Raw genomic sequence first — 115,343 nt, 5'->3', positions numbered from 1 at the left:
GATTTTTTTCAATTTAGTACGTAAGCTCATAACCAACTCATCAGACCAGTTAATTTACCCACTATTACGGCATAAAAATACAAACAGATCAATTGGTCCAACCAGTTTTTTAACAGAAATTTCAATTCCCGTTTAAGTTGGTGCAATTAACATATTGAAATTAAATGGCTTTAAGCGAACAGGTGTACGCTGAATTTTTTTGTTGTTTGTCTTGGTATCGGCTGAGACAAAAAAGGCAGGCGGGCTGTAAATCAAAACAATACCCAAAAGCTCGGGTAGTTAAGACAATGAAAAGGCACAGAGCCTGTGTTAGAAGACACCGAATTTTACCGGGAGCAACTGTGCTAACACATCAGGTGCAATTGCCAGCTCAACGCCCCGCTTGCCTGCGCTGACATAAATACGCGCCTGGTGTTGTGCACTTTGATAAACAAAGGTCGGCAAGCGTTTTTTTTGCGCAAATGGGCTGACTCCCCCAAGCACATAGCCGGTAATGCGCTCAACTTCACTCGCACTGGCCATCGCCACCTTTTTACACCCCACTAATTTTGCCAGCGCTTTGGTATCGACCGTGCGATTGACTGTCGTAATGGCGACAACATAGTCATTATTCGCGGTTTTAAGAACCAAGGTTTTGAACACGCTTTCACAATCTAGAGAGAGCTTGGCAACGACTTCCTGACCGTAATTGTCAGCTTGAGGGTCATGGCTAAAACTGAGCAACTCGTATGCGTGTTTGTGCTTTTCTAATAGGGTCACAGCGGGGGTCATAGTGTGTCCATATCTTTATCATCTGTAACTTAAAGCATACTGCGGGGTTAGTTCTTTGTCTATGTTTCAGAACCTAGCTAACTATATGATAACAAGGCTCTTATGTTAATTCTCTGTAACTTTAACCTAAGTTTCATAAAAGCTTCGTTAGGATGTCATGAAATCACTCCTAAGGGGTTGTCTGCGTATTGATTAAGTGCGTCTCGAGGGATATGATAATAGCTATCATTTACACTTATACTTTTCGGTAATCTAATTATGAAAACATGGTCACACTCTATAAAACTCGCGGGCCTTGGCCTTGTTCTAGCCTCTGCCGTAGCCACTCAACCAGCCTTTGCAAACGGTCCAATTGGTGAGCACGTAAATCACCTACAGGAAAACTTAAAAGACTATTCAGAAGAAGTTGAATGGATGGTTGGCAAGGTTGATATCTTAGTCGGAAAATATGAACAGCAAGGCAAGAAGTCAGTAAACAGTGATGAGCTCATTGAATACTGGGAATCGGTTAAGTTCCACAGTGCCATTGAAACTAATTATGTGCCGGTTTATGCCTCGATTTGGCAAGGTTTGTATGGTGTAAAAATGGCCATTGATAATGGCGAACCTAGCAGCAACGTGCGTACCCAACAACAAGCCATGAATGCAGCCTTGTGGCAGGGTCTTGGGGCTGTTAAACTTGCCGCGCAGTACCAACAAAAGGGCTTGCTTGAGAGCGTTAAAATCACAGCAACGGAGTCCATGACCCAAAGTGCGACCATTGTTGAAATCAAGCACAAACTGGACCGCGTGGTTGCCAAATACGCAGAGCGCCTTAATGAAGAAGCGACCAGCATTGTCCACGATACCTACTTGCACCTTTTTGAAGGCGTAGAGGGCACGCTGATTGAGCAAGACGCTAACCTCGTTGAAGTACTAGAGAAAGATTTTAACGTTACGCTGCCTAAAGCCATCGCTGATGATAAAGGCGTTGATGCGGTGCGCAACGTTGTCATTGATATGCAAACAAAATTAGACCGCGCTAAGGCGTTGATTGAGAAAGCCGAAAAAGCACGTAAGGATGTATTTTAAGTGAAGCGTAGGACCTTTATTCAAGGCCTAGCTGCGTTAGGGGTGGCTGGTGCCTTGCCGCTGCCTCTGTCACGTGCATTTGCCGCGACCACAGCCAGTCCTGTTTCTGTTGATCAGTTACCGCGTTTAGAGGGGAAGCTGACGCTTTACCTCGGTCGCGGTGAAGGTGGCTTGTATGAAAACGTGTTACAAGCCATCCAAGACAAAAACCCCAAACTAGAGCTTGGGATCCGTCGTGGTCCGACTGCCGCTTTGGCAAATACTATTGTAGCCGAGGCTAAAATGGGCGTGCAGCGCGCCGATTTGTTCTGGGCCGTCGACTCTGGCGCTATAGGTCTGGTCACCGATGCAGGCCTAGCTCATCCCCTACCTGATGATCTGTCTGCCCAGCTTCAGCCCCAGTTCCGTTACCCTGGTTGGGCACCGGTGACTGGCAGGGTTCGCACTTTACCCTACAACACTGAGCGTCTAAGTGCTGAGCAGATCCCAACAGATATTATGGATATTGCCGAGAGCGACTTGAGCATCGGTTGGGCGCCCGCTTACGCTTCGTTCCAATCATTTGTCACGGCCATGCGCCTCATAGAAGGTGATGACAAAACCGCTAAATGGTTAAAGAAGGTGCAAAAACGCGCCAAATCCTACGCTGGCGAACTGGGCGTAGTGATGGCTGTTGAACGCGGTGAGGTAGATATTGGTTTTGCTAACCATTATTACACCTTAAGGTTGAAATCCGGTAAGCCCGATGCCAATTTAGCGTTAGCCTTTACCAATAATGATGCTGGCTGTTTAGTCAATGCCTCTGGTATTTTGGCTCTGAGCGAAGACCCATTAGCAGTGAACTTTATGCGCTACTTACTAAGCGCCGAAGTGCAAAGTTATCTCGCCCAGGAAGCCTATGAAATTCCGCTTATAAGCGGTGTTTCGCAGCCACAAGGGTTGCCGCCACTGGCTAGTATTTCACCACCCAAAGTAGACTTAACGCAACTAGCAGATTTGCGACCGACTCTCGATTTAATGCGCGCCAGCGGTGTGTTGTAATGCGCCTACCTGCGTCTTACCCTCTAGCGCTGCTCGCGGCGCTAGTTGCCCTAACCCCTGTGTATGTGCTGCTGAGCTTAGCAAGTGACGCTAACACCCTATTTGACAGTCATAACCTCGAGATTCTCGGCAACACCTTAGCGCTAATGGCATTGACCGTGTTGGGCTCCATCCTTATCGGCGTGCCTTTGGCGTTTATAAGCGCTTATGTGCACTTACCACTGAAAAAATTCTGGTTAGTGCTGTTTGCCGCTCCCCTCGCTATCCCGAGTTATATCGGTGCATTTACCTTGTATGCCGCATTCGGTCCTGGTGGCGAAATAGAAGGGTTGTTTGGCCTGACCACCGCGCCTATGTATGGTCTCAGCGGCGCAGCGATAGTGATGACCCTTTATACCTTTCCTTTTGTGATGATGACCACCCGCTCGTCGCTATTAAGCTTAGATGCCAGTATGGTCAACGCTGCGCGCACTTTAGGAATGTCCATGACCGGCAGTATTTTTAAGGTGATTTTACCGCGCGTGGTCAATGGTATCGCCGCCGGCTCGCTACTGGTGGCGTTGTATACCTTATCCGATTTTGGCACCCCAGCGATGATGCGCCTGGATACCTTCACCCGCGTTATCTACGTTGAATACAATGCCTTTGGCCTAAACCGAGCAGCAATGCTGTCATTACAGTTAATGTGCATTGTTGGTTTTTTATTGTTTTTAGAATCACAAATAAAAACCGCCACCGAGCGCCATGGTCGTGCGCTTGTCCTGTTCCCCAGTCGCTTGCAGTTAATGGGGTTATTTACCATTTTCACACCTATTCTGATGCTTGCTATTGGTTTGCCTTTGGCTATTTTTATGCTTTGGCTCGCCCGTGATGGCGTTGCCGATTTTGACATAAATATCGCCTGGAACTCGGCGTATGCGTCGATTATAGCCGCGCTCACCGCCGTGATTGTCGCTATCCCCGTTGCCCATGCAGCACTGACCGGCAAAGCCGGGCGTATTATGGAGCGCGTCACCTACTTTGGTTTTGGCATTCCCGGAATTGTTATGGGTACAGCATTGGTTTATGGTGGCCTGCAATTACCCCTGCTCTATCAAACCCTCGCCTTATTAGTGATTGCCTATGTACTGCGCTTTCTCCCTTTAGCCGTAGGTAGCATTCGTACCAGCACTGAACATTTGGATGGCAGTTTAGTCAAATCCGCACGGGTATTAGGTGCTTCTCCGAGGGAGGCCTTTATGCGCGTGACTTTGCCCCTGACTGCACGCGGCATTGTCGCTGGTGCTGCACTGGTATTTTTAGAGTCTATGCGCGAGCTCGAAGCAACTTTATTGCTTGGTCCAACTGGCTTTGAGACCCTGTCTACCTACCTATGGCGAGTGTATGAGGCCGGATATTTTGGTCGCGCAGCAATTCCAGGGCTACTTCTAGTAGTGATCTCCGCCGGCGGCCTCGCTATTATGCTTTCAGGCGAGAAACGCAGCAGTTAAACGTGAAGAGGAAACCTAAACATGCTATCTGTAAGTAGGCTGTCTATCGATTACGGTAGCAATCGCGTTGTCAGTGAACTCGACCTGGCTCTTGATAAAAGCGAAATTTTGATGCTCGTAGGCCCCACAGGCTGTGGAAAAAGCACGATTTTACAGGCCCTCGCCGGGCTTATTCCCATCAGTGAGGGGCAAATCGATGTTGGCAAGTGGCGCGCTACCCCCACGCAAACGGTGCCTCCTGAAAAACGCAGCGTAGGTATGGTATTCCAAGACTTTGCGCTGTTCCCACACTTAAATGTGCAGCAAAATATTTGCTTTCGTTTAAAAGACCACACCTTGGCCGATCATTGGATTGACTTACTTGGTCTGCAGGCATTTCGCGATAAAAAGCCAGCCACCCTCTCCGGCGGCCAAAAACAGCGTGTTGCCCTGGCCCGCACTTTGGCGCATCAACCGGATTTTGTGCTACTGGATGAACCCTTATCAAATCTAGATGCAGCGCTCAAAGACACGCTACGCTGGGATATTCGCAATGCTTTGAAAGAAGCCGGCGTGCCCGCTATTTGGGTGACCCACGACCAAGAAGAGGCACTCTCTGTGGGTGACCGCGTCGGGGTGCTCCGCGATGGTAAAATTCAACAGATTGATAGCCCAGAAAAATGCTTCAGCATGCCTAGCAATCGCTTTGTCGCACGATTTTTGGGCGAAGCAAGCTTTATTCGCGGACAACATCAACACCACCAAGCCAGTACCGCAATAGGAATAGCGCCAGTAGTAGGCATTGACGACAGCGCAGCGGAAGTAGACGTGTTGCTGCGCCCAGACGATGTGTTATTAGCGCAAGATGCAAACAACAGCAATGGTGTTGTTACTTGGGTCAGGTTTGAAGGCGGCAGCAGACTGTGCGCGATTGAACTTCCCTGCAAAACCACGGTGACCAGCCGCGTGAGCCATGAAATGCTAGTGCGCCCTGGCGATAAAGTACATGTTTCATTAAGCACCTCACACCCATTAGCCGCATTTACAATCCAGAGTAGCACTTAGTTACGGGATAAAGTTCGCTCTCACCGCTGGTTGTGTACTAAGGTTAGTTAAGGTATACGAGCGAGTGGGTGAGAGACAATGCTGAGTCGAAATATCCGCCTTGCCAGCTTAGCGGTCGTGGCGGTACTCCTTACGTGGCTGATTTCAGGTGAGTACGATTACTGGCAGCATCAACGTCAATGTGCAGCACGCTGCGAGCAACTAACGCGTAGCGCGCCATCCGTACACGAGGTGAGATACCACGAAGATGTGCAGTTGTGTCGTTGTTCAGACGTTACAGAACAAGCATTGCTGCTCAATTAGATACAAAAAAAGCGCCTTGAGGCGCTTTTTTTACTTTAACGAGCTCACCCTTACTTGGTTAAGTCATCAAAGAACTTTTTCACCCCGTCGAAGAAACCTTTCTCCTTCGGGCGGTATTTTGAGCTGTCTTTGCCCAAGCTGCTTTCTAACTGCTCAAGTAGCTCGCGTTGCTCATTGTTGAGGTTCACTGGCGTTTCAATCACTACCTTACAGATTAAATCACCGACTGAACCAGAGCGCACTGACTTAACCCCTTTACCACGCATACGGAACATCTTTCCAGTTTGCGACTCTGCTGGGATTTTCAGCTTAGCACGACCATCTAGCGTTGGTACTTCAATCTCACCGCCTAACGCTGCTGTGGTAAAGCCGATAGGTACTTCACAGTACAGATTGTTGCCGTCGCGAACAAAGATAGGGTGTTCGCGTACGCTCACTTGTACATAGAGATCGCCTGCAGGCGCACCATGAGCACCGGCCTCACCTTCGCCAGCAAGACGAATTCGATCGCCAGTATCCACACCCGGGGGAATTTTCACCGACAATGTTTTGGTGCGTTCTACGCGACCTTGACCATGACAACTATCACAAGGGTCGGAAATAATTTGCCCTGTCCCCTGACAAGTTGGACACGTCTGTTGCACTGCGAAGAAACCTTGGCGCATTTGTACCTGCCCTGCACCATGACAAGTATGACAGGTTTTCGGTTTTGAGCCTGGTTTGGCACCTGAGCCATCACAAGGCTCACAGGCCACCCAAGTAGGCACTTTGATTTCGACGTCTTTACCACGCACTGCCTCTTCTAGGCTTAAGTCCATGTTGTAACGTAAATCGGCGCCACGTTGTTGGCGTGACTGACGACGACCGCCACCAAAGATGTCTCCAAAGACATCCCCGAAGATGTCACCAAAATCGCCTGCGCCACCGCCAAAGCCGCCGTGGCCGCCACCGCCGCCTTGTTCAAATGCTGCATGGCCGAACTGATCATAGGTTTGGCGTTTTTGCTCATCACCGAGGACTTCATAGGCTTCTTTGACTTCTTTGAACTTATTTTCAAGCTCTTTATCGCCGGCAGTACGATCCGGGTGATATTTCATCGCCAGGCGCTTATAAGCCTTTTTAATATCTCGGTCACTGGCGTCCTTTGCTACGCCAAGGACTTCGTAATAATCGCGTTTTGACATATCTACCACTACTGTTAATAAATGCAGCAAGGCTGCAAAGTGAAAAAGGGTTTACCGTTGAGCCTTAGCCATGGCAACCCTCATTCCTAAAATCTACATACACTAAGGGCGCGTCAAGCGATTTCGCCAGCGCGCCCTTACAAAGTTCAAGACTTATTTATTCTCGTCTTTCACTTCTTCAAACTCAGCGTCAACAACATCGTCGTCTTGCTTTGCTTGTGATTGCTGCTGTGCACCAGCATCAGCGCCACCTTGCTGTTGGGCTTTCGCTTGCGCGATTTCCATTAGCTTTTGTGACTTCTCAGCAAGCGCTTGGGTTTTCGCATCGATTTCTTCTTTGCTTTCACCCTTAATCGCAGTTTCAAGTTCCGTTAGCGCACTTTCGATAGCTGTTTTATCTTCTGCCGGTAAATCATCACCCGCTTCTTCGATTTGCTTACGCGTACCGTGTACTAAAGCATCTGCTTGGTTACGTGCAGTTACTAACTCTTCGAACTTTTTATCTTCCTCAGCGTTTGCCTCGGCATCACGTACCATTTTTTCTACTTCATCATCGCTTAGACCTGAAGAAGCTTGGATAGTGATTTTTTGCTCTTTACCTGTGTCTTTATCTTTTGCTGACACATGTAAGATACCATCGGCATCAACATCGAAAGTGACTTCGATTTGCGGCTCGCCGCGACGCGCTGGACGAATACCCTCAAGGTTGAACTGACCAAGCGACTTGTTGTCGGCAGAGCGCTTACGCTCACCTTGCAGTACATGAATGGTTACTGCATTTTGGTTATCTTCCGCTGTTGAGAAAGTTTGCGACTTCTTCGTTGGAATGGTCGTGTTTTTCTCGATCAATGCGGTCATCACTTGGCCCATGGTTTCGATACCAAGAGACAGTGGAATAACATCAAGCAGAAGTACGTCTTTCACGTCACCAGCAAGAACACCACCTTGCACTGCCGCACCCATCGCTACCGCTTCATCCGGGTTTACGTCTTTGCGAGGTTCTTTGCCGAAGAACTCAGTAACCGTTTTCTGCACTAATGGCATACGTGTCTGACCACCCACTAGGATAATGTCATTCACATCACCTACCGATAAATCGGCATCCGCCAGTGCTTTTTTCAATGGCTCGATAGACTTCGTAACAAGGTCTTCAACTAATGACTCAAGCTTAGCGCGAGTCAGCTTCACGTTCATGTGCTTAGGACCGCTAGCATCAGCCGTAACATAAGGTAGGTTCACCTCAGTTTGCTGTGCACTTGAAAGCTCAATTTTAGCTTTCTCGGCGGCTTCTTTAACACGCTGCATCGCTAGCGGATCGTTATTAAGCTCAATACCTTGCTCTTTTTTGAACTCTTCTACCAAATAGTTGATAACGCGGTTATCAAAGTCCTCACCACCTAGGTGCGTGTCACCGTTGGTTGCCAGTACTTCGAAGGTGTGCTCGCCTTCTACTTCGTCGATTTCAATGATAGAGATATCAAAAGTACCACCACCGAGGTCATACACAGCAACCACGTTGTCGCCTTTTTTCTTATCCATACCATAAGCAAGCGCAGCGGCCGTTGGCTCGTTAATAATGCGCTTAACTTCTAGACCCGCGATACGACCTGCGTCTTTTGTTGCTTGACGCTGTGAATCGTTGAAATATGCTGGCACTGTGATTACAGCCCCTGTTACTTCTTCACCTAGGTAATCCTCGGCGGTCTTCTTCATTTTCTTCAAGACTTCGGCAGAAATCTGAGGAGCAGCACGCTTTTCGCCTTTTGCTTCGACCCAGGCGTCGCCATTGTCTGCTTTAACAATCTTAAACGGCATGATGCCGATATCGCGTTGTACTTCTTCGTCTTCAAAACGACGACCAATTAAACGCTTGATTGCAAAAAGTGTGTTAGTCGGGTTGGTTACCGCTTGGCGTTTCGCCGGCTGACCTACTAGCGTTTCACCGTCTTCAGTGAATGCGATAATAGAAGGAGTCGTGCGATCGCCCTCGGCGTTCTCAATTACGCGTGGCTTATCACCGTCAAGTACTGCTACACACGAGTTAGTAGTACCTAAGTCGATTCCAATAATCTTACCCATGAATCTTCTCCAACTTCAAAATTCTGTTAACGTGTTCGATGACTACTAGATAGGGGCCGCTTTTGTTAATTCAAGCGTCATAATTAAAAAAATTTCGTTTTTTTGTCATTTTTTTCAATTTTCCCCCTCGCCAAGGGAAAATTTACCGTTAAACTGGTCTGACAAGTTCAATTAAGGTGAGACAGATGACCTTTGATACCCTATTGGCCAGCGTGACTGGCGAGAACCAACAAACGCTCGAATTTCCTGCTTCTTGGACACAAGGGCGCACAGCCTTTGGCGGCTTGTCTTGCGCATTAGCCTTACAATCCATGCTAAAACATTGCGATAGCGACCGTATTTTACGATCGTTTAGTGCGCAATTTATTGGTCCCATTGCTCCAGACACCCCCTTTACCCTGACCTTCCACCATTTACGCGAAGGCAAAAGTTCTAACCAATACAGCGCAACCATTGAGCAGCATGGGCAAGTATGTTTATCTGTCCAGGGATTATTCGCCAAAGACCGCGCCTCCGAGGTTGAAGTGCCAGTGGCCGCTGTCACCGTCCCTAAAACCGCCGATGCAGAAAACTGCTTACCCTATGTAGAGAATGTTATGCCGGCCTTTTTTCAGCATGTGGACTTAAACCTAACCGAGGGCAATATGCCTTACAGCGGCGCCGAACGCACTGACTTAACAGGCTGGATGCGCTTTAAAGGACAACAGCAGCAATACGACTGGACCCATGTCATTGCCCTGATTGACAGCTGGCCACCATCGCAATTACAAGCATTTAAGCAACCGGCACCAGCAAGTAGCATGAGTTGGCATGTAGAGTGTTTAACGCTACCTCAATTAGCAGCGTCACAATGGCTAGGCTTGCATGTGCACACCACCGCCGCACATAACGGCTACGCTTATGAAGACGCCACTGTTTACTCTGAGTCAGGGCAGGTGCTTGCTCGCTCTAAACAAACTGTGGCCTTATTTGCTTGATTGGCGCTGAGCATACGATGGCGCGCTGGCAAGCAATGCCTTGTAGCGCGGTGTTTTTTTTAGCTCTGCAAGACCTTGGTTGAAGCGCTCACGCAGCTGTGAATCAGTAAATACCACGTGTCGGGGAGAAGGAGGCCAAAGCGCATGGATGGTAACTGGCTTTGTCTGTTGCCCCTGGTTCATTGCAAAGGTGTGTAAGTAATACTGAAAAATGCGCTTCTCCAGCACAATCACATCTACCCACCCCTTCATGAGGTGGTCTATTTGCGCATACTGATTGACTACCTCATCATAACTCAAGGCGTTAGTAATGGCCTTGGTATAGTCAGGTCCAAGGTAGTTTTTGGCATTTTGAAACGCAAGAATGCTTTTACCATGTAAGTCACTGAACTGCTCAATGCTGAAGTTATGCTCAGCTAAGCTAATAGCTACATTCTCAAAATACAATAAGGGCTCGCTGTAGTAGCCCTCGAGCCCTGACTCTTTCGGAATATTAATCGCGCCGCTAATTTTACCTTGGCGTAACTGCGCCTCGGCACGGCGATTACTTAAAAAGTGTAAAGTTAATGGCCCAAGCTGCGCTTTTTCCAAAGCATGTTTGATAATATCTATCTCAATCCCGTGGTGTCCGTCTTTAAATACATAAGGTGGGATGTAAGCACTGGCGGAGAGCTCCACAGCGTTATCGTCGAGGTTATTGGCAGCATTTGCTGTGCACATAAACATCGTACACAGCATTACCTTACTGATAGCTAGCCAGTTCATCGTTGCCAGACCCCTTGTCATAACCCGTCCTTAGTCACTAGGAATTACATAAAATAAGCGCTATGCTCTAACATTAGCAGTTAACTGGATAAAGTTTGAGAAAACATGCAACTGGCCTGCCCGCAATGTGATCTAGTGGTCGATGTGCCGCGACTCCGAGCCAAACAAGTTGCCCAGTGCCCTCACTGTCACTCGAGCTTAAATGCAAGCAACGTCAATAACGACCCTAAAGTTGTAGCCCTCACCCTGAGTGCCATTATTTTATTATTGAGCTCAGTGTTTTACCCTTTTATTTCGTTCTCCAGTCGAGGCATCACGCAAACCATGACCTTGCCTGATGCCGGACGCATGCTTTTTAACTACGACAGCACCCTGTTAGGGATATTTATTGATATCAGTATCATTATTTTACCCTTAGTGATGCTGTTGTTACTGCTGCCTTTGCACTTAGGTTTTTTGCGCACTTTGCCAAAGCATTGGGGCCGTAAGCTGCTGAAATTGACCCTAGCATTGGACACCTGGGTAATGTCGGAGATTTTCCTCGTCGGCGTATTGGTCAGTATGGTTAAAATAATGTCTATGGCAGACATTGCCTTTGGCATTAGCTTTTGGGCCTATGGCGGGTTTGTGCTGACATATATAGGTGCCCTATCTTACGTCAACCGTCCTAGACTGTGGCGACAGATTGCCCCTCATAAAGAGCTCGCCGTTCCAAAAGGAGTGAGGGCTATTGATGTCAATCTACGCGCCTGTCATGTTTGCCAGCAACTTACCTACGACAAACTATGCCCACGCTGTCACAGCACTACGCATTATCGCAATATGCAAAGTGTACAAAAAGCCGCTGCCTGGCTGGTGACGTCGGTACTGTTGTACATTCCTGCCAATGTACTGCCTATCATGTATACCACCAGCTTGGGAGACAGAGAGCCATCAACGCTAATTGGCGGCGTAATACTGTTGTGGCAAAGTGGTTCATATCCCATCGCTTCGATTATCTTCCTTGCCAGTGTGGTGGTGCCATTTGCTAAAGCATTGGTGCTTGCGACCTTGTGCGTGATGGTTTACCGCCAAGCCAGTCGCCGCTCTATGGTGTACACTCGGCTATATCAGGTTACTGAATTTATTGGCAAATGGTCGATGATTGATGTATTTGTTGTTGCTATCTTGGTAGCCTTAGTACAGCTAGGCAACCTGATGTTGGTCGAACCCGGGTTGGGCGCGTTATGTTTCGCAGCGATGGTTATTTGCCAAATGATGGCGGCCCATGCTTTTGATCCACGTTTGATTTGGGATCCCCCTGAAAAAGTGAAGAGAGTCGTGAATGAGTAATACTGCGCGCATTAAAACGGCGCCTAAACTGTCCCCTATTTGGCTGATCCCTATCATCGCCTTGTTTGTTGGTGCATGGATGTTACTGCAACACCAACTCTCACAAGGGCAAACTATTTACATCAAAATGCCCCATGCTGAGGGCATCGTCGCCGGTAAAACAGAAATCAAAGTTCGCAGTGTAAAAATAGGCACTGTCGATGCAATTCGATTGGCGTCAAGCCGCGATCATGTTATCGCCCGCGCTCAAGTAGATAACCACTACGATAACTTACTCACTGAAGATGCAAAAATATGGGTAGTCAAACCGCGCGTGGATGAAAGTGGCGTCACCGGCTTTAGTACTTTATTTTCGGGTGTTTATTTAGAATTCGCCCCCGGCGAGAGCAAGCAGCTCACCGAGCGCTTTGAATTGCAAGAGGAGCCTGCGCTGATTGCCAATGATGTCAAAGGCGGGCGTTACAAGTTAATCAGCCGAGATGCTGAAGTGCTCGAGGTGGGCACAGGGGTTTACTTCAAAGGATATAAAATCGGCCAAATCGAAACGGCCAATTTTGATTGGCAACAACAAGTGATGCGTTACGGTTTATTTATTAATGCGCCGTACGAAAACCTGGTGACGTTGAACACGGTCTTTTGGGTTAATTCAGGACTCGAATTTGACCTATCCGCTGATGGCATCAACGTCAAAACAGGATCGATCGCGAAAATGCTAAAGGGAGGTATTTCGCTGGCCACCCCAGAGGGCGATCCTCCAGGAGCAGTCGCCAAGCAAGAGCATACCTTTAGCCTAAGTGACAGCTATAAAGCTGCGTTAGAGCAGCGATTTTATGATTACCAGCACTACCTCATTGAGTTTGAGCAGTCTATTCGCGGCCTACGAGAGGGTGCGCCGGTCGAATACAGGGGTATGCGCATAGGCACTGTCGAGCAAGTCCCGGCTGAGGTTATGATTGATGGTCGCCCTGCTCACTTTAGCAACACCAGCAATGCCGTTCCGGTACTTATACGTATCGAGTATGGGCGCTTGTACCGCGACTCACAACAAGCGAGGGAGTTTTGGCAATCCCATGTTGATGAGCTCCTGCAACAAGGACTTAAAGCTTCTTTGAAGCCTGGTAACCTGCTTACTGGCGCCGTTTACGTTGATTTTGATATCTATCCTGATAGTGAATTGGTCGGCTTAACACAACGCGGCGACTACACTGTTTTCCCCAGTACCTCTAGCGGCATCACGGTGCTGGCCAATCAAGTTAATGATGTACTCAATAAGGTTAAAGGCCTTCGTATAGAAGAAAGTTTGGCTCAGTTTGAAAGCACCATGGCCCGTTATGAAACGCTTGCTGTGGATATGCGCCAGTTCATGAGCGACCCGAGTATGAAAGCGCTGCCCAAAGAATTTACCCAAGATATGGCTGATATTAGCCAAAGTATGCGCCAATTTGAGCAAAGCATGGAGCAATTTGAGGTGACCATGGCGAGCTTCCAAAATGGTTCGAAAATGTATCAACAAATGCAGTCTTCACTTGAGCAAATGCAGCGCCTAATGGATGAACTGCAGCCCCTATCGAAAGGGTTAAAGGAGCAACCTAATATGCTGATCTTTGATAAAGAGCTGCCTGCTGATCCGCTGCCAAGGAGTGATAACTAATGGTTCGACTTATTTTATTACTGACGCTGGCATTGCTGATACAAGGCTGTGCAGGAGACTCGCGAACTAGCAATATACGCTACTACCAGTTAGATAGCACGCTGTTTAATAACAACCTGCTACGCACCGATGAGCAAACCCAACACCTATTGCGTTTAAGCCCTATCAGTTTACGCGGTAACCTTAATAACCGTGCCATGGTAGTACGACGCTCACCGCAAGAAATATACAGTGCTAATTACCATTTTTGGGCCGATAGCCCAGCACTCATGCTCGAAAGTAGCGCCCAGTTGCAGCTAATGGCCACATTAGAGCAAGTGCTGGTCGTCAAAGGGGCTGATGTCTATGCCGAGCAGCTGCAGTCATCGTTTTATCAGCTCGATATCGACATCGACCATTTTAACGGCGGCCTCAATAACAATGCAGAAATAGCAGGCTTGTGGCGTTTATCTCGAGTTGATGAGAAAGGTAAATTACACGTACTCAGTATGGCGCGCTTTAGCCAAAGCGAGCCGCTGGCACAAGATGGCTACGCTGCTTTGGCATCCGCCCTGAGTAAAGCATGGCAAACCAGCTTGACGGAGATTGCTAACGCCCTTCCTCAGCACTTTAATCAAGGCTAAATCAAACACATAAAAAAGGCTCCCATGGGAGCCTTTTCTGCACGTTATTATCCAGTAAACTACTGCTGCCAGCTGATTTGCTTTTGGAAGTCAGCCACCGATTCTACCTTGGTTTGCTCAGGTAAATCAGCGAAGTCCTTGTCGGCAAATTTACTGCCACGAAGCTGCACGTTGAGCCTTGCGGCTTCTGGGTTCATCATCGTTTGCTGGTAGAATGCTTGGATGTCTGCAAGCGTCAGTTGCTCGACCGCCGCAATCAGTTGGCTACGGCTGTTGAAATCAAACTGTTCGCGATACCAATCGGTAATAAGACGTCCAAGTTCATCTTTTAGATTTTTTGGCTGCTCTTTGAGCGCCACGAGAGTGGCATTTTTGAGCTGCGCAAACGTCGCCTCATCCATCTCATTAAGCTCTTGTTGATATTGTTGCTTGAAGCTATCAAAACGGGCCTGCATTGCCTTCGGACCTTTGACCGGGGTTTGAATAAACAACCCTATGGCGGCATAGTCCTCAAGTGGACGGGCGATAGCACCAACGGCGTAAGCCAGCTGCTCTTCAGTGCGCAGTTTATCAAAGGCCACCGTACGGAAGTGCCCTTGTAATACCGCAGCCGCAGCTTTTTGCGCATAACCTGGGGTTGGGTGATAAACCATGTCAATAATAGCGACATCAGCCACCTCTATGTCTTTATGAACAACATAGGTTTCGCCCTGCTTAGGTTGCCAAGACTGAGAACGCGTATACTGGCTATCTTCTTTTTGCGTCGGCAGCGCCTGAGTAATATTTTTGGCAATAACGTCAATACTGCTTTGATCATAATTACCAAAAGCAAATACCCGCACTGTGTTATGCGTCAACACTTGGCTCATCAATTGCTCTAAGTCCGCGACCGTAAGTGATTGCGCTTTGGCAATCAGTGCCTCGGTGTCGTAACTGCCAGAGCGAACTAGGTTGGAGTACTCATCAAACGCTTGGTAAAAAGGAAATTGCTGCTGCGCATTGTTTAGTGCTCGTACATAGCGGTCAACGGCTTGATTAAATGCTTGTTCATCGACTTCAACCTGCAAGTTGCTTAGCGCTTCACGTAATAATTCTGGTTGTTTATCGGTGAACCCGCCGACAGTGAGAGTAAACCCGTTACCAGGGTCCATGCCTACCGACATGCCAGCAATAGAGGCCTCGGTTGCCAACGCGGTTTGCGACAAATTGTATAAGTCGGCCCACAAATTCATTAACACCTTCGCAGTCATATCGTTTTGTGGCGCTGGTGAATTAACATACACCTCAACCAACCCTTTAGGCTGCTCAGCAAAATGTTGGCTCGGCTGCTGCCAGATTTTGATACCGTTTTTATCGTAGCTCACAACCGGTTTAGTTTGCGCCGCGTAGCCACGAGTTTTGATATCAAAATGCTGTGGCAGCAGACGATTAACGCTGGGTAGAGACAAAGCAAACTCGCTCGCTTGCTGCCAACTTGCTTGCTCTTCGCTGCTGATATCTTCAATGCGGTATTCGCCGTCGTAGAAGTGCAGCTGGCTATCGGTTTGCTCTTGCTGAGAAATATACCAAACTCGCAAGGTCTCGCCGTTAAGCTGTGCTAGCACATCCTGCACTGCCTGCGGATTAAACTCACCATAATAGTAAGGCGCGTTAATTGCGTTGGTGAGCGGATAATCCTGCATGCTTTGCGTTAACGAAGAAACATAGCTAAATTCATCGCTTTTCTCTAAGAACTGAAACTGATTATTCAGCGACGTTCGAATTTCGTCGAAGTACTTCTCATCAACACCATTTTCCTTGATAAGCTCAATGTAACGCATAACCGTAGCAACGATTTGTTCACGGTTTTGCATCCCGGCATCTGTCAGTTCAATATCCACTGACAACGCGCCATAATTGCCGTACATATTCGCTGATGCATTGGCACTCAATTGTGAGACCCAGCCCTTATCACGCAGTATTTGCGCTGGAGAGCCTGGCATTTCATTGCTAAGTAAGTAGGCCACAAAGCGGTTCGGCTTAAGGGCAAACTTATCCATGTTATTTTTAATCGTGAAATCAAGCTTCAACTGTTTCACATCTTCATTGGGCTTGTAGTAAATACGTTTGCCACCAGCCTGATCAAAATCCAGTTCAGCCTTCACTTGTGGCTCTTCAATGTTTTTATTTTCGATATTGGCGAAATATTGCTTCGCTAGCTGGCGCATTTCATTGAGTGGGCGATTGGAGATCATCGCCACTTTCATTATATTCGCGGAGTAATACTGGTTGTAGAAATCAACCGTTTCTTGGTGTAATGAGCTCCCTTCTTTATCGCCCAACGTCTCTAAATTACCAATCAGGAAGCGGTTTGCTGGGTGCTCACCCATCATTTTACGCGCGAGTTTAAACTGACCGAAAAAGTCCATTTCCCGGCGCATCGACCACTCGGCATTGACCGCATTCTTCTCTTTATCTGTGTACTCAGGGTACAGCTTTGGCGATTTGAAAAAGTCACTAAAACGGTCAAGCCCCTCAGCGTAGGCATCGTTATTCACTTTGAACATATAGTTGGTGATATCGAGCCAGGTATAAGCGTTATGAGCACCGCCATTTTTGGTCATAAAGTCACTGTAGCCCTTGGTATCGGGGTAGCGTTCAGTGCCTAAAAACAGCATATGTTCGAGGTAATGCGCCATGCCTTGTTGCGACATGGGGTCGTGCAAAAGCCCAACGCCCACACTTAATGCCGCCGCAGATTTCTCAGCACTGGGGTCAGAAACCAGCACCACATCAATGCCATTGTCCAACGTCAGTGTCTCGTAGGCCCGCTTGTCGTTAGGGCTCACAACTAAGTTTTCCGGAATCAATTGCTGAGTCAGTTTCGCTTTGTGAAGGCGTCGATGTACTTTTACAACCAGCCAGTACGGCAAGGCTCAGGGCACTCAGTGCTAATGTCTTTTTCATGAATTTGTCTCTTATAAGTGGACGTTTTCTTTTATGATCAAAAATCACTGATGAAAATGCAATGAAAAAGCTATCAAGTTTGTAACAATGTATGAAAACACTGACTACCTTTTCTGGCACTCGAATAATAGGAGTAATTCAGGTATGGTCTGGGATGTTTATAAATAATAATGAGTAATGGGAGATTAACGTGCACCAATGGCTTATTTTGGCAATGTTCGCGCAAGTACTGTTAACCCTTGTGGTGATAGTAATAATGGGGCGACGTCGTTTTGCTGCCGCACGCAACAAGCAAATTAAAATGCAACAATTTGCCACTATGGATCTCGACAACGCCCCGGAATCAGTGCAAGTGGCCGGGCGTAACTTTATTAACCAATTCGAAATCCCAGTTTTATTTTATGTTGCTGTGCTCACTGCATTAATTACACAAACCACCGGCTACGCTTTCACCGCCTTGGCTTGGGGTTTTGTACTACTGCGCCTTGCGCACACTGTGGTCCATATTAGTAGTAACCACCTAAAAACACGTTACTACCTCTTTTTGTTTGGTTGCATCACCGTGCTGGCGATGTGGATCATGTTGATGTTGCGCATGCTCTAATACCCGCCCAAAAAACGGCGCGCTAGCGATACCCTAGCACGCCGATTAGGCTTGCCTTACGCACGGCGCCAGCGAATCAACAAGCTAAGAGGTAACAACCACCAAAATGCACCTGAGCTTGAATCATCCCCTGGCTCGACAGGTTCATCAATTAAGGTATTTTCAACCGGAGTCAAGTTTGCCGCCGAATTGGGGTCATCATCAATGACAATAACGTCGTTAACAATAACTAGGTTGTTTGCCGTTAGCTCAGCGCCTTGCTGGCATTCGTCCGTACTGTAATCAACGACCGGCGTGCTAGAACAAGTAGGCAGCGCATTAATGGCTTTAACAACCTCCATCCCCTCACCTATGACCTGACCAAACACCGTAAATCCACCGTTTTGCAGATCTAAGTTACTACTGTTATCGGCGACATTGAAAAACCACTGACTTGACGCGCTGTTAGCGTTGCCACTGCGTTTAGCCATGGCGATGGTGCCAGCGACATTGGATAGCACAGGCTCATTATCTACCGTCCCTTGGGATTCAATGGCCACGGCCCCGCCATCGTAAATAAACCCGCCCCCCTGAACAATAAAGTCCTGCTCGGAGCGATGCAGGTAACTAAACTGATAATCGCCACGCTCAACATAACCTAGAAAATTAGCCACTGTTTTTGGTGTATGCTGATCAAAGAGGTTAATTTGAATGCTGCCTTGGGAGGTTTGCATTTCAACGATAGTCGCGTGAACAGGTTGCGCAAGAGTAAGCCCCGCTGCGACCAGACCAAAGCCAATAAGTTTATTCATGGGATTTCCTATATTGTTGTTTTGAGCCACTTTACATTGACTCAAGCCATGCTTCCATGAGGCACAGTGAATAACAACAAATTGATACCTGGGGGTAAAACCCAGTTACAAATTGGTTAACAACATATAACTATAAAGTATCTTTTTGCGCTTTTTTAAAACAGATTCGACTTATCAAACTATCAAGAGTTCTCTAGTATGTGCATATCATTTGAGCAGCTAAAAACAACAACTATGGATAACAGCAACAATCTCATTTGCGACTTTGGTGTTCACAAAGGCGAGTCGTACCGCCAAGTGCCTGCATCGTTTTTAAACTGGATGGTCGGTATCAATCATCATCAGGCACCCCTAGCACGTGCTGAGTTACGCCGTCGTGAACAAGCTGCACTGGCCAGCGTCTCGTCTTGTGCAAGCCAGCACAGTGAGCTAACTGGCTGATCTGTTGCGACTGAGCCCGGTTGCTTCAGAAAATATCTTAACTTAGGGTATAGACAGGCGGATTTGCACAGTCCATCTCAGACTAGTGAAATTGTCATAAAATTTAATTAAAATCAGGCGCAACGATAATCGCCGATAGGAATCCCCTGTGCGCCTAATTACTCTTTCAGTGCTTACACTGCTCAGTGCATGCTCTGCCTCCACGCCGACACCCGAGTCACACTCTGACTCCGCACAAGCGCACTATATTAGTGTGTTTCATACTAACGATCACCATGGCCGCTTTTGGCATAACGATAAAGGTGAATACGGTATGGCCGCGCGCGCAACATTACTAAAACAGTTGCGCGCACAAGCTAAACAACGAGGCGATACCGTGCTGTTGCTCTCAGGGGGAGATATCAATACTGGTATTCCTGAGTCTGACTTACAACATGCGGAACCTGATTTTAAAGCCATGACTCTGCTAGGCTACGATGCCATGGCCATTGGCAATCATGAGTTTGATAACCCATTAGCGGTATTAGACAAGCAGCAACGTTGGGCCGACTTTCCGTTGCTGAGCGCTAATATTATCGATAAACGCAATGGCGAGCCTGCTTACACTCCTTATACGCTGTTACAAAGAGATAATCTAAAGATCGCTATTTTAGGCCTGACCACCACCGACACCGCGAAGATTGCGAACCCTGATTTTATCGGTAATTTTGATTTTATTGAGCCCGCAACCGCGACCAAAAACATGCTTCCTAAAATTGAGCGCCGCAACCCTGATATCGTTATTGCCGTCACGCACATGGGTCACTACAGTAATGCTCAACACGGCATTAACGCCCCCGGCGATGTAACCTTGGCTCGCAACTTACCCAAAGGCGCCGTAGATATGATCATCGGTGGCCACTCCCAAGAACCAGTGTGCATGGCGGCAAAGAACAGCAACAATGATGGTTACCGCCCAGGCATGCCCTGCCAGCCAGATAATCAAAACGGTATTTGGATCATGCAAGCCCATGAATGGGGCAAGTATGTGGGTCATGCTCGATTTAAACTGCTAGGTGAAGAGCTGACTCTTGAAAGCTATGAGCTGATCCCAGTAAACCTTAAAGACGCGACCGGTGAATGGGTCGGTGATTACATCAACAAAGACCAAGAAATGCTCGACTTTTTAACTCCTTACCAGCAAAAAGGCCAAGAAAAGTTAAGCGTGACTTTAGGGCATACCGAAGTTCACCTTCAAGGCGACAGAAACAAAGTTCGCTTTGGACAGACGAATTTAGGACAGCTGATCACCCAAGCACAAATGAATCATGTCGATGCTGATTTTGCAGTCATTAGTGGCGGCGGTATTCGTGACTCAATCAGCCAAGGAGATATCGATTACAAAGATATTCTTCGTGTACACCCGTTTAAAAACCGCATTGGCTACATTGAGTTTAGTGGTCGTGAGACTTTTGCATACATCAGTAAAGTCGCATCATACCCTGTCGATTCTGGCGCCTATGCCCACTTCAACCAAGTAGCACCGGTGTGCGAGGGGGATAAATTGGTATCAGTGCGCATTGACGGTCAGCCGTTAGAGCTAGATAAGACCTATCGTATGAGTATCAATAGCTACAATGCGGCAGGTGGCGATGGCTATCCGCGTTTAAACACCGACACCCGCTTCGTAGACACTGGCGACTCGGATGCCAGCATTTTGAGCGAGTATGTAAGCAAGCACAGCCCAATTAAGGCAATTAACGCGCCTCATCCGGTTACTTGCCAATAACCTCAAAATCATCGCCATTGACGGCCCTAAGCCCATAGTGATGGACACGCGAGCGTGACCCTTCACCATGGGCTTTAGGCGGAAAATAAGGTTCTTTATCTTGCGAGTCTGCTGCAAACACTTCATCCAGTGCAGCACGAATTTCACTTAGCGTTTTCTCTAAACTATTGCCAAAGTTGGGGCGCTTTCTAATCGTGTGTCCTAAATCGATAAGGCGGCTAAAATACTTGTGGGCCAAATCCAGTAGCTCCTGTGGCACCTCTTTATTTTGATTTAACGTCACCTCAGGGTATTCAATGCCAAACTCCAACAGCGCCAGATAAAAACAAAGGGGTTTGTTCGCCAATTGCACCTGCCTGCCTTGCTCACCATAGCGTAGGCTTTTATCTGCTAAATCAATAAGTAGGCGCTTGCGCTCGAGTATCGGCGTACCCGCTTCTCGCGCTTTATCTAATTTGCTTTGGAGGGTTTTAAACCATGCTCGCATGGCGACAGACAGCAGCAGCACGATGAGTAAAGGCCAAGGGCTCAATAGCTGGGCTAGAGGCATCACCGCTGGTGACAGCGTCACGGTGAACGTCTCCCCACCTGTGCGAACGAGGTTGAAGCTCTCAAGATTGCTTGTCTCATTACCGAGCGTTATACCCGCTATTGCATGCACTTGAATTGCGTAACCTTGTGATGCGAGGTGAGTGTTGAGCTGCTTAAGATAGTGCACCACGCGTTTGCGGTCGCCCGGTACCTCCAACAACCTATTGGGTAGTCCAATGTATTGAGCATCCAGGGCCATCCGTGTTTTGACATGGGCTATCGCTTGTTGCTGTTGATGATGCCAGCTATTCAATGCCCCCACTGCGTAACTGCAGTAAGCGATAATCATAGCCAAGCATGCAAATAAAACCGTGGCGATATTGGCATTAAAGCGCCGAACCCAGCTGTGCACATGCTTCAGCAATGCAACTTTAATCGCTCTCACAGCGGCTCTCCTTGAAATGTTGCGGGTGCTGAATCACTGCACTGCCAATAAGGTTTTGCTTGTTTAAAGTATTGTGCCGATTGCTCTTCTGCTTGGCTTAAAATAGCGCCCTGAATAGCGCAGGCTAAATCAGGGTTGTCACTGGCTTGGCGTAAAAACCAATGGCTACCACTGATATTGTCACTGATTGCGGTTATATAGTTTGCAGAAAAACGCTCGTTATCTGCTTGTTGCCAATAAGAGCTAATGATATCCACTTCACCTAGCGCTAACTTATCTCGCAACGCACTGTGCGAGTTCACAAAAGTGATATTCAGGCTATTCATATTAATATCCAGCTCCTTGAACACCTGCTTGGGCATGATGTGACCGGAGCGACTGGTGGGATATTCAATTAAGCCAATGCGCTTATCAAGAAAGTAGCTTTTCTCTAAGCGTGGCTTTTCTTTACTCGCAATAAAGTAGGCCGTGTATGACGGATAACCGACTAGCGGTGAGTAGCCATAGGTTTCGTGAGCGGTAAAGGCACTGAAGAGGTTTTCCTTGGCAAGGATTAAATCCGCTAAACCTTTTCCCAGCACATTCACCTCAAACTCAGAAGAGCCTCCCCAAAAAGCTTGGACAGCGCCGTATTGCTTAGACACAGTGGTGTCCTTACATAGCGATTGAGCCAATCGTTTGACGACATTTTCGCTTGGGGCAAACAACGTAAGCTGCGTTTTATTTTCCGGCTGGGTGGTATTACAACTGTAGTGAGTCGCTATAACATTACCCAGTTGCGTAGTTGCCAAGGTAAAACGCATTGTTCCGATAAGGTAACTAGTTAACGCCAGTACCATTAATGTAACCAGGATAAGCGCAGTGTCACGTCTGTTAAATATGCTTGTCACGGGCTTTTGTGCTGCTTTTATTGAATTCAATTACTATTTCAACAATTATAATTACTTATTGCAATAGGTAATTTTATTTATAAACCATAAGCATTTGTTTTATATACTTTATTAACAAGTAATTATGAATCCCATCAAGTCCTGTTTTTTCGCTTAAAAATCCGGACAATTTGCCTTCACTTAAGCAAGCCAGTAACGTGACAACAACAATGAGTTTACAGTTCAATTATACGCATCTGAGCAAATTGACGCTTATTTGCACCCTCGCTTTTGTTAGTTTTTTCGCAACGAAAGTGAGCGCTTGGGGCGCCAACGGTCATCGTATTGTAGGAGCCATTGCTGAGCACCATTTGGATGCTGATGTGAAGCAACAGGTGTCTAACATTTTAGCGGGCCACAGTATGGCCAGAGTCAGTACTTGGGCTGATGAAATGCGCTCTTCCCCCGATACATTCTGGCAAAAGCAGGCCAGCCCTTGGCATTACATCAATATCGACTCCGTTGAGGAATTTACGCACCAGCACTTCTCAGCAAAAGAACACAAGCATGATGTAAAAGACGCATATACAGCCATCCTAACGGCTATGAAGGCACTGCGCTCGCCAAAAACAAGCCAACAACAACAGCAATTCTATTTGCGTTTTTTAATTCATATTGTTGGCGATATTCACCAACCTATGCATGTCGGTAATGCCGAGGACCGAGGCGGTAACCGCATCGATGTCACCTTCTTTCGTGAGCAAACCAATTTACATCGTTTATGGGATACCAACCTTGTTGAGAGCCAAAAGCTGTCATATTCCGAATACGCAGACTTCCTATGCTGCGTTGATATCAAGGCAATCAATAAAGACCTGGATATTAAAAAGTGGCTCATTGAGTCTCACCACTTAGCGCAAGACATTTACGCCAATACCGGTGAGCAAGTCAGCTACGACTACTTATTTACCTATCGTCCAGTGATGGAGCAACAACTGCAGCGTGCGGGTGTACGCCTAGCAGCCGTGCTTAACGCGCTATACGGACAACAATAGACCGAATTAATAACAATAAAAATATTCACTCGATTACACACTGTTTAACCAATGAAACAAAACACGGGAAACAACATAATGAAAAACGTTCGCTTAACGAAAGTGGCCGGCGCGCTCGTACTCGCTTTAGGCGTGTCAGCAAACGCTTTCGCAGCCGATACTTCATCATCAATGCGCGGTAAGATCACCACGCCTAAAGGCGATGCTGCACCTAACGTGCAAATCTCAGTGATTCACGAGCCTACCGGCACGGTGAGCACCTTTACGACTAACGATTCTGGCGCGTTCATCGCCAAGGGTTTGCGTGTAGGTGGTCCATACCGCATCCTCATTGACTCAGATAAATACAGTGATGCAGAGCTGGAGAACATCTACCTTGAACTAGGTGAAACTCGCCGCGTCACTTCTCAGCTTGAGCCTATCAACGTAGAGCGTATCGAAGTATCAGGCTACCGTATTTTGCAAAAAGCAGGCGGTTCAAGCAGCGTATTTGGCCAAGACACAATTGCTAACACTCCGAGCTTTAATAACGATATCAAAGACATTGCTCGTTTGAATCCGTTAGCAAGCATTAATGGTAGCGGCGAGCTAACCATTGCCGGTAGCAACCCAAGAAGTAACAGCTTAACCGTTGACGGCATCGGTCAAAATGACGATTTCGGCTTAAACTATGGCGGTTACCCTACTGAGCAGCCACCTGTTGCACTTGACGCTATTGAACAAGTGTCAGTAGATACCTCACCGTTTTCAGCGAAAAAAGGTAACTTTGGCGGTGGTGTTATCAATGCGGTGACTAAATCGGGAAGCAATGAGTTTGAATTCACCGGTTTCTATGAATTCACTAACCCAAGTCTTGCTGGAGAAGTAGAGAGTATTTCTCAGGTATACGCAGATGGAAGACCAGTACTCGACGAGGATGGTCGCCGCACCTTCGAAACAACCAAGACAGACCCTATTCAATCTGAAAAGCGTTTCGGGATCAGCACCGGTGGCGCCATCATCGAAGACGAATTATTCTTCTTTGTTAACTACAACAGCTGGGCCAGTGAACTGGAAATGGACTATGGTTTTGAAGGCTCAGGTGCAACGCACGAGTACGATACCTCAGAGCAAAACTTTAATGAGTTCCTTTCTGTATTAGACAGCACCTACGGTCTGAGCGATGAGCTTGGTGGTGACCCGGAAGATACCAACGACAGCTTACTGGTAAAACTAAGCTGGAACGTGGCTGAAGATCACCGCGCTGATTTCACCTACCAATGGCAAGATGACGCCGACGAGCGAAACTACGGTACCGGTGGCGACACAGTAATGTTGGCATCAAGCCGTTATACCTACGAAACCAAGTTTAACAACTTTGCTGCTAAGCTATACTCAGATTGGTCAGGTAATCTCTCGACCGAAATTGGTATTGCCTATAAAGATGTCAGTAGCGACAGCCTCACCAACTCAAGCATTGGTAGCGTTAAGGTAGAAGAATACTATCGCGGCCCTGCCTACCAGTTTGGCACCGATGAATATCGTCATAAAAACCAATCGGAAACGGAAAACCTCACCCTGACCTTCGATGGTACTTACTTCTGGGGTGACCACGAAATCAATTTTGGTGCTCAGTACGAGTCACTGCGCCTATACAACCTATTTGCAGCAGGTTCATTAGGTGTGTGGGAATTTGATAGCCTAGAAGGTTTCCAAAACCGCGAAGTGGGTAACTACAACGGTAACTACGACTTCGATTATAGCAATGCCTACACTAATAACGCGGATGACACGGCTTATGATGCACGCCGTAATCAATTTGCAGTGTATGTTGAAGACAAATTCTATCCAACTGATGAGTTGGAACTTACCGTCGGTCTTCGTTATGAGCGCTTATCATCAGATGATAAACCCACGCTAAACGAAAACTTCCTAGCCACTTATGGGTACTCAAACCAAGAGAACCTTGATGGTTTAGACATCATTCTGCCGCGCGTTGGCTTTAAATACTACGCGTCCGAGAACCTCACCATCAATGGTGGCGTAGGTCGCTTCCAAGGCGGTATTCCAAACGTTTGGTATAACAATCCATACCAAAATGATGGTCTAACTTATGTAGCAGCCACGTCGCAAGCGATTGCGGATTACTATTCACAAGACGGTGTTGAAGCGGATATCACCCGAGTACCTGAAGCAATCCAAGCTTCTATGACTCAAGGTGCAGGAAGCACTAACTACACCGACCCTAACTTTGAATTACCGTCTTCAATTCGTGCTCAACTTGGCTTTGAATATGAGTTTGATTCAGAGTTACTAGGTGATGGCTTTAGCTGGACCGGTGAAGCGGTTTATCACAAAAAGGAAAACGAAGCAGTATGGCACAATACCGCTTTGGTTCCAGTGGGTGAATCAGCTGACGGTCGGGTGATTTACGAGAGCCGCTATGAAGGTGACCGTGAAGAAAATTACGACATCATGATGACCAATGCTGATGAAAACGGTCGCTCAGTGATCCTAGCCACGGCACTTGCCAAAGAGTGGGACAACGGTCTGTATGCGTCTGTAAGCTATGCGCACCAAGATATTACTGAAGTAGCGCCTGGTTCATCATCACGCGCGATCAGTAACTATAAGCATGCGCTAGTCGAGAGCCGCAATATTGATACTGTGGGCCGTGGTCACTATGAAGTAGAACACAGCTTTAAAATTAACCTTCGCTACAAGACCGAGTTCTTTGAAGGCTATGAATCACAGTTCAACATGTTCTTCGAGCGTCGTTCGGGTCGTCCTTACAGCCATTCAATGGGCTTCTACAATGATTACGACTTCGGCGATATCGGCAGTGAGTTCCAAAGCCACTCAGCCTACCTAGCCTATATTCCATCTGGCGCTGATGACGCAGCAGTCAACTGGGATGAGTCACAGGTGACGTGGAATGAGCTAGAAACCTTGCTAAACCAAGCTGGCATTTCTGAGCGTGGTGAGATCATCGGCCGTAACACCGGCACACAACCTTGGGTAACCACCATGGATGTAAGCTTCAAGCAAGAGATCCCTGGGTTTGCCGAAGGCCACAAAGGCCAGCTTTACGTGATGGTTGAGAACTTCGCGAACTTACTTAATGATGATTGGGGCGTAGAAAAGCGCCTAAGCTATTCAGACCAAGCAGTCTATGACTTTGGTGGCTTAGATGACGAAGGTCGCATCATCATTGACCGTCGCCACAATGGCTTCGACACTCGTAACTACAACTCTATTTCAAAGAGTTCGTCGGGTTGGCAAGCTAAGATTGGTGTACGCTACACTTTCTAATTAGTTAGAAAATCGCAACCTCAAGCCCACCTCCTCGGTGGGCTTTTTTATACCTAGACTTCCCTCTTCCCTAGGGTTATTGGTGATCATTATACCCCTGACACTCTGGTGTGCTTTTATGCAACCGCCTCATCCGACGATATATACATGCCGCTGCTGGTTAATACTCCAACTTACAGTTTATAAACAAAGTTCAATCTAAAGCGGACAAATGGCCTTTAATTTGCTGAAAAAGAGTGACTAAGCTGGCTATGATGGGTACAATTCACCCACTTTCAACAGCCACTAAGCCAAGCGCATCAGAGTGCGTCGATATACTGGCATCTATGAGTCGATGAACTAGGCTTAGCTGTTAATATATTTAAAGCAAGTAACAATAAGAGTCACGCCGTTGAGTAAGTTAAGGGCTTATTTTTGCAATAAAATGTGCAATTTTAGCTTTTCGCAATACCACGGTAACAATAATAGTTTTTAATATCTTACGATAATTAATGACCGTCTAACTAATGACACTTAAACACGGGAAAACAACATGAAAATGCAACTTAGGAAATCGGCACTGTCGATGGCCATTGCCGCTACTGTGGGCATGTCTTCAGGTGCTTTTGCTAACGAAACCGCATCCTCAGTCAAAGGTCAAATCACTGGACCAAACGGCAACCCGGCTGCAGGCACTGAAGTGACCATTATTCACTTGCCGACAGGCTCTGCAAAGACCGCTGTAGTCAATGATGCTGGCTACTTTAGCGCCAAAGGCTTGCGCGTTGGCGGCCCATACAATGTACTGATCGACTCAGATAAATTTGAAGACCAAGTCGTTGAAAATGTTTATCTATCACTGGGTAAAGAGTACCCAGTAACAGTGCAACTTCAAGCGAAAGGCGATATCGAGCAAATCGTAGTCACCGGCCGTCCTATTAGTTCATTTTCAGGTGGCACCGGCCCGGCCGCGACCTTTACTCAAGCAGATTTAGAATCAGCACCAGCCATTAACCGTGATATTAAAGATATTGTCCGTGCCGACCCACGTATTTATGTGGACGATAGCCGCGATGCGATTCACTGTGGTGGCGCTAACCCGCGCTTTAACAGCCTAACCCTTGATGGCGTTCGTATGAACGACAACTTTGGTTTGAATTCAAATGGTTACCCAACGGTGCGCCAGCCGTTCTCGTTTGATGCGCTAGAGCAAGTCGCCGTTGAAATGGCCCCGTTTGACGTTCAGTACGGCAGCTTTACCTCTTGTAACATCAACGCCGTTACTAAATCTGGTACCAATGAGTTGCACGGTGGCGTATTCTTTGATTACACCAATGACTCGATGAAAGGCGACAGCATCGACGAAATCGATGGCGACATCGACAACGGCAACTACACCGAAAAACGCTACGGCTTTAATGTGGGCATGCCACTGATTGAAGATAAGCTATTCTTGTTCACCTCTTACGAGAAGTTGGAAGGGGTAAAACAGTTCGATTACGGCCCTATCGACAATGGTAATATCAGCCAATCAGATATCGACCGCATTCGTCAAATCACCAGCGATGTTTATAACTACGATATCGGCGGAACGCCAGGCAGCATGCCTATCGAAGATGAAAAGCTGTTGGTAAAACTAGACTGGAACATTAACGAAGATCACCGCGCCAGTGTAGTGTATAACTACAACGATGGTTTTGATCTTTCACAGTCCGATGCTGACAACGACGAATTGGCATTTTCTAGTCACTTCTACGAGCGTGGCGCAGAGTTCTACTCTATCGTCGGTTCACTTTACTCAGACTGGTCGGCCAACTTCTCAACTGAAGTGCGTATCGGCAAGTCAGACCTAGATGCTCGCCAAGAGTCACTTGATGCGGCTAGCGGTTTCGGTGAATTCCAAATCAGCTACGGCCCCAATGACGACACTGTATACATCGGCCCGGATGATTCACGTCAGTCAAACGACCTTAACTGGGATAACCTGACTGCGAAAATCTCAGGTACTTATTACCTTGACCAGCACACTATTACTGCCGGTTATGAGTATGAAGATTTGAACGTGTTCAACCTTTTCGTACAGCACACCGAAGGTGAGTTCCGCTTCGACTCAATCGAAGATTATGAGCAAGGTATCGCTGATCGCGTTTATTATTATAACGCAGCAGGCAGCAACAATCCGAACGACTTAGCGGCAGAATTCTCATACCAAGTGCATACTCTATACGTTCAAGACGAGTATAGTTTCACTGATATCGATGCGACCTTGTTGTTTGGTTTACGCTATGACAAATATCAAAGCGACGACTATCCAAACTTCAATGCGCAATTTGAAAATCGCTATGGCTTCTCTAACCAGCAAAACCTAGATGGCGTCGACTTGTTGCAACCGCGTGTTGGCTTTAACTGGTTCGTAGACGATGCCCTTGAGATTCGCGCTGGTTTCGGTCTTTATTCAGGTGGTAATCCGAACGTATGGGCGTCAAGCGCTTACCAAAACGACGGGGTAACACAAATTCAATTGCGTGCGGATGACGTCGATCTCTTCAATACTGCAATGACCAATGGTGACACTCCGGGTTACGGCGTACCACAGTCACTGTTTGATGAAATCGCGGCAACCACACCGGGCGCAGGTGATTCAGCAACTCACTCAATCGACCCAGACTTTGAAATCCCGTCAGAGTGGAAGTACTCAGTCGGTGCTACGTACACCTTCGAAAATGACTATGTTGTTAACTTAGATGTATTGCACACGCAAAAACAAGATTCAGCGTACCTACAAGACATCGCTTTACGTGATAGCGGCGAGACAACCTTTGACGGTCGTCCAATCTTCGAAAGCATCGAAGGTCGCGATCAAGAGTACATGCTCACCAATGTAGACGGCGATGATGGCGAATCAACCATTATCTCGGCAGCACTAAGCAAGTCATACGATAATGGCATCGACTTCACTGTGGCTTATGCATTTACTGATTCAGAAGATGTAAACCCAATGAATAGCTCAGTGGCGGCATCGAACTACAGTAACTTCGCAACCACCAATCCAGGTATGCCAGGACCGGCCACTTCGGATTACGAAGTACCGCACCGCTTTACGTTGCGCCTTGGCTACACCCAAGAGTTCTTCGATGGTTACGAAACTCGCTTCAACCTACTCGGTCAAGCAAGCGAAGGCTTACCTTACAGCTACGTGTTTGATACCGCAGACAGCCAGTTCGGCGATTTCAACAACTACGGCTATGGTTCACGCCAATTACTGTACGTACCGTTGGAAAACGATCCAAACGTTGTTTATGACATGAGTGCCGAAGATCTCGCTGCATTCAATGCATTCATCGAAGAAGAAGGCTTAAAGCGTGGCTCAGTGACCGATCGTAACTCCGAAAATGCCGAGTGGTATGTGAAGTTTGATCTGAAAGTAACGCAACAGCTGCCTGGCTTCGCAGAAGGCCACAAAGGTGAAGTGTTCTTTGTCATCGACAACCTAACTAACCTGTTGAACGACGACTGGGGCACTTACAAAAAAGGCTCATTCGTAGGCAACCGTATGGTTGATATGAATATCGACAGCAACGGCCGTTATGTTTATACCGGCTTTAACGATGGCAACCAAGACACGTCTGTACAACGCGACGCGTCACTGTGGGAAATGCGCATCGGTGTTCGCTATACGTTCTAATTGCTAGTAAACACGATAATAGAAGGCTCACCTAAGGTGGGCCTTTTTTTATGCCTGACGACTGGCGCTCGCCTCTGCAGCGCGGTTTAATTTCTGCAAACAACCTTTCAGCAAGGCCTGTTCCTTTGCGCTTAGCTCGGTTATTAAGCTCTGTTGCCACTGCAAAGCCCTCGCCTCTAACTCATCCATCAATGACTCGCCCAAAGGCGTTAAACGCACTTGTTTGGCGCGCCTATCCTCCGCACAAGGCTGCACCTCAACCCATAATTGTGCGTGCAAACCATTAATTGCCCGCGATGCCGTTGATTTGTCTAATAGCGCATAGTCGCATAGTTGCCGTGACGTTAGGCCTGATTTTTGTTGTCTCAAATGACACATAATGCGCCATTGGGGAGTTGATAATGAATCTTGATAAACAGAGGCAAAAGCAGCGCTGACTTTGGCCCCAGACAAGGTGAGTAGATAGGGGATGAAGTTATTTAAATCAAATGGCATCGACTTTACACGTAAAATTTATGTTACACCCGCCCTGTGCGTGATGTTTGAAATTACTCTCACATGAGAGTATGTTGGCTAACAATACAACAGGAGCCTACTAATGAGCAAACACACACTGCAATACATGACCGGCTTTGGCAACGAATTTGACACCGAAGCCCTTGCCGATGCCTTGCCAATTGGTCAATTCAGCCCACAGAAGGTCAACTATGGCCTTTACGCTGAACAATTCTCGACAACCGCGTTTACCGCGCCGCGCGCCGACAATCGTCGCTCTTGGCTATATCGTATTCGCCCATCGGTGGTTCAAGGAGATTATCAACCCCTGAACAATGGCTTACTGCGCAGTGCCCCCATCACCGAAGTGCCGACTCCACCGACTATGCTACGTTGGGATCCAATCGATATTCCCGTTGAGCATACCGACTTTATCGATGGTTTGGTGACCATGGCAGCTAATGGTAGCGTCAATGGTCAAGCCGGGATTGGTATTCACGTTTATGTGGCCAATACCTCGATGCATGAGCGTTACTTTTATAACGCCGATGGCGAGATGTTGTTTGTGCCGCAACAAGGCGGCCTGCGGCTGCGTACAGAATGCGGCATCATCGAAATTGTCCCCGGAGAAATCGCGGTGATCCCTCGTGGCATGAAGTTCCTTGTCGAATTAATCGATGGCCCCGTGCGCGGCTATATCTGCGAAAACTATGGCCACCCCTATATTCTTCCTGAGCGCGGACCAGTGGGTGCCAATGGCTATGCCAATGACCGCGACTTCCAATATCCTGTCGCCGCATTTGAAGACAAAGAAGGTGACTTTGAATTGGTGGCCAAATTTAGCGGCCAACTGTATCGAGCAGATATCACCCATTCACCGCTGGATGTGGTGGCTTGGACCGGTAACAGCGCGCCATACAAATATGACCTGTCACGTTTTAATGTCATGAACACGGTCAGTTTCGATCACCCAGATCCATCCATTTTCACGGTATTGACCTCTCCTTCGGGCACCCCAGGAGTGGCCAATGTTGACTTCGTTATTTTCCCTGAGCGATGGATGGTCGCCGAGCACACCTTTAGACCGCCGTATTACCACCGCAATGTCATGAGTGAATTTATGGGTCTGATTAAAGGCACCTATGACGCGAAAGAAGCGGGCTTTGTCCCAGGTGGCTCGAGCCTGCACAATTGCATGTCACCGCACGGCCCAGAAGCCGAAGTGTTCGACAAGGCAAGCCAGGGCGAGCTTGAGCCGGTACGCTATGAAAACACCTTAGCCTTTATGTTTGAGTCCCGCTATATCATTGCTCCCACAGAGTACGCGTTAACTGGCAAAGAGCGCCAAAGCAACTATCTTGATTGCTGGAAAGGGATAAAAAAACACTTTAACGGAGAGAAATAATGAAGCTATACAGTTATTTTCGCTCATCAGCGGCTTATCGCGTGCGCATTGCACTAAATTTAAAGGAGCTGGAGCATGACATTGTACCGGTCAATTTGCTCAAATCCGAGCAGCGTGGTGAGCCCTATCTCAGCAAAAACCCACAAGGCTTGCTACCTGCCATTGAAACCGAGCAAGGCGTACTTAGTCAATCACTGGCTATTTTAGAGTGGTTGGACGAAATAGCCCCGCAGGCGCCGCTGGTTAGTGGTGATGCCTGGGAAAAAGCACAAATTCGCGCGCTGGCGTATGCCATTGCCGTCGATATTCACCCCATCAACAATCTGCGTGTGCTAAAGTATTTAACAGCAGAGCTCAATGTCAGTGATGAGCAGAAAACCAAATGGTATCAAGACTGGATAGTGACCGGCTTCGATAGCCTTGAAAATCAGCTCGGCGAGGGGCCGTTTTGTTTTGGCAGCGCGCCAACACTGGCCGACATCTGCCTGGTTCCTCAAGTGTTTAACGCCCTGCGCTTTAAAGTCGATATGGACCGCTACCCAAAAATCATGGCCATATATAATCACTGCAATACGCTCAAGGCGTTCGCTGATGCAGCGCCGCAGCAACAGGTGGATGCCACCTAAACACGCAAAGCAACAGGTCTCATAATTGTGCCTGTTGCTTTGACATCACGATTACATCTCGGAGAAACCGATATGCGCACAGCGCTTGTGGTATTGATAACACTCATGTTCGCCCCGCAAGGGGCTGCCGATACCAAGAAAACCAAAACACATGTTTGGGTCGATGCGCAGCACACATCGGTGTGTTGGTATGAAGAGCGTCGTTACAGTGAAGGAGCGGTAATTGACATGTTTGGGGCACCGAAAATCTGTGCCCGTAAACACCCAAACCAAGATAACGGCGCGCTTATCTGGCGAGCTGTAGATAAACAGGGCCACCCAGTTTATCCCGAGCAACAAGGCAAAATCCGCGTGCACTAACTAACGCTATAAGGTGATTGAGCCAAATGACCTGGGCCCAATCACTTTGTGCTTTTAAGATGACTCTTCGTTGCGCTGCGGAGCCATTACACGCAATGATGAGGGCTGAATCTCAATGACCAACTCATCTGCCTGACGAGTTTCACCATCTATTACGTAATCAATAGGTTCATTGGCTGTAACACGCACCTTGCGGGCATTGGTATGGTGCGCATTCACATCAAGTTGAGTTTGAGTCACACTGTTAAATGCAAGCTCAGCAATACTAAGTACGTTAACGCTGGAGTCTTTGGCCGGTTCGAGCCAATTGACATCCAATAAACCATCGTCATGCTCAGGTTGCCCTCGCCCTTGCGCTAGCAAAGTAAAAATAGGCGCTGCGTTGGCAATAATCATACTGTTTGTATGCACAGACTGAGGTGCCATATCATCCAATGTTAACTCGTAATCTTTAGCCTTATGCTCGCCAAGTGCTTGCCAGAAGCCTTGCAAATAGGCGAATTGGCCGCTGCTATTTTTGGCGTCGCGATGAGCGCTCTCAATCATTTTTTGCTCAAACCCTAGACCGATGAGTAACAGTGTTAACTCATCATTACAGCGCGCTGTGTCTATGGCCTGAACATCTCCACTGATCAACACATCAAGGGCCTTATCAACCCCAAAGGCTTTAGACTCAATCCCCATAATCACATGCGCTAAGGCGTTGGCCGTGCCCATGGGAATAATACCCAAGACGATATCGCTATTACAGATCACTGAGGCGACTTCGGTGACCGTGCCATCGCCGCCGCAAGCGATTATCATATCAGGATGATCGGCCAACGCTTGCTCGGCTAGCATCGCCGCATTCACCTCCTCTGTGGTGGTTTTCACCGACATATCAAAATAGCCATTGAGGCGTGACATGATCTCGTGCTTTTTTTCACCCCATAACTTACGTCCGGAAACTGGATTAGCAATTAAGCACACTTTATTGCGTACTTCGAGTTCACCACTGCTATGCATTTTCTTCAGGGCCTTGCGCTGGAAACGATTGAGGTTGGCCGTCTCACGGGTCTCCTGAATTCGCGACAACACTTCGTCTAAGTCCGCCTCAGGCTCTTTAGCTAGTAAGTAAGCAGCCATCACTAATACCGAGCGCCCGCGTCCAAGGGCACAGTGTACAACCACATTGCGGTTGCGTTTGCGGTGGTGGTGAATCCAGTTGATGGCTTGGCGCAGTTGCGCGCGGTTTGGCGCCGCATGATCCAACACAGGGATATTCAAATAACTGATGTTTTCACCGATGAGCGACCAGTCCAAACCATCAAACTCGCAGGTAGCGTCTAGTATGGCAGTGACATTTTCATGCTTAAGGGTTTCCACGTCGGAAGGAAACAGTCGGCAGGCGAGAAACAAGCCTGGCTCAACTTCTTGAATAGGCGGCACTTTATCTGTGCGCCGTTGCCAAGAGTTATATAGTTGCGCACCTAATAAGAAAGGAATAAATGCCCACCGAATATACCAAGGAATACTGCCATCTTGACGCTTTCTAAAAATGCGCCCTAAATTGGCGATATAGGCCAAGGAAACCAGTAGTAACGACAGTGCGCTCCAGTAGAAAAAGATTGCGAAATAGGGAATTTTAATAACTACGGCAATGGCACAAAGCGCCACGGCCATCAATAAGTAAGCAACAGCAGCGTACATCAACCACTCCTTGTATAGTGTTATAGTAAAACCATATCACGATCACCAGTAAGCGCAAGCGCTAAAAGCCCCTCTTTAAATACCGATGTGTACCGCTTTAATACAACGAAGTTATTGATGTCGTTGCTAATTATCAACCTAATTAATTGTTAAAATAGTGTTATATGCTAGTCTGGCAAGAGTCTATGCATCCAATTAGACTTATTAATCGTTAAGGGGATAACGTCGTGCAAAAAGAACATCATTTAGCTTGGTTGACAGCGGTGGCGCAAGGTGATCAACGCGCTTTTGAACACCTCTACAAAGACACCAGCGGTCTCATCAACGCTATTTGTCGTAAAATGTTGAATAGCCCAGCCTTAGCTGATGAAGCGCTGCAAGAGGCCTATGTGCGTATCTGGCACAATGCCAGCGATTATCAAACAGATAAGGGAGAAGTGCTCAGTTGGATGGTGAGCATTGCGCGATACCGCTGCTTAGACATGCTGCGTTATCAAAAGGTCCGCCAAGAGGAGGAGTGTGAAGAAACTCATGGCAGTGAGCAACCCATCGTGGCTGAAGAAAACTCACAATTGGCGCACTGTATCGAGGCGCTTGCTCCAGAGCAACGTCATGCGATTCATTTAGCTTATTTTCGTGGCTTTAGCCATGGCGAAGTCGTTTCCCATTTGGGCGACCCACTTGGCACAGTTAAAAGCTGGATCCGTCGAGGGTTATCGCAATTAAAGAGGTGCTTAGGAATATGAACTATGACAACCACAACCTCATTGATCATTTAGCTGCCGAGTACGTGCTCGGAACGCTCAAGGGTCCCGCACGTAAACGCTTTGCGCGTTTATTGATGACCTCAGATTATGCGCGCCATGCAACAAATCAGTGGGAGCAGCACCTCAATGCACTGGGTACGCAGTTGCCCCACGATGCGCCCAATCCACAGGTATGGCAAAAGATTCAAGCTCGTATCAACAACACACAGAATGTCACCGCAATCGGCCACGGCAAATCAGTGACTAAAACATCAACGCCTTGGTTCTGGCCAACAATCAGCGCTGCCAGCCTTGCGGCCTGTGTATTGCTCACAATACTGGTGATGTTGCCTTCAGAGCCGGTGGACCAGCGCTTTGTCAGTGATCAGTTTGCGCTTGTAAAAGATCAGCAGCAACAGCCACTTTGGCTTATTGATGCTACCGACAACGCACTGCTGATTAAAGCAAATGAGCAGCTAAAAGCGAGACAAGATAAAGACTACGAGCTTTGGATGATAGTAAAAACACAAGAAGCGCCAATTTCCTTAGGTTTGTTACCCAAATCAGGGCAGGCATCGCTCCCTATCCCCAAAGACTTCGCCGATGGCAATATCAACCTGCTCGCTGTCAGCTTAGAGCCACTTGGAGGCTCTCCCACTGGCACGCCCACCGAAGTGCTATATACGGCTGAGTTAGTCGATATTTAATGCAAACCATGTTTTTAGGGCCCGCACGGGCCCTTTTTTATGCGCCTAATCAATTGAAAATATAAAGTTTTTAAAAAAGTTTTAGCTTTTTTAATTTTTTTGCATCCAAAGTCCTTTTTGCCCCGTTACGGCTATGAACTCAGCAAAAAGGAGAATCCCATGCGGACTCATGCTAAACACTTATCACTTTCTATCGTCGCCGGTGCTCTCGGTATTCTTAGTGCCCTTCCCGCTCATGCCTCAAGTCATCGAGAAGCGCCTAATATCGCGCGAATGCCTACGGTCGATTCCACCGACTTTTATGCCTTCAATAGTTACGAGGCGCAACGGGGTGGCTATGTAACCGTTATTGCTAACTACATTCCGCTCCAAGACCCCTATGGTGGTCCCAATTACTTCGCTATGCACCCAGATGCCAAATACGCCATTCACATCGACAATGATGGCGACGCCATCGAGGATTTAACCTATGTCTTCGATTTTAGTTCGGCACTCGCCGGTGGCGATGGCATTGCACTCAATGTGGGTCCTGAGGGCAATACGAAAAGTATCGCCGTCCCGCTAAAAAACGTGGGGCCAATCAGCGCCAGCGATCAAAGCGCAGCTAACTTCTCTGAAAGCTATACCCTAAGTGTCGTGCAAGGCCCAATGGCCTCAGGTACAGGCACCCTCGTGACTAACCCAATGACCAGCACAGAAAATTTTGCCAAGCCATTGGATTATATCGGTAATAAAACGTTTACCAGCCCTGCTGCCTATCAGCAATACAGTGACCAATTTGTCTATGAAGTGGCTCTACCTAATTGTGGCTCACCGGCAAAAGTGTTTGTTGGTCAACGCAAAGACCCCTTTGTCGTCAACCTTGGCAAAACCTTTGATTTGGTCAACTATGTGCCCGTAGAAGGCGATAGTGCACCGGGTGCCAATGACGGTGAAGGATTCCCAGGTGGTATTACTCAGGACACCGCTAATGACGACTTAGCAACCAAAAACGTGACCGCTTTAGCGCTCGAATTACCTAAAGAGTGTGTTACCGGTGAAGGCAACGGCACCATTGGTACATGGACTACAGCGTGGATGCCACAAGCGCGTATTCTTAATCCGCGAGCAAATTTTGCCAAGCCTGCAGTCAATGGCGGAGCATTAGTGCAGGTTTCACGTCTTGGTAACCCTCTGGTTAATGAGCTGGTCATTGGCCTAAAAGATAAAGACACCTTCTCCAGTGCTCATCCAAAAGATGATGGTCAATTTGCTGACTATGTGACCCACCCTAGCTTACCAGAGCTACTCAATATTCTTTTCAAAGATGCAGTCAACCAAACACTAGGCACTAATATTGAAACCTTGGCACCAACTAACTTTCCGCGCATCGATTTGGTTACTGCCTTCCTAACCGGGTTTGAGGGCGTTAACCAGTTAGCAACCGTGACACCTTCTGAGATGTTACGCCTAAATACTGCGATTACAGCCACACCACAAAAGCAGCAGTCTACCTTTGGTGTTGTTGGCGATGATTTAGCGGGTTTCCCCAATGGCCGTCGCCCTGGTGATGATGTTGTCGATATCGCCTTACGCGTAGTGATGGGCCGTTTATGTTACCCCATCCCCGTTGCCGGTAACGACACTGATTTAGGACTTTGCAGCTCTGACGATGCAAGCGTTGGTAATGTCCCGTTCACCGATGGCGCGCCCATTAGTGCACAGGACACCAACGCACAATTTCCTTATTTAGCGACCCCGTTACCGGGTTCGCAGTAATAAGAGGTGATCATCATGCGTAACTTAATCCAATTAGCAGTTGCTACCACCCTAGCGCTGACTCTCAGTGGTTGTGGCAGCGATAACGATGGCACAGACAAAAAGCAGCCAATGCCAAGCAATAGCGCGCCCAGTGTCGCGGATGCAAGCTTTACGACGCAAGCTGACACCGAGTTGAACGGAAAACTGCAAGCGTCCGATGCTGATGGTGATACCTTAACTTTCACCTTAGATATGGCGCCGACCAATGGCACTGTCACCGTCAACGCTGATGGCAGTTTCAGCTATCAACCAATGCTTGAGTACACCGGCAGCGATAGCTTTAGTTTTACTGTCGACGATGGCAAGAACATGGCCGTTGCAGCGACAGCGCAAATAACTGTCGACGCTTTACAGGTCAGCTTTTCAAGCTACAGCCGAGCGGCATTTACCGCTGCCAGTGACGCCATGCCGGCCCGTGTAAATGGCCGCATATTTGGCAACGATGTCGACACCACCGAGTTCTATCAAGACTTAGTCGACGCTAGCAATTAGGCAATACGGACCTGCCTTGTTAAACCTAGGCCATGGAAGGCCTTTTTTAAGGAGCTGTTATGAAACTCGCCACCCTTAGCTTTTTATTCGCAGCGACAGTGTCGATGCCCTGCACTGCCCATTTGGAACATATACATGAACCTAAGAGTCAGGAAACACGTCTGAACGACCTTAGTTTCGATGAGTTAGTGGAGCATATCGCTGGCAATAAGTTTGTGACCCCACAGCCATTTACCCATAAAGCACTGAGTAAAGAGTTAGCTAAGCGCACAAGCGATGAGCGACCTATCAGTCATTTTTGGCGCGCCAGCATGTTGCAACGTGCCCACCACTTTCAGCCTGCTTTAAGTACACTTGAGCATTACCTAACATTACGACCTAGCGATGCGAATGCGCTACTATTAAAAGCGAATATTGAAACCGTACTTGGCTCTTTTGATAAGGCGCTTGCGACCTGTTTATCACTGGCCGCTAAGCACAGTGTTGATTTGGCCATGGTGTGCACCCTTGATGTAAAAATGCAAAGTGAACCTCTGCAGCCAATTATTACTCGCCTTGCTCACTCGCCGCTGCGCGAGGGCAACTCTGAACTGACTTATTTTACGCAAGAGCTCTTTGCCACCGCGCTTTATTTTGATGGCCAATACCTGGCAGCAAAACAAGCACTCCCCCCCATGATGGGCGCAAAACTTAGTTCCAGCACTTGGCTACTTTTTGCCGATACACTCATGGCGCTGGGTCAAGCACAGCAGTTTGTTGAGCAGTTTTCTCGCCTTAATTTGAACATCGACGACATTCCCGATGCCTTAATTGTGCGCCTAGCACATGCGGCTCCAAAACAGTGGCTCGCTAGTGCGCAACAACGCATGGCTCACCGACTTGCGGATGATGCCAATAACTATGCCGATGCTCTGGCCTATTATTTCTACCATGTCGTCGATGATCCCATCACTGCGCTGCACTGGGCCAAACAACAAACCCATATCAGTGCATTGAAGGTCGACACAATGTTATATGAGCAAATTCAAAGCGAGCTGCGTGCGCAAACCATTAATTAAGCTTGAAGCGCCCGCTACTGGTTTGCAACTCATAGGCTAGACGTTGAAGTTCCTCGCTGGCCGCTTTAACCTGTTCAGCAGTAGCGACATTATCGTTGGCAGCATCATTAATGCGCGTCATACTTTTAGAGATATCTTGAGCGGTGTAGCTCTGCTCATTGGCGGCCGTGGCGATCACCTCAACATGGCCTGCCACTGTTTTCAACTGCTCTAGTGTTTGCTGCAGTGCTTGCGTGCTTTTGATAGATTTATCAGCTGTATCACTGGCGTATTGACTGCTTCGAGCCATGGACTCGCGAGCGTGCTTAGCATCCTTTTGTAGCATGCCAATCATCGACTCTATGTCTTTCGTAGAGCTCTGCGTTTTTTGTGCCAGTTGTCTCACTTCATCGGCTACCACGGCAAATCCACGACCCTGATCGCCAGCCCGCGCCGCTTCAATTGCGGCATTTAACGCCAACAAATTTGTTTGCTCAGCAATAGAGTTAATCACATCGAGCACCGACCCGATTTCTTGGCTACGTTCACTCAGGCTATTAATGGTATTCTCACCACGACCAATTTCTTCACATAACTGTTGCAGGGCACCCGAGGTTTGATTAATAGAATCATTAGTTTGTTGCGATGTGCCTTCTAAACCATGCGTTAAATCAGCAACGTTACGAGCACTTTTTGCCACTTCATCAATGGTGGCCGACATCTCTTGCATGGCTGTGGAAATACTAATGATATTTTCCATTTGTGTGCGATTATTCTCCAGCTCTTGTTCGGTACTGGCCGATGTTTGCTCAACTGTAGAGCCCAAGGTATCAACAGTATCGCTGAGCTGACCGACCAACTGCCGCAGATTGGAATTCATCGCTCGCATGGAGTTGTATACATTTTTGCCCTCGCCTCGTGCGCTTAGTTCGCAGCTTAAATCACCATGGGAGATACGCTCACTGATGTCTTGCATTTCCTCAGGCTCGCCGCCAAGAGGGGTGATGATCATTCTTACCACCCACCATGTTGCCAGTAATATTGCCGCAATAACCAAGACCAGCAATACCATCATACTGGATATCAGCTTATCAACGCTACTGAATACCTCTTGTTGATCAATTTCTACCACCATCGCCCAACGCGTGTCGCCAATATCAAGGGGCTCATAAGAACTCAAAACTGGATTACCGTTATAATCGATGATCACTTCGGTGTTACTGCGACCAGCCAAGGCCTCAGTGACCGCTTTGGTTTTAATCCCATTATCAGCAATGGTACCGGCAAAGCTGGCTTTAACTGAACGTCCCTGAGCATCTAAGAACGAGTCTGAACGCATACGATAATCTTGACCAACTAAATAGCTCTCACCACTGCGCCCCATTCCCTCGCGCGTGTTCATGACCTCGTTGATAGCATCAATGGATAACTGCAACGCAAGCACCGCCTGAACTTCACCACCAGCAACAACGGGCGCGCCGACAAACGCAGCGGGGGCGCCGCCGCTGGGTGCATAAGGCTGAAAATCGCTGAATGTGTATTCGCCTGTTTCCATCACTTGACGATACAGTTGGGCAAGCCCCGAGTCACTGTAAGGGCCACTGACAAGATTGCTTTGATAATCCGCCTCTTTAGTGACCGAGTAGCTCACCACCCCTGTGTCATCAATAAGAAATAAATCGTAGTAGCCTCGGCGCTCAATGTAATCAGCGAAGCGGCTCTGGTTTTGGTGCGCACTTCTAACCCAGTCCGACTCACTCATGCGTGCTGACCAATCGTTGGCTGCACTGAGGGTATCCACTTCAATGCGCTCGAAGTACTGTTTAATTTGTAATTTTTTGATAGTTTCGATGGAGCGTAATTGGTTGTAGGCCTGCTCGCGCAGAGCCTCACTGCTGATGTAGCCACTGATCAAAGTGATAACCAGAGCTGGGATCAGTCCCACCAATAAAAAAGCGATAAGTAATCTAAATTTCAAAGGCATAACCGTTCTCCCTCACGCTGCAACTCCCTCAGTATAGTTAAAATAGGGACTGTGGCTAATTACAACTAGGAAAAAACGCTTACACAGCATTACCGCGATATGATTTATAGTCATACTCGCTATTGTTGCTATCAAAAGAATCAAAGATAAACTGATGACAAAGTATGTTTGAGTAATGGCACCCCGAGCTCGGTGCCATTATAGTTTATGGTGCGAAATTACTGGGCTTTAGAGAAGCTTATAAGTAAGTTCTCAACGGCGCAGGCATTATTACTTATAGCAGTGTTAACCATGCGAGTCTGCTCGTCTGCAGTTAGAGTAAAGTGCCAATACTGGCCATCGGCAAATTGCTGCGCTAGGGCTTTTTTAGTGTTGGTCATACACATTGCCTGAGTCAGACTGCGAAGCTTAGCATCGTACATAATATCGTTGAACCGAATATCCGGTAACGCTTGGTTGGCAAGCTGAGGGCTACTGACTTGCTCGGTATTCTCAGCCAGCTGCCAGTGCCCATCGTTTAGTTTTAAGCGCACACCCGCAGGGTAAAAGCTGTAGCGAAAGGCATTTTCTGCCGTGGGAGTTATCTTTACCACACCTGCAGCACCGAGTACTGCAGCGCCGCTGCCTGATGCCGAAGACAGCGTGACCAGTGCCGTGGTCTCATCCACACCATAGCCATGATGTTGACCAATGTGTTGCACTAATGTGTGCAAACGTACACTACGATTACGCTCACTAAAATGGGTATCCAATACCCCATAGGTAAAGCTTCCTAACCCCCCTTCTTGCTCATACGTCACGCCACCACGTTGCTGCACTCGCGCTGAAGGAGCTGAATGGGGTTTAGCACCCGCATTGAGAGCGCCTATCGAATCACCGCTGGTGATCATAGCCACCGCGCCCTGCTCATTACTGCCGCCACTTTGTACCGCCGTCCCAGCACTGGTGCCAACAATAACAGGGCGCGCCTTTAGCGCGGCTGTCCAAGGATAGGGGGCGCCATCGTCTGCAAAGAGTATCTTGCGCGTTAAGCTCTGATCGCCACCATTGAACATCACCGCTGTCGCACTTTGGATTTTTTCCACTAAGCTGGCAACCCCGGCTTCGCACAATGCATGCTCTTGGGCGATGCGCTCTGGGTAGATTCGTGAGCGCGCAAAACTGAACGCTTTCGCGCGCAGAGCAGGTAAGGACTCGCAGCGATTCTCGGTAATGGCCTGCGCCAACGCTGGCGTCAATGCCAACCACTGCGTTTCGACCCCATCAAATTGCAGTAGTTGCTCATAAAAGTCAGCGGACTCATAAGGGTCTCTGCTTGATGCGGTGATCGCCAATATCTTTGCAGGTTGCTTCTGTTGTTGCGCTGCCACCAGCGTGGCTTTTTCAATGAAGGCGACAATATCTTTGGCCGCCTGCGAACGAGTGCGAGTTTTATCTACATGCTCTACCAAACGCTGGCGTTTATCTCCTTGATAGACTTCGAGGTTATCGAGGATGAAGTAATAGAGCTCATCGGTGATTAACGGCACTTGCTCATCCACCGCATGCCATTTGTCGAGTAGCGCTTGCCGACTCATTTTTTGCTCACTGGTGATGGCTTTTAGCGCGTTGATAATGCGCGCCTTTTGCGGTTGGTATTGCTCTGGCCAGTGCTTTTCTAGCCTGTCGATAGCTTGTGTATCGAGCTGATAAAGGTTACTACGCTTGCCCTGCAAATTCGTTTTATCAAGGCAATGCTTAGCACCTAGCGATGAACAAGTGTGCAAAGCACCGCCAATCAATATGTGCGTCTGGGCATGTGCAAGCGGTAACACGAATAGAGAAATAAAAAACAAGACAGGGTAAAAGAGACGATTATGAGTCGAAAATGCGCGAATAGCGCCTAAATCCTTAATCATGGTCATAAGTTTCCAAGGCTGATTTAAATGTAAAACAATTGTTGCTTTAGCAATAATTGGGTGTTATAACGAAAAGGACTCAAAAATCGAGTACAAGCTAACCCGTTTAGTTTGCGTTGTCAAAAACCTATGAGGAATGCGAGAAAATGTTGAAAAAAGCCCCAGTGCTTGCTGCATATTTCTACTCGCCCCATTACCTGTCGGAGTGGTTTGACGAGTAGCCCACCCGTTGTCTTTACAACGCGGTGGTTAAGTACGTCTTAGCCATCTCACCCTAACTCTATCTACCAATAATAAAATTCTGTGCATGAAAGCGCGCACTCACTGAGCGTGTGCATGACGCGCACAGCAACATCGACAGGTGAAATATGTTTCGCAAGTTATCTTTAGCTGCGGCCGTGACTGCGGCTGTGTGCCCTTCGCTATCGGCGGCTGAAAAGCCCCAAGCTACTGCTGAGCAAAATATTGAGCGCATCGACGTCACCGGCTCCCGCTTAAAAGGCGTGGATTTGGAAGGCGCACAACCGCTGACTGTGTTGGACCAAGATGATATCGCTCGCTCCGGCGCCGATAGCATCCACGACCTACTGAAAGACATTTCCCAGCTACGTGGGGGGACTGGCACGTTTTCCACATCTCAAAGTGGCGGTACCTCTAACTCCACTCCTGCTGGGCAATCAGCAGCGAGCCTGCGCGGGATGGGACCGTCCTCAACATTGACACTGGTTAATGGCCGACGCATTGCGCCGAGCTCATTTGCAGCGGGCACGGAAAACTTTGTTGACGTTAACGCAATTCCGCTCGCGGCCATTGAACGTATTGAAATTCTTGCCACCGGTGCCTCAGCCATTTACGGCGCAGACGCTGTTGCCGGCGTTATCAACTACATCCTTAAAGATGATTTTGAGGGGTTTGAAGTCAATGCCTCATACGGCGACAGTTTGGCACAAAGTGATGAAAGTAAAACGCAAATTAATTTGCTTTGGGGCACGCAACTTGGCAAAGGCAATCTCAGTGTATTCGCCGATTATTATCACCGTAATGCCTTTAAAGCGACAGATCGCGACTACACCAAAAACCCTCTCCTAGTCAGTGGCTATTCTTATTTACCCAAGCTCGACAACACGCCAAACATTTATTATTACTCGCAGCGAGATGGCTTAGAACTCCCCGCCCCTGGGTGTAAAACCGAGTTGGTCGAGACCGAATATGGCGAGCAAATATGTGCCTACTACGGCAATGAGGACGACTATCTCGATAGCCCATTTGAAAGCCTCGCTACTGGATTTACCTTTACGCAAGCCGTTGGCGATCTTAATTGGAAAACAGATTTTTTCTACAGCCATACGCAATCAACAGCCTACTCTTCGCCAGCGCCTATCAATCAAATTGATGACAGCGAAGGCCCTTATGCCCTTGAGCAAAGCCTGTTTATTTTTGACCAAGCAGATGGCTCAAACCCGCTTTTAGAGCAGCTCTATATCGACCCCTTTGACACCGTAAATAATCGCCAAGTTTATGGTTTTGCCTTTGATGCCCGTTTTAACGACCCGCGTACCATTGAAGTTGAGTCGGATAACATGCGCTTGGTGAGTGAACTTGAAGGCAGCCTCGGTGAGTGGTTTTGGCAAAGTGGTATCACCCTATCGCGCTCAAAGTCAGAGCAAGTTGCCATTGCTGGCGTCTATAACCGCTTCAAGTTTCACGCTGCTTTAACCGGTGAGCTGTGCAGTGACGGACAAATTGCAAGCTACGATGGCACTACCTTAAACTGCGCAGATGACGCTACATTACGCCCGTTTTATAACCCGTTTTTGCTCGGCGATAGCACCAATGATGCGACTTTGGCATTAACACAACAACAACCCTCTCGCTCAGGAAAAAGCTCGGTTTATGCTTGGGATGCCAATATTAACGGTGAATTACTGCTGCTTGATACGGGCGCAGTGAATGCAGCTTTTGGTGTCGAAGTTCGCCGCGAAGAGCTTGAAGACATCCCCTCTTTAGACTCACGAGCTCAGGCGCAAAATGACTATTTAGTGGATGTATTCGGTTTTGGCTCTAGCCTGGCCGAGGCCGACCGCACTCAGTGGGGGGCCTATGCAGAGTTCAATATTCCACTAAGCACCGAGCTTGAGCTGCAAGCCGCCGGGCGTTACGATCATTTCGATGATTTCGGCAGTACCTTTAACCCCAAGCTTGGTTTCACCTACCGCCCCACCGACACTATGGTGCTGCGAGGTTCGTGGTCGACCTCCTTCCGCGCTCCGTCATTGACTCAGGCCGGCGTAAAGCTGCGCACGACCACCTCAACCTTTGATTGTGGCGCCAACCAAGCGGTGGCCGATTTATATTGTATGGGCGATGGCACCGAAGTAACAGTCAATTCGCTTGAACTTGGCAACCCGGAATTAAAAGCGGAAGAGTCGCAGGCATTAAGCTTAGGTTTTGCATGGAGCCCAAGTGCCCAAACCAACCTCACCATTGATTACTGGCAGTTCAATCACGAAAAAGTCATCGATACCAATATGACGGCGGTACTCGACAGAGCACTAAGCGATGCAGCCTTACGCCATTGCAACCTGGTACCACAAGGGCAGCAAGGCATTGCCTACGATCAACAGCTGTGTGAGGTGACTGACGAACAAGGGCTCAGCATTGAGCAACAGGGCGCTGATCTCTCTGAGATTCTTGACAATTATATTGCCGCTTTTGACCCCCGTGACAGTGAGTTATACCTGCCTTTATCTCGCGATCATGTGATCCCCTTAGAAAATACCGGCAGCCAAGATTTACAAGGCGTGGATATCAAATTTGATCATCGCTTTGCACTGGCCCAAGGAGATTTGACGCTGCGTTTTGACGCCACTCATTATCTCGAATACGAACGTAACCGCCCAGGCTCCGATGCCATTGAATCTTTAGTGGGTAGTTATCGTTACCCCGAGAATGTGGGCCGCGTCAGCTTAGCTTGGGATAGCGACAATTACTATATCGTTATAGGGGCCAACTATACTGACAGCTACAGCGACGATATCGATGGCCTGAGGGGTCGTGAAATTGACGAGTTGGAGGCGCTTGGCGCGCTCGATGCGCAAGGTGAGCGAGAGGTCGACTCATGGTTAGTGTGGGATCTCTCTGCTGGCTATGAGCTGAGCAACGCGCTCACCCTACGCGTTAATATCGACAACCTCACAGATGAAGAGCCGCCCACAGCATATGGCTCTGCCCGAGGTTTTGATGCAATAAATCATAACGCCCTTGGCGCTACCTATCGTGTGGGCATGACCTACCGCTTTTAATGGTCAGCGCCCAAGAATCAATAAGGGGCCGTGCGCCCCTTTGTCCTTTTATAAGTGAAGACTCATGACTAATCACACGCGTTTTTCTTTGCCCAGTGCCAGCGTTATTTTGATGTCGGTGGCCTTACTTGCCTATGCCAGTACCTGGTTTGTGCAACCTGGCTGGTTTGCTATGGACGCTCAGCAAACTACGGTCAGCTTGGCGCAATTTCAACAACAACAAACGCAGCTGCAATTGCCGTTATTTGCAAGTAACGGCGAAGTCGGCTTTGTGAATGTACTATTCGAAGGGCTCGTTGCTGGCGATAAATTTGGCGCTACCATTGGCGTCATGGCATTTATTCTTATTACCGGCGGAGCGTTTTCGGTTCTGATGCACACCGGCGCTATAAACCGCGCTGTTTTAGCACTGATCGGCCGCACTCAAAAGCTACAATGGCTATTTATTCCTGTGCTGTTTACATTGTTTTCTCTTGGCGGCGCCATATTTGGCATGGGTGAAGAGGCAATCGCCTTTTGTGTCGTGCTGCTGCCAATTATGAAGCAGCTAGGCTACAACGCTCAAACCACAGTGTTAGTGACCTATGTGGCAACACAAATCGGGTTTGCGAGCTCATGGATGAACCCATTTAGTATCGCCATTGCTCAGTCCATTGCTGAACTCGGCGTGTTCTCCGGTGCCCCCTTGCGGATGTTCGCTTGGGTGTGTTTTACATTGCTGGGCATGACCTACACCTATCGCTATGCAAAACACAGTCGCGCATTACCCGCTGAACCTGCGCCGAGCACAAGTTATGCGCCTCTTTGTCGAGCTGATAAAACACTATTATTGCTGTTTGCCGGTGTCATTGCCTGGGTGATTTGGGGAGTGACCTTGCACCAGTATTACATTCCGCAACTTGCTGGCCAATTTTTTACTTTGGCGGTGTTAAGCGCCATTGTTGCCAAGTTCATGTATCGCACCTCGTTTTCGCGCAGTGCAGAGATGTTTACGCAAGGAGCACAAGAGCTGCTACCGGCCGCGTTATTGGTCGCTTTGGCCAAAGGCATCGTGCTTTTACTCGGTGGCAATGAGCTCAGTGAGCCTTCGGTGTTAAACACGCTTTTATATTACAGCGCCACCCTCTTACACGGCATGCCCGAAGCGCTGGCAGCATGGAGTATGTTGGTGTTTCAAAGCTTATTTAACTTCTTTGTCTCCTCAGGTTCGGGGCAAGCTGCGATCACCATGCCGATTATGGCGCCTTTGGGTGACTTGCTTAATGTTGGTCGGCAAACCGTGGTACTCGCCTTCCAGCTCGGTGACGGCCTGACCAATATCATTATTCCCACCTCAGCAAGCCTGATTGGTTGTTTGGGCGTGGTGAAGTTAGAGTGGGGCCAATGGTTTCTATTTATTTGGCGCCTGCAGCTTGCGCTATTTGCCCTCGCCAGCGCTTTTGTTATCGGCGCTCAATTTATGCAATACAGTTAAGTCATTATGATCACACTTATTAACAACGTTACTACTTACAACCCCGACCCTATAGGGCAACAAACTATCGCCTTGGGCGGCGAGCATATTCTCGGTATAGACCCTGATCTCACGTTCACCAGCTCCCTGCAGCAAACAGTCATAGATGGCAGCACGCTGATTGCCGTGCCCGGCTTTGTTGATTCATTAGTGCATATTTGTGGCGGTGGCGGTGAAGACGGTTTCGCCAGTCGCACGCCGGAAATGATGCTCAGTGATGCGATAACCGCCGGGATCACCACGGTTGTTGGCGCCCTTGGCACTGATTCAATCGGCCGCACACACAGTAATTTGCTGGCTAAGGCTAAAGGACTCAAAGAAGAAGGGCTCAATGCCTATTGCTATACCGGTGCGTATCATCTGCCAGCGCCCTCGCTCACCGGCAGTATTGAAAAAGACATTATGTTCATTGATGAAGTCATCGGTGTCGGTGAAGTCGCTATTAGCGATCATCGCGGCTCTCAGCTGGATGCGAAGCAGCTTAGTGAGCTGGCAGCATATGCTCGGGTTGCAGGTATGCTAAGTAATAAGCGCGGCACGATTAGTATTCATGTCGGCCCTAGTGACAGTCATTTAGCGCTCCTGCATGAGGTGGCTGCCCACTATGATGTACCATTAAACCGCTTCTACCCCACCCATATGAATCGCAACCAGCAGCTGCTTGACGCCGGTATCGCCTTTGCCAATGCCGGTGGCTGGATAGATTTCACCACCAGCACCACCGACTATGACTTAGCACATGGCGAAGTCAGTGCGGCGCGCGCTTTGGCACAATGCTTAGCCAAGGGTGTTGAAAAAACTCGTTTAACGATGAGTTCTGATGGCCACGCTAGCTTGCCAGTGTTTGATGAGAACAACCATTTGGTGGGTCTTGAGGTCGGGCATGAGCGCTCGTTATTACTGGCATTTATTGAAGCAGTCAAAGAGCATAAGGTGGCGTTTGCCGATGCATTACGAGCGATAACCAGCAACCCTGCGAACGTACTGGGAATACAAAAAGGTACGCTGGCAGCGGGGGCGTGTGCTGATTTAGTGTTGCTTGATAGCACTTCACTGTTGCCACGGTGGGTGTTCGTGCGCGGTCAATGCATGATGGCCGATGGTGAGCTGATACGCAAAGGCCGTTTTGAATAGCCAAAGAAGCGCTTATCAACAATGAAAAAAGCGCCGAAAGGCGCTTTTTTTGGTTACTGGCAGAAGTGGAGCCTTACTTGTTCATTGCTTGAAGCAAGAACGCTGAGATTTTAGCCCCTTCGCGCAAGGTCGTCTCTGAGCTGCTTTTGCCTTCCAGTGAACTGTCGGTGAAAGGAGCGATTTCCATCATGTCGGCACCCGTTATTGGAAACTCATCAGCCAGTGCGCCGAGAATAGTGAGTGCTTGTTGTGGATTCAAGCCGTCGTCTTCGGGTGTGCCGGTGGCCGAGGCAAACTCAGCGTCCAAAGCGTCAATATCAAAGCTTACATACAGCTCGTCAACACCATCATTGCGCAGTTGCTGAAGTACTTCGGCAATAACGGCTTCACAACCACGTTCATTGATTTCGTGGGCCCAGTGTTGCTTCACACCAAAGGTAGACTCCCAATGCTCTTTCGGCTTACCGCTTGAGCGAATACCAAACTGAATTAAATGCGCAGGGCTCGGCAAGAATTCTAGAATATGCGTACACCAAGAGCCAAAGCATAAGTCAATGCCCAAACGCTCCACGAGCAAATCGGTGTGCGCATCAAAATGGATGATAGCCACTTTCTTGCCCTGCTCTCGCTTGGCTTTAAGATACGCTTTAGTCAGCGGGTAACTGATTGAATGGTCACCACCGATACCAAAAATGCCTTTTTCGGGGAAGTTTGCATAAAAATCAGTGCATACATCTTCGGTGATGGATAGCGGGCTAACATGGTAGTCGCTCTGCTCGTTTGCGTACAAGGCTTTTTGACAGTTGCTGATAGTGCCTTCGTTGAGGTACTTATCATGTAATAAGTGTGGGATCACACGAACATCACCGATATCGAACGCTTTCGCTTGCGGTTGCTGTTCAATTAATGTACTACGAAGGAATAACGGGCCCCAGTTCGCACCACGTAAAATACCGCCACCACAATCAGAGCTAATCCCCAGCATAACTGCTTTGTGCTCGCTAGTGGGTAAATCTTGAAGGGATGATTTCCACAGTGGTTCAATGTTTTCAGTTTGACCGTAGAGCTTGTGATGCAGGGCCGCTTTGCGCTCTTTGGCGGTGTTAACAGTAAATACACCGTTACCTGGCGGGCACAAGCAGTGCTCAACTTTTTCTTGAAAATCTTGCCACTTAGCAGTCATGCTCTCTCCTCAATAGTTATGCAATTATATGGTGCATGCAGAAAAATCGTGTTGCTGTACGTTGTTATCTTATTCTGTGTAATCTGTACCTCGACACCAAGTCACCTGCAAAACATAACATTATGTTTTTAAAAGGCTTATTTAGTATCTATATACACCTTAGCACCCAAGGTAAACGATTAATATACAAGCTGAGTGAAGAAGTCAAACTGACGTGGAGGGGCCGCAAGCAAAGGCGTGACTGGCTATGCATAAAAGCTGCATAAGCCAGCCAGAAAGTTACTCGTAGCTACGCGGACGCTTGGTTTTAATAATAGCGATATAGCCGTGCCAACTGGCATAACTGAGCAGAGGCATAATGACTATAAAGCCCGCAGTACCGGTGATAAAGCCAAGCAAAACCAAAGAGACAATACAGGCGCACCACACCACCATTGCACCCACATTGTTTCGCACTGCATTCATTGAGCTCACCACCGCAGTCATAATATCAACGCGACGTTCCATCATAATTTGCGGAGTAAATGCAGAGATGGCGAATACACTTACCAGCAGCACGCCGCCAATAATAGAGCCTAAGGTTAGAAACGCGCTCAGCTCTTCCAATGTGGGGTTAACGGTGTTGGGATAAAGCGCATGCACCAAAGCGGCCAAGCGCATCCACACTATCATGACCACCATCAAGAGTACGGCAAAGCCCCATTCCCCTGCGGGGTTACGAAACATTGATTTGAGGCTATGGCGAAATGTTGGGGTGTGCCCTTTTTCTAGCTCCCACGCCACATCGTAGAGGCCGGCCGCAAAGGCTGGTCCAACGAGGGCAAAGGCGACAGCAGCAGGCAAAATGACCAAATGCGACTGACTAGAATAAACAAAAAACAACAGCGCAGCGGGAATAGCGGTAAACACTAAACCATAGACTAAGCTCAACAGCGGTGCCCGAGCCATATCTTTAAACGCTAACGCTAACCAATGTAAAGGAGCAAAGACGCTCACCTTGTTACACTCGAAGCAACGAGCAAATTCACTGCGGCTCGAAGCACTAGAAGAAAGCCCCATAATTTATCTCCTATGATACATTCAATTAACATCTAGTTGAGATCTACTCAGTTCGCAAGCTAGGGGATCACTTGTATCGGACATTTGTCCTTATTGGCATGGACCGCAACACCGCAGCATGGCACCTTTAAAGGCACTATTATGCGTAAGATAAATCAGAGGCTTACATGAAAAAAATGTTTCACCTTGGCATCACTAAAGAAGACATTGCAGGGGCAACCTTGGCCATTATCCCCGGCGCTCCTGAGCGAGCAGGCGTTATTGCAGAGCAGCTTGAGCAATCGCGCTGTCTTGCTAAGCATCGCGAATTTCACGTTTATTTAGGTCAGTTAGCGGGCCAATCTGTGGTGGTGTGCTCAACCGGTATTGGTGGACCTTCTACGTCCATCGCCGTTGAGGAACTCGCGCAGCTAGGCGTAGATACCTTTTTACGGGTGGGGACCACAGGAGCCATTCAGCCGCACATTGCCGTGGGAGATTTATTGATCACCCAAGCCTCTGTGCGTTTAGATGGAGCGTCGCACCACTTTGCGCCGCCCAACTACCCCGCAGTGGCCAACTTTGAAGCCACCGCCGCCCTAGTGAAAGCATGTCAGGATAGCGATATCACTCATCACGTTGGCATTACCGCATCCAGTGATACCTTTTACCCTGGGCAAGAGCGTTATGACACCCACAGTGGTTATGTTCCCACCCACCTTCAAGGGTCCATGCAGCAGTGGCAAGCGCTTAACGTGATGAATTATGAAATGGAGTCTGCCACCTTACTGACCATGTGTAGCGCATTAGGGCTGCGCTCAGCGTGCATCGCCGGAGTATTAGTCAATCGCTGTGAAAACGAGATACCCGACGTGGATATCTCGGCTGTTGAACAAAATGCGATAGATCAGGTTATTGCGGGAGCACAGCTGCTGCTTAGTAATTCGTAATTAAATTGCGCGTGCGGAGCAAGTTGAGCTAATACTGTTTTGCTTGCTCCAAGGTGTGATTTGCCCGCCCGCTGCTCCAATAAAGTCACCGCTGTAATAGCACTAAAATCGATTTCTTGATTGGCCAACACAATTTGGCTTAGCGCCGCTTGCATGGGTGAAAAACTAGGATTAAACGCGGCATTCTCCATATAGCGGCCAAAATAGGTTGCGCCGGCATATTCAATGGCTACCGCCGCCTTACCACCACTGTAAGGGGCATAGCTTTGCGCAAAATGGTGGTGTAATGAGCGGCTATCATCATGATGGCGAGCAGCACTGCCCAGCAAAGGCTGCTCTACCCCCAAATCAACTGGACCAAAGGCTTGAGGCAACAATTCGTTCAAGGTCGTTGACTTATCACCTATGGTTATAGCGATGTTCTTCGCACCTTTGAACTCGTTAATAAATTGACGGCAATGCCCGCATGGTGCGGCGCTGATATAGATGTGCTCAATCTCTGTCGCGCCGTGTAGCCAGGCATTATGCAATGCGCACTGCTCTGCATGGGTGGATACCTCTAACCCCAAGCCTGCTAGCTCAACATTTACACCGACTGCATAAAACACGTCACCTTGGCTATTTTTTGCCTTAACAAGCGCGGCGACATGAAATGACGAAATGGGCGCCACCGCCCATGTTTGGGTTTGCGCTAGCAGCCAATTGATGGTGTCTTTAAAAGAGGAGCCCAGCTCCTGCTGAAGTTCTTTGAATTGCTGCTCAGAGGCGATACCGCCTTGGCGTTTTAGTTCTGCGAGTAACCCTGTAACCTGCATGTTCAGGCCTGTTGTTATTTTTTGGGCTTGGGATACTAACCTAGCACGAAAGTGGGCGCAACCAATTACGTGCCTGCTCCTGGCAATCAAAGTTTTTCACCCTGACCCCAAGCTCTCGTACTTTTTGCGTCACCAGTTCATGCATAAAACCCTGATAACTAACCACGCGAGCGATAATAAACTGGCCGAGCAATGGCGCTAGCTTGTTGCACACATCAATGAACTCATCCTTAGCATAAGCATGTTCAAATTCGCGTACATCAATTAACACCGCTTTCGCATTGTAACTATTGGCGAATTCAATAATGGCGTTGGCGTTATTTAACACATCAATTGATTGCGCTTTACCGCGCATGGTTGCGCAGACAATGTTTTCTTCAGCGCAATAACTTAAACTCGCAACAACAGAGTTGGCCATGTCGTTCTCTCTAATAAATACAGATACAACAAAGGCACAAGTTCGTTTGCACTAGGAGGGCAAAAGTGGAAGCGGCTCAGCCATCATAGCCAATGTATTGACCTTAGACCTGGAGCTTTGCGTGGAAACTCTTTCGAGCACCGTGCCTTTATTCTGAGCAGGCCATAATACGTAAATTAGAGCTTTTATTCAACTAAACTGAATAATCACCACTCTACGCTGTGATCCGCTTTGACCCGTTATCATCGCTAACACCGAAATTCGTTTTACTGTTTGCAGACGCCTCAACTTTTCCTCATAGAGACCTATCATCCATACAACCAATTAGATCCAAGCTTAATAAAATGATGAATAGACGTTTCATGCTTTCCTAGGTAGATGATGCTTCACTATGGAGCACATTAAGCTTGGCTAAAAATAGCGAAAGATCAGCACCAGACACGCTTTATTCGTTTCATACATCATTGGTTTATGTTAGGTAACTTTCAACGTAACCACCCAATCTGCCCATGAAATGCTTCGACCAGGGAATGCAACTTTTGAAAATGGCCAATCTTTTTTTAGCCAATCAAAGACCGTGTGGTAAAGCGCTGTGTCTAGAGCGATAGCATCGTCTCTAACCCACAAATATACTTCACAATCATATTTGGGTGACTGGCTAGGGTCTATGTAAACAGAACCGAGGCATTTATCGTTTGAGTTATTGAACACTGAATAAGCAAACGCTACTCGCGATTCAAACTCTCGTTTATGAACCTTCAGGCTTTCAGTGTTCTCTTCGAGAGTCATTGATGGCTTAGGCCATTCGGAATCTGGCCCAAAAACTCCTTGCAGCCTTTGCTGACTGGACATCACAGCGTCAAAGTCTAAGTCAGCAACCGCCTCTTCAAGCACGCTAAAATGAAAAGATTCAGTGTCAAAACGCTTAGGCGCCTCGAAATTATCAGGAATAAAGGGCTCAAACATACTTAGAACTACCGATAGTTGCATGGCTTCTGTGGACCCGACATGACGAAGGAGACTTCGCAATCGTAGGCGCGAAGTTAATTAACTTGATACACATCTTTTACTCATACACAAGCCTCGATAACTTGCTGTACATTGAATCAACCAGAGTGGATTTATTGACTCCGTAGTGCATTTCTCTATGACAATTTGAGCATAAAGCCACCGCATTTGAAACGGTATCTGAGCCACCATCAACTAAACGGCGAAGGTGATGAACTTCTAAGAAAGGCTCTCCTTCTGCGGTTTTAAATGGTGCGTCAGAGCCACAGCACTCACATTTGCCAGTTGCTTCTTTAAGAACCCATGCTTTTACTTTGGGATCTCTATTGAAGTTCGTTACTTGTGTATATGTTTTTTCAGGTTCTTTGATGCCATCTGGCTTCGGCAGATTTGCCTTATATTTATGACAGATAACCTGTGTTTCAAACTCAGCAACTTTCGGTAGAATTTGCCCCTCAGTTTCAGAAATTAGTCTTTCGATAACTGCAGCATTTTTGGGTCCAACATTTTTCGCTGGTTTCAAACCAGAGACCCATTCGCGACCCATAAGCGAGTAGACATAGGAGATATTCTGCATTCGATATTCGAATGATTTCTCAGTACGGCCAAATCGGTTAGCGAGTTCAGAATAGGTTCTCGTTTTAACAAATGGCTCCCCATTAGCTTGCTCAGAATGCATCTGAACATATGCTTCTACCGCTGCTTCTAGCTCCTCTTCTGTCCAACTATCTTTCATGGTGATTCCTAAAGGAACGCAGCGCTGCTCTCACAGATATATTGCAAGTGCAGCGCATTGTTAAATTGATTTACTTCCGCTTTCTGACGCAAAGGGCTTTAAATTTCTTTAATCAACTCCCAGTCTCCCTTGGAGTCTACCGACAAAACAAACAAGCGAATATTAAAGTAATTTCCTCCTGTTACATAATCACGTACAACAATGAAGACATCCTCAACGTCGTCATTGTTATCATCCCCATACCCCAGTATTTCAACCTCTTGATATCCTCCTTCGTGAAAGTAGGTTGACTTCGTTTTTGAATGAGTTTCAACTCTAATCATAGGTGTAACATCTGCCCATGTTCTCACCATAGCGGTCTGGGAAGTTTGCCTTGATTCCTCTGTCGATATTTGCAAAGCAATTGCTTTCGGAAAAATTTTAGGTACATCTTTATTGAGAATAATTTCTGGTAAAAAACTCTCTTTAGAGTTACTTGCATTTATTAATAGCCGTGTCGCTTCACACATAATTTTAAACTCGAGATAGGCACTCATCTCATGGTCTCTTATTGTGCGAGTTGAAGGCCCAGCTTTATCAAAGTAATCCATACAAGAATTGAACACGGACCTTCCGACTTTTGTTTGTTTGACATCCACTTCTGCATACCAAGAAGAAGTAATTAGCTCTGATAAATCGTCGATATTGTTGACCGATATACCTGATGACGCTAGAAGCGCCGGCATTGTATAGCCTGAGCTCCAACGAACGGGAATGCTCGTTTTAGCTCCATTAGACTTGTTGCTGACACAACCTACCATCCCAATAAAACATAGAAAAACAAATGAAATACACATGAATTTGAATAATGAAAGTCTCATAACGCCTCCGAGTTTTATGGTTTGGCCGGGTTTTTAACATTGGCCGCCGCTTTCTCAAATAAATCTCTCACGTACTTATTTCTTTCTGCCGAAATGGGAGGTTTTCTGTTTGATTCTTTTGCGGCCTCGGACCAATCCTTCGCTTTCACTGCTTTCTTCAATCTCGGCCACTCACTGTTAAAGTCGGTCATCCCAACATTAAAAATAATATCAAACAGTGCTAGCCTTGCTTCACTTGGATACGTCGAAAAGTCAGGAAATATCCTTTTTAGCTCACTTTCAAAGCTATCGATATGTTTATTAGTTAGAGTGTTTATATCTAAATCAGATAGCTTGAGTTTTACGTACCTTTTGTAACTAAAAGCCAAACGGTTTTTTGGTTGTTTCTTCACCGCTTCATAATCAGCCTTAATTTCATCTTTTGTGGCAGGCATATTATTACTCTTTTTAAAGCTCAACTTTTGTGCACTAGCTAGATCTTTAATTAGATGCCCAACACCCACCGTAACATAGCCTTTCGAGTCTAAATACATATGGTTAATTTTGCCTTCGTATTTCTCCATTTTTGCTCGCAAATTAACTTTCTCTGTTGGTGAAAACATTCATAATCTCCTTATTAAGTGTTTTTGAAATGAATACATTTATAAAATCAACGCCCTGTTATAAGGCGAATTAAGCTTGACTATAATCGCGAAGAATGAGCGTCAGCTAAGCATTAAGACGCCCATTCCATAAACAGCTTGTTTAATACCGTTTACTTACCAGCCCTTATTTTGGGTAACTGAGTTTGCAAAATGACAAAAGCAGGAATTAGTGGCAAAAACGCTAAGCACGATAATTCAGAAACAACCCAAAACCAAATGAACCATGACTCTGCAGCAATTAGCAAAAGCAATTTTATGATACGCCTAAAAAGCATAAGGCCGCCCATAGCTGCTAACGGTAAACCAAAACCTAGCGAGCCGACTAAAACTATAGCTGGGTGAATAGACTCAAATTCGGTATTTCGTATAAATGAAAAATAAAATTCGTAGCCATTGCTGAATAGCAAAGGGCTCAATAGACAAAGCATCCAAACAATGTTCCAGCTAGTATTACGCTGAAGCTTAGAGTGGATTTTATTTTTTTCTTGAAGCTTGCTCAATGCATCCATTTCACTCAGGCTATCCCTAGGTATATAACGCCGCAATATGGGGCGTATAAATGCTTGGCTAAAATTAGCGAAGAATGAGCGCCAGCCAGGCTTTAAACGTCACACGCATAATTGCCTTGTTATAAGGCTTTTACACAATCCTTTTTTAATTCATACAGATAACCGTCATAAACGGTTACTAATAATTCAGAATTGATAATTTCGGCCCAGAACTTATTCTTTTTTTTTGAATCTGGGTAGATAACTAATTGATTATGCTTTCCCCGATCTAAGTACAAACCATGAAATGTTGTATTTACCTTAGACCAGTCATCTATTTCTTCAATTGCATACTCAGGGTTTTCAGCAACCACTGTTAACCCTCTAAATTCAGACTTTTTGATTATTACCTTTTTCCTAAGAACCGAGAAGCTTCTTCTTCGGAGCTTAATCCGCCATAGTAGTTCTGCATTTTAACAACACAGTATTCACCAAAGTAAGCATCTGGTTTTAAGCCACTTGCATTAACAAATGTTGGTGTAATAAGCAGAATGTAAATTATTAGCCGATTCATATATGCCTTATAACGCCCTGTCAATGTGCAAAATTTAGTTGGCCATAATCTTGAGCGGAGCGAAATCAGCCAACTGAATTTTGTCCATTATTCAACAGCTTGTTATATGCCTAGCTGCACCATTCCGCTAAAACATCGCTTGAAGAGCAACCATGCATTTTCAAGTCTAAAGGCTCCACTCCAAATGCAAGCGCAAACTCCGGCTCCCCCTTAATTGTTATTAACCAATTAATGCCAATTCTAGCTATTCCCCAAACGGTCGCGGATTTATATGATTCGAAACCACCACCAACAATTATTGTCGAAGTAACTTCAACTAAAACTGGGTCAATGACAGATTCAAGCAACTGTTCCGAAAGCTGTTTGACATACTCCTCATAGCTCCTTCCTTTAGGAGTAATAACTAGAGGTTCACAGCTTTTCAAAGAGGCCTTAATCTTCGTGATGGCGTCGATTCTATTCATGGCATATAACGCCTTACTAATGTGTGCATAAATGCTTGGCTAAAATTAGCGACGAAGGAGCACAAGCCAAGCATTTATGCGTCCTTTTAAGTAACTTGTTAAGAAGCCGATTTCCACACAGCTACAATATTTTCATATTTTTCGTCGACGAGTTCATCATCGTCTGGACACGCAAACAAAACAACTTGAAGCGCGTTATAAGATTTAGGAAACGCTGAAAGTTTTTCCATTATATCGAGTGCTTGGGAGTCTGTTATCTCAGTTTTGTTGATGTAAGAAAGAGAAGCTGCTTCAACGATGTCCTGCACTGGGCTGGCAAACGATTGCTTCCAATATTTATACATTTCTAAATGTTTTGCTTGTTCCAGCTTCTCCGAAGCAGGAACTCTGCAAATTTCATGAAGCACGAGAAAAGGCGCGTCCTCACCTATTTCAATTGATTGATCAATGATTCGCTTCCACTCGCATTCTTGATGATAAGGAAACCTGCAATCAATGCTGTAATAAAATTCTTCGTAGGTCATTTAAACGCCGTACTTTCCTTGGCTACTTAACAGCTTATTAGCGTGCATTTCGGGTTAAGCCAAAATTCAAATAACAAAGAGCTAGCCGCACACTTTATATTTATAAGTAATTCATAAATTTACCAGAGTGGATTGGTAATGTCTAAGCAGTATTAGTTTGTTAAAAACGAGTATTGAGATATCCGAGCATAAAATGGCACGATATATAAATATCGAACTTCAACACTTTCATAGGGTTAACTTTAATTTCTACTTATTCGAGCCAAAAACTGGTGTATATAACAAGCCTTATTTTACGATCTTGGCCTATCTCTCATTACCCTATTTCTGCGCTGTTGAGCACCCGCGTTATTTGCACAAGGCAAGTAGCCTCTTTGATGATCGCTCATCGCATTTTATTGGGTGTGAATGATGGCCACTTACCACAATGGCGAGGTTCAGATGCCAGGCGGCTGATACACCGCCCTAGACCTAATTAACCGGTATTGCGCATACCCGCTGCGATCCCAGCCATGGTAACCATTAAGGCTTTATCTAATGCCTGTGAGCTATTGGTACGGGCTCGTTTCAATAGCTCTACCTGCAGGACATTAAGCGGATCTGTATAGGGATTGCGCAATGCAATAGACTCACGCACCCAAGGCTGATGCCCTAATAAAGTGTGCTCTGGGCTTAGTTCTTTGATCAGCGCCACTGATTGCGCTAACTCTTGGCGTAAACGTTCGCCAAAGTGCTGTAACTGCGGCGCCACTAAGTGCTGATCATAATGCGCACTAAGCCAACTGTCTGCCTTACAGAATACCATTTCCAACATCTCTAATCGGGTGCGAAAGAACGGCCACTGCTGACTCATAAGCTGTAACGTATGTTCACCGTATTCACTAATCGCCGCTCCTAAACCTTGATAGGCCCCCAACCAAGCAGGCAGCATCAGGCGGTTTTGCGACCAAGCAAAGATCCAAGGAATGGCCCTTAAGCTTTCCACCCCACCATTAGGGTTGCGCTTAGAAGGCCGCGATCCCAATGGCAACTTACCCAACTCTTGCTCTGGTGTGGCACTGCGAAAGTAAGGTACAAATTCAGGGTTCTCGCGCACAGTCGCACGATAATGCTGGCACGATGCGTCGCTAATTTTAGCCATAACGTCGCGCCACTTAGGCTCAGGCTCTGGGGGTGGCAGCAGGTTCCCCTCAAGTACTGCGCTGGCATATAAATGCAGACTTTGCTTTGCGACACTGGCCAGTCCGAACTTGAAGCGGATCATCTCACCTTGCTCAGTCACGCGCAGGCCATTTTTCAAACTCCCTGGAGGTTGCGAGCGCAACGCTTGCGCAGCTGGGGCTCCTCCCCTACCAACAGTACCGCCGCGCCCGTGAAATAGCACGAGCTCAATGCCCTGCTCCTCACTAAGCTGCACCAAGGACTCCATAGCACTATATTGTGCCCAGCCAGCGGCCATCATCCCTGCATCTTTGGCTGAATCTGAATAGCCAATCATCACATACTGATGAGTGCCTAGATGTTGGCGATACACATCATCGCTATATAAAGCCTGCATCACTTCAGGCGCACGGTTGAGGTCATCCAGAGTTTCAAACAAAGGTGCAACCGGCATGTTAAACTGACAGCCTGCTTCTTGAAGTAATAACTTAACTGCCAGCACATCTGATGCCTGACGAGCCATGGAAATAATGTAAATGCCAAAGTTTTCGGCGCGATTTTGGGCAATCACTTTAAAGGTGTCGAGAACCTCTTGGCTTTGTTCGCTTGGTTGCCAATTGCGAGGTAATAACGGCCGCTTGCTGGCCAACTCTGCTTTGAGAAACTCTTGTTTACCTTGCTCATCCCACTGGCAGTAATCACCTAGGCCTAGGTACTCTGTCAGCTCACCAAGCACCTGTGCGTGTCTGTCGCTGTCTTGGCGGATATCCAATTGCGAGAGCTGCAAACCAAAACACCGACAGCGGATCAGCGTATCGCGCAGCTGCCCCTGGGCGATGATGGCCATATTATTGGCCTCTAACGAGCGCTCACAGGCCTTTAACACATCCGTTATCTGAGTGATATCCGTGATGATGTTTTCGCCACGTGGCGACTGCCCGGTTATTTTGGCCTCGAGATACTCGTGAGTGAGTGTCAGCTTTTCACGTAGTTGCTTTAATACGGCACGATAGGGTTCATGGGCTCCTTCAGCCTGTTTAGCTAAAGCATCATCGCAGGCGAACATCGATAATTCACTGATCAGCAGGTTGATGTCTTTAATATACAGGTCCAATGCCATCCACCGGCCATGGTCGAGTACGCTCTGTGTCACACTCGACGTTACAAAAGGGTTGCCATCGCGGTCGCCGCCCATCCATGAGGTAAAACGCACCGGCTTAGCATCACTGACTAAACCAACACCCAACTCTTGAGTCAGCGTGTCATCAAGCTCACGCACATATTCTGGCACCGCTTGCCACAGGCTATTTTCAATGACTGCGTAACCCCACTTCGCCTCATCCAAAGGCGTTGGCCGTTGTTGACGAATTTCATCGGTATGCCACGCCTGAGCTATTAGTTGGCGCATGCGAGCGTGGAGTTTTTGTTGTTCCTGCGGCAGCAAGTCGCCCAGCTCTAACAGGTTTAAGCAATCACTTAATTGCACATGTTTGTTAATCAGTGTGCGCCGTGTCACTTCCGTTGGGTGCGCAGTTAATACCAAGTTGATATCTAGTCGTGCGATTGCCTCTTTGATGGTGTGCTCTTGCACATGGCTTTGCTTAAGGCGCAGCAAAGTCTGCTTTAATGGGTCAAGTTCGCAAAAACCCTGGTTACCCGAGCGCGACACAGTATGGTACTGCTCAGCAACATTAGCGAGGTTGAGGAATTGATTGAACGCGCGCACAACAAGCAGTAACTCATCGTCGCTTAGGGATTGTAACTCGCTGATCAGCGCCTCACGCGCCTGCTCATCGCCACCGCGAGAAGTTTTTGCCAACTGACGAATTGATTCAACTTTGGCCAAAGCCGAATCACCCAATGCCTGGGCAATGGTTTGTCCTAGCATCTGCCCTAATAAACCCACATTACTGCGTAGTGCCGCGTATTGATCACTCATATCCTCACTCCTGTGTCTTTATTTTTATCTTTTGTAGCATGGAAGTGCCTCGCTTTGAAAGGCTAAGAAAAGGAGAAAAACTAATTTGATAATAATTCCCATTTGCACTTGACACATTAAGCTATGCTAGTAATAATCATTATCAACAAGACGAAACAGAGTCTTTTGCTTTCTCTAGGTCTTGTTCATACGCACTCAATGCGATGAAAACTTTACTTGCTACATTGCTCATATCGGTGACGGTAGATATGACCCCAAAAACCCAAGCCTTGCTTGGGTTTTTTTATGGCTAAGCTTTGGACCCATACCAATAAACAGGCTAGAATCATAAAGATACGAGCCATACGCGGAGAACACAGATGTTGCGATACACACTATGCGCACTGACACTGAGCAGTGCACTTGCACTCGCGCCCGCAGCACATGCGGGGTTAGAAGAAGGCATTGCTGCGGCCAATGTGGGAGATTTTGAAACCGCCCTCAGCGAGTTTCAATATTTAGCAGACATGGGCTATGCCCCTGGAATCTATCAACTGGCACAAATGTACGAAAGCGGCCACGGTGTAGCCAAGAATCAACGTAAAGCTGCTCAGCTATATCAGCAGGCCGTGGATAAAGACTATGCAGACGCGATGTTTTCCTTGGCGGTCATGTACCAAGAAGGCCGAGGAGTAAAACTAGACTTGCAACGGGCGGTCAGTTTATTCAAAGGGGCTGCCGAAAAAGGGCTGGCTGCTGCGCAATTTAACCTTGGCGTTATGTACACCAATGGCGAAGGCGTTATTAAAGATTACCAAAGCGCAATCGATTGGTACCGTAAAGCGGCAGCGCAAAATTATACCTTGGCTCAGTTTAACCTTGCGCTAATGTACTATGAAGGCCTAGGTGTAGCTAAAAGTATCGAAAAGTCTTATATCTGGAACACCATCGCGGAATACAATGGCAATGACGATGCCAGTACCAGCCGCAAACTCGACGAGAAAAAATTGCAGCCTGAAGAAATTGAGCGGGCAAAGCAAAAAGCCGACGACATCTATGAAAAGATCCTCGCCGGCCGTTATGCTGGAGAAGGTCGTCGCCTATAAGTAAGCTGAGAGTGACTTGTTAATCGAGTCACTTCGCTCTATTAGCTTCTGCGCTGTACGATACATGCGCTTTTGCATTAATGCATGCGCCTTCGACAAATATGCAGAAGCGAGCGACTTCTTCAGTTTTACCATGGGCTGAAAATCTTCTGGCACTTTTTCTGCCAACGTGTTCACTTCTTCTTCCAGTGCAATCAGCTCTTTATGGTCATCCATATTAGTAATAGATACTTCCCAAGCATCAAACTGATCTTGGTAATACGCCGTGGCAGCCTCGTAAGGATACGGTGTATCCGGGTTACTCTCACGTTTATTGAAGTACTGTGCTAGCACCGTCATGGCTTCGCGTTTCGCTTCACCTTGTTGCAATAACTGCGCAATTTGCTGGTTTTGTGCAAATACGGCCTCACCGACTTCGGCTAAGGTATCTAAAGTCGCAACGTCGTCTGCTTCAACGGCTGCTTGGTATTGCTCAAGGTATAAAGTAACTCCAGCTTCCATCGGTTGATAATTAAATTCAGGGGCAATGAAGGCTAGATCTTCAGAAAGCTTAACCAATGAATTGTCACCGCCCTCGGTTAGACGTCCTTGACTCAATAACAAGTCAATTTTTTCAACCACACCGTCGAGCACCGATTGCTGCTCTGTTCGCGTATCTTGAATAAGTTCAGCCAACGCCAGTGAGTCAGGGAAACGAGGTTTGGCTTGATCGTACACGTTAATAATTGCAGTGAAGTTCTTGTATTCTTGCTCTTTATTCTGCCCTGCTAACTTCGCTTGTTGCTCCAACTGTGCCAGTAACTGGGGCTGGTTTTTAACCACCAAGCCTTGTTTTAGTACTTGGTACTGTGGCGGAATTTCACCTAGTTTACTGAATAGGTTACTTGACCCCCATCCCATCCACTGGTTAAGTTGCTCATTTTTGGCAACAGCATTGTCGTATTTAGCTTGCAACAAAGCGTAATCACTTTGCGCTTGGGTATGATAAGTAAATCCTAACCCAGCAACTACAGCTACAGTTGCCACCGCAGCCACTGCCGGCATGTGGTTGACTGTCAATAATTTCGACTTGAGTTCGCTAAAGCTTTTAAACCCTGGTTGCGAAATTGATAATGCTTTTTTCAGCGCGCCCCAACGTAGCATCGGCATCGACGCTGGCTTTTTCAGAGTATAAGTCGCTGGCACCTCATTGGCGGCAACCCGGTCATAAGGGTGGTTACTCGAAATAAGTTCATAGGCGATACACGCGAACGAAAAAATATCATCTTGCGGTGTCGGCTCTTGGCCATCTAATTGCGATGCGCTGGCGTAAGCTGGGGTGTACCCGGCAACACCATCTTCTGCCTGAGCGCCTTGATAAGCGTAAATATCATCGCCACGATGGGCGCGAGCAACACCAAAATCTAGAATTTTTACGTCACCTTGGCTGGTGACCATAACATTGGAAGGCTTCAGGTCGGTGTGCACAACACCGTGGGCGTGCGCATAAATTAGCGCATCAATCATTTGCGTGAGAATGGGTTTGGCGTTGGCAAATTTCATGCCCGTTGGCCGTGAACGCTTGATAATTTGCTCAAGTGTCTCGCCCTCAATCCACTCCATAACGATGTAGTGAATCCCGGCCACGCTTGCACAATCATAAACGCGGACAATATTTGGATGCGATAATTGCTGACAGCGCTGGGCTTCTTTTTTCAACAGCGCCAATGCTTGCTCTGATTCTGCAAACTGCGATTGTAACACTTTAATAACGACGTGATGTTCACCATCGCTGGTTGAGAGGTGTAGGTCTTTGGCGCGGTAGATATCACTCATACCACCTTGGCCGACAAGTTCCTCCAACAGATACCGTGCACCTAATTTCAAACCCTGAAGGTTGGCGCTTTGAGCATTCTTTTGTGGGGCGTTACCTGAGTTTGCGATACCAGCGATTTGCGTTTTATCTTGCTCGCTTGCATTTTGCGGCTTGTCATCCATATTGGCTGTCCTTTAATGCGTTCATCCATTCACTGAGCGTTAATATATTAGATTATTAAATAAAAGGCTATAACAGATTGCGGTTTAAATGACCTTTTATACGGTTCAATAGTATAACCATCAGTATAATTGCAAAAACCACCACAATCTCTTAAGGCCACTACAATGGTTACTTGAACTTATGCCACACCGGAGTAAATGTAGCGCTATTAGATACCGTCACTTTTATTGACAAAATCTAACTTAATATTTATCCTCGTGAGCTATTAACGTCGTCTTATGGAATAGAGTAAAGCAAATGGAAGCGACCTTTAACGTTATCAGCTACCACCGCCTATCCCCTGAAATAGAAACATCAAAGACCACCCAAGATAGCTTGGTATTTGGTCGTTCACAGGAGTGCGACTGGCACTTGCCAGATCCTGAGAAAATAATTTCCAGCACCCATGGCCGTATTGAGCGCTCTGGGTCGAACTTCGTTGTTCATGATTTATCAACAAACGGCCTATTTGTTAACCACAGTGTGACCCCTGTAGGCAAAGGCAATCAACAAGCGTTGCAAGACGGTGATGTGCTCAGTATTGGCGATTATGAAATCGAATTTAAACTGGCGCAAAGCGCCGTCGCCGCGCAAAGCGCACCAGTAGCTCAGCCATCGCAGCCGAGTATACCTGCGCAGCAAGCTGCACCTGCTGCGAGCTCTAATAACGATGATTTGTTTGCAACGCAGATGCAATCCGCAAACGAACTTGACCAATCTTTCCAGATGCCCGGTCTAGAAACACCAGCGAGCGCCCCAGCAACCGGCTCTCAATCCGCAGCCGAAACCATTCCCGAAGACTGGGGGTTAGACTTAGCATTCGGCCAACCTGAGAGCGCGTCCCCTGCGAGTCAGGCAACGCCTGCGGCTCAACCAGAGCCACAACCAGCTCCTGCTCCTACGCCGGCACCAACAGCGCAAACGCAACATAGTATCGCTTCAACCCCAGAGCCAAAAGCGCCACAACAAGCTGCACCACAAGCTTCGGCTGCGCCGCAGCCAGCTCAAGCTCCAGCAGCTGCAGGGCAAGGTGAATTGGCAGCTGCTTTTTTGCAAGGTTTGCAAGTTGACGCGCAGCTTGCGAATGAATTAAACAACGCACAAACGTGGCAACAGATGGGGGAGAGTTTACGACTCCTATTGTTGGGCTTAGTTGAATCACTTAGACAACGCTCCTCGGTGAAACAACAACTGCGCTTGAATCACACTATGTTCCAAGCACAACAAAATAATCCACTGAAGTTTTCAGCAACTTTAGAAGATGTAATCCAGAACTTATACACCCGAAATAGCGCCAGCTTTTTAAATGCTGAGCAAGCTATTGCCGAGGCGTTTAAAGACACTCGCGACCACGATACTGCAATGATGGCCGGGACCGTGGGGGCCATTGAAGGATTACTCGATACACTTTCACCAGATCGCCTGAAAAGCCAAGCAAACGAACAAGGCGGTCTGAAAAAGGTTTTACCATATCAATTAGAAGCGAAAAGCTGGCGTTTATTTAGCGCTATGCACCAAGACATGGAAAGTGAAATTGAGCGCAAAGGCAGTGGCGCGCTCGCTGATGATTTTGTTAAAGCTTACGATAGTAAATTAAAAACGCTTTAGATTAGTTATCCTAGAGGAAACAACATGAACAACAAATTATTGTCCGTATTGGTCGTAATTTTTACCTTAGCACTGAGTGCGTGTACTGCGGTGAATAAGATAGTACCGCCCTCCACCGACGTCACCTTTAATGTCGCGGCTGATATCAACCCAGATATTAATCAACGTCCTTCACCTGTTGTGGTTAAAATCTTTGAGCTGAGTTCACGGACAGTATTTGATAATCAAGATTTCTTCACCCTTTATGAAGATCCTGAGTCGGTGTTGGGCCCTGATCTGTTAAAAAAGGACGAGTTAGAGCTGCAACCTGGAAGCAAACTTGAGTACCCGATGTCGCTAGATAGAAATACGCGCTATGTCGGCTTTGTTGTAGCCTATCGCGATATTGACCAAGCTCGTTGGCGTGCAGTGTTAGCGGCCGATCCAACTGGCTATGATGATGTAACTGTTAATGTTGAGGAAATTGCTGTTTACGCCAAAGACTAAACAGCACTAAGAGGGAATTTACATGAGCGACCACAGCGCAATCGCATGGACCGAGGGGATGTTCTTACGTCCCCAACATTTTCAGCAAGCTGAGCGCAGCATTCGTCGTGCGATCAACCACAGCAGCCAGCATGTCCACCACTACCCGTGGGGGACTGTGTCGTTGGAAATAGACCAATCCTTGCTACCTTTAGGGCAAGTTCGTTTAAGCAAACTGACCGCCACCCTAGCTGATGGCACCGCCGTTGATATGCCTACGATCGACCCGCTACCACAAGCACTGTCGTTAACCAGCGAAGTACGGGACGAAGTTATCTATTTGGCGATTGCCAGTGATAAAACCAATGGCACAAATATCAGCGCTGATGGTGACGGTATGATCACCCGATACCGTTTCGCTGACCATACTTGCGCCGATGTAAGCTTAGGCAGCGATGCTCAGGAATCAGTGCAAATTGCCGCACTGCATAGCCAACTTAAACGCCATAACGATGACCGAGCTGGTTATATTTGTTTGCCTATCGCACGGGTAATCGAAGTATCCGACGAGGGCAACATTAAACTTGATAGCAAGTTTATTGCTCCTACCTTGAATGCCAAAGCGGTTGCGCCATTAACCAGCGTGGTACGCGAAATTCATGGCATGATTAAGCAGCGTGCGGAAGCGCTTTCTGCGCGGTTAACTCAAGGGCAAGCAGGTTCCACTTCGGTGGCTGACTTTATGATGCTGCAAGTGCTAAACAAGTACCAACCGGTGTTTAGTAACTTTGAAAATATGGATATGTTACATCCATTTATGCTTTATAACCGGGTGATTGAATTAGTCGGTGAGCTCAGTACCTTCAGTACCCGTGATAAACGAGTTCCCGAGCTGCCCCATTACAACCACAGTGAGCTGACTGCTGTGTTTGGCAATTTAATGGTATTAATCAACCAAACGCTGAGCCAAGTACTTGAACAAACTGCACTGGAAATACCCCTTGAGAAAAGCAAGTTTGGTATTTATTTTGGCGCAATTAATGATAAGTCTTTACTTGATAATGCTCACTTTATACTGGCTGTAAAAGCGAACCTACCTAACGAAGAAGTGCGTCAGCGTCTACCCGCACAGACGAAAATAGGTAGCGTCGAGACAATTCGCGACTTAGTGAATAACCAAATCCCAGGAATTACTCTTGCGACCTTGCCTGTCGCACCTAGGCAGGTACCCTATCATGCTGGCTACCATTACTTCCAGCTGGAAAAAGGCAATGAGCACTGGCTTAAGCTAAGCAGTAGTGGTGGTATTGCACTGCATATTTCTGGCAACTACCCCGAACTACAAGTGGCACTTTGGGCCGTTAAGGGATAACTAACCAACAGGATACAATCATCATGGACAAGACGATTTTAAAGCCCCGTCCAGGAAGAAGAGGACTGGCACAAAATAATGGCGAGCCAGCTCCTGCAGGTGCTGGTGCTTCAGGCGCAGCGGCTAGTGCAGACACCTCTAGCGGGGATAAGACTGTAGTCAATGTGAACCAGTCAAAGCCTGTTGCTCGAGTGCAAGGGAACGCACCCATTTTTCAGTCCAAGCTAGTCGATTACGGTGCTGATATTTTTTCGCTGACAGTGGCAATCAATCGCATGAGTCATTGCGATGATGTCGACAAGCTTAAACAACAAAGCATTGATGCTGTTAAGAATTTTGAACAATCTTTGCGTAATGAGCACCTCGATAGCCAGCTTATTGAATCTGCACGATATTGCGTATGCGCGCTGTTGGATGAGACCGTGCTCAATACGCCGTGGGGCAGCGAAAGTGTGTGGGTGAATGAAAGTCTCCTATCCATCTTTCATAAGGAAACCTTTGGTGGTGAGTACTTCTTCACTTTACTTGATGAGGCACTGCGCCAGTCGAGTCATAATATCGACCTACTCGAACTACAATATTATTGTTTGAATCTTGGGTTCCAAGGCAAGTATCGTGTCAGTGCACAGGGACAATCTGCGGTCGATGATTACCGTGATAAGTTGTATCGCGAGATAAGCCTGATCCGTGGCACTGGTTCAAGCCAGTTATCGATTAATTGGCGCAAACGCATTGCTAACGGCCTAGAGCTACGCCAGCAATTTCCACTCTGGGTTATATTAACCTTATTTGCTGCCCTCGCCCTGGTAGTTTACACCCTTTTTTCGTACCAACTGAATCGTTACTCCGATAATGTTTTCACAGAGCTTGATGCCTTAGTTCCCTATCAATTAGGCGAACAAACCACTGGTGATAGCATGGAAGCCAGTGTGCTGAACCAGTTGTTGCAGACAGAAATTCAACGTGGCGTGCTCAGTGTTACGTCACAATCTGATCGCGTACGTATTCGTATATCCAGTGAGTCGCTGTTTGATTCCGGCAGTAATATTGTTCGTGCTGATATGAAGCCGATTATTGCTAAAATTGCCCGTGCCCTTGAAGGCACACAAGGTAAAGTGCTGATCACCGGCCATACCGACAACACGCCGATTTCAACGCCTGAATATCCCTCTAATTGGCACTTATCATTGGCGCGAGCAACGCAAGTTGCCAACGCAATGGCGCAAAATGCGTCGTTAAGTGGCCGCTTATGGCCAGAGGGGCGTGGCGAAGCGGAACCAGTTGAAAGTAATGATACCGCCGCACAGCGAGCCAAAAACCGCCGTATTGAAATTGATCTGCTGTTTTAAGTTTCAAGGAAGAGATTGTGTCTATCAAAGAAAAAGCGAGGCTGCTCTCGTACAAACTTAAATCTCGAGTTGTAGTAACAACTTTGGGCTTTTTAGCGCTTGCCTTATTGATATGGTTTGGCGGCCCACTCATTGCCATCGCCGGTGCCGTTCCTTTGGCTTCAGCAGCATGGCGGTTAGTATTAATTTTATCCATTGTCGTCGTGTGGTTGCTAGTGACTTGGTCGAAACGAGTCAAACAGAACAAACGCAATGAACAAATGGCCAATGAGCTCATTGATGGAGATGCTGACGCCAACAGTGATGTGAACGAGGAAATCGACACACTGAAAAAGCGTATGAGTGATGCCATTGATACGCTGAAAACCGCAAAGCTATACAAAAACCAAAATGTATACCAGCTGCCTTGGTATATTATGATTGGCCCACCGGGTTCAGGTAAAACCACTGCCATTAACAACTCAGGCCTTGATTACCCACTGCGTGAGTCCATGGGTATCGACATGATCCAAGGGGTTGGCGGTACTCGCAACTGTGATTGGTGGTTCACCAATAAAGCCGTGCTCATTGATACCGCTGGACGCTATACCACACAAGACAGTCATGCCCGACATGATGCTCGTGCATGGCAAGGTTTTTTGGGGTTATTGCGTAAAAACAGACCATTACGCCCCATCAACGGCGTAGTTATTTCCATGGGCATTAGCGAATTAATGCACCAGACCAAGACCGAACGAAATCTTCACGCCCGCGCCATTAAACAGCGTTTGCAGGAACTGCAAAACCAGCTTGGTATGTCGTTTCCTGTGTACGTTATTTTGTCAAAAGCTGATTTGATTGCTGGCTTTAATGAATACTTTGAGTATTTAACTGAAGAAGAAGCAGAACAAGTTCTAGGTGTCACTTTTGAATTGAATACAGCGGATAATGAACAAGCACCGGTGAATCACTTTAACCGGGAATTCCATGCGCTTATTTCTAACCTTGCAGCCAAGCTCAACCAACGCTTGATGCATGAGCGCGACCCGAAACGTCGTGGCATTATTTTTGAGTTTCCTCGTCAATTGCGTGTACTGCAGGGCATCGCCGACACCTTCCTAAAGGAAATTTTCACCCCTAACGCCTACGAGCAGCTGCCTATTTTACGGGGCGTTTACCTAACCAGTGCGACACAAGAAGGTGTACCTGAAGATTTGTTGGCCCATAAGAAAGGTTACAGTGCTAACACAGGCGGTGAAAGTAGCCGCGCCTTCTTCATTAAGCGACTATTAGAGGAAGTGGTCTTTCCGGAGCAAAACTTAGCCTCAACTAACCGCCACCACGATAAACAGAACAAGTGGATGCGTATTGGTGCAATATCCACCGCTGCTTGTGCCACTTTAGCGCTGAGTATTAGCTGGTATCTTAGCTACTCTTGGAACAAAGAACTCATCAAGTCAACGCAAGGCGCTATTGATGAGTATCAGCTGCTCACGGCTGGCGGGCTAAACGGACAAACCGATTTACTCACTCTCACAAAAGCGCTAAACCGCCTGCGTGACCTGCCTGCAGGATATAGCGACCATATTCCGCTTGCAGACCCATCAGCCGTAGGCTATGACAAAGGCAGCGATCTGAAACAACCATCGGTTGAAGCCTATAAACGGGCACTATTCGCACACCTCGCGCCTTATATGGGCGAAGCGATGACCACAGAGATGAGTGAGCACAAAGAACACTTAGGATATCTGTATGAAACCTTACGCGCTTATCTTATGCTGTATATGCCAGAACGCTTTAAGGCCGAGGATATTCAGGCTTGGTTCGCCGCGTACATTGAACGCGAGATGCCAGGCGATGCATATATTGCCGACCGACAAGCTCTTAACTCTCATATCGCAACGCTCTTAGCTGAAGGCTTTGAAGGTGTCGACCAAGACCTTGCTGCGGTTAAAAATGCCCGTGTAGAGCTGACTAAACTCCCCTTGGTTGATCGCGCCTACCAACGCTTAAAAACCGACTTCATCGACTCTAGCGTGGCCGACTTCAAACTCAGTGATGTGATCAGCTACAACAGTATGTATGCGTTTAGCTTTAAAAGTGGTCGCGACATAAATACAGGGATTCCTGGGCTCTATACCCACAGTGGTTTCCATGGCATTTTTAACATTGAGAAGAAGAAACTATTGAGCAACTTACTGCATGATAGTTGGGTGTATGGTGATAATCTCAGTGAAGTCGGTGACGATGCCAAAGCACGTATAGAGAAAGACTTGGAGTATCGTTATTTCCGCGACTATATCTACTACTGGGAAGAGTTCTTAGATGACTTAACGCTGCGCCCTTACAGCACCACAGAAGAAGGTGTGCGCGTTACAGAAATACTTTCTGGTCCTGAAGCGCCCATTAAGAATATTCTTGCTGCCGTGCAAAAAAATGTCGCGCTCACCAAAATGCCGGTGTCAAAAAACCAAAAAGCAGCTGCGGCTGTAGCGGCTAATGCCGCCGATGTGGCACTGCATAGTAAAACGTCGCGATTAAAGCGCCTACTGCCTAATGAAATGCCAGATATCGAGATGCAACTCCCTGGTGCTGAAGTGGAACAGGCCTTTGCGAAAATCCTTGAGGTTGACCCGGATTCGCTAGAAGATATCCAAACCAACCTGCGTAGCCTTAATCGCTATCTTGATAAGCTCGCCAATGGCGATCAGCAAAAGCTAAGCTTTAAAACTAAAGTCGCCAGTAATACCGATCCGAAATTTATTGCGACACTGCGCTCACAAAGCCGCTCTCTGCCCTACCCGTTTGATAACTGGCTAGAAGGCATGACTCATAATGCCGATCGCATTACCAAGGCAAGCGCTAATCAGCACTTAAATGAGATTTGGCGCTCGCAAGTGGTTCGTGAGTACCGAGTTGCCATCGCCGATCGCTATCCGTTTAATCCTATTTCTTCGCAAGAAGTACGGATGCGTGATTTCAGCCGCTTCTTCGGCCCAGATGGTACATTGGATAAATTCTTCAAGCGCTACCTCGCAGCTAATGTTGATACCAGTACCTCTCCGTGGCGCTTTGAGCGCGATATCGGTGTTAGTCAACGCAGCCTAGCGATGTTTGAGCAGGCCTCGAAAATTCGCCAAGCATTTTTCAGCGGAGGCAGTGATAAGCCCAGCCTACAGTTCGGGTTGAAACCTATCTCACTGGACAAAAAAGTCAGTAACTTCCGCCTAGAAATAGACGGGCAAGCGCTTAACTATCGTCATGGGCCGCTGCGTGTAGTCAATATGACCTGGCCAGGGGACAGTGCAGAAAGCGAAACACGCATCGTCTTTACACCACCAGAGGGCGGGCGCTCAACGAATACCACCTACTCGGGTGAATGGTCATTGTTCAGAATGCTTGACGATATGAGCCAGAAGCGTCCAGAAACTAAGGATGATCATCAGTTACATATCGCTTTAAGCGGTAACGAAGCTAAAGTACAACTGCTACCAAGTAGCACCATTCACCCATTTTGGAGTGCCAACATAGAGAGTTTCAGATGTCCGACCAAGCTGTAAATATGGGCTATTGCGGAAAGGTCCCCTCCCGTGGGGACTTTATCGCGCATCAACTTGAGCGTAGTTTTCAGGTACCTTGGAACGAGTGGTTACAATCAGTGGTGGCGGTAAGTAAAGAGCAGCTTGGTGATATGTGGACTGAGCGTTACCTCACCTCTCCAGTGTGGCACTTTGCCCTATCAAGCGGCGCCTGCGGGGCCAATGCTATGTGTGGCTCGTTTATTCCCAGTGTTGATGCGGTTGGGCGTCACTTCCCGTTTACCGTCGCTGCCATTACCAACAGTAAGCCGCTGGATTGTTATAACAATGACTTTGCAACGCAAGAGTACGAAGATGCGGTGCTCAATGTGCTAGAGGACTCGGTTGATTTGCCCAGCTGGTTTAAATCAGTTAATGAGCAATATCAGCAACCTAAAGCAGACATTGAAGAGCTTTTGCTGACACGCTCTGGCGATCCCAGCAAAGAGTCGTTAAGCGTCATGCTTGCTCCCAGTGCAGACGCTAACACCTTATTACACAATTTACTGAGCTCACGATATGCGAACTATTGTCTATGGTGGACACATGGTTCCTGTTTGGTTGAGCCTTGCTTACTGGTTACGCCCGGATTACCGGCGATAAGCCAATTTTCCGCCATGCTTGATGGACGATGGCAGCACTGGGATTGGAACCATAGTCAAAAATTAGACAGGGAAACTGCATGAGTATTACCAGTTACGCGCAGAGCCATCGAGGTGTAGTGCGAGAGATAAATGAGGATGCGTTAGTTGAGCTTCCACAACATAATGTTTGGGTCGTCGCCGACGGTATGGGCGGCCACGCCGCTGGCGATTACGCCAGTCAGCTAGTTGTTGATGTATTAAAGCGCCACCTCGATAGTGTAGGTAGTGGCAACGTCAATTGTAATGTCATCATCGCGGCATTAGAAGACGCCAATACTCAGTTGTACCAGCACAGCCAAGAAAATATGGATGGTAAAACCATGGGCTCGACAGCGGTGGTGCTATTTCTTCACGAACAAAGCTATTACTTCATATGGGTGGGCGATAGTCGCGGCTACCTATTGCGTCGCGACCGACTCGAGCAGCAAACGCGTGACCACAGTCAAGTGAATGAGCTAGTCGATGAAGGTGTTATTACCGAAGAACAGGCTGCCGTGCACCCACTGTCGAATGTCATTACTCGCGCTGTAGGTGTAGCCCCCGAAGTACAGCCAGAAGTTATGCAAGGCAAGTTACAAGATAAAGATGTGTTCTTACTCTGCAGTGACGGGCTCACAGGAGAAGTCTCTGATCTCGAAATAGAGAGTTCATTATCACCACTGAACATTATTGATGCCGGCATGGCACTTATGCACTCTGCGCTGGTGCGAGGAGCGAAAGATAATGTCACCTGCATTTTAGTGAAAAATAATGAAAATCATGTACAAGAGACGAATCAGTGCGATCAGGGTGACAAAACCGTACCGCTCTTCTAATATTTAACTATTGCCAAAAGATAAATAATCACATTTGTGCTATATAACCTTGTTTTAGGCACATTTATTATTTATCATGCATAAGACGCAATTAAGTTAAGCAATCAAGGGATTTTGAGCGTATATGTCAGGGACCGATCTTTTCGATTTATCACCACTTGTTAACGCTATCAGCGACGAGCAGCCGACCGGGATAGACCCGCGTGAGGACGTATCGCCGACGTCGACGTACTACACGTTAAAAGACTTACGTAACACGCTGCGCGCGGATGAGCGCAATGCCCTCATTGACGATGAAAGTATTATCGCTGTTGCGCGAGATTGGCGACCCTTACTTGAACAAATCCCCGACGTCCTTTCACAACAGTGTAAGGACTTAGAGCTAGTCGCTTGGTACATAGAAGGGCTTTGTCGCTTACATGGTTTTGCCGGTTTAAGTCATGGCTTTGAACTTGCCGCACAGCTGATCGAATTATATTGGGATACCCTCTACCCCACTCCTGATGAAGATGACATTGAAGAGCGTGTAGCACCGATTGTCGGTCTCAATGGTATTGACAGTGAAGGCGCACTCATCATCCCATTGAAGAGCATCGCCATGACCGAAGGAGTCTCTCAAGGTCCATTCTCGTTATGGGAATATGAGCGTGCTGTTGATTTAGAGCGTCTAGATGAAGAAAAGCGAGAGCGCCGAGTTGAAGAAGGTGCGGTATCGCTAGAGCAAATCACGACCGCCGTCAAAGAAACTCCAACCGAGTACTTTGTTGCTCTTGATAAAGAAATTGATGACTGTTTACAGGCTTTCACGCACCTAAGTGAGGCCATGGACGAGAAAGTAGGTTCGCCCCAACCTACCAGCTACATCACTAAAACTCTCGAACAATGTAGAGCTGCTATCAAGCACCTGGCTGGAGATCGTATCGAAGCCGCAAATGCTGTCGATGAACCGGCTGCTGATGATGGGCAAGCAAGCGATAGCGACGCAGCCGATAGCGAAGAACAGAGCACTTCTGGCGGCAGCAAAGACGTTATTCAGGCGAGCATTAACTCACGCCAAGACGCCATAAAACAGCTGCAAAAAATATCCGATTTTTTTCGTAAGACAGAGCCTCATTCGCCCATGTCTTACACCATAGAGCAAGTAATCCGCTGGAGTGAATTAACACTGCCGGAACTACTTAACGAACTGATATCTGACAATGATGCACGCACAGGTTACTTCAAGTTGTCAGGCATCAAAGTCGAAGATAGCGAAACCTAGAATAATCTGAAAGGAGTTCTCGATGAGTATCCATGATAAGTTGAAAAGAGTAAGGAAGCCTCGCGTCCACATTACCTATGATGTCGAAACTGAAGGTGCAGTGGTCAAAAAAGAGCTCCCTTTTGTTGTTGGTGTTGTCGGTGATTTTTCCGGCCACAATAAAGAGGCACTAAAGCCATTAAAAGATCGCCGTTTTATTCAAATTGACCGCGACAACTTTAACGATGTGTTGAAGCGCATGAGCCCAACGTTGAATATTAAAGTTGATAACACTTTGGCCGATGATGGCTCCGAAATTGGTGTTGATCTAGAGTTTAAATCGCTGTCTGACTTTGAACCCGCAGCCATTGTGAACCAAGTTGACCCGCTGCGTAACCTTATGGACACGCGTAATAAGTTACGTGATTTAATGACCAAGGTTGACCGCTCAGAGGAATTAGAAAACATCCTAGAAGACGTACTGAGCAACACTCAAAGCTTGGATAAACTTGCCAAAGAGTTAGACGTTGAGGAGAAAGAATAATGAGCACGGACGTTCAAGAACAACAACAGGAAGGCGTAGAAGAGCAAAGCTTTTCATTGCTAGAGCAGGCAATTGGCGCTACCAAGCAGACTGAAAGCTCACGCGCTCAGGAGCTTATCAAAACCTTAACTGAAGAAGCGCTAAAAGGCACAGTACAGTGGAATAAAAACCTGACTGTCACCTTTAATGAAGCAATAAAAGTTATTGATGAAGCGATTTCTAAGCAGTTGTCGGCCATTATGCACAATGAAGAGTTTCAGAAGCTTGAAGGCTCTTGGCGTGGTTTGCATCACTTAGTGAGCAACTCAGAGACCAATGCCACTCTCAAAATTCGTGTAATGAGCTTGAAGAAGAAAGAGCTGCATAAAGATCTCTCTAAAGCTGTTGAATTTGACCAGTCGCAAACCTTCAAGAAAATTTACGAGTCTGAATTTGGTACCCCAGGTGGTGAGCCCTATGGTGCTATCGTAGGTGACTACGAGTTTACTAACCACCCAGAAGACATTGAAACTTTAAGCTTGATGTCAAACGTCTCTGCTGCAGGCTTCTGCCCATTTATTTCAGCGTCGTCGCCTTCACTGTTTGGTTTTGACTCATGGACAGAGTTAAGCAAACCGCGCGATCTTGAGAAAGTATTTGAATCGCTAGAATACACCAAGTGGCGTTCATTCCGTGATAGTGATGACTCACGCTTTGTGACGCTTACCATGCCTCGTGTGCTAGCGCGTCTACCTTATGGCGAATCGACTAAACCAGTTGAAGAATTTGGCTACGAAGAATTTGACGTCGATCCGTCGACTTCTCGCTCTGGTAATACTGAGCATGATAATTATTGCTGGACCAATGCTGCGTATGCAATGGCAACGAATATGACTCAGGCCTTCTCAAAATACGGCTTCTGTACTGCTATTCGTGGTGCTGAAGGTGGCGGTAAAGTTGAAGGCCTTCCTACGCATATTTTCACCAGCGATGACGGCGACCCAGATCTCAAGTGCCCGACAGAAATCGGTATTACCGACCGTCGTGAAGCTGAGCTAAGTAAATTAGGCTTCTTGCCACTGTGTCACTATAAAAACACTGACTATGCTGTGTTCTTTGGTGGTCAAACTTGTCAAAAACCAAAGGTTTACGATAACCCAGACGCAACCGCCAATGCGGCAATTTCTGCTCGCCTACCTTATATGATGGCAACCTCACGTTTTGCCCATTACCTCAAAGTAATGGCGCGCGACAAGATTGGTAGCTTCATGGAAGCAGAAGATGTGGAAATGTGGTTAAACCGTTGGATCCTGAGCTATGTCAATGCTTCAGAAGGGGGCGGTCAGGAAATTCGTGCTCGTTACCCACTTGCTGATGCAAAAGTCAGTGTTAAGGAAATTCCTGGTGCACCAGGTTCTTATAATGCTGTGGCATGGCTTAAGCCATGGCTACAAATGGAAGAGTTAACCACCTCTTTACGTTTGGTAGCAAAAATTCCAGAGGTGGGCTAAGCCCTCCTCTTTACAAACTCAGTATTTTTGCAAAGGATGATGTGAATGAGTGCTGGTGAGTTTTCATTTGTTAGTCAGGATGTGTTCGAGCAGCAGCAGGAATCTGCTTCTCGACGCCTGCCAAATGATGTCTTTATGGAGCGCTTCGTGCGCCAAAAAGATGCAACTCATGCACTGCTTTTGTGGCTTGAAAACGCCCCTGATGCTCCATTGCAACGCAGCAATGAAAAAGTGGGGGCTTATTTAAGTCGCACTATCGCACTGATTGATGAGCTGTTACAAAAGCAGCTCAATATCATCCTTCATCACCCCAAGTTTCAAGCGCTCGAGTCCAGTTGGCGTAATGTTAAATACCTCACAGAAGAGGCGGAGCAATACGACAAAGATGGTAAAGTCAAAATCAAGCTACTAAATTGTAGTTGGCAAACGCTGACCAAAGATGTCAGCAAAGCCACTGATTTCGACCAAAGCGACTTTTTTAAACAAATTTATTCCAACGAGTATGATAATCCAGGCGGTGAACCTTTTGGTGTCATCATCGGAGATTATCGTATTTCTCATAAGCCACGACCTGGCGTTGCTGGTAACGATATCGATACCTTGCAAGAAATTGTGCGCACGTGCGCGGCTGCTTTCTCGCCCTTCATTACCTCTGCAGAAGCAAATATGTTTGGCGTTGATAACTTTTCCGAACTCGGCTTTCACGTTGACTTGAGCTCCCAATTCGAGCAAATCGAATATATTAAGTGGCGAAAGCTGCGCAATATGGAAGATGCTCGGTTTTTAGGGATAGCCGTGCCTCGCGTGCTAATGCGTGCCCCGTATGTTGAAGATGGTCAGCGTAGTGAGGGATTCAAATTTCGTGAGGTCATTAATAACCCCGATGAAGATAACCTCTGGGGCAATGCCGCTTACCCGTTTGCAGCAACGCTTATTCGTGCCTTTTGCAATTCAGGTTGGTTCGGACAAATTCGTGGAATGCAGCCTGGTCAAACTAACCAGGGAGTTGTAACGAACCTAGCACAGAGCCCTTTTGAAACGGACTTGTATCAAAAACAGCCGAAGCCTCCCGTTGATTTACTGATTACTGACCGAGCCGAGAAAGCACTCTCTGATAGCGGCTTTATTCCGCTTTCGCCACTGAGTAAAAGCGGCAACTTGGTGTTTTTCAGTAATGCATCTGCCCAGCAACCGGCCAACTACGATAGCGTTGCTGCGCGTATTAACGCCAAGCTGTCCTCGATGATGCAATATATTTTATGTGTTTCGCGCTTTGCTCACTACATCAAGGTGATGGGCCGTGACCGAATTGGTTCTTATGCGACTCCACAAGCCTGTGAGCGAGACCTGCAGTCGTGGATAAATAATTACACCACCGCATCAGACTCTGCGTCTGATGAAGTGCGCTCTCGTTACCCGCTTTCGAGCGCCCGGGTCAATGTTAAGGAACACCAGGCCAAACCTGGACATTATTACTCAGTGATGCAGCTTCAGCCCCACTTTCAGCTAGACCAGATGGTGTCTAGCATCAAGTTAGTGACCGAGCTCTCACCCACTCACTACGAATAAGGCAAATAGACAGGATTACTATGAAGGAAATATTCGATTACATTCAACAAGGCAAGCTACTTGAAGCGATCAGCTACTGTGAGCAACAGTTGAAAGATGATCCCGTGAACTTTGATATACGCAGCCAATTCATAGAGTTGCTTTGCCTTAACAATGAGCTTGAGCGCGCTGATAAACAGCTTGACTACATGGTTCAGAAAAACCCTGATTTTGCTGTTGGTGCTATGAACTTGCGTCAATTAGTACGTGCTGAGCAAGCGCGTCAAGACTTTTATCAAGGTAAAGCTGCACCAAAACTATTTCATGATAACGATGACCTAGATGCTATTTTCTTGGAGCTACGTATCGCCTTAAACGAAGGCGATAGTGATACTGCACAGCGCCTAGCCAAACAGCTCGAAGAGCAGCGTGCCAACCCTACCCTAGCGATCAATGACGCTCCTTGTACTGATTTTAGAGATCTTGATGATAGCCTGAATAACTACATCGAACTGCTCGGCACCAATGGCGAGTTTTACCTCGCTCGCAGTGAAGAAATTCTCAGCATCGAGTTTAAACAACCCGAGTCACTGGTTGAGCACCTTTGGTTGCGCGTCGAAATTGATATTAAAGATGGTCCAAGCGGAGAAGCTCATATTCCTGCTATCTACGGTGGTGATAACAATGAAATCGAGCGTTTGGGACAAGCGACAGAATGGCAACAGTTAGGTGACGAGCTGTACATAGGTCGCGGTCTGAAAATGTGGTTTGTTGATGGTGAAGCCGTGGCTATTAATCAAATCACCACGGTGGCTCAACAATCTGAGCAAGCGGCCTAAAGGAATAAACGATGCGCGTTCGCAGTGACCATCAGCTACAAGCTTCTATTTTAGACAGACTCATCGATGATGAGCCTGATAATCAGCTGAGCACTAGCCGTGGAATGGCAATTAATCTAAAGACTCTGCGCGCCAGTGTGCGCCGAGACTTAGAAGCGTTGCTGAACGCGCGGATCCATTGGCATACGTGGCCAAGACAGTATGAAGAGCTTGCCACCTCAGTGTTGACCTACGGCTTGCCTGATTTTTCAAACATGCCTGTTAGCAGCACCGAAGGCCGGGAGCTACTGTGCCAAAAAGTGCGCGACACGATTTTACGCTTCGAACCTCGCTTTATTGAGGTCGAAGTGAGCTGCCTAGAAGATGACTTGCCGCTGGATAGAATCATGCGTTTGCGCATCAATGCGCTGCTTTGGGCAGAGCCAGAACCAGAGCTCATTAGTTTTGACTCAGAAGTGGAACCGATTAATTTGGGAATGACAGTCCAAGAGACCAGCTTATGAATGACGAATTACTAAAGTATTATAATCGTGAACTGGCCTATATTCGTCATATGGGGGCCGACTTTGCCGACAAATATCCAAAGATTGCCGGGCGTTTAAAGCTTTCTGAAGAACAGATTGAAGACCCGCATGTATCGCGCTTGGTTGAGTCTTTTGCATTTATGACTGCACAGATCAGGCAAAAACTAGACGACAGCTTCCCAGAATTAACTGACGCCTTGATGGGTCAGCTCTACCCTGATTATCAAGCCCCTATCCCGTCAATGTCTGTCATTAAGATGACTACTGAGAACCTTTCAACAACCGGGGTGGTGCTACCGCGCGGCAGTGATGTTGAGTCTGATGTTGAAGGTATGAAAACCTGTCACTTTCGCACCTGCTATGACAGTTATTTATGGCCGGTCGAAGTTAATAACGCGCAGTTTAACAACGCCCCTTTTAGTGCTCCGCGCCCAATTTGGTCTACCACTGCCAAGTCTGTAGTAAAAATTGAACTACAGGGTGAATACAAAGAGGTCGGCCTTAAAGAAACCGAATTAAACAAGCTACGGTTTTATATTAATGGTCAGTGGCACCATAGTTTGAGCATTTATGAATTACTCTTTAAAAGTGCTATTGGCTTTGCCATCGAGGCTGAGGGTCATGAAGCTAAATTCTTCTCAACGCGTCACCTGCAAGAGGTTGGTTTTAGCGACCAACACGCCACCATTCCCTACAGCGACAAATCAGCGACTGGCTATCGCCTGTTGGCAGAGAACTTTATTTTCCCTGAGAAGTTTCTATTCTTCGACTTAGAGGATATCAACCAGTTTCTACCTGAAGATAAAGCAAACTGTAATCTGTACATCTACTTCGATGAAAGCTCTCAAGAGCTTGAGAAACAACTCGGTAAGCAACATTTTCAACTCGGCTGCACGCCCATTGTTAACCTGTTTGAACAGGAACTAGAGCCTGTTCGCGTATCACTCAGCCAGTACGAGTACAAACTGGTACCGCGCTATATGGACGCGGATATCTCAGAAGTGATTCAAGTTGGTGAAGTCAACGCCTACGACCACAAAGATAACAGTTATCAGGTAACACCTTTTTATGGGCAAACTCACCCGGCTTATCGCGATCAAGATCGACTTTTTTGGCATATCCGCCGAGAGTCTGCATATTGGGCTGGCGGATTTACCGAGCAAGGCACCGACACCTTTTTCAGCTTGGTTGATAGAGAGTTTGAACATTTTGAGCCAGACAGCGAGCATGAAAGTTGGTTAGTTACAATAAAAGCACTGTGCAGTAACCGCAACTTACCGGCCAATTTGCCTTTCGGCGGTGATGAACCGCAGATGCTCGTACCTGAGCGTGCGGATATTATAAAGAAAGTCCGTTGTTTAGTTGCTCCCACGCATGCAGTTCGCCCTGAGCTTAGCGATGCTACACGGTGGCAGTTAGTGTCCCACTTGTCTTTGGACTATTTCTCTGGCCCTGATGCGCTTCGCAAGTTAAAAGAAACGTTACGCCTGTATGATTTTAAGAATGCACCTGAATCGAAAGCGCTTATCGACAATATCCATGGTGTCAATATTGAGATGACCTCGGCGCGGCTTGTGCAAGGTGGGCGTACGTGTTTTGCCAGTGGCAGCGCTATTACGTTGACCTTTGCAAAGGATGACTTTTCCGGCAGCGGCATGTTCTTTTTTGCTTCGGTGTTAAATCATTTCTTCGCGCAATTTGCCGCCATTAATAGTTTTACTCAGTTGCGGATACGTTTTAAAGATCAAGACAGTATTTATCATAGCTGGCCTCCTCGCTCGGGTAAGGTGCCGCTGTTATGAGTATCGATAGCTTATATAAAACCCCCGGCCAATTTGACTTCTATCAAGCGGTGTTTATGTTGCAAAACCGTGCTGGAAGTCGTGGTCAGAAAGTAGGAGCTGATGCCTTACCTAACCAAGAGTTAGTGCGGTTCAAGTCTGTACAGCACTTAGGCTTTCCCGGCTCCCCTGTTGCTAAAGTCAAACCAGTCGCTTGCGAACAAGGCGGACAGTATCATCAAGTGGATGTGACTTTTATGGGGCTCACAGGCCCAAGCGGAGCGCTGCCTCAGCACTACAGTGAACTGGTGCTTTCTCGTATTAAGCAAAAAGACACCACAATGGTGGACTTTTACGACATGTTTAATCATCGCTTGGTGTCTTTGTATTACCGCGCCTGGGAGAAATATCGCCAAGCAATCAATTACTCTACGCATAGTGAGCATTTTGACCCATTTACTCGCGTATTAGGTCACCTCAGTGGCGGCAATGCACCTTACCGTTTGCATATGGCGGGTTTATTTAGCCGCCGAGTGCGCAGCGCGGTACAGCTAGAGCGTTTGCTCACTCACTATTTAGAACTAGATGTCGACGTAAAACAATTTGTCGGTACCTGGCGACCATTAGCGTCATCAGAGCAGACACGCTTAGGGACAAGAGAAAACCCCGAAGGGCAATTTGCTCGCCTTGGCTCTGAGGCTGCGGCCGGTAAATCCGTATGGGATGTAAATAGCGCCATTGATATTACCTTCCATTGTAAAGATAAAGCCAAAGCACGCGCGCTGTTACCACAAGGCCCGTTAAATGGATTGCTCAAAGATATGCTCCATAGCTATTTAGGCTATGCCGTCAAAGCTAACATTAATGTAAAAACGCAATTAAAAAACCTACCTGTTATGAGGTTGGGACAACAGTCTTCAGCCTTGGGCCATGGGGGCGTAACCCTCGCTCGGGAACGGGTACTATCGCGTGATGTTTGTATTCAATTACGCGGACAATAAGGAAAAGGAAAACACCTATGTCATCTATGACCCTCAATAAACTCGTAGAGAAGCTCTCGCCAGAATGTCGAGGCTCCTTAGAAGCAGCGGCTGCGCTGTGCCATAGTCGCAGCCACTTTACCGTGGAGCTTGAGCACTGGTTGCATGCCATGCTGGATAAAAAACTCGATGATGTGCGTATCATATTGGCGAGTTTCGGTATTAATGCTGACAGATTAATGGCCGAGCTAAACCAAGCTTTGGAAAGCTTTAAAACCGGTAATGAGTCTGCACCCAGCTTATCACCACATGTGATCTCTTTATTGCGTCAAACCTGGCTTAACACCAGTATCGAGTTTAACGATACGCAAATACGCAGCGCTTATTTACTTTACACGCTGGTAAAAGACGACACGCTTGGCTCTTTAACAATGCGTCATGCACCGCAACTGGAAAAAATTGACCCTTCTCAATTACTGCATGCGTGGCCCGAATTGGCCGGTCAATCAAACGAGAGTAATCAGCTCGCTGCATCTACATCAAATTCTGACAAACCAGCAACGCAAGCTTCGGGTAAGACGCCAAGCTTAGATCAATTCACCATTGATCTTACTGCGCAAGCAAAGTCTGGCAAGATTGACCCTATTCTAGGGCGTGATGACGAAATTCGACAAATGATCGATATCCTGACACGTCGCCGTCAAAATAACCCTATTCTGACTGGTGAGGCAGGTGTGGGTAAAACTGCTGTTGTGGAAGGGCTTGCGCTTCGCATCGCCGAACAAGATGTGCCAGAAGCAATTAAGAATGTGCGTATTCATACACTGGATCTCGCGCTCCTTCAAGCTGGCGCAGGAATGAAAGGTGAGTTCGAAAACCGCTTAAAATCACTAATTAGTGAAGTGAAAAACTCGGCGCAGCCCATCATTTTATTTATTGATGAAGCCCACACTATGATCGGCAGTGGCGGTCAGGCAGGTCAAAATGATGCCGCCAACTTGCTGAAGCCCGCGTTAGCGCGCGGCGAGTTGCGCACGATTGCGGCAACAACATGGGCCGAGTATAAGAAATTCTTTGAAAAAGACGCCGCTCTAACTCGACGCTTCCAAGTCGTCAAAGTCGATGAGCCTGAGCCAAGCAAAGCCATCGCCATGTTGCGCGGACTTGTACCCGTCATGGAAAGCCACCATAGCGTCTTCATATCAGAACAAGCACTGGAAAGTGCAGTGAATCTATCGCACCGCTATGTAAGTGGCCGCCAACTCCCCGATAAAGCCGTTGGTTTGCTAGACACAGCCTGTGCTCGCGTTGCTATGAGCCAAGCTGCTACGCCTGGCCCGGTGGAAAACTTAAACCGCAAAGTGCAGCGCCTTGATGATCAAATGGCCATGTTGACGCGCGAAGCGAATGCGGGCTTAGACCATAGCGCTAAAATTTCCGAATTAGAACAACAAAAGACGGATATCGAAGCGCAGTTAGCCCCGCTCAAAGAGCAATGGCAGCAAGAGCAACAAGCTATAGCCCGTGTTGGAGAAATTCTCAGTGAACTACAGCAAGAACAAGCGGATAAAGAGACGCTCGTTGCTGAGCTCAATGATATTAAGGCCAACCTGAGTGAATATGAGCAAAATATGGTTCACTGGCAGGTCGATGAAGCTCTCATTGCCCAAGTTATTGCTGATTGGACAGGTATTCCTGTCGGTAAAATGCATGAAGATGAGATCAATGCGGTACTTAACTTAGCCGACAGCATGAAAGAACGTGTGGTCGGCCAAGATCATGCGCTTGACCTTATTGCTAAAACCGTTCAAACATCACGCGCGCAACTTGCTGATGAGAACCGCCCCAATGGTATTTTCATGCTTACCGGCCCAAGTGGTGTAGGTAAAACTGAGACGGCGCTTACACTAGCAAGTGAAGTATATGGCTCAGAAGAAAACGTCACCGTTATTAATATGTCTGAGTTCAAAGAAGAGCATAAAGTGTCATTGCTATTAGGCTCACCACCGGGCTACGTTGGCTATGGCGAAGGCGGTATTTTGACCGAGGCGGTGCGTCGCCAGCCATACAGTGTGGTACTACTTGATGAGATGGAAAAAGCACACCCTGGAGTACAGGATATTTTCTATCAAGTATTTGATAAAGGGATGATCAAAGACGGTGAAGGCCGTGACATCGATTTTAAAAATACCATTATCATCATGACATCAAACGTCGGCACTGACACCACCATGAACTTGTTCGATGACCCGGAAACAGCCCCATCTATCAAAGGACTGCAAAAGGCGCTACGTGATGATTTACTAGAAGCGTTTAAGCCAGCTTTCTTAGGAAGAATTAACATTGTTCCTTATGTACCTCTGACTGATGAAATGCTCATCGACATTGCCAAAATTCAGCTCGCGAAAGTCGAAAAACGCGTCGCCAAAAACTATGGCGCAGAGTTTAGCTTCGAAAAAGAGCTTACAGATTATATCGTACAACGCTGTCATGAGCCTGGTTCAGGTGCTAGGAACATTCATAATATTCTACAAAATGAAATATTGCCGAAACTGAGTGAAGAGTTACTCAACAGCATGACCAGTAAAAAGGACATTAATTCAGTATCATTGACTATCGAAGGTGATGAGTTAGTGATTGAGGTGGCTTAACCCACCTCAAATCGAATTGCAAAAATCAGAATAATATAATTTCTTATTAATTATATTCTTGTGTTAGATATCGCAATTAAATATAATTTACTCAGCGCATATAAAGATGCACTAGAGAAGGAATTATTTTTTGCTGACAAAGGGATTTATCAGTACCCACCCTTTACTTGCAGTTCAAAAGATAATGAAGTCGAAGCTATAAATTTCCGGTTCGCCGGGAAGTACCCTATCCATTTATGGATGTTAGTAAAATGCAAAAAGGAGCATAAGAAATGCAAGCAAATACTTACCTTAAGTATGGTTCAATCAAAGGCGAAACAACTGCTGAGTCTTTCAAGGATTTGATCACAGTACTATCTCTAGACTGGAACATCAGCCGTGAAATTTCAGCTCACACTGGTACCGCTATGGACCGTGAAGCAAGCGCGACTCGCCTAGGCGATGTGACTATCACTAAACTTCAAGATAAAGCGTCTCCGGACCTTTTCAAAGAAGCTACGATTGGTAAAGGTCAACCTGCGACTTTCCACATCACTAAGCAAGGCGACAAAGTAGAAGAAATCATGAAAATCGACCTAACTGATGCCATGATCTCTAGCTACAGCGTGTCTGTACAAAACGACCGTCCTATCGAGACAATCACCATCAGCTACACAGAAATGATGATGACTGTAACTCCAACAGACGACAAAAACAGCATCACTGCGCCGCTTGTATACGGCTACAGCGGTGTTAAAGGTCAACAAATGTAATTTATTTGTTGCCCAACTCAGCTTCGGCGCTCACGCGCCGGAGCTTACTGTATTTTGGATAACAATTGAGGCATGGAATGCAAAAAGCGACACAAGACAAAAATGTAATTAAAATCACCACAGCGGCTGGCAAGGATGCGTTTTATCTCACTAGCTTTAATGCTGCGGAGAGTATGTCCGAGCTGTTTGTTATCTCTGCCAATATGTTTACCATTGGCTCGCAAGTAAGCCATGATGCCGTAGTAGGTAAAGCGGCTGTTATTGAGTTACGCAATGCCAAAGGCGGCGGTGCGGCTCGCCACTTTCATGGTATCGTAAGTCAAATGGTGTCCTTGGGCACACGCACGGCTGATAAAGATGAGCAAAAAAATTACATCGATTATCAGGTTACTATTGTGCCTGTTGCTGCGACAATGCAACATCGCCAAAATTATCGAATCTATCAGCAAAAGAAGGTTACGGAAATTGCCGCTGATTTATTTGGTCAACATGGCGTTGCTTTTAGCGATAAAACTAAAAAGAGTTATCCAAAGTACGAGTACTGTGTTCAATATCAAGAGAATGACTTGGAATTTATCCAACGCTTATTCCAGCAAGAAGGTATTTACTTCTATTTTGAGCACTCACAAGGCAATCACACTTTAGTTTTTGCCGATGATGAAACCGTCTATGCTGATGTAGCAGACTCACCCGTAGCCCACTCCTCGGGCCATCTTAGTGAATCTCATATCAGCGCTTGGCAAGGTGGCCTCTCTCTGGCTCCGGGTAGTTATAAACGTTTAGGTTATGACTTTGAAAAGCCGAGCAAATACCCAGACGGTGAACAGAAAAAGCCTGAACTGCCGACACAAAGTAGCGGCGAGGTATTTGAGTACACCGGGGAGGCAGAATGCAACAAGCGCGCCTCGGATCTCGCTTCAATTCAACTTCAATCATTACAAAAAGACATGAACCTCAGTAGCGGTAAAAGTGACTGTCGCTCGTTTGTGCTTGGTGGTATCTTTGCGTTTAAAAAGCATGAAGACCCCCGCCTAGAGGGTAAAAAGTTTGTTGTTACAAAATTACGTACCTCTGCCAATGTTCCTAACCAATCGGGTGCTGGCCAAAGTGAAGGCTTAGTCTACTCCAACAGCTTTAGCTGCGTACCTAAAGATACTGTTTATCGCCCTACCCGCAGTTACCAAAAGCCCTTAGTTCAAGGTATACAAACTGCACTCGTAACCGGTGATCCAGGTGATGAAATTCATATCGATAAGTATGGCCGCGTAAAGGTGCAATTTGATTGGGACCGCGAGGGTAAAAAAGACTCCAAGAGCTCATGCTGGATCCGTGTAGCTCAAAATTGGGCGGGTAAAAAGTGGGGCGCGTTCTTCTTCCCTCGTGTTGGACAAGAAGTCTTAGTTGAATTTATTAATGGCGATCCTGATCAACCCATTATCAGTGGTGCGCTCTATAATGCCGACTTGATGCCTCCTTATGCACTGCCTGCGGATAAAACCCAAAGTGGTATTAAGTCAAGGTCCACCAAAGAAGGTGGCGCCGATAACTTTAATGAAATACGTTTTGAAGATAAAAAAGGCAGTGAACTCCTCTACTTACAAGCAGAGAAAGACCATCACTTACATGTTAAAAACGATCAGAAAGACACCATACTCAATGACCGTTTAAGTGATATAACCAACAACGACACGATTAAAGTCGGCAAAGATCGCAGTACAGATATAGGTAAAAACGACACCCTGAAAGTAGGTGACGCACTTAATATTGAAGCTGGTAAAGAGATTAATATTAAAACCGGCGGCGCGTCTATCACCATGAAAAGTGATGGCAGCATTGATATTAAAGGCACCAATATCAAGATCAATGGCAGTCAAATTGCCCTTAAAGCTGGCGTGATTAAGTTGAATTAATATGAACGCTTACCTTAGCAGCCACAACCAAGAAGCCTTGTTTTCACAAGGTATCGTGGTGTACTGCTGTTTTGGCGAGCCTCACTTAATATGTCGTCCAGAGCATATCCCTGATGATCCTATGCTGGGGCCAGCAATGGCCGAGTTCAGTGCGGGGGTAGTATTTGCAGAACAGTTCCTTCATGACTTGGACCCGTGGCGAAATAATCACCTTATCATTAGTGCGCTTTACGATTATTTAAACTTAACCCTACTAAATGGCGGCTCAAAGCCCTTACATGTACAGTTGTGCGATGTGGCGCAGGCAATGACAGACGGGCGACTAGTTGTTTATCCACTAGAAGATATTGCCCAGCATCCAAGCGTTGTAAAACGTCAGCTGCAAAAATCTGACAAGACTCGTTCACAGCAATCCAGCGCTGAGCAACCAAAACGTAGTAGTGGTGCAGATTTGGCCAGTCCTCAAGGTAAAAGCACGCCTTCTAGCTCAAAAGCTGCGGTTCCAGCCTCAAGCTCGGCCGGTGTAATAGACGGGCCTTCGACAAGCACCCCATTACCCCAAGTGGCAGAGGTCCCTGAGCAGTTTGATGCTGTCGCAGCTAGGCAACAACGTTATCAGCAAAGAAAGACTCTAATTGCCGATACCCGCTCGCTACCTGGAGCAGAGCCTGCAGCGCAGCGTCTTGACTTTAATAATGACAATGTCGTTCGTGCTGAGGCCGCTCAGTATGTTTATCGCGTTGATGAATACAACCGAGGGTATATAGACACGCTGCCAGAACCGCCTGTGGGTTTAAAACACCTCAACGCAGAAAATACACCAGAATTAGCGGACGCGGTATTTACCGATAATGATTCGGGCTTCGGAGCCGCGTTATTTGAATCTGATATTACTGGTGAAAAAATGTTAACGTTCCGAGGAACGAACAACGGTGTAACCGGTGCAGCAGATTGGAAAACCAACTTTATGCAAGGCAGTGGTATGGAAACGACCCAGTACAACCAAGCGATGGAACTTGCACGAAGAGCTGAGCAATTATATCAAGATGATGTCATTATGGTCGGTCACTCTCTCGGTGGCGGGCTGGCAACATCCGGTGTGGCTGTATCGGGAAATAAAGGCTATACCTTTAATTCCTCAGGCTTACACCCGAAAACGTCGGCACGTGAACAAGGGTTGCCTTTAGAAGAAGTATCAAAACTGATTGTTTCTCAAGCGGTTGATGGTGATGTTCTCACCATGGCGCAGAGCTTGCCAGTAAAAGGAATACTCACTGGCGCTGCGGGATATCTGGGGGGCCCTGTCGCGGGCCTTGCTACAGCTGCGGCAATTGCCGGTTTAGACCTAATCCCTAAAGCGTCTGGTGATATGCGCAGTCTGCCAAGCCTTCAAGGTGGCACACCCATAGACCGCCACGGTATGGACCAAGTTGTTGAGGGAATTGAGTCGCAAAAGCAAGAAGATATAAACACCCTTAATACCATTAAAGACAATTACTTAGGCTAGGTGAACATGAAGCTTCTTTTTATTGCTGTGCCTTTGGCACTGATACTGATAGCCTGCATGGCATTGCCTACTCAAGGAAAAAATATGAAAGCTGAACAATTTTTTGAGCCCTCCCATGTAAAGTTGCTCAACGCCATTAAAGCGGGTGACAAGCAAGCCGCGCAAGCTATCATTGATACTGGCGTTGCACTGGATGTACGCGGTGAACATGGTATTACGCCACTATTTTGGCTCGCTATGGAGACGGACAAAGAATCGTTACAGCTTGCGCTAGAACTCGGCGCGAATCCCGACTACCCGGCCCTAGTTAAAAAAGACCGTAACGAGCCAAAGAAAGAGCAGCTCCTCGCAGCTTTAGCGGGCAGCGACAAAATCGATATGATGCAGGTTTTACTAGAGCATAATACCTCTCCCAACGGCGTTGATGCCCATAAAAAGCCAGCTATTTTCAATGCTATTGCCAACGATAAAGACGACCAAATAGAGTTACTGCTAAAGCATGATGTTGATCTTAATGCCACAGATGCGATGAACACCAACGCCGCCAACTATGCGGCGCTCATGCTAAAGTATAAATACGCTTTACTATTTATTTCTAAAGGAGCCAACTTCTCTGCGCCCTCAACCACTGGTGGCACGGTTGCCAACAGCATAGAAAAGGACTTGCGTAAAAAATTGGTTCGTCCTGGCACTGACAATTATGAGTATGTAATGGAAATCAAAGAACTGCTGATAGAAAAAGGCGTTTCTTTTCCTCCGCCCTCACCGAAAGAAGTTAGAGCGGCTAATTAAGGCTTTGTGTAGTTAAAAGGCCGCAACCGCATCACTGCCCGCTCTACTTTATTTACTACCGAAAAGGAGTGATAAATTAATAAGCCTATTAACCTTGTCACATTCATTGGCTCAGACTTCGCGTAAGACTGACATTGACGTTCTCCAACTTTAACGTGGCGCGCACATGGCTGTATGCAGTGCTGCTTATATTTATGGCCATGCCCAAACTAGCGCAAGGTATGAAAGCTGAACAATTTTTTGAGCCCTCCCATGTAATATTGCTCAACGCCATTAAAGCGGGTGACAAGCAAGCCGCGCAAGCTATCATTGATACTGGCGTTGCACTGGATGTACACGGTGAGCATGGTATTACGCCACTATTTTGGCTCGCTATGGAAACGAATAAAAAATCATTAAGGCTTGCGCTAGACCTTGGTGCTGATCCTGACTTTCCAGCTTATGTAACCCTAGACCGAAATGGACCGACTGAAGAGCAACTATTGTCGGCTTTAGCCGGTAGCGACAAAACCGAAATGATGCAGGTTCTGCTTGAATATAATGCCTCTCCCAATGCAGTAGATGCAAGCTTAGAGCCGGCTTTATTCAATGCGGTTGCTAATGACAAAGATGAGCAGGTAAATTTGTTATTAGCTCATGGGGTTGATCTTAATGCCACAGACGCGATGAACAATAACGCCGCCAACTATTCGGCGCTCATGCTAAAGTATAAATACACTTTACTATTTATTACCAAAGGTGGCGACTTTTCTGCGCCTTCAGCCACAGGCGGCACGGTTGCCAATAGTATAGAGAGAGACTTGCGAAAGAAATTACTTCGGCCCGGAACCAGTAATTACGATTATGCGATGAAAGTGAAAGAACTGCTGATAGAAAAAGGCGTTTCTTTTCCTCCGCCCTCACCGAAAGAAGTTAGAGCGGCTAATTAATATAAACGAAACTTAAGTTATTGTCGTTTTAATGAAGCCTCACACCTAGATCGCGCTGTAAGGTGGGTGGTGGAATTGGCCACGTAATCACTTAATGCCGTTTATTTTACTCTTTGTAAAAATACTGACGCTAGGTATTGATCCGCCCTCTATTTCACTTAATATGCTACCTTAGCAACCAAAACCATTATATAGGGACATAAGCTATGGGCATTGATATTAAATATTTACAACGAATCGTTGATGAGGTGCTAAAAGCGTCAGCACTAAAAGACATTACCTGGTCAACCTTAGCTTTGGTTCTTACTCGAGAAGATAAGGGGTTTGCAAACGCTGGCTTCTACTACCAAGACGATGGTTCAGCCACGCCATTTTACGTCAACTCTAATGAGCATTTGGTTCTCTCAGATATGGTGCAGGATATGCAGCAGGAAATTACTCGCCAAGGCCCCTTGCAAATTCAGCAATTATTGGTACAAATTCAACAAAAAAGCGGCTTTTTCAAAGCAGACTTCGAATTTAAAAACCATCAGCGCTGGGACTTTAATACCACGGAGCTTGAGCCATTGCAGGCCTTGTTGAAACCTAACTTTTCAGAATAATCAAGCTGGGCATTCAATATACTTGTCGACGCACTATTAATCGGCGATAATATAGCCTTTCAGCGATTAAAAGGATGTGATCATGGGAAAACCCGCTTCCACTTTGACTCATATGCATGTATGCCCCAAGACTAATCCCGGCCCAGTTCCCCATGTCGGTGGCCCTATAATCATGGGCTCAGGCAATGTATTGATTGGTGGCCTGCCAGCGGCCAGAAAAGGCGATAAACTTATTTGCGTAGGTCCGCCGGATACCATTAATTCAGGCTCAGGATCTGTAAAAATCAATGGTAAACCCGCCGCACGTATGGGCGATGGGACCGCTCACGGCGGGAAAATAGTAGTTGGTAATCCAACTGTATTGATTGGTGGCTAGGCTAAAGGATTGCACTCACGCATGGAAGCTTTGAATACCGCTCAACGTTTGCAAGAACTGGTGTGCTTACAATCACATCCTCTGGCTAATCGTGCCAGCTTTTTAAGCGCCGTTAACCGCTTCACCGTCGAATTGCGCCAGGCCAGCGCGGGTTTGCGAGATTTTTCTGATCCTCATTGCCCTTTTTCACAGAGCATAGCCAGCAAAACGCTGCTCGATGCAGCTTTTATAGTTAGCGATGAAACCAGCTTCGAGCAACGAGTGCTTTTTTGCCAGCTATTGATCAGGCTACAACGATTAAGTCTGAAATCTGCACTGAATCAATTGTTACTTAGCGAATCACCAGAGCATCATGCCATCGCTTTAGAGCTGGCTTGGCGAGAGGGGGTGTTAACACATATTCCCGAGTCGGTGTTGCAGCAAATCGACACGACAGACTACAGCGACTATCGCGCGTTGCTCACGGGGCAAACCTTAAGTTGGCAAGCAAACGACAAGCAAGACATATTGACTGCTTGCGAAGAAATACTGGCCCGTTATTCGCTCACGCACCCTTTAGCCCAACTATTTTTCTTGACCTGTTCCAATGATGATATTCAGCGTATTGCCAATACCTGGTCAAAAAGCCACAGCCCACAAGACATTGCACACCTATTCATGCTCGCAGGGCTGACAAAGCAGCTTCCTTTGATTTACCAATTACTGTGTGAGGAGCCCAATAACGAGCTTATCAACACTTTCATGAACTGTTACGGCGAGCACGTAGAAACGCTATTTACGCAAGAGCAACTGACCGAAGCTTGGCTTGCTCCCGATACCTTGGGCGACCTTCAAGAGCAACTATCAACACAGTGGCCAACCTTTTGCGAGCAGGTCGATTTTGCCAATCGACTACTGGCAGGAAAAGACATCTACACGCACCCGCTTAAAGACTATCAGTTCGATGCTATTACGCCTTACTTGGTGGCGCAGCTGTTTAATTTAATGCACAAAAAAGAGAGCCATATAGTTCATCCACTCTCCTTGGGGGTCACATGGCAATAACACTCACAGAGTTCGATATCGCCCTTCCTGGGCTCGAAAGTACCGACGCGGCACTTCTTCTTAGCGAGCCTATGCCTGTAAGCGAGCAGTCGCAACAGAGCGAGGCAATGCCCTGGCCTATTTCTCTTATTGCACCACTAAACCAGTTTTTAGCCCGCTTTGAGTTTGACCCCGAGGAGCCTATTTTTTGGCTGCTGCCTAACCTCGCTTATGATGAGCAACGCCTAAATACGCTTATTTCAGCCTTAAACGAAGTGACTCCCAATGGCCGAGTACAACCAGGCCACTCCCACCCGGTAAACGAGTTTTTCGCGCATGGTGAATCGGCATTGCACTGCGCGCTTATTAAAGCGATGCAGCTTGCTAAAAATGTCACATTCATTGCTTTAGATGAGCAAATTTTACATCTAAATGAAGGTGTCACGCACAATAATGGCGCCGCATTCGCATTAGCACGAGTAAAATTTGGTGAAATGGGGCTGCACGTGCCCTTTTGTCATGGTGAACCTTGCTTCGATATCGAACAACACAATCCCTTCCCTACTTTACTCAGCCAAGCGGTAAAAGAAGTGCCCGCCCCAATAGAGCACATTGTAGCTCCCGCCTTAGGGGAAGAGCCTTGGCCCAGTGCTTGGCTTGAAGGGTATTTACAACTAAACGGTAAAGTGGTTGAGCAACCTAAGGTGACCCAAAGTGAATTCGTTCATGGTCAGCTGGGCGCAGTGTTTGGCCTTTATTCATTTATTGGTATCTATAATGACTACAATTCGAGCATGCATCGTGATATTATTTTACACCTTGGCAGCACGCCCAAGCTCTACCAAGCAGCTTCTGTGTATCAATGGATTGATTAAGGAATAACGTAAGAATATGGATATTCGTTCAATTGCCTTTCGCTCAAAACGCGGCTCAGTGTTAATTACCCTAGCCAATGATAAAGCCCCTGGTGGCTACGATCCGGTGGCGATAGACACCCCAGATGCGGCAGGCGCTCAAGTCAATCTATTGGCCGAAGATCTGGTCGGCGATATTCATAAACGAATTCAATGTGTGCACATGCTGCGCGCTGCAGGCGTGCATTCGGTTAACACCGCCACCGCGCGGGAAGTCGCCCATGGCCTAAGCTCGGCGTTAGCATCAGGCTCCTTACTTTGTTATAACCAAAAACCTAAACGCAGCATTCAAGTTAGCGACAACACCAACTCGGCCAGTGCCAGTGGCGGCGCCAAAGCACAAAAAGATAAAAAGTCCCAACCCAGCGTGGTCAAAAAAGGCGGTCAATCCGAGGGCAACCCTAACAAAGCCCAAGTCAATGACACGGCCACTGAGCAAAGTGTAGATGAACAAGAGTGCCGCTCTGATCCTATCTCCATGCTCAGCGGTGAAGAAATTCTTCCGTTGGTCGATTTTACCCTTAACGCCCCCATGCCTTTAAAGTGGCAACGCCTATACCGCTCCAGCAAAAGCGATACCAATGTGGGCTTGGGTTTTGGCTGGCGCCATCATTTTGCTCTCAGCATTTTTGAGCGCTACGAAGCGCCACCCAAAGTTGGCCCGAAAACACCCGGGCGCTACTGGCTAGAACTTGTTGATGAGCAAGGCCGCATACATGAATTTGAGAAAGTAAAACCAGGGCAAACCAGTTACCAGCTTAGCTCACAACTTGCTTTACACTACCAAAACGATGGCAAGCAAACCTTAGTACGCCCTGATGACAGCCATTATACGTTTTTTGCTGGCTCCAAGGCCTGGTTACTCGAAAAAATCACTGATGCCAAGGGGCAAACACTCAGCTTTTTCTACGATGCCAACGAACGCCTAAGCCGTATTGCTATTAATGATAAGCGCGGTGTAGTGCTGCAATATAACGGCGATGATTTATTAACCAAGGTTGCAGCTTATCACATGGATGACAAAGACAAACGTCACATCCATGAGCCGCTGCTTGCTTGTTATCAATACAATGACGCGAAACAACTGGTGGCAGTGACCGATAGCCAGGGCAATATCGAGCGTTACAGCTACCGTGGCGATAATGTTATTAGCAAGCGTACCCGCGCCAGTGGCTTTAGCCACCACTTTGAGTGGCAAGGTGCAGGCGTTGATGCAAAATGTATTCGCCAGTACGGTGATAACAACACCTACGAGTACAGCTTTGAATATCCACGAGCGGGAGTGAGCAAAAGTACCGATAGTCGTGGTAATACCGAAACCTTTGTTCACAACAGCGACGGTAAGCTGGTTGAATACGCCGATGCGCGGGGGCACAGCTGGCGATACCGCTATGATGCCTTCGGCAATCGTACTCACACCCAGCATCCAGATGGCAGCGAAGAGCGTAGCGAATACAATGATCGTGGCCAAAAAGTGGCCCAGTACGATGCTCAAGGCAATAAAACCACCTTCGCTTACAACCAACTGGGACAGCATGTACTGACTCGCTATGCCGATGGCGGCGAACTAAAACGCGCGTTTACTGCCATGGGTCTGCTGCAATCGCAAACTCTGCCCGATGGCCGCACCAGCCACTATCAATACAATGACAATAACCAACTGACTACAGTGGTGCATGGCGATGGCCGCAGTGAACAATTTAGCTGGAGTGCCCAAGGCGAGCTCTTAGCGCATCAACAAGGCGATGTCCTAACGCGCTTTAGTTACGACGAACTAGGCCGTGTTAATGCAACTCTAACCAACACCGGTCTATTAACCCAATTCGAGCGCAATGCCGCCGGCCAACTCAGCGCCAAAGTCATGCGCCAAGAAGGCGATGAGCACGCGGCGATTCGTATTGAATACCATTACGATGCTGCTGGTCGCTTAACGGCGACCACCAATGGCAATGGCGAGCAAACCAGCGCTGATTACGCTGGATTAGCGCAGCCCGAACAAGTGCGTTTTGCCGATGGCAGCCACTTGCGCTACCGCTATGATAAAGAGCGCAACCTGATCGGTATTACCCGCAGTGATGGTGCAGAATACCGTATTGATTATGATGCCAATGAAAACCCAATTCGCACCACGGGCTTTGACGGTCGCGTGCAGCGCTTTGAATTTGATGCTCATAACCGTGTGGTCGCACTCAACGATGCCGACGAGCGCTTTATTAAATTAAAACGAAACGCGCTCGGCCAAGTGATAGAGCAACAGGCTGCCCACCCCAATGCCAAAGACAGCACCCTGTGTAACCTGTCCAACTATTTTAGTTATGACAGTCAAGGACGCCTGCAGCGCGCCCATAACGGCGCTACCACTCTGACACAAGGGTTCGACCAAGCCGGTAAACTACTGGTAGCGACCCAGGGCCAACATACCCTTAACTACAGTTATGATGCCTTTGGCCGACGCAGCGCCTTAACTTTGGCCGACGGCCAAATTCTTAATTATCATTATGACCCCCAAGGCCAATTGACGTGCATCGAGCTCAATGGGCACACCCATGTCGAGCTCAGCCATCGACATGGTCAACTCAGTGAAATTCACTACGCCAATAACATCACCACCAAGCAAGAGTTTGATTGTTTTGGCCGTCTTTGCGAGCAAGAGTTATCGCACCCAGAAAATGCGCTCTATGCTAAACAAAGCTACCAATACGATGGCAACAACCAACTTATAGCCAGTCAGCGCGAGAGCTCAAACAGTGAGCTAAGTAGCGATAAGCAATATCAGTACAACGCCATCAATCAGCTTGTAGAAGTAAACGGCGATCAATCGGCGCGCTACCACTGGGACAGCTTTGGCAACCCGGAGCAAGCGACCGCATCGGATGAACCAGCACTGCGTCCAGTTGATAAAGAGCACACCTCCCCTGCCCTTAATAACAGCGGCGACGATGTCTTTACGGGCACAGCCTGTATTGATGACCGCCTGTACCACCTTGGCCAGGACGAGTTTGACTATGATGCCTGTGGTAACCAGGTGCACGTGCTTGGCAAAGGGCAGCGCCAACGCTTGGAATACAACGCCTTAAACCAGCTCGCAAGCTTTTATCATAACGATCAGCTGACTCGTTATGAATATGACCCACTCGGTCGACGCTGCGCCAAACTGACCGAGCAAGGGCGCATTGACTATATTTGGGATGGTAACCAACTGCTCGGCGAGTGCCAAAACGGCCAGTATACCTGGTATGTATCACTGCCAGGAGAGTATCAGCCATTACTGCTAATCAACGACAGTGGTGTGTATTATTACCATTTAGACCAACTCGATACCCCGCAGTTTGTGACCAACGCCCATGCCGAGGTGGTGTGGCAAAATAATACCGATGCCTTTGGTTACAGTGAGCAAATCGAGCTCAACCCAGAGCACATTACCCAGCCCCTGCGTTTTCAGGGCCAGTACTTTGATGAAGAAAGCGGCTTGCACTACAATCGCTACCGCTACTACAGCCCCAAACAACAGCGCTTTATTAACCAAGACCCGATTGGCTTGGTCGGTGGTATCAACCACTACCAATATGCACCCAACCCCATTAACTGGGTGGATCCACTGGGGTTATTGTGTAAAGAGGGGCAAGCCAAAGTAAAAGCGGCAATTGATGCTAGCTCATCAATCGAACCCGCGTTGGCGGCGAAGCTAATTGAATTATCCCAATTAGATGTAACCCCATATACTGCAGACGAAATGGTTGCAGCCATTAAGCAAGGAAGCGGTGATGCGCTTGTCAATATGGATGACCCCTCAGCACTGGGCAGCGACAACTTGACTAAAACGCAGAGAGCCCATTTTAGAAAGAAAATTGATAAAGCTGAAACGGATGCCGATGATGCAAGGTACGAACGTAACGCTATAAGTAGGTACAACAGAGGCCTTGCTCCTATTACACGCGAGGAGTGGGACAAAGCAAACGAGACAGCAAAGCGCAACAGAAAGCTTGGAAGTGAACGAGAAAAGGCAGCTCGTGAAGCGCTATCCAAGCACAAAGGAGAGTCGCTAGTTGATAACAACAACGCCAAATCCAGTGGCGGTAAAGTGCAGCAGCGCAGCGCAAGCTCCTCAGATTACAAAACGCGTCCAGACAGCTTAGGTGACAATATTGTTCATGAGCATAAGCACTTTACGAAAGACAACAGCAATCCCGTTGCATACAATACCAAGCAACTAAAAGAGCAGCGTGAGGCATTCACGGGTAAAGACCACGTATTGACTCTATCATCAGACTCACCCTGTAAAAATGGTATACCACCTTGCCGACCTTCATCGACAATTAAAAGGGACAGTGAAGTGTTATATTATGACAATGAAAAAAATGCAATCACCCATAGGTGGAATATAAAGAAACAGCGTTGGGTAAAAGTTAAAGGATAAATAATGGACTTTAAACCATTTCAAATTAATATCTCTATGTTAGGCACTAACCCACTGAATAATGAGGCGTTATTCACTGAGTTATTAGACGTACTCGAGCACTACCCTGAGTTCGCACCGGAATTTTGGAACACCGAGGAGCGCGGTAAACTGCCGTATAATCGCGAAGACATTTTAGCCAAAGCCACAGCGGTTACAAAAGGTGCTGGTGAAGAGATTTATTTAAAGCGCAATAAGGCGGCAAAATACTTTGGCCGAATTGCGGTGATGCCAAGGCAAAGTATTTTTTTTGAGTTTGACCCTAAACTGAACCACAAGCACTACCCTACCCTTTTTGAGTTTGCTGACCGCCTCGTACAGGTATTTAAACCCGATGTTGCTTCTGTACATATAGATAGGCCCTACCCTGATGAACCCTGGCAGAGCGAACGAGATGAAATAATGGAAATGATGGGCGAGGCCGCCTTTTTAGCGCCGGTTGATTATTTTAAGGTTGGCCCGAAAGGGTTGGCCATGCGCACTTACCTTGGCCCACATTACGTGAAGCAATTTGGTCAAGAATTATTACTTAGCACACCAAAAACACAAACAGAGCTTCAACCTTGGGGCGGCGTTCGCCTTGACTTGTCCGACACACCTTGGGAGCTCCCTGAACAAACACAAATTGAACATTGGCAAGCGGCCATGGCCCATTTACGCCCTGCAAAAGTCTTCGCTGAAATGGAAGTTGATGTTGAGTATTGTGATGTCGAGTGCACTAAAGCAGAAAACTGCACTATCGGAGGGTTAAATTATGTCTAAACAAACGGCGCTGGCGCTGCTCGAAGAGTCTCGAATACAGGACAAGGTCAAAGGTGTCGATATTTCTGGACTTGATTTAACCCAAACCGATATTAGCGAAACCTCAACGGAGCGACTCAAAGGGACCGGTGTTATATTGCGTGCAGGTATCTTAGATTTAGCCTACTTTTTAGATGCCGATTTTACCTCGGCCAATCTAGAGGGCGCTAGCTGCAATCAAACTGCTTTTTTTGACTGTATTTTACATCAAGTCACCGCAACGAACGCCGACTTTACCCACGCAAATATATCGGCAAGCAGTGGCACTGAATGTGATTTTTCATCGTCTGAGTTTGATAACGCCACTCTTTGGGCCTCAATCTTTGTCAAAAGCAACTTCAGTGATGCAACACTCACTCAAGTTGAAGCAAGTAGCGCATGTTTTGATGAAGCAAACTTAACCAACGCAGACTTGTCGGATGGTAACTTTACAGAAACCGTGTTCAGAAAGGCAAATTTAACCGGTGCAAACCTAAGCAGTGGCAATTTTACTGGCTGTGATTTTACGGGCGCTATTTTAACCGATGTAAACTGGGACAACGCGACTCTCACCGGAGCCAAGTTCGACCCGGGAGTAGTCATTTAAGCTATCGACAAGTTCACATGAATCAAGGGCTGGCTAAAATAAATTGAAGGCTGTTAAAGGGTTTGCAGCCAATAAAACCAGCCTATACAAGTGTCAGCTAAAACTTAAAGCACAATATAGGAAGGGACATCCAATGTCAGCAATGAGACTAAATCAATCCGTTGGGATTGGTGCAATGAATAACCCGAACGATGTGAAAGCAGTTCAGAATGCAATTAATTCCCTGATAAACTTAATTGCTCCTACGAGAACACTTGTCGTTGATGGTCGAGTTGGTGCAAGACCAGAGAACTCTAAGACTGTTGCTGCTATCAAGGCATTTCAAAGCAAAGTCGTGGGCATGGTGCGTCCAGATGGAAGAATAGATGTTAATGGACGAACTCACCGTAAAATAAATGAGAAACTGCTCCAAGCACCAGGTCAAGTTAGCTTCAAGCTGCCAACAGCATCTTCTGATGTAATAAACTTATCAAACTCTGACTATGTAGATGTTGCCAACGAACTAAGCTGTAAAGTTGCCGCAATTAAAGCCGTTGCAGAAGTGGAGTCATCAACGGATGCTTTTCTACCTAACGGTAAGCCTAAAATCTTATATGAAGCGCACATATTTTCTCGACTAACGGGGCATATTTATGATGCAAGCCACCCGTCCATTTCAAGTAGGGCTTGGAACCGAAGCTTATACATTGGCGGAGCTCAGGAGTACACTCGGCTGGAGCAAGCGATGGCATTGAATGTGACTGAAGCGCTCAAGTCTGCTTCATGGGGACGCTTCCAAATTATGGGCTTTAACCATCGAGCAGCCGGCTTTGCTAGTATAGAAAACTTCGTTAAAGCGATGTTTACGTCTGAAAGGAAGCAGCTCGATGCATTCGTTAGCTTTGTAAAAAGTAAGGGGTTAGACCAGCACTTAACCACTTTGAATTGGGCTGCATTTGCTCGAGGTTATAATGGTTCTCAATACGCGAAAAACAAATATGATGTTAAATTACAACAGGCATTTGATAAGTATGACAACGAGTAAAGCCCTAACCACATTGCCACTATTTCTAATAGCTTCATGTCAAGCAACAGAAAGTGACACAAACACCGTATTTAAATGCTACGTAGATAACCCAGCCCCAATTTATGTCGTTGCAAGCAAAGTGGGTAACACTTATGCACTCACCCATTTTGAACACCCAAAATTAAAGCTCGATATTGGGTCTACTGCTGATAGTGTTAATAAGTCGAGTTATCACCGTGCTTTGGTTTCGGAGCACAGTATGCATTTTAGTTACGATGAAAATAAGGTTGTTATCAGCGACTATCACAGTGAAGAGCTTGGAACGCTAACCCAAGAGTACTCGGTGACATTCACCCAAGGTGATAACAAGCAATACTGGCTTTGCAATGACAAAAGTGAAAGCACACTTCCAACGATTGAGGATTTCGACTAAACAATGACTAAAAGACCACAGAAAGTGCCAACCTAAATTCACTTCAGGAAGGCATAAGTAAGTGATAACTATATAAGGAAATAGCATGAATAAAATAAACAAGGATGTAGATTACAAAAAATGGCAGGGAGCGCTCGTTTGGTGATGCTCGGCGAATCAAGCCATAATCCCGCAATCTATAAGTATGAAGCCATTAAAGCCCTAAGACAGCTAAAAGCTGCAGGCTTTACTCACTTTGCAATAGAGATGCTCCCCCGCTCCATGCAAGAGAAAGTAGAGTTTTATCAACGTACTGGTAAAGGGTTTGGTGAAATACAAAAGTACTTTGATGATAATTGGGCTTGGGGATATACAGTACCTGCTGCTTACGGTGAGCTAGTCAAATCAGCTCGTGACATAGGCCTTAAGCTCGTTGCTCTTGACTTAACTTTAGCTGAAATGGACAGCATTGACTCATCATGTCCTTCTAAGCTCGCGGAAGAAGAAGAGTGCTTCGATAGCCATACTCGGAGAAATCTAGTTTGGGTTGAGAACATAGTTAAAATTCTGAATCAAAAGAAGAAAAACCGCGTAATCGCATTTATGCATCGATGGCATGCGCTGAGAGGTACTTCTTATCAAGAGGGCCTCGACACCCTAGTCGTAACCGAGGGGATATCAAAGGTAAGATATATAGATTTTGTTGGTGGAATAGCATGTTATTCAAAGCGCAGTTGCGAGGGCTTTTCAGACGAGCAAGGAAGCTTAAAAAACGAATATTTCTACAGAGAAAACGTTTCGCTTGAAACAGCAATCAAAACCTATCAAGTGCACTTGCCTGAGAAGAGCTTAATGCTTGAGAGAACAAAGTGATGAAATATTTAACTTTTATAGCCCTTGTGCTCAACTCCCACTCTTACGCTAGTACTTTATTCCCAGATCACGACATTAACGACCCGAGCTTACCTAAAGCCACCGTTATGTTGCAATGCAAAAAAAGTCTGATGTATGCGCCTAGACAGCTAGAGGCTTGGTGCGAAAAGGCGTATGAACTGGGTTACTGGAGGGCTCTAGAGTTTATCGGTTTGCATACAGGAGATGGTAGCCGTTATATCGCCGAAGTAAAAAAGCGCGCAGAAAAAGGCTCTTTAGATGGAGTATTAGCACTTGCCTATGCTTATAAGTCAGGGAAATTTATTGATAGAGACGTCAAAAAGTCTATCGCGCTTTTTAAACAGTACTTAAATGAATACAACTATTTAGAAACAGAGAGTTTGACTGTGGGTAAAACTCATGAGCAGCTTTACCTCCTATACAAGGAGTTAGGGAATGCTGAGAAAGCTGCTGAACACAAGCTCTCACTTGATAAAAGTAAGTATGCAGAAGTGAAGAAAGCCATGCTTAAAAAATAGCTTGATGACATTGGAAATTCACTAGAAAAGTATAAGCTGTAAAAACCTAGACTTGCACTTACAATCACACAGTTTAGAGTCGGTGATAGTCAGCTTAGATATGGGTTCTCCCCCTGCACCATGGTACACCAAGCTGAACGGTAATAAGCTATATTAGTGCAACCTATCATTCAGCTTTTTGAGGTAAACGGCGACCAATCAGCGCGCTAACACAAGGACAGTTTTGGCAACCTAGAACAAGCTACCTCATCGAATGAATCACCGCTGCGCCCAGTTGAACATGTCCGCAAATTATTTCAGAATACAAAATGATTAAAAATACCGCTCTATTTATATGCATTAGCATCTCAAGTGTCGCATGTACAAACGTAGATAAAAAAGCTATAGGTCCAAAATTTGGTTCAGAAAATAAAACGGATGGATACTTCTTAGAAAAACTGGCTCTAGACAAGCCTGAGCAATTTAAAGAGCTATCAAATAAAAAATGGTTTTATTCTTACGAAGTTACGTCAGAGAGTAAGAAGACCCTTGAAATTAATAGCTGCAAAAAGCTATCTGAAGCATTAGAGGAAGGTTATAGCTCATCAAATTACAGAGAGCAGAAAGCATTAATTGCCACCAATAAAATATGCACTACTTGGTCTCATATGGGTGAGTTGAAACCCTCTAAAAAGAGCTTTATAGGAGCACTTAAACATAGCTTGAATTTACCAAATAAAATGCCTCCAGAGTTGTCTTTAGTTATTTCAAATGATGATAAACGCCGCTTAGAAAATGCGAGTAGCTGGGAAGAGATGGGCCAGATTAAAAATATAGAGCCGGTCAACGATGAGCAGGCTGTTTATTATGACAAAGATGGCGGAATTCAAAGGTTGACCATAATGGCGTATGGCGATTATAACGAGGACGGTGTTGAAGATGTTGTTCTTCACATGGCAAATGCAGTTGAGCGTGGAAGTTACTCATCCTCATATAGCTACGTCATAACACGGTTAACCGCCGACTCAAAATATAGCCTTATTAAAAAGTTTTAACATTAGCTTAAATTTAAAAACAGCATGTTAAACCCAAAGCTACTACATCAATGAATAAAATTTTTGATGTAGTAGCTTGGCCCCACTAGCTATTAAACTTGCTTTCTTTGATAGTTGCAGAAGTAGAAGGTGTAAAGTATAGATTTTTACTTGCCAAATACATTGATGAGCTACTTAATATGGTTATATTAAAGGATACAGTTACGGGGTATGCTAGTCGGGACGATAAAAAGTTAAGGAATAAATGGTTGTAAAACTGGGGAGTGCTAGCTGTTTGTTATTCGCAGCTTCAAGCTATGCTGCAGCAAGTGATGTACAAGTTATCTTTGATTGCCGCGCTGACAATCCAACCCCAATTTATGTCGTTGCGAGCAAGGTAGATGACACCTATGCACTCACCCAATTTGAGCACCCACAATTACAGCTCGATATCGGGTCTACTGCTGATAGCGTCAATAAGTCGAGTTATCACCGTGCTTTAGTTTCGGAGCACAGTATGCATTTTAGTTACGATGAAAATAAGATTGTTATTAGCGACTATCATAGTGAAGAGCTTGGAACGCTAATCCAAGAGTACTCGGTGACATTCACCCAAGGTGATAACAAGCAATACTGGCTTTGCAATGACAAAATTAAAAGTACGCTGCCAGCGATTGAGGATTTTGATTAAACAATGACTAAAAGACCACAGAAAGTACCAACCTTGAATATACTTCAGAAAGGCATGAGTAAGTGATAACTATATAAGGAAATAGCATGAATAAAATAAACAAGGATGTAGATTATAGAAAAATGGCGGGGAGCGCTCGTTTGGTGATGCTCGGCGAATCAAGCCATAACCCCGCAATCTATAAGTATGAAGCCATTAAAGCCCTAAGACAGCTAAAAGCTGCAGGCTTTACTCACTTTGCAATAGAAATGCTCCCCCGCTCCATGCAAGAGAAAGTAGAGTTTTATCAACGTACTGGTAAAGGGTTTGGTGAAATACAAAAGTACTTTGATGATAATTGGGCTTGGGGATATACAGTACCTGCTGCTTACGGTGAGCTAGTCAAATCAGCTCGTAACATAGGCCTTAAAATCGTTGCTCTTGACTTAACTTTAGACGAAATGGACAGCATCGACTCATCATGCCCTCCTGAACTAGCTAAAGAAAAAGATTGCTTGGATAGCCACTCTAATAGAAACCAAGCGTGGGTCCAAAATATAAGCACTATTTTGAAGCAAGCTAGTAATAACCGCGTAATTGCGTTTATGCATCGATGGCATGCGCTGAGAGCCACTCCCTACCAAGAAGGCCTTGATACTTTAGTCGTAAAAGAAGGGATATCAAAGATAAGATATATAGATTTTATTGGTGGCATAGCATGCTATTCAAAGCGCAGTTGCGAGGGTCTTTCAGACGAGCAAGGGCGCTTAAAAAGCGAATATTTTTACAGGGAAAGTACTTCGTTTGAAACAGCTATCAAAACCTATCAAGTGCATTTGCCTGAGAAGAACTTAATGCTTGAGGGAACAAAATGATGAAATACTTAACTTTTATGGCCCTTGTGCTTAACTTTAACTCCTACGCTGGAACTTTATTCCCAGATCATGATATCAACGACCCGAGCCTATCCAAGGCCACCGTTATGTTGCAATGTCAAAAAAGCTTAATGTATGCGCCTAGACAGCTAGAGGCTTGGTGCGAAAAAGCGTATGAATTGGGTTACTGGAGCGCTCTTCAGTTTATCGGCTTGCATACTGGAGATGGTAGCCGCTATATCGCCGAAGCGAGAAAACATGCTGAACAAGGCTCTCCTGAAGGCATTATCGCGCTTGCCTATGCCTATAAATTAGGACGTTTTATTGATAGAGATCTCCAAAAATCTATTGTGTTGTTTAAACGATATTTAGATGAATACGGTGATGTCGAGAGTGAGAAAATGAGAGTGGGTAGCACCCATGAGGAGCTGCTTGCTATTTATAAAGAGCTCGGAAATTCGGAAAAAGTCGCTGAGCATAAGCGTTATCTTGAGCAAAGCAAATACGCTGAAGCTAAAAAAGCCATGTTTAAAAGACAGCTTGAGGACGCCGGTATTTCTTTGGGCAAGCAAAACCAGTAATCGAGTCAATAGAGCAAGAAAGCTGCGTTTACTAACGTGAGCTGTATTTTCATTACTAATATGGCCTCAAGTCAATTTCCAATAACATTTATCAAAAAAACGCGTGGTCGACTTCCGTGTGATTATAGAAAGCATAATTGGCTTGTCGATGAAATAGGTTCAGGCGTGTAGATTATAATGACGGCTTAGCTTGCTTTAGCAAAAGCTATTGTGAAGGACAATCGGATGAAGGAGCTCAACCATGATAAAGGCAATAGCGATGCTGCTAGCATTAATATCCAGCACTTTAATCTCAGCGGGCCCTTCCTGGGTTCACTCTATTAAGATTGACGACCCCAAGCTTACTGTCAAAGAAGCTGCGCAGCAGTGCCACAAAAGTTTAATAAATGCACCAGAACTCTTAGAAGCATGGTGCGAAAAAGCCTATGAGATGGGTTACTGGTCGGCTCTGGTACCTATAAGTTTGCATACAGGTGACGGTACTAGGCTGGTAGCAGAGGCCAAAGAAAGGCTAAAAAATAAAGAGCCAAAAGCATACACAGTGTTGGCTTGGCTCTATGGCTCAGGGCAGTTTGTAGAGGAAGATATTGAACGCGCAATATCTTTAAATAAAGAGCTGCTAAATCTAGCTAATGCCGGAGTTACACCAGCAATAAGAACCTCTGCTCATAAAGAGTTAGCCGATTTATATCAGCTACAGGAAAATTGGCCTGCGGTAATCAAACACGCTAGCTACGTCAAAAAGCACAGCCGCTTTAAGTTTGATATTGATGCTGCTCAAAGACAAATAGCCAAAGCGCAAAAACATACCCAACCAAGCACTCAATGACAATGTAATTTATCGCAATACTTACTCATACTTAGGTAGTATCCTCGCTTGATTTTTATAAACAAGAGTCAAGCGAATCACTCCATATTTATTCATAAACGAACAGTATGTTGGAGGCTCAAAGATTTAAGTGGGCAGGAAAAGCGTAAGATACAAGTTGTACACTTTATCGTTATCTATTGATTACTAAGACAATAAGGCTTTCACATGGTAGTAAACGCTCCTTGGGTAACAGTACCCTTGCTCTTTATTTCGTGTTTAGCGCAAGCAAATTGGCAAGAACCTGACGCCAATGACCCAACACTCACAGCCGACAAACTCATGAGACTATGCGATAAAAGCTTTTATTATCGTCCCGACAGGGTGCTTTTTTGGTGTGAAAAAGCAGCTGAGGCTGGATTTGCACAGGCACTGCTTAATATTGGTTACTACACCAAAGATGGTTCTCGTTACATTGACGAGTTAAATAAACGTATTAAGGCAGGTGACTCCGTTGCCCTACTTTCACTCGCTTGGCTTTATGAAAGTGGTACGTTTGTGCTGCGGAACGAGAGTCGCTCCTTAGCTCTTTATAATGATTACCTAGAAGGTATTGATCCTTCACAGCCATGGTATGGGCAAACTCATCTGGATTTAGCCAAAATATATCAAAAACAAAACAATTGGCCTCTCACTCTAAAACACGCAAGTGTTGCGGCCAAGTATATAAACGATAGTAACAAACGAGAGTATGCAGCCTCTATTATTGAAGCAGCTAAAGCTAAAATACACAGTCAAAAAGATACCAACGAAGGCCTGTAGAATGTCACCTTCACTCGTTCTCTGTATTATGTTGTTCGCATTATATACGCATATAGCTATGGCAGCAGGCCCTTGCTGGGATCACTCTATTAAGATTGACGACCCTGAACTCACCGTCGAAGTGGCCGCACAGCAGTGCCACAAAAGTTTGATAAATGCACCAGAGCTTTTAGAAGCATGGTGCGAAAAAGCCTATGAGATGGGTTACTGGTCGGCTCTGGTACCTATAAGTTTGCATACAAGTGACGGTACTAGGCTGGTCGCAGAGGCCAAAGAAAGGCTAAAAAATAAAGAGCCTGGCGCTTATACTACGTTAGCTTGGCTTTATGGGTCAGGCCAATTTGTGAAAAAGGATATCGCTAAAGCAATAACACTTCGTGAGGAGTTACTGGTCTTAGATAAAAGTTTTACCCCTAATCAAATTGCTGCAAACCATATGAAGTTGGCAGATTTATATATACAAGAAAGAAACTGGAAGGAAGTAGCTATCCACGCTGAACATGTTCTAAAGCATACCCAATCAAACTTTCAGAAAAAGTATGCTAAGAGACAGCTAGAATCTGCTGAGCGGCATTTGTCCTCAAACGAGCTCTAACTTTTTATGAAGCACTTTCCCCTGCTAGTGTGGCGTGATAAACGCTTAGCTAGCAGGGTACACTTAGTTTAACAGCTAAAATAATACTCAGTTCATTATTTCAGGCGCTAAATTAAGCATTCACAAAAAGATAACCTAAACACGACTTCTCACTGAGCGTTTATATAGTAGTTACCCAAATAGTAAACCTATAAGTCTGCTCTATCGTCATAAGTATATAGCTTGTATTTGCCCGTGTACTCAGAGCCAAACCTTACATTACCTCACCCATTATTTGCGCTAGATCAAAGTCTTTGCTGAGCAAAGTCTTCAGCGGGTCTGGACCTGATATAGATCAAATTTTTACTGGCCGTATTTGCTAAAGTTTGACCAATACATATAAGAACTCCAAGGACAGACAATGGCGCACTCAGATTTTCATACCCCAGTTGAACCTATGCCGCAGGCTACCGTAACTCCTATTGGCCAAACTAGTGGCGAGCCTTCCCTGAGTGAGCAACTGCACCTTTACAAGCAACTGTTACAAGAAAAAGAGCGGCAAATTAAACAGCTAGAACAAGCTCATGCCCCTTTAGTTCAGCAGATAAACCAAGCGGAATCATTAAATAAAAAAGCCCTTGCGCACATGGATAAAATGGCAGAGCAAATGCAGCAAGTGCAAATGCAGGCCAAACGCGATGTGCAAATTGAAATGGCCGAGCTTGAACAGCAACTCGAGGAAGCGAGCACCAGTAAGCATGTAATGAAGCATCATTGCCGTGACTTACAAGAGCGCAATAAAGAATTACATGAATTACTTAAAGCGTCGAACAGTCAAGTTGATGAACTACAAAGCCGATTAGATAGCCAGAGTATTGATGTAAAAAACCTGCGTGAGGAAAAAGTAAAACTGAGCATGCAAGTTATTGAACAAAGTGAACAACTTAAACGCTGCGAACGGCAATTAAATGAGGCACTGCACGGTTATTACTCGGGTGTAATGAATAAGAATAAAAAACTCAGTAAAAACTTACCAAGATAGCTAACACGCCCCCGATAAAGGCTCTTGCGGTCATTACCTACTTGATGGCTAAAAGAGCCTTTGCTATTTAAAGTACAGTTGCGCTAGTGCGATGGTGTTGTTTACAATAGTGGCTTAAGGATAAGTTCACCCCCGAACAAGGATATGTCATGCTAAACATTGAGCGCCCTACTACAATTTCTGAAATTGACGAGAAGATAAACACCAGCCGCAAAAAGTACCAAGACACCCTTAACTTCGTGCATGTGCAGCGCGATAACCTGATGTGGCTCGCTAATCACGCACTCACTTTAGCGCAGTATCTTTCATATGAGCAAAGCCCAGAGCACAACGCAGAGGCGAAACAAGCCATTGCTCACTGTGCGCAGGCCTATGCATTATTATTTAGCCTCGCGAACGACCCTGAACGTGTTGTGGAGCTAGAATTTAACGGTGAACAGCACGACACCCAGTACAACGGCGTCGGCCTAGTTGAACAAGGCCGGATCAATGCACAGAATTGGCAAGAAGCCGTCTTTTGTGCGCTCACAGTACGCGACCACGATGCCCTTTCCTCACTGTTAGCGTTTGATTTGTCTCACTTAAGAGAGAGCCGTGCCGTGTGCCCGGAGGTTGAGCTTATGTTAGCCGAGCTGCTGCAAAAAGTGTTGCTGGGAGAAGAGGTCTCGCAACCAGAAATCATCGCTCTGAGCCAGCAAATTGCCGCCGACACTAACCCGCTAGTTCAACATTGCACCAATGCAAAATTAAGCCTGATTAATAATGCCTTGATCAGTAAAGCAACTGATCTAGATGAGACCTTCCTAGGTGCACTAAATCATTATTGGCAATACCAAGGTCAGCACCTTTACGCCGACCATGCCCACACTAACTTCTATATGCCTATTGAGCTTTTAGGCACAGCCTGTTTAGTACAAGACCAAGGCCGCAGTGTAGATATTGATACCGATTTTATGCCACGTTTTTATATTGTTAGTTAGCGTATATTTTTTTGGATTTATCTCAACTGCGTTGACTATATCGCTGTGAGTAAGCTACAGTGCGCAGCTGTATCTAAAATTAAACCATTAACGAAGAGATCCCTGAAAGTTCGTACGAACCTACTAGGAAGTGAAGCCACAGTTAAGGAAAATCCATGAAAAAGCTATCTGTCCTTGCCCTGAGTTTAATGCTTGCAGCGTGTCAAAATACCCAAGCGCCAGCACCTGCTGAGCCACAGACTAATACCGAGCCAAAAGAGCAAGTTGTTGAGGTAGTCAAGCCTGAGATCACGCAGTTAACCGTGAATACCACCCCTTCGGATTCACGCGTAAGAATTATGAATATTCGTCCGAAATACCACGATGGGATAGAGCTGCAACCTGGTGAATATGAGGTTGAAGTGAGTAAACCCGGCTACGAAACCTTCCGCGAATGGGTCATGGTTGAGAATAACACCGTGATTGATATCGAAATTAAACAGCTATAAATACGCTTAGGAGGGGTAACCCTCCTATTTTTTTAAGTAAAGCCAAGTCACTATTTTTAATAACCAAGGCGAGCGATGTAACAACAACTTCGCACGCGGCCACCAATGGGGTGTTTTGAGAACCGAGCGCGCATGGGAAAAAGTATAAAACCCCTCAATACCATGATACTGGCCAAATCCCGATGCTCCTACCCCGCCAAAAGGTAAATCAGTTGCACTGACTTGCATGAGGGTGTCATTAACCGCCAACGTACCACTTTGTACTTGCTCACTCACTTTTTGCCAATGGGCCCGCTTGGTCGCGAACAAATACAATGCCAATGGTTTGGGCTGCGCTTTTAACGCTGCACAGGCGTCTTCAATATGCTCATAAGTTTGGATAGGCAATAACGGCCCAAAGATCTCTTCTTGGCAAACACGCATGCTATCATCGACATTTAAAAGCAGGGTTAACACATGTTGATCCCCCCCATTAATGAGCTCCAAAGCCTTGGCTCCTTTGCTGATTGCATCCTCTTTTAACGCCTTTAGGCGATTAGCCTGAGCCTGATTAATCACCTTCGTTGGGCGGTGGCCTAACTGCGCCACCTCTGCTTTGATGCAAGTGATAAAAGAATCTAATTGTGAGGTATGTAAAAGGACAAAATCTGGAGCTACGCATATCTGCCCAGCATTAGTCGATTTACCAAAGGCAATCTGGGTTGCCGCATGATTGACCTGCGCACAAGGCAACATCACCGCCGGCGACTTACCGCCGAGCTCTAGGGTTACCGGTGTGAGATTCTCAGCAGCGCTGCGCATTACCTTTTTGCCGATATGACCGGAGCCAGTAAACACAAGGTGATCCCAAGGCTTAGCGCTAAACGCGGCCCCTACTTGTGCATCTCCTTCAATGAATGCCACATAGCGCTTCAACTCAGAGCTAAGCAATGTTTTTAATACTTGATTCACAGCAGGGGTATATTCGCTCAATTTCACCACCACTCGATTACCCGCTGCAAGGGCAAAGGCAAGGGGCGATAACGCCAAATTCACTGGATAATTCCAAGGCGATACAACGCCCACCACGCCTTTGGCCTCATAATGCACGTGTAATGACGAGGGAAAGTGCGCAAAACCACCCTGGCGCTTTTCCGGTTTAGCCCATTTAGCGAGGTTTTTACGGCAGTAGTCCAATGCCTCTATCGTAGGAAGAATGTCGCTCACCAAGGTATCAAAGCGCTCGCGATAGCCAAAATCTTCGCTGGCTGCTGCAATCAATGGCTCTTGTGCATCAAGTAGTGCATGCTTCAGCGCTAATAGCGCCTGCTTGCGTTGTACAAGACTCATTATTGGCTCTTGTTCATGGGCTTGTTTAAACTGCGAAAACACCTTATCAAGCACACACAACTGCTCGCTCACTAGAATATCCCTGCTCTTTAAAACTGATAAGTATAGGTTAGACTGGACTGACGTCCGTACCCGGGTACGCGGCCATCAAACACGCGCGCATCGAAGGTATCGTAATCTTTATCGGTAAGGTTTTCTACTTTTAAGCTCAGCCGTGTATGTTCATCCATCTGCCAATGCAGCGCTGCGCCGAGCAACACATACGCACCTTGATAAAAGCGCTTGTCATTAGCACCGAATACTTCGACACTATCGCGCCACAGGGCATTCGCGCTAAGTGTCAATGTCTCAAGCTGCATATTCACCGCCACACTGGCAAAGCGCTTAAAGCTTGGGCTAATGGGATCATCAAATAGCTGGGTATAATTGATTTGCACATCACTATATTGGCCTAGCTGCGATTGAGCACTCATCTCAATACCCTGCATAGTGGTGCTAAATACATTCGCAAAGGTAAAAGCTTGCTGCTGCTCGTTGACCATCACCAAATCAATAAAATCCTCTAGGGCGTTATCAAACAGCACCACCTCACTTTTCCACTGTGTGCCTTGAGCTAACCACACCAGCTCGGTTGTTTTGATCACTTCAGAGGATAAATTGGCATTACCTGAGGTGATATCATCGTTAGAGTAAAGCTCATTGGTGACCGGAGTACGAAACGACTCGCCGTATTGCGCTTTTAAAACATGGCGAATGTCGCCGCTGGGCAGCTCGTAAATAAGCGAGGCTCGTGGTGACCAACGTGCATCAATACCATTGACATGATCATAGCGCGCCCCGAAAAAGGCAGTGAGCCCAAAATCTGGAAGCTGTTGTTTCACTTGCACATAGCCTGCTTGAGCATCAAAGCGATGTTCTAAATCACTGAACTCACGATAGCGACTCAGTACTCGCGAAGGGTTTTCATAATACTCACTATTGAGCTCAATAAAGCCTGATTGGTCATTGAAATAGCTGGTCACAACGCCAGCTTGAGTTTGCTCGTCTCGGCGCAGCTCAACACCTGCAAATAATATACTATTGGCATGAAGCTGATGCTGATAATCGCTGACAAACTTAAGCTCAGAGCTTTGCCAGTTAGGACCAACAAAATACGGCATGTTTTCAGGTAGATTAAGGCCCTCTACTAAGCCTTGCGCTTCAATATGATGCTCGGCATAACTCAACTGGGAGGACAAATCGTGGTCGCCTTGCAACCACTGATAGGCAACACTGGCGGCGTAATTATCACTGCGATGACGATTCTGAGGGCTGTACCCGCCTAAATTCAAGAATTCATTCAGCTCAGTACGCTGATAGCGCGCATTGATGGTTAAGCGCTCGGTACTAAACTGGGTATTGGCAAAAACAGAATACAGTGGGTCACGAACATTATCGGCAACGTCGTA

Annotated in this window: 98 protein-coding genes, 1 pseudogene and 1 riboswitch (2 of these 100 cut by a window edge); of the genes and pseudogenes, 70 read left to right on the top strand and 29 right to left on the bottom strand. The window is 46.7% G+C overall.

The features are described 5' to 3' along the window. Both PRUTH_RS18285 and ybaK read right to left on the bottom strand, forming a co-directional pair. Window positions 1-30, bottom strand: partial view of an acyl-CoA dehydrogenase gene (locus tag PRUTH_RS18285; RefSeq protein ID WP_151174144.1) — the beginning only. Its footprint begins 2,232 nt before the window's first position; 30 of the gene's 2,262 nt are visible here — the first part of the coding sequence; the start codon lies at window positions 28-30; its stop codon lies beyond the left edge, outside the window. 279 nt (window positions 31-309) lie between these two features. Continuing rightward, the gene (gene ybaK, locus PRUTH_RS18280; protein ID WP_151174143.1) at window positions 310-771 is read right to left on the bottom strand and encodes a Cys-tRNA(Pro) deacylase; all 462 of its coding nucleotides are present in this window, start codon (window positions 769-771) and stop codon (window positions 310-312) included. A gap of 258 nt (window positions 772-1,029) precedes the next feature. Here ybaK and PRUTH_RS18275 point away from each other — a divergent pair, with 258 nt between their 5' ends. The 5 genes from PRUTH_RS18275 (at window position 1,030) to PRUTH_RS18255 (ending at window position 5,720) form a co-directional block, all read left to right on the top strand. Then, window positions 1,030-1,842 (top strand): hypothetical protein, encoded by an 813-nt coding sequence (locus tag PRUTH_RS18275; protein WP_151174142.1) that lies wholly within the window; start codon window positions 1,030-1,032, stop codon window positions 1,840-1,842. Continuing rightward, window positions 1,843-2,883 carry a substrate-binding domain-containing protein gene (locus PRUTH_RS18270; RefSeq protein ID WP_022945186.1) on the top strand — a complete coding sequence of 347 codons (1,041 nt, stop codon included), beginning with the start codon at window positions 1,843-1,845 and terminating at the stop codon, window positions 2,881-2,883. After that, window positions 2,883-4,373, top strand: a complete 1,491-nt coding sequence (locus PRUTH_RS18265; RefSeq protein WP_138508307.1) for an ABC transporter permease — start codon at window positions 2,883-2,885, stop codon at window positions 4,371-4,373. The genes PRUTH_RS18270 and PRUTH_RS18265 overlap by 1 nt, the downstream gene beginning before the upstream one ends. Window positions 4,374-4,394: 21 nt before the next feature. After that, window positions 4,395-5,417 (top strand): ABC transporter ATP-binding protein, encoded by a 1,023-nt coding sequence (locus PRUTH_RS18260; protein WP_151174141.1) that lies wholly within the window; start codon window positions 4,395-4,397, stop codon window positions 5,415-5,417. Between the two features lie 78 nt (window positions 5,418-5,495). Then, window positions 5,496-5,720, top strand: a complete 225-nt coding sequence (locus tag PRUTH_RS18255; RefSeq protein WP_151174140.1) for a hypothetical protein — start codon at window positions 5,496-5,498, stop codon at window positions 5,718-5,720. 50 nt (window positions 5,721-5,770) lie between these two features. Here the strand turns inward: PRUTH_RS18255 and dnaJ are convergent, their stop codons facing one another. Both dnaJ and dnaK read right to left on the bottom strand, forming a co-directional pair. Continuing rightward, a complete protein-coding gene (gene dnaJ, locus PRUTH_RS18250; RefSeq protein WP_151174139.1) occupies window positions 5,771-6,904 on the bottom strand; it encodes a molecular chaperone DnaJ in 1,134 nt (377 codons plus the stop codon). 153 nt (window positions 6,905-7,057) lie between these two features. Beyond that, window positions 7,058-8,983 carry a molecular chaperone DnaK gene (dnaK, locus tag PRUTH_RS18245; RefSeq protein ID WP_022945191.1) on the bottom strand — a complete coding sequence of 642 codons (1,926 nt, stop codon included), beginning with the start codon at window positions 8,981-8,983 and terminating at the stop codon, window positions 7,058-7,060. 185 nt (window positions 8,984-9,168) lie between these two features. Here dnaK and PRUTH_RS18240 point away from each other — a divergent pair, with 185 nt between their 5' ends. Further along, entirely contained in the window at window positions 9,169-9,960 is a 792-nt protein-coding gene (locus tag PRUTH_RS18240; protein ID WP_151174138.1) for an acyl-CoA thioesterase, read from the top strand. Here PRUTH_RS18240 and PRUTH_RS18235 read toward each other — a convergent pair. After that, window positions 9,949-10,746 carry a substrate-binding periplasmic protein gene (locus tag PRUTH_RS18235; RefSeq protein ID WP_151174137.1) on the bottom strand — a complete coding sequence of 266 codons (798 nt, stop codon included), beginning with the start codon at window positions 10,744-10,746 and terminating at the stop codon, window positions 9,949-9,951. The genes PRUTH_RS18240 and PRUTH_RS18235 overlap by 12 nt on opposite strands. Window positions 10,747-10,830: 84 nt before the next feature. Here PRUTH_RS18235 and PRUTH_RS18230 point away from each other — a divergent pair, with 84 nt between their 5' ends. Genes PRUTH_RS18230 through PRUTH_RS18220 form a run of 3 tightly spaced genes read left to right on the top strand, consistent with a single transcriptional unit; the run spans window position 10,831 to window position 14,331 of the window. Continuing rightward, a complete protein-coding gene (locus PRUTH_RS18230; RefSeq protein WP_151174136.1) occupies window positions 10,831-12,057 on the top strand; it encodes a PqiA/YebS family transporter subunit in 1,227 nt (408 codons plus the stop codon). Continuing rightward, the gene (pqiB, locus tag PRUTH_RS18225) at window positions 12,050-13,708 is read left to right on the top strand and encodes an intermembrane transport protein PqiB (protein WP_151174135.1); all 1,659 of its coding nucleotides are present in this window, start codon (window positions 12,050-12,052) and stop codon (window positions 13,706-13,708) included. The genes PRUTH_RS18230 and pqiB overlap by 8 nt, the downstream gene beginning before the upstream one ends. Continuing rightward, window positions 13,708-14,331, top strand: a complete 624-nt coding sequence (locus tag PRUTH_RS18220) for a PqiC family protein (RefSeq protein WP_151174134.1) — start codon at window positions 13,708-13,710, stop codon at window positions 14,329-14,331. The genes pqiB and PRUTH_RS18220 overlap by 1 nt, the downstream gene beginning before the upstream one ends. 59 nt (window positions 14,332-14,390) lie before the next feature. Here the strand turns inward: PRUTH_RS18220 and PRUTH_RS18215 are convergent. Then, window positions 14,391-17,277, bottom strand: a pseudogene (locus PRUTH_RS18215) (insulinase family protein). A gap of 190 nt (window positions 17,278-17,467) precedes the next feature. Between PRUTH_RS18215 and PRUTH_RS18210 the strand changes: the two are divergent. Continuing rightward, complete coding sequence (locus PRUTH_RS18210; RefSeq protein ID WP_257221094.1) at window positions 17,468-17,881, top strand: MAPEG family protein; 414 nt, start codon at window positions 17,468-17,470, stop codon at window positions 17,879-17,881. Window positions 17,882-17,937: 56 nt separating this feature from the next. Here the strand turns inward: PRUTH_RS18210 and PRUTH_RS18205 are convergent, their stop codons facing one another. Then, complete coding sequence (locus tag PRUTH_RS18205; RefSeq protein ID WP_138508319.1) at window positions 17,938-18,672, bottom strand: peptidylprolyl isomerase; 735 nt, start codon at window positions 18,670-18,672, stop codon at window positions 17,938-17,940. 198 nt (window positions 18,673-18,870) lie between these two features. Here PRUTH_RS18205 and PRUTH_RS18200 point away from each other — a divergent pair, with 198 nt between their 5' ends. Both PRUTH_RS18200 and ushA read left to right on the top strand, forming a co-directional pair. Beyond that, complete coding sequence (locus tag PRUTH_RS18200; RefSeq protein WP_306669453.1) at window positions 18,871-19,113, top strand: hypothetical protein; 243 nt, start codon at window positions 18,871-18,873, stop codon at window positions 19,111-19,113. Window positions 19,114-19,261: 148 nt separating this feature from the next. After that, window positions 19,262-20,881 (top strand): bifunctional UDP-sugar hydrolase/5'-nucleotidase UshA, encoded by a 1,620-nt coding sequence (gene ushA, locus PRUTH_RS18195; RefSeq protein WP_151174133.1) that lies wholly within the window; start codon window positions 19,262-19,264, stop codon window positions 20,879-20,881. On the opposite strand, the gene PRUTH_RS18190 is transcribed toward ushA, so the two are convergent. Then, complete coding sequence (locus PRUTH_RS18190) at window positions 20,868-21,857, bottom strand: hypothetical protein (RefSeq protein ID WP_151174132.1); 990 nt, start codon at window positions 21,855-21,857, stop codon at window positions 20,868-20,870. The genes ushA and PRUTH_RS18190 overlap by 14 nt on opposite strands. Next, complete coding sequence (locus tag PRUTH_RS18185; protein ID WP_235045741.1) at window positions 21,854-22,501, bottom strand: PhnD/SsuA/transferrin family substrate-binding protein; 648 nt, start codon at window positions 22,499-22,501, stop codon at window positions 21,854-21,856. Before PRUTH_RS18185 ends, PRUTH_RS18190 begins: the two co-directional genes overlap by 4 nt. A 455-nt stretch (window positions 22,502-22,956) precedes the next feature. Here PRUTH_RS18185 and PRUTH_RS18180 point away from each other — a divergent pair, with 455 nt between their 5' ends. From PRUTH_RS18180 to PRUTH_RS18170, 3 genes are all read left to right on the top strand, one after another. Next, the gene (locus tag PRUTH_RS18180; protein WP_151174130.1) at window positions 22,957-23,781 is read left to right on the top strand and encodes a S1/P1 nuclease; all 825 of its coding nucleotides are present in this window, start codon (window positions 22,957-22,959) and stop codon (window positions 23,779-23,781) included. A gap of 78 nt (window positions 23,782-23,859) precedes the next feature. Further along, on the top strand, window positions 23,860-27,072 hold the full coding sequence (locus PRUTH_RS18175) for a TonB-dependent receptor (RefSeq protein ID WP_151174129.1): 3,213 nt from the start codon (window positions 23,860-23,862) through the stop codon (window positions 27,070-27,072). A 532-nt stretch (window positions 27,073-27,604) separates the two neighbouring features. Continuing rightward, window positions 27,605-30,736, top strand: a complete 3,132-nt coding sequence (locus PRUTH_RS18170; protein ID WP_138508325.1) for an outer membrane beta-barrel protein — start codon at window positions 27,605-27,607, stop codon at window positions 30,734-30,736. Between the two features lie 48 nt (window positions 30,737-30,784). On the opposite strand, the gene PRUTH_RS18165 is transcribed toward PRUTH_RS18170, so the two are convergent. Continuing rightward, window positions 30,785-31,231, bottom strand: a complete 447-nt coding sequence (locus PRUTH_RS18165) for a MarR family winged helix-turn-helix transcriptional regulator (protein ID WP_151174128.1) — start codon at window positions 31,229-31,231, stop codon at window positions 30,785-30,787. Between the two features lie 103 nt (window positions 31,232-31,334). Between PRUTH_RS18165 and hmgA the strand changes: the two genes are divergently transcribed. The 3 genes from hmgA to PRUTH_RS18150 all read left to right on the top strand — a co-directional run bounded on the left by hmgA (window position 31,335) and on the right by PRUTH_RS18150 (window position 33,622). Next, window positions 31,335-32,636 (top strand): homogentisate 1,2-dioxygenase, encoded by a 1,302-nt coding sequence (gene hmgA, locus PRUTH_RS18160; protein ID WP_151174127.1) that lies wholly within the window; start codon window positions 31,335-31,337, stop codon window positions 32,634-32,636. Continuing rightward, window positions 32,636-33,262: a maleylacetoacetate isomerase gene (gene maiA / locus PRUTH_RS18155; RefSeq protein ID WP_151174126.1), complete on the top strand. Its 627-nt coding sequence runs from the start codon at window positions 32,636-32,638 to the stop codon at window positions 33,260-33,262. The genes hmgA and maiA overlap by 1 nt, the downstream gene beginning before the upstream one ends. A 72-nt stretch (window positions 33,263-33,334) precedes the next feature. After that, window positions 33,335-33,622: a DUF1496 domain-containing protein gene (locus PRUTH_RS18150; protein WP_151174125.1), complete on the top strand. Its 288-nt coding sequence runs from the start codon at window positions 33,335-33,337 to the stop codon at window positions 33,620-33,622. Between the two features lie 54 nt (window positions 33,623-33,676). Here PRUTH_RS18150 and PRUTH_RS18145 read toward each other — a convergent pair whose 3' ends face one another. Beyond that, window positions 33,677-35,311, bottom strand: a complete 1,635-nt coding sequence (locus tag PRUTH_RS18145) for a diacylglycerol kinase family protein (protein WP_022945211.1) — start codon at window positions 35,309-35,311, stop codon at window positions 33,677-33,679. A gap of 227 nt (window positions 35,312-35,538) precedes the next feature. Between PRUTH_RS18145 and PRUTH_RS18140 the strand changes: the two genes are divergently transcribed. From PRUTH_RS18140 to PRUTH_RS18120, 5 genes are all read left to right on the top strand, one after another. Next, window positions 35,539-36,057, top strand: coding sequence for an RNA polymerase sigma factor (locus tag PRUTH_RS18140; RefSeq protein ID WP_151174124.1), 519 nt, complete (start codon window positions 35,539-35,541; stop codon window positions 36,055-36,057). Then, window positions 36,054-36,764 (top strand): anti-sigma factor, encoded by a 711-nt coding sequence (locus PRUTH_RS18135; protein WP_151174123.1) that lies wholly within the window; start codon window positions 36,054-36,056, stop codon window positions 36,762-36,764. The genes PRUTH_RS18140 and PRUTH_RS18135 overlap by 4 nt, the downstream gene beginning before the upstream one ends. A gap of 159 nt (window positions 36,765-36,923) precedes the next feature. Next, the gene (locus PRUTH_RS18130) at window positions 36,924-38,522 is read left to right on the top strand and encodes a DUF4331 domain-containing protein (protein WP_151174122.1); all 1,599 of its coding nucleotides are present in this window, start codon (window positions 36,924-36,926) and stop codon (window positions 38,520-38,522) included. 15 nt (window positions 38,523-38,537) lie between these two features. Further along, window positions 38,538-39,056, top strand: coding sequence for an Ig-like domain-containing protein (locus PRUTH_RS18125; RefSeq protein WP_151174121.1), 519 nt, complete (start codon window positions 38,538-38,540; stop codon window positions 39,054-39,056). A gap of 59 nt (window positions 39,057-39,115) precedes the next feature. After that, the gene (locus tag PRUTH_RS18120; protein ID WP_151174120.1) at window positions 39,116-40,114 is read left to right on the top strand and encodes a hypothetical protein; all 999 of its coding nucleotides are present in this window, start codon (window positions 39,116-39,118) and stop codon (window positions 40,112-40,114) included. Here PRUTH_RS18120 and PRUTH_RS18115 read toward each other — a convergent pair. Both PRUTH_RS18115 and PRUTH_RS18110 read right to left on the bottom strand, forming a co-directional pair. Next, entirely contained in the window at window positions 40,107-42,077 is a 1,971-nt protein-coding gene (locus PRUTH_RS18115; RefSeq protein ID WP_151174119.1) for a methyl-accepting chemotaxis protein, read from the bottom strand. The genes PRUTH_RS18120 and PRUTH_RS18115 overlap by 8 nt on opposite strands. A gap of 218 nt (window positions 42,078-42,295) precedes the next feature. After that, on the bottom strand, window positions 42,296-43,981 hold the full coding sequence (locus PRUTH_RS18110) for a cyanophycinase (RefSeq protein WP_151174118.1): 1,686 nt from the start codon (window positions 43,979-43,981) through the stop codon (window positions 42,296-42,298). Between the two features lie 362 nt (window positions 43,982-44,343). On the opposite strand from PRUTH_RS18110, the gene PRUTH_RS18105 reads away from it, so the two are divergent. The 3 genes from PRUTH_RS18105 to iadA all read left to right on the top strand — a co-directional run bounded on the left by PRUTH_RS18105 (window position 44,344) and on the right by iadA (window position 49,924). Then, window positions 44,344-47,277, top strand: coding sequence for a TonB-dependent receptor plug domain-containing protein (locus PRUTH_RS18105; RefSeq protein WP_151174117.1), 2,934 nt, complete (start codon window positions 44,344-44,346; stop codon window positions 47,275-47,277). A gap of 64 nt (window positions 47,278-47,341) precedes the next feature. Beyond that, window positions 47,342-48,751: a putative basic amino acid antiporter YfcC gene (gene yfcC / locus PRUTH_RS18100; protein ID WP_151174116.1), complete on the top strand. Its 1,410-nt coding sequence runs from the start codon at window positions 47,342-47,344 to the stop codon at window positions 48,749-48,751. 6 nt (window positions 48,752-48,757) lie between these two features. Continuing rightward, window positions 48,758-49,924, top strand: coding sequence for a beta-aspartyl-peptidase (iadA, locus tag PRUTH_RS18095; RefSeq protein WP_151174115.1), 1,167 nt, complete (start codon window positions 48,758-48,760; stop codon window positions 49,922-49,924). Between the two features lie 73 nt (window positions 49,925-49,997). Here the strand turns inward: iadA and PRUTH_RS18090 are convergent, their stop codons facing one another. Both PRUTH_RS18090 and PRUTH_RS18085 read right to left on the bottom strand, forming a co-directional pair. After that, the gene (locus PRUTH_RS18090) at window positions 49,998-51,107 is read right to left on the bottom strand and encodes an arginase family protein (protein ID WP_045979883.1); all 1,110 of its coding nucleotides are present in this window, start codon (window positions 51,105-51,107) and stop codon (window positions 49,998-50,000) included. 279 nt (window positions 51,108-51,386) lie between these two features. Beyond that, window positions 51,387-52,166, bottom strand: coding sequence for a DUF2189 domain-containing protein (locus PRUTH_RS18085; RefSeq protein WP_022944402.1), 780 nt, complete (start codon window positions 52,164-52,166; stop codon window positions 51,387-51,389). A 167-nt stretch (window positions 52,167-52,333) separates the two neighbouring features. Between PRUTH_RS18085 and udp the strand changes: the two genes are divergently transcribed. Beyond that, window positions 52,334-53,095, top strand: a complete 762-nt coding sequence (gene udp, locus PRUTH_RS18080) for a uridine phosphorylase (protein WP_151174114.1) — start codon at window positions 52,334-52,336, stop codon at window positions 53,093-53,095. Here udp and cdd read toward each other — a convergent pair. The 11 genes from cdd to ppc all read right to left on the bottom strand — a co-directional run bounded on the left by cdd (window position 53,053) and on the right by ppc (window position 62,726). After that, complete coding sequence (gene cdd / locus PRUTH_RS18075; RefSeq protein WP_151174113.1) at window positions 53,053-53,910, bottom strand: cytidine deaminase; 858 nt, start codon at window positions 53,908-53,910, stop codon at window positions 53,053-53,055. The genes udp and cdd overlap by 43 nt on opposite strands. Before the next feature lie 40 nt (window positions 53,911-53,950). Next, window positions 53,951-54,328 (bottom strand): hypothetical protein, encoded by a 378-nt coding sequence (locus PRUTH_RS18070; protein WP_022944405.1) that lies wholly within the window; start codon window positions 54,326-54,328, stop codon window positions 53,951-53,953. 67 nt (window positions 54,329-54,395) lie between these two features. Continuing rightward, window positions 54,396-54,485: riboswitch (cyclic di-GMP riboswitch) on the bottom strand. Between the two features lie 317 nt (window positions 54,486-54,802). After that, complete coding sequence (locus PRUTH_RS18065; RefSeq protein WP_151174112.1) at window positions 54,803-55,294, bottom strand: hypothetical protein; 492 nt, start codon at window positions 55,292-55,294, stop codon at window positions 54,803-54,805. Between the two features lie 100 nt (window positions 55,295-55,394). Next, the gene (locus tag PRUTH_RS18060; RefSeq protein WP_151174111.1) at window positions 55,395-56,072 is read right to left on the bottom strand and encodes an HNH endonuclease; all 678 of its coding nucleotides are present in this window, start codon (window positions 56,070-56,072) and stop codon (window positions 55,395-55,397) included. A gap of 98 nt (window positions 56,073-56,170) precedes the next feature. Beyond that, complete coding sequence (locus tag PRUTH_RS18055) at window positions 56,171-56,932, bottom strand: hypothetical protein (RefSeq protein ID WP_151174110.1); 762 nt, start codon at window positions 56,930-56,932, stop codon at window positions 56,171-56,173. Window positions 56,933-56,946: 14 nt separating this feature from the next. Beyond that, entirely contained in the window at window positions 56,947-57,534 is a 588-nt protein-coding gene (locus PRUTH_RS18050; protein WP_151174109.1) for a glycoside hydrolase family protein, read from the bottom strand. A gap of 152 nt (window positions 57,535-57,686) precedes the next feature. Further along, window positions 57,687-58,085, bottom strand: a complete 399-nt coding sequence (locus tag PRUTH_RS18045; RefSeq protein ID WP_151174108.1) for a hypothetical protein — start codon at window positions 58,083-58,085, stop codon at window positions 57,687-57,689. 119 nt (window positions 58,086-58,204) lie between these two features. Further along, window positions 58,205-58,438 carry a hypothetical protein gene (locus PRUTH_RS18040; protein ID WP_151174107.1) on the bottom strand — a complete coding sequence of 78 codons (234 nt, stop codon included), beginning with the start codon at window positions 58,436-58,438 and terminating at the stop codon, window positions 58,205-58,207. Between the two features lie 310 nt (window positions 58,439-58,748). After that, window positions 58,749-59,102: a hypothetical protein gene (locus tag PRUTH_RS18035; protein WP_151174106.1), complete on the bottom strand. Its 354-nt coding sequence runs from the start codon at window positions 59,100-59,102 to the stop codon at window positions 58,749-58,751. A 98-nt stretch (window positions 59,103-59,200) separates the two neighbouring features. Beyond that, window positions 59,201-59,626 (bottom strand): hypothetical protein, encoded by a 426-nt coding sequence (locus PRUTH_RS18030; RefSeq protein WP_151174105.1) that lies wholly within the window; start codon window positions 59,624-59,626, stop codon window positions 59,201-59,203. Between the two features lie 475 nt (window positions 59,627-60,101). Next, a complete protein-coding gene (gene ppc, locus PRUTH_RS18025) occupies window positions 60,102-62,726 on the bottom strand; it encodes a phosphoenolpyruvate carboxylase (RefSeq protein ID WP_151174104.1) in 2,625 nt (874 codons plus the stop codon). 359 nt (window positions 62,727-63,085) lie between these two features. Here ppc and PRUTH_RS18020 point away from each other — a divergent pair, with 359 nt between their 5' ends. Then, on the top strand, window positions 63,086-63,811 hold the full coding sequence (locus tag PRUTH_RS18020) for a tetratricopeptide repeat protein (RefSeq protein WP_022944412.1): 726 nt from the start codon (window positions 63,086-63,088) through the stop codon (window positions 63,809-63,811). On the opposite strand, the gene PRUTH_RS18015 is transcribed toward PRUTH_RS18020, so the two are convergent. Continuing rightward, window positions 63,806-65,788, bottom strand: coding sequence for a serine/threonine-protein kinase (locus PRUTH_RS18015; RefSeq protein ID WP_151174103.1), 1,983 nt, complete (start codon window positions 65,786-65,788; stop codon window positions 63,806-63,808). The genes PRUTH_RS18020 and PRUTH_RS18015 overlap by 6 nt on opposite strands. A 298-nt stretch (window positions 65,789-66,086) precedes the next feature. Here PRUTH_RS18015 and tagH point away from each other — a divergent pair, with 298 nt between their 5' ends. From tagH to PRUTH_RS17810, 42 genes are all read left to right on the top strand, one after another. Next, a complete protein-coding gene (gene tagH, locus PRUTH_RS18010) occupies window positions 66,087-67,436 on the top strand; it encodes a type VI secretion system-associated FHA domain protein TagH (RefSeq protein ID WP_151174102.1) in 1,350 nt (449 codons plus the stop codon). 24 nt (window positions 67,437-67,460) lie between these two features. Further along, on the top strand, window positions 67,461-67,922 hold the full coding sequence (tssJ, locus tag PRUTH_RS18005; RefSeq protein WP_045980643.1) for a type VI secretion system lipoprotein TssJ: 462 nt from the start codon (window positions 67,461-67,463) through the stop codon (window positions 67,920-67,922). A gap of 22 nt (window positions 67,923-67,944) precedes the next feature. Further along, window positions 67,945-69,273, top strand: coding sequence for a type VI secretion system baseplate subunit TssK (gene tssK, locus PRUTH_RS18000; RefSeq protein ID WP_045980642.1), 1,329 nt, complete (start codon window positions 67,945-67,947; stop codon window positions 69,271-69,273). A 23-nt stretch (window positions 69,274-69,296) separates the two neighbouring features. Continuing rightward, a complete protein-coding gene (gene tssL / locus PRUTH_RS17995; protein WP_022944417.1) occupies window positions 69,297-70,622 on the top strand; it encodes a type VI secretion system protein TssL, long form in 1,326 nt (441 codons plus the stop codon). Window positions 70,623-70,639: 17 nt separating this feature from the next. Beyond that, window positions 70,640-74,161 carry a type VI secretion system membrane subunit TssM gene (tssM, locus tag PRUTH_RS17990; protein ID WP_045980640.1) on the top strand — a complete coding sequence of 1,174 codons (3,522 nt, stop codon included), beginning with the start codon at window positions 70,640-70,642 and terminating at the stop codon, window positions 74,159-74,161. Then, window positions 74,143-74,865 carry a type VI secretion system-associated protein TagF gene (gene tagF, locus PRUTH_RS17985; RefSeq protein ID WP_022944419.1) on the top strand — a complete coding sequence of 241 codons (723 nt, stop codon included), beginning with the start codon at window positions 74,143-74,145 and terminating at the stop codon, window positions 74,863-74,865. Before tssM ends, tagF begins: the two co-directional genes overlap by 19 nt. Further along, window positions 74,862-75,638, top strand: a complete 777-nt coding sequence (locus tag PRUTH_RS17980; protein ID WP_138548373.1) for a Stp1/IreP family PP2C-type Ser/Thr phosphatase — start codon at window positions 74,862-74,864, stop codon at window positions 75,636-75,638. The genes tagF and PRUTH_RS17980 overlap by 4 nt, the downstream gene beginning before the upstream one ends. A gap of 124 nt (window positions 75,639-75,762) precedes the next feature. Further along, a complete protein-coding gene (tssA, locus tag PRUTH_RS17975) occupies window positions 75,763-76,899 on the top strand; it encodes a type VI secretion system protein TssA (RefSeq protein ID WP_151174101.1) in 1,137 nt (378 codons plus the stop codon). A gap of 22 nt (window positions 76,900-76,921) precedes the next feature. Next, window positions 76,922-77,422, top strand: coding sequence for a type VI secretion system contractile sheath small subunit (gene tssB, locus PRUTH_RS17970; protein WP_045980638.1), 501 nt, complete (start codon window positions 76,922-76,924; stop codon window positions 77,420-77,422). After that, window positions 77,422-78,912: a type VI secretion system contractile sheath large subunit gene (tssC, locus tag PRUTH_RS17965; protein ID WP_045980637.1), complete on the top strand. Its 1,491-nt coding sequence runs from the start codon at window positions 77,422-77,424 to the stop codon at window positions 78,910-78,912. The genes tssB and tssC (PRUTH_RS17965) overlap by 1 nt, the downstream gene beginning before the upstream one ends. Window positions 78,913-78,957: 45 nt before the next feature. Further along, window positions 78,958-80,481: a type VI secretion system contractile sheath large subunit gene (gene tssC, locus PRUTH_RS17960; RefSeq protein ID WP_151174100.1), complete on the top strand. Its 1,524-nt coding sequence runs from the start codon at window positions 78,958-78,960 to the stop codon at window positions 80,479-80,481. Between the two features lie 20 nt (window positions 80,482-80,501). Further along, window positions 80,502-81,299, top strand: a complete 798-nt coding sequence (locus PRUTH_RS17955; RefSeq protein WP_022944425.1) for a type VI secretion system accessory protein TagJ — start codon at window positions 80,502-80,504, stop codon at window positions 81,297-81,299. 11 nt (window positions 81,300-81,310) lie between these two features. After that, on the top strand, window positions 81,311-81,802 hold the full coding sequence (tssE, locus tag PRUTH_RS17950; RefSeq protein ID WP_045980635.1) for a type VI secretion system baseplate subunit TssE: 492 nt from the start codon (window positions 81,311-81,313) through the stop codon (window positions 81,800-81,802). Next, window positions 81,799-83,625 (top strand): type VI secretion system baseplate subunit TssF, encoded by a 1,827-nt coding sequence (gene tssF / locus PRUTH_RS17945; RefSeq protein ID WP_151174099.1) that lies wholly within the window; start codon window positions 81,799-81,801, stop codon window positions 83,623-83,625. Before tssE ends, tssF begins: the two co-directional genes overlap by 4 nt. Beyond that, window positions 83,622-84,605: a type VI secretion system baseplate subunit TssG gene (gene tssG, locus PRUTH_RS17940; protein ID WP_052698305.1), complete on the top strand. Its 984-nt coding sequence runs from the start codon at window positions 83,622-83,624 to the stop codon at window positions 84,603-84,605. The genes tssF and tssG overlap by 4 nt, the downstream gene beginning before the upstream one ends. 17 nt (window positions 84,606-84,622) lie before the next feature. Then, window positions 84,623-87,235 (top strand): type VI secretion system ATPase TssH, encoded by a 2,613-nt coding sequence (gene tssH, locus PRUTH_RS17935; RefSeq protein ID WP_151174098.1) that lies wholly within the window; start codon window positions 84,623-84,625, stop codon window positions 87,233-87,235. Between the two features lie 272 nt (window positions 87,236-87,507). Further along, the gene (locus PRUTH_RS17930; protein ID WP_045980632.1) at window positions 87,508-87,987 is read left to right on the top strand and encodes an Hcp family type VI secretion system effector; all 480 of its coding nucleotides are present in this window, start codon (window positions 87,508-87,510) and stop codon (window positions 87,985-87,987) included. A gap of 77 nt (window positions 87,988-88,064) precedes the next feature. Then, window positions 88,065-89,897 (top strand): type VI secretion system Vgr family protein, encoded by a 1,833-nt coding sequence (locus PRUTH_RS17925; protein WP_151174097.1) that lies wholly within the window; start codon window positions 88,065-88,067, stop codon window positions 89,895-89,897. A gap of 1 nt (window position 89,898) precedes the next feature. Next, window positions 89,899-91,404 (top strand): Tle-like phospholipase domain-containing protein, encoded by a 1,506-nt coding sequence (locus tag PRUTH_RS17920; RefSeq protein WP_151174096.1) that lies wholly within the window; start codon window positions 89,899-89,901, stop codon window positions 91,402-91,404. 84 nt (window positions 91,405-91,488) lie between these two features. Then, window positions 91,489-92,196, top strand: a complete 708-nt coding sequence (locus PRUTH_RS17915; protein ID WP_151174095.1) for an ankyrin repeat domain-containing protein — start codon at window positions 91,489-91,491, stop codon at window positions 92,194-92,196. A gap of 221 nt (window positions 92,197-92,417) precedes the next feature. Next, on the top strand, window positions 92,418-93,125 hold the full coding sequence (locus tag PRUTH_RS17910; protein WP_151174094.1) for an ankyrin repeat domain-containing protein: 708 nt from the start codon (window positions 92,418-92,420) through the stop codon (window positions 93,123-93,125). 206 nt (window positions 93,126-93,331) lie between these two features. Then, window positions 93,332-93,727, top strand: coding sequence for a hypothetical protein (locus tag PRUTH_RS17905; protein WP_151174093.1), 396 nt, complete (start codon window positions 93,332-93,334; stop codon window positions 93,725-93,727). A gap of 82 nt (window positions 93,728-93,809) precedes the next feature. Further along, window positions 93,810-94,103, top strand: coding sequence for a PAAR domain-containing protein (locus tag PRUTH_RS17900; RefSeq protein ID WP_026111034.1), 294 nt, complete (start codon window positions 93,810-93,812; stop codon window positions 94,101-94,103). 21 nt (window positions 94,104-94,124) lie between these two features. Next, a complete protein-coding gene (locus PRUTH_RS17895) occupies window positions 94,125-95,147 on the top strand; it encodes a cytochrome P450 family protein (protein WP_151174092.1) in 1,023 nt (340 codons plus the stop codon). Next, a complete protein-coding gene (locus PRUTH_RS17890; protein ID WP_151174091.1) occupies window positions 95,138-96,001 on the top strand; it encodes a hypothetical protein in 864 nt (287 codons plus the stop codon). The genes PRUTH_RS17895 and PRUTH_RS17890 overlap by 10 nt, the downstream gene beginning before the upstream one ends. 16 nt (window positions 96,002-96,017) lie before the next feature. Continuing rightward, the gene (locus PRUTH_RS17885) at window positions 96,018-100,457 is read left to right on the top strand and encodes an RHS repeat-associated core domain-containing protein (protein WP_151174090.1); all 4,440 of its coding nucleotides are present in this window, start codon (window positions 96,018-96,020) and stop codon (window positions 100,455-100,457) included. A gap of 3 nt (window positions 100,458-100,460) precedes the next feature. After that, window positions 100,461-101,258 (top strand): hypothetical protein, encoded by a 798-nt coding sequence (locus PRUTH_RS17880; RefSeq protein WP_151174089.1) that lies wholly within the window; start codon window positions 100,461-100,463, stop codon window positions 101,256-101,258. Beyond that, on the top strand, window positions 101,251-101,883 hold the full coding sequence (locus PRUTH_RS17875; RefSeq protein WP_151174088.1) for a pentapeptide repeat-containing protein: 633 nt from the start codon (window positions 101,251-101,253) through the stop codon (window positions 101,881-101,883). The genes PRUTH_RS17880 and PRUTH_RS17875 overlap by 8 nt, the downstream gene beginning before the upstream one ends. A gap of 133 nt (window positions 101,884-102,016) precedes the next feature. Next, window positions 102,017-102,907, top strand: coding sequence for an N-acetylmuramidase domain-containing protein (locus PRUTH_RS17870; protein WP_045979025.1), 891 nt, complete (start codon window positions 102,017-102,019; stop codon window positions 102,905-102,907). 241 nt (window positions 102,908-103,148) lie between these two features. Beyond that, window positions 103,149-103,322, top strand: a complete 174-nt coding sequence (locus tag PRUTH_RS19190) for a hypothetical protein (RefSeq protein ID WP_156148000.1) — start codon at window positions 103,149-103,151, stop codon at window positions 103,320-103,322. A 144-nt stretch (window positions 103,323-103,466) separates the two neighbouring features. Continuing rightward, window positions 103,467-104,174, top strand: a complete 708-nt coding sequence (locus PRUTH_RS17865) for a ChaN family lipoprotein (protein WP_257221111.1) — start codon at window positions 103,467-103,469, stop codon at window positions 104,172-104,174. Continuing rightward, window positions 104,171-104,713: a hypothetical protein gene (locus PRUTH_RS17860; protein ID WP_151174087.1), complete on the top strand. Its 543-nt coding sequence runs from the start codon at window positions 104,171-104,173 to the stop codon at window positions 104,711-104,713. Before PRUTH_RS17865 ends, PRUTH_RS17860 begins: the two co-directional genes overlap by 4 nt. Window positions 104,714-105,021: 308 nt before the next feature. Next, complete coding sequence (locus tag PRUTH_RS17855) at window positions 105,022-105,747, top strand: hypothetical protein (protein WP_151174086.1); 726 nt, start codon at window positions 105,022-105,024, stop codon at window positions 105,745-105,747. Between the two features lie 244 nt (window positions 105,748-105,991). Beyond that, entirely contained in the window at window positions 105,992-106,417 is a 426-nt protein-coding gene (locus tag PRUTH_RS17850; protein WP_151174085.1) for a hypothetical protein, read from the top strand. Between the two features lie 86 nt (window positions 106,418-106,503). Next, the gene (locus PRUTH_RS17845) at window positions 106,504-107,271 is read left to right on the top strand and encodes a ChaN family lipoprotein (protein WP_151174084.1); all 768 of its coding nucleotides are present in this window, start codon (window positions 106,504-106,506) and stop codon (window positions 107,269-107,271) included. Further along, a complete protein-coding gene (locus PRUTH_RS17840; RefSeq protein ID WP_151174083.1) occupies window positions 107,268-107,852 on the top strand; it encodes a hypothetical protein in 585 nt (194 codons plus the stop codon). Before PRUTH_RS17845 ends, PRUTH_RS17840 begins: the two co-directional genes overlap by 4 nt. A gap of 241 nt (window positions 107,853-108,093) precedes the next feature. Then, entirely contained in the window at window positions 108,094-108,681 is a 588-nt protein-coding gene (locus PRUTH_RS17835) for a hypothetical protein (protein WP_151174082.1), read from the top strand. A gap of 207 nt (window positions 108,682-108,888) precedes the next feature. Then, window positions 108,889-109,482, top strand: a complete 594-nt coding sequence (locus tag PRUTH_RS17830) for an SEL1-like repeat protein (RefSeq protein ID WP_151174081.1) — start codon at window positions 108,889-108,891, stop codon at window positions 109,480-109,482. A 58-nt stretch (window positions 109,483-109,540) separates the two neighbouring features. Further along, on the top strand, window positions 109,541-110,077 hold the full coding sequence (locus PRUTH_RS17825; RefSeq protein ID WP_257221091.1) for a hypothetical protein: 537 nt from the start codon (window positions 109,541-109,543) through the stop codon (window positions 110,075-110,077). Window positions 110,078-110,477: 400 nt separating this feature from the next. Continuing rightward, entirely contained in the window at window positions 110,478-111,098 is a 621-nt protein-coding gene (locus tag PRUTH_RS17820; protein WP_151174079.1) for a hypothetical protein, read from the top strand. 149 nt (window positions 111,099-111,247) lie between these two features. Next, window positions 111,248-112,078, top strand: a complete 831-nt coding sequence (locus PRUTH_RS17815; protein WP_151174078.1) for an Imm49 family immunity protein — start codon at window positions 111,248-111,250, stop codon at window positions 112,076-112,078. Window positions 112,079-112,233: 155 nt separating this feature from the next. Continuing rightward, window positions 112,234-112,566: a carboxypeptidase-like regulatory domain-containing protein gene (locus PRUTH_RS17810; protein ID WP_022944452.1), complete on the top strand. Its 333-nt coding sequence runs from the start codon at window positions 112,234-112,236 to the stop codon at window positions 112,564-112,566. A gap of 24 nt (window positions 112,567-112,590) precedes the next feature. Here PRUTH_RS17810 and PRUTH_RS17805 read toward each other — a convergent pair whose 3' ends face one another. Both PRUTH_RS17805 and PRUTH_RS17800 read right to left on the bottom strand, forming a co-directional pair. Further along, on the bottom strand, window positions 112,591-113,967 hold the full coding sequence (locus PRUTH_RS17805) for an aldehyde dehydrogenase family protein (RefSeq protein ID WP_151174077.1): 1,377 nt from the start codon (window positions 113,965-113,967) through the stop codon (window positions 112,591-112,593). Window positions 113,968-113,984: 17 nt separating this feature from the next. Then, window positions 113,985-115,343 carry the 3' portion of a TonB-dependent receptor plug domain-containing protein gene (locus PRUTH_RS17800; protein WP_151174076.1) on the bottom strand. Its footprint extends 633 nt past the window's final position, so only the last 1,359 of its 1,992 coding nucleotides appear in the window; the start codon falls outside the window, past its right edge; its stop codon occupies window positions 113,985-113,987.

Origin of the sequence: Pseudoalteromonas ruthenica, from assembly GCF_008808095.1 — a bacterium.
Classification (GTDB): Bacteria; Pseudomonadota; Gammaproteobacteria; order Enterobacterales; family Alteromonadaceae; genus Pseudoalteromonas; species Pseudoalteromonas ruthenica.
Note: the sequence above shows the minus strand (reverse complement) of the source record. Positions and strands in the feature narration are given on the sequence as shown.

Coding starts and splice junctions, on each gene's coding strand:
- PRUTH_RS17900 (WP_026111034.1), top strand. CDS start 93,810: ATGGGAAAACCCGCTTCCACTTTGACTCATATGCATGTATGCCCCAAG.
- PRUTH_RS17910 (WP_151174094.1), top strand. CDS start 92,418: ATGAAAGCTGAACAATTTTTTGAGCCCTCCCATGTAATATTGCTCAAC.
- PRUTH_RS18230 (WP_151174136.1), top strand. CDS start 10,831: ATGCAACTGGCCTGCCCGCAATGTGATCTAGTGGTCGATGTGCCGCGA.
- PRUTH_RS18180 (WP_151174130.1), top strand. CDS start 22,957: ATGAGTTTACAGTTCAATTATACGCATCTGAGCAAATTGACGCTTATT.
- PRUTH_RS17930 (WP_045980632.1), top strand. CDS start 87,508: ATGCAAGCAAATACTTACCTTAAGTATGGTTCAATCAAAGGCGAAACA.
- PRUTH_RS18120 (WP_151174120.1), top strand. CDS start 39,116: ATGAAACTCGCCACCCTTAGCTTTTTATTCGCAGCGACAGTGTCGATG.
- PRUTH_RS18260 (WP_151174141.1), top strand. CDS start 4,395: ATGCTATCTGTAAGTAGGCTGTCTATCGATTACGGTAGCAATCGCGTT.
- PRUTH_RS18150 (WP_151174125.1), top strand. CDS start 33,335: ATGCGCACAGCGCTTGTGGTATTGATAACACTCATGTTCGCCCCGCAA.
- PRUTH_RS17845 (WP_151174084.1), top strand. CDS start 106,504: ATGAATAAAATAAACAAGGATGTAGATTATAGAAAAATGGCGGGGAGC.
- PRUTH_RS18265 (WP_138508307.1), top strand. CDS start 2,883: ATGCGCCTACCTGCGTCTTACCCTCTAGCGCTGCTCGCGGCGCTAGTT.
- tssJ (WP_045980643.1), top strand. CDS start 67,461: ATGAACAACAAATTATTGTCCGTATTGGTCGTAATTTTTACCTTAGCA.
- tssA (WP_151174101.1), top strand. CDS start 75,763: ATGTCAGGGACCGATCTTTTCGATTTATCACCACTTGTTAACGCTATC.
- PRUTH_RS18220 (WP_151174134.1), top strand. CDS start 13,708: ATGGTTCGACTTATTTTATTACTGACGCTGGCATTGCTGATACAAGGC.
- tagF (WP_022944419.1), top strand. CDS start 74,143: ATGTCCGACCAAGCTGTAAATATGGGCTATTGCGGAAAGGTCCCCTCC.
- PRUTH_RS18115 (WP_151174119.1), bottom strand. CDS start 42,077: ATGCCTTTGAAATTTAGATTACTTATCGCTTTTTTATTGGTGGGACTG.
- PRUTH_RS18125 (WP_151174121.1), top strand. CDS start 38,538: ATGCGTAACTTAATCCAATTAGCAGTTGCTACCACCCTAGCGCTGACT.
- pqiB (WP_151174135.1), top strand. CDS start 12,050: ATGAGTAATACTGCGCGCATTAAAACGGCGCCTAAACTGTCCCCTATT.
- PRUTH_RS18035 (WP_151174106.1), bottom strand. CDS start 59,102: ATGAATAGAATCGACGCCATCACGAAGATTAAGGCCTCTTTGAAAAGC.
- PRUTH_RS17885 (WP_151174090.1), top strand. CDS start 96,018: ATGGATATTCGTTCAATTGCCTTTCGCTCAAAACGCGGCTCAGTGTTA.
- PRUTH_RS18015 (WP_151174103.1), bottom strand. CDS start 65,788: ATGGATGACAAGCCGCAAAATGCAAGCGAGCAAGATAAAACGCAAATC.
- PRUTH_RS18130 (WP_151174122.1), top strand. CDS start 36,924: ATGCGGACTCATGCTAAACACTTATCACTTTCTATCGTCGCCGGTGCT.
- PRUTH_RS18135 (WP_151174123.1), top strand. CDS start 36,054: ATGAACTATGACAACCACAACCTCATTGATCATTTAGCTGCCGAGTAC.
- PRUTH_RS18145 (WP_022945211.1), bottom strand. CDS start 35,311: ATGTACGCTGCTGTTGCTTACTTATTGATGGCCGTGGCGCTTTGTGCC.
- tssE (WP_045980635.1), top strand. CDS start 81,311: ATGCGCGTTCGCAGTGACCATCAGCTACAAGCTTCTATTTTAGACAGA.
- PRUTH_RS17865 (WP_257221111.1), top strand. CDS start 103,467: ATGCTCGGCGAATCAAGCCATAATCCCGCAATCTATAAGTATGAAGCC.
- tssC (WP_151174100.1), top strand. CDS start 78,958: ATGAGTGCTGGTGAGTTTTCATTTGTTAGTCAGGATGTGTTCGAGCAG.
- maiA (WP_151174126.1), top strand. CDS start 32,636: ATGAAGCTATACAGTTATTTTCGCTCATCAGCGGCTTATCGCGTGCGC.
- dnaJ (WP_151174139.1), bottom strand. CDS start 6,904: ATGTCAAAACGCGATTATTACGAAGTCCTTGGCGTAGCAAAGGACGCC.
- ybaK (WP_151174143.1), bottom strand. CDS start 771: ATGACCCCCGCTGTGACCCTATTAGAAAAGCACAAACACGCATACGAG.
- PRUTH_RS18255 (WP_151174140.1), top strand. CDS start 5,496: ATGCTGAGTCGAAATATCCGCCTTGCCAGCTTAGCGGTCGTGGCGGTA.
- iadA (WP_151174115.1), top strand. CDS start 48,758: ATGATCACACTTATTAACAACGTTACTACTTACAACCCCGACCCTATA.
- PRUTH_RS18020 (WP_022944412.1), top strand. CDS start 63,086: ATGTTGCGATACACACTATGCGCACTGACACTGAGCAGTGCACTTGCA.
- PRUTH_RS18165 (WP_151174128.1), bottom strand. CDS start 31,231: ATGCCATTTGATTTAAATAACTTCATCCCCTATCTACTCACCTTGTCT.
- PRUTH_RS18205 (WP_138508319.1), bottom strand. CDS start 18,672: ATGAATAAACTTATTGGCTTTGGTCTGGTCGCAGCGGGGCTTACTCTT.
- udp (WP_151174114.1), top strand. CDS start 52,334: ATGAAAAAAATGTTTCACCTTGGCATCACTAAAGAAGACATTGCAGGG.
- PRUTH_RS18060 (WP_151174111.1), bottom strand. CDS start 56,072: ATGAAAGATAGTTGGACAGAAGAGGAGCTAGAAGCAGCGGTAGAAGCA.
- PRUTH_RS17925 (WP_151174097.1), top strand. CDS start 88,065: ATGCAAAAAGCGACACAAGACAAAAATGTAATTAAAATCACCACAGCG.
- PRUTH_RS18070 (WP_022944405.1), bottom strand. CDS start 54,328: ATGGCCAACTCTGTTGTTGCGAGTTTAAGTTATTGCGCTGAAGAAAAC.
- tssG (WP_052698305.1), top strand. CDS start 83,622: ATGAGTATCGATAGCTTATATAAAACCCCCGGCCAATTTGACTTCTAT.
- PRUTH_RS18045 (WP_151174108.1), bottom strand. CDS start 58,085: ATGGATGCATTGAGCAAGCTTCAAGAAAAAAATAAAATCCACTCTAAG.
- tssF (WP_151174099.1), top strand. CDS start 81,799: ATGAATGACGAATTACTAAAGTATTATAATCGTGAACTGGCCTATATT.
- PRUTH_RS17815 (WP_151174078.1), top strand. CDS start 111,248: ATGCTAAACATTGAGCGCCCTACTACAATTTCTGAAATTGACGAGAAG.
- PRUTH_RS18030 (WP_151174105.1), bottom strand. CDS start 59,626: ATGACCTACGAAGAATTTTATTACAGCATTGATTGCAGGTTTCCTTAT.
- tssL (WP_022944417.1), top strand. CDS start 69,297: ATGGACAAGACGATTTTAAAGCCCCGTCCAGGAAGAAGAGGACTGGCA.
- cdd (WP_151174113.1), bottom strand. CDS start 53,910: ATGCAGGTTACAGGGTTACTCGCAGAACTAAAACGCCAAGGCGGTATC.
- PRUTH_RS17840 (WP_151174083.1), top strand. CDS start 107,268: ATGATGAAATACTTAACTTTTATGGCCCTTGTGCTTAACTTTAACTCC.
- PRUTH_RS18235 (WP_151174137.1), bottom strand. CDS start 10,746: ATGACAAGGGGTCTGGCAACGATGAACTGGCTAGCTATCAGTAAGGTA.
- PRUTH_RS17820 (WP_151174079.1), top strand. CDS start 110,478: ATGGCGCACTCAGATTTTCATACCCCAGTTGAACCTATGCCGCAGGCT.
- PRUTH_RS18275 (WP_151174142.1), top strand. CDS start 1,030: ATGAAAACATGGTCACACTCTATAAAACTCGCGGGCCTTGGCCTTGTT.
- hmgA (WP_151174127.1), top strand. CDS start 31,335: ATGAGCAAACACACACTGCAATACATGACCGGCTTTGGCAACGAATTT.
- PRUTH_RS17890 (WP_151174091.1), top strand. CDS start 95,138: ATGGCAATAACACTCACAGAGTTCGATATCGCCCTTCCTGGGCTCGAA.
- tssH (WP_151174098.1), top strand. CDS start 84,623: ATGTCATCTATGACCCTCAATAAACTCGTAGAGAAGCTCTCGCCAGAA.
- tssC (WP_045980637.1), top strand. CDS start 77,422: ATGAGCACGGACGTTCAAGAACAACAACAGGAAGGCGTAGAAGAGCAA.
- PRUTH_RS18055 (WP_151174110.1), bottom strand. CDS start 56,932: ATGAGACTTTCATTATTCAAATTCATGTGTATTTCATTTGTTTTTCTA.
- PRUTH_RS18105 (WP_151174117.1), top strand. CDS start 44,344: ATGTTTCGCAAGTTATCTTTAGCTGCGGCCGTGACTGCGGCTGTGTGC.
- PRUTH_RS17875 (WP_151174088.1), top strand. CDS start 101,251: ATGTCTAAACAAACGGCGCTGGCGCTGCTCGAAGAGTCTCGAATACAG.
- PRUTH_RS17855 (WP_151174086.1), top strand. CDS start 105,022: ATGATTAAAAATACCGCTCTATTTATATGCATTAGCATCTCAAGTGTC.
- tssB (WP_045980638.1), top strand. CDS start 76,922: ATGAGTATCCATGATAAGTTGAAAAGAGTAAGGAAGCCTCGCGTCCAC.
- PRUTH_RS17810 (WP_022944452.1), top strand. CDS start 112,234: ATGAAAAAGCTATCTGTCCTTGCCCTGAGTTTAATGCTTGCAGCGTGT.
- PRUTH_RS17955 (WP_022944425.1), top strand. CDS start 80,502: ATGAAGGAAATATTCGATTACATTCAACAAGGCAAGCTACTTGAAGCG.
- PRUTH_RS18240 (WP_151174138.1), top strand. CDS start 9,169: ATGACCTTTGATACCCTATTGGCCAGCGTGACTGGCGAGAACCAACAA.
- PRUTH_RS17905 (WP_151174093.1), top strand. CDS start 93,332: ATGGGCATTGATATTAAATATTTACAACGAATCGTTGATGAGGTGCTA.
- PRUTH_RS18110 (WP_151174118.1), bottom strand. CDS start 43,981: ATGACCATGATTAAGGATTTAGGCGCTATTCGCGCATTTTCGACTCAT.
- PRUTH_RS17830 (WP_151174081.1), top strand. CDS start 108,889: ATGGTAGTAAACGCTCCTTGGGTAACAGTACCCTTGCTCTTTATTTCG.
- PRUTH_RS17835 (WP_151174082.1), top strand. CDS start 108,094: ATGATAAAGGCAATAGCGATGCTGCTAGCATTAATATCCAGCACTTTA.
- PRUTH_RS19190 (WP_156148000.1), top strand. CDS start 103,149: ATGCATTTTAGTTACGATGAAAATAAGGTTGTTATCAGCGACTATCAC.
- PRUTH_RS18200 (WP_306669453.1), top strand. CDS start 18,871: ATGTGCATATCATTTGAGCAGCTAAAAACAACAACTATGGATAACAGC.
- PRUTH_RS18170 (WP_138508325.1), top strand. CDS start 27,605: ATGAAAATGCAACTTAGGAAATCGGCACTGTCGATGGCCATTGCCGCT.
- PRUTH_RS17980 (WP_138548373.1), top strand. CDS start 74,862: ATGAGTATTACCAGTTACGCGCAGAGCCATCGAGGTGTAGTGCGAGAG.
- tssK (WP_045980642.1), top strand. CDS start 67,945: ATGAGCGACCACAGCGCAATCGCATGGACCGAGGGGATGTTCTTACGT.
- PRUTH_RS17895 (WP_151174092.1), top strand. CDS start 94,125: ATGGAAGCTTTGAATACCGCTCAACGTTTGCAAGAACTGGTGTGCTTA.
- PRUTH_RS18050 (WP_151174109.1), bottom strand. CDS start 57,534: ATGTTTTCACCAACAGAGAAAGTTAATTTGCGAGCAAAAATGGAGAAA.
- ppc (WP_151174104.1), bottom strand. CDS start 62,726: ATGAGTGATCAATACGCGGCACTACGCAGTAATGTGGGTTTATTAGGG.
- PRUTH_RS18085 (WP_022944402.1), bottom strand. CDS start 52,166: ATGGGGCTTTCTTCTAGTGCTTCGAGCCGCAGTGAATTTGCTCGTTGC.
- PRUTH_RS17915 (WP_151174095.1), top strand. CDS start 91,489: ATGAAAGCTGAACAATTTTTTGAGCCCTCCCATGTAAAGTTGCTCAAC.
- PRUTH_RS18090 (WP_045979883.1), bottom strand. CDS start 51,107: ATGACTGCTAAGTGGCAAGATTTTCAAGAAAAAGTTGAGCACTGCTTG.
- PRUTH_RS18065 (WP_151174112.1), bottom strand. CDS start 55,294: ATGTTTGAGCCCTTTATTCCTGATAATTTCGAGGCGCCTAAGCGTTTT.
- PRUTH_RS18175 (WP_151174129.1), top strand. CDS start 23,860: ATGAAAAACGTTCGCTTAACGAAAGTGGCCGGCGCGCTCGTACTCGCT.
- dnaK (WP_022945191.1), bottom strand. CDS start 8,983: ATGGGTAAGATTATTGGAATCGACTTAGGTACTACTAACTCGTGTGTA.
- PRUTH_RS17825 (WP_257221091.1), top strand. CDS start 109,541: ATGGCAGCAGGCCCTTGCTGGGATCACTCTATTAAGATTGACGACCCT.
- PRUTH_RS17870 (WP_045979025.1), top strand. CDS start 102,017: ATGTCAGCAATGAGACTAAATCAATCCGTTGGGATTGGTGCAATGAAT.
- PRUTH_RS17920 (WP_151174096.1), top strand. CDS start 89,899: ATGAACGCTTACCTTAGCAGCCACAACCAAGAAGCCTTGTTTTCACAA.
- PRUTH_RS17880 (WP_151174089.1), top strand. CDS start 100,461: ATGGACTTTAAACCATTTCAAATTAATATCTCTATGTTAGGCACTAAC.
- yfcC (WP_151174116.1), top strand. CDS start 47,342: ATGACTAATCACACGCGTTTTTCTTTGCCCAGTGCCAGCGTTATTTTG.
- PRUTH_RS17850 (WP_151174085.1), top strand. CDS start 105,992: ATGGTTGTAAAACTGGGGAGTGCTAGCTGTTTGTTATTCGCAGCTTCA.
- tagH (WP_151174102.1), top strand. CDS start 66,087: ATGGAAGCGACCTTTAACGTTATCAGCTACCACCGCCTATCCCCTGAA.